Origin of the sequence: Pseudomonas sp. FP2309, assembly GCF_030687575.1 — a bacterium.
GTDB lineage: Bacteria > Pseudomonadota > Gammaproteobacteria > Pseudomonadales > Pseudomonadaceae > Aquipseudomonas.
In genome coordinates this window covers 461,372-576,714 of sequence record NZ_CP117439.1, presented here as the reverse complement: position 1 = coordinate 576,714, position 115,343 = coordinate 461,372, and the positions used below count along the sequence as shown (strand labels likewise).

General features: G+C 62.2%; 95 protein-coding genes, 2 pseudogenes and 1 riboswitch (2 of these 98 running past the window's edge). Of the genes and pseudogenes, 43 read left to right on the top strand and 54 right to left on the bottom strand.

Annotation, left to right across the window (positions count from 1 at the left end; translation table 11 throughout):
* The 4 genes from PSH59_RS02490 to PSH59_RS02475 form a co-directional block, all read right to left on the bottom strand.
* Positions 1-132, bottom strand: the start of a protein-coding gene (locus tag PSH59_RS02490; RefSeq protein ID WP_248077386.1) for a YqiA/YcfP family alpha/beta fold hydrolase. The gene continues 477 nt to the left of window position 1, outside the view; 132 of the gene's 609 nt are visible here — the first part of the coding sequence; the start codon lies at positions 130-132; its stop codon lies beyond the left edge, outside the window.
* 49 nt (positions 133-181) lie between these two features.
* Positions 182-994 carry a 3',5'-cyclic-AMP phosphodiesterase gene (gene cpdA / locus PSH59_RS02485; RefSeq protein ID WP_305394230.1) on the bottom strand — a complete coding sequence of 271 codons (813 nt, stop codon included), beginning with the start codon at positions 992-994 and terminating at the stop codon, positions 182-184.
* Between the two features lie 99 nt (positions 995-1,093).
* Positions 1,094-1,543, bottom strand: a complete 450-nt coding sequence (locus PSH59_RS02480; RefSeq protein ID WP_003171323.1) for a DUF1249 domain-containing protein — start codon at positions 1,541-1,543, stop codon at positions 1,094-1,096.
* The gene (locus PSH59_RS02475) at positions 1,534-2,151 is read right to left on the bottom strand and encodes an NUDIX domain-containing protein (protein ID WP_248077378.1); all 618 of its coding nucleotides are present in this window, start codon (positions 2,149-2,151) and stop codon (positions 1,534-1,536) included. Before PSH59_RS02475 ends, PSH59_RS02480 begins: the two co-directional genes overlap by 10 nt.
* 191 nt (positions 2,152-2,342) lie before the next feature.
* On the opposite strand from PSH59_RS02475, the gene PSH59_RS02470 reads away from it, so the two are divergent.
* The gene (locus PSH59_RS02470; RefSeq protein ID WP_305394229.1) at positions 2,343-3,080 is read left to right on the top strand and encodes an RsiV family protein; all 738 of its coding nucleotides are present in this window, start codon (positions 2,343-2,345) and stop codon (positions 3,078-3,080) included.
* Here PSH59_RS02470 and cytX read toward each other — a convergent pair.
* A complete protein-coding gene (gene cytX, locus PSH59_RS02465; protein ID WP_305394228.1) occupies positions 3,049-4,338 on the bottom strand; it encodes a putative hydroxymethylpyrimidine transporter CytX in 1,290 nt (429 codons plus the stop codon). The two genes, PSH59_RS02470 and cytX, sit on opposite strands and share 32 nt — an antisense overlap.
* 92 nt (positions 4,339-4,430) lie before the next feature.
* Positions 4,431-6,320 (bottom strand): phosphomethylpyrimidine synthase ThiC, encoded by a 1,890-nt coding sequence (thiC, locus tag PSH59_RS02460; RefSeq protein ID WP_248077373.1) that lies wholly within the window; start codon positions 6,318-6,320, stop codon positions 4,431-4,433.
* 149 nt (positions 6,321-6,469) lie between these two features.
* Positions 6,470-6,575, bottom strand: a riboswitch (TPP riboswitch).
* Between the two features lie 194 nt (positions 6,576-6,769).
* Here thiC and PSH59_RS02455 point away from each other — a divergent pair.
* Complete coding sequence (locus PSH59_RS02455; RefSeq protein WP_248077370.1) at positions 6,770-8,209, top strand: TolC family outer membrane protein; 1,440 nt, start codon at positions 6,770-6,772, stop codon at positions 8,207-8,209.
* Between the two features lie 52 nt (positions 8,210-8,261).
* On the opposite strand, the gene waaA is transcribed toward PSH59_RS02455, so the two are convergent.
* A complete protein-coding gene (waaA, locus tag PSH59_RS02450; protein ID WP_305394227.1) occupies positions 8,262-9,539 on the bottom strand; it encodes a lipid IV(A) 3-deoxy-D-manno-octulosonic acid transferase in 1,278 nt (425 codons plus the stop codon).
* A gap of 23 nt (positions 9,540-9,562) precedes the next feature.
* Positions 9,563-10,453, bottom strand: coding sequence for a LysR family transcriptional regulator (locus PSH59_RS02445; protein WP_248077364.1), 891 nt, complete (start codon positions 10,451-10,453; stop codon positions 9,563-9,565).
* 103 nt (positions 10,454-10,556) lie between these two features.
* On the opposite strand from PSH59_RS02445, the gene PSH59_RS02440 reads away from it, so the two are divergent.
* The 4 genes from PSH59_RS02440 to PSH59_RS02425 are packed head-to-tail and all read left to right on the top strand — an operon-like array spanning position 10,557 to position 13,933.
* Complete coding sequence (locus tag PSH59_RS02440; RefSeq protein ID WP_017526453.1) at positions 10,557-10,892, top strand: multidrug efflux SMR transporter; 336 nt, start codon at positions 10,557-10,559, stop codon at positions 10,890-10,892.
* A 55-nt stretch (positions 10,893-10,947) separates the two neighbouring features.
* The gene (locus PSH59_RS02435; RefSeq protein ID WP_305394226.1) at positions 10,948-12,123 is read left to right on the top strand and encodes an FAD-binding oxidoreductase; all 1,176 of its coding nucleotides are present in this window, start codon (positions 10,948-10,950) and stop codon (positions 12,121-12,123) included.
* Positions 12,120-12,932 carry an aldo/keto reductase gene (locus tag PSH59_RS02430; RefSeq protein ID WP_305394225.1) on the top strand — a complete coding sequence of 271 codons (813 nt, stop codon included), beginning with the start codon at positions 12,120-12,122 and terminating at the stop codon, positions 12,930-12,932. Before PSH59_RS02435 ends, PSH59_RS02430 begins: the two co-directional genes overlap by 4 nt.
* Positions 12,933-12,973: 41 nt before the next feature.
* Positions 12,974-13,933, top strand: a complete 960-nt coding sequence (locus PSH59_RS02425) for a metal ABC transporter ATPase (protein WP_305394224.1) — start codon at positions 12,974-12,976, stop codon at positions 13,931-13,933.
* Positions 13,934-14,061: 128 nt separating this feature from the next.
* Here PSH59_RS02425 and PSH59_RS02420 read toward each other — a convergent pair whose 3' ends face one another.
* The 6 genes from PSH59_RS02420 to PSH59_RS02395 all read right to left on the bottom strand — a co-directional run bounded on the left by PSH59_RS02420 (position 14,062) and on the right by PSH59_RS02395 (position 20,972).
* Positions 14,062-14,997 carry an NAD-dependent epimerase/dehydratase family protein gene (locus PSH59_RS02420; protein WP_248077351.1) on the bottom strand — a complete coding sequence of 312 codons (936 nt, stop codon included), beginning with the start codon at positions 14,995-14,997 and terminating at the stop codon, positions 14,062-14,064.
* Entirely contained in the window at positions 14,990-16,414 is a 1,425-nt protein-coding gene (hldE, locus tag PSH59_RS02415; RefSeq protein ID WP_248077349.1) for a bifunctional D-glycero-beta-D-manno-heptose-7-phosphate kinase/D-glycero-beta-D-manno-heptose 1-phosphate adenylyltransferase HldE, read from the bottom strand. Before hldE ends, PSH59_RS02420 begins: the two co-directional genes overlap by 8 nt.
* Before the next feature lie 103 nt (positions 16,415-16,517).
* Entirely contained in the window at positions 16,518-17,126 is a 609-nt protein-coding gene (gene cysC, locus PSH59_RS02410; RefSeq protein ID WP_248077346.1) for an adenylyl-sulfate kinase, read from the bottom strand.
* A complete protein-coding gene (locus tag PSH59_RS02405; protein WP_305394223.1) occupies positions 17,119-17,823 on the bottom strand; it encodes a sulfotransferase family 2 domain-containing protein in 705 nt (234 codons plus the stop codon). Before PSH59_RS02405 ends, cysC begins: the two co-directional genes overlap by 8 nt.
* A gap of 152 nt (positions 17,824-17,975) precedes the next feature.
* Complete coding sequence (gene msbA / locus PSH59_RS02400; RefSeq protein ID WP_248077337.1) at positions 17,976-19,784, bottom strand: lipid A export permease/ATP-binding protein MsbA; 1,809 nt, start codon at positions 19,782-19,784, stop codon at positions 17,976-17,978.
* A 9-nt stretch (positions 19,785-19,793) separates the two neighbouring features.
* Positions 19,794-20,972 carry an O-antigen ligase gene (locus PSH59_RS02395; RefSeq protein WP_248077332.1) on the bottom strand — a complete coding sequence of 393 codons (1,179 nt, stop codon included), beginning with the start codon at positions 20,970-20,972 and terminating at the stop codon, positions 19,794-19,796.
* A gap of 148 nt (positions 20,973-21,120) precedes the next feature.
* Here PSH59_RS02395 and PSH59_RS02390 point away from each other — a divergent pair, with 148 nt between their 5' ends.
* Entirely contained in the window at positions 21,121-21,687 is a 567-nt protein-coding gene (locus PSH59_RS02390; protein WP_248077328.1) for a toluene tolerance protein, read from the top strand.
* Here PSH59_RS02390 and PSH59_RS02385 read toward each other — a convergent pair.
* The 16 genes from PSH59_RS02385 to glnE all read right to left on the bottom strand — a co-directional run bounded on the left by PSH59_RS02385 (position 21,676) and on the right by glnE (position 40,321).
* The gene (locus tag PSH59_RS02385; RefSeq protein WP_305394222.1) at positions 21,676-22,770 is read right to left on the bottom strand and encodes a glycosyltransferase; all 1,095 of its coding nucleotides are present in this window, start codon (positions 22,768-22,770) and stop codon (positions 21,676-21,678) included. The two genes, PSH59_RS02390 and PSH59_RS02385, sit on opposite strands and share 12 nt — an antisense overlap.
* A 39-nt stretch (positions 22,771-22,809) precedes the next feature.
* Entirely contained in the window at positions 22,810-23,574 is a 765-nt protein-coding gene (locus PSH59_RS02380; RefSeq protein WP_305394221.1) for a glycosyltransferase family 2 protein, read from the bottom strand.
* A gap of 51 nt (positions 23,575-23,625) precedes the next feature.
* Positions 23,626-24,582 (bottom strand): glycosyltransferase, encoded by a 957-nt coding sequence (locus PSH59_RS02375; RefSeq protein ID WP_248077320.1) that lies wholly within the window; start codon positions 24,580-24,582, stop codon positions 23,626-23,628.
* Positions 24,583-24,617: 35 nt separating this feature from the next.
* Positions 24,618-26,015: a PIG-L deacetylase family protein gene (locus PSH59_RS02370; RefSeq protein WP_305394220.1), complete on the bottom strand. Its 1,398-nt coding sequence runs from the start codon at positions 26,013-26,015 to the stop codon at positions 24,618-24,620.
* Positions 26,012-26,908, bottom strand: coding sequence for an antimicrobial resistance protein Mig-14 (locus tag PSH59_RS02365; RefSeq protein WP_305394219.1), 897 nt, complete (start codon positions 26,906-26,908; stop codon positions 26,012-26,014). Before PSH59_RS02365 ends, PSH59_RS02370 begins: the two co-directional genes overlap by 4 nt.
* On the bottom strand, positions 26,908-28,038 hold the full coding sequence (locus PSH59_RS02360) for a glycosyltransferase (protein WP_305394218.1): 1,131 nt from the start codon (positions 28,036-28,038) through the stop codon (positions 26,908-26,910). The genes PSH59_RS02365 and PSH59_RS02360 overlap by 1 nt, the downstream gene beginning before the upstream one ends.
* Positions 28,022-29,779, bottom strand: a complete 1,758-nt coding sequence (locus PSH59_RS02355) for a carbamoyltransferase (RefSeq protein WP_305394217.1) — start codon at positions 29,777-29,779, stop codon at positions 28,022-28,024. The genes PSH59_RS02360 and PSH59_RS02355 overlap by 17 nt, the downstream gene beginning before the upstream one ends.
* Before the next feature lie 132 nt (positions 29,780-29,911).
* Positions 29,912-30,250 carry a YceK/YidQ family lipoprotein gene (locus PSH59_RS02350; protein WP_305394216.1) on the bottom strand — a complete coding sequence of 113 codons (339 nt, stop codon included), beginning with the start codon at positions 30,248-30,250 and terminating at the stop codon, positions 29,912-29,914.
* Between the two features lie 130 nt (positions 30,251-30,380).
* Complete coding sequence (locus PSH59_RS02345) at positions 30,381-31,820, bottom strand: lipopolysaccharide kinase InaA family protein (protein ID WP_305394215.1); 1,440 nt, start codon at positions 31,818-31,820, stop codon at positions 30,381-30,383.
* Positions 31,820-32,572: a lipopolysaccharide kinase InaA family protein gene (locus PSH59_RS02340; RefSeq protein ID WP_248077303.1), complete on the bottom strand. Its 753-nt coding sequence runs from the start codon at positions 32,570-32,572 to the stop codon at positions 31,820-31,822. The genes PSH59_RS02345 and PSH59_RS02340 overlap by 1 nt, the downstream gene beginning before the upstream one ends.
* Positions 32,569-33,303 carry a lipopolysaccharide kinase InaA family protein gene (locus PSH59_RS02335; RefSeq protein WP_305394214.1) on the bottom strand — a complete coding sequence of 245 codons (735 nt, stop codon included), beginning with the start codon at positions 33,301-33,303 and terminating at the stop codon, positions 32,569-32,571. Before PSH59_RS02335 ends, PSH59_RS02340 begins: the two co-directional genes overlap by 4 nt.
* The gene (gene rfaP, locus PSH59_RS02330) at positions 33,303-34,109 is read right to left on the bottom strand and encodes a lipopolysaccharide core heptose(I) kinase RfaP (protein ID WP_305394213.1); all 807 of its coding nucleotides are present in this window, start codon (positions 34,107-34,109) and stop codon (positions 33,303-33,305) included. Before rfaP ends, PSH59_RS02335 begins: the two co-directional genes overlap by 1 nt.
* Positions 34,106-35,230: a glycosyltransferase family 4 protein gene (locus PSH59_RS02325; protein ID WP_305394212.1), complete on the bottom strand. Its 1,125-nt coding sequence runs from the start codon at positions 35,228-35,230 to the stop codon at positions 34,106-34,108. The genes rfaP and PSH59_RS02325 overlap by 4 nt, the downstream gene beginning before the upstream one ends.
* Positions 35,230-36,291, bottom strand: coding sequence for a lipopolysaccharide heptosyltransferase I (gene waaC, locus PSH59_RS02320; RefSeq protein WP_305394211.1), 1,062 nt, complete (start codon positions 36,289-36,291; stop codon positions 35,230-35,232). Before waaC ends, PSH59_RS02325 begins: the two co-directional genes overlap by 1 nt.
* A gap of 1 nt (position 36,292) precedes the next feature.
* On the bottom strand, positions 36,293-37,327 hold the full coding sequence (gene waaF / locus PSH59_RS02315) for a lipopolysaccharide heptosyltransferase II (RefSeq protein ID WP_248077292.1): 1,035 nt from the start codon (positions 37,325-37,327) through the stop codon (positions 36,293-36,295).
* 54 nt (positions 37,328-37,381) lie between these two features.
* Entirely contained in the window at positions 37,382-40,321 is a 2,940-nt protein-coding gene (gene glnE, locus PSH59_RS02310; protein WP_305394210.1) for a bifunctional [glutamate--ammonia ligase]-adenylyl-L-tyrosine phosphorylase/[glutamate--ammonia-ligase] adenylyltransferase, read from the bottom strand.
* Positions 40,322-40,704: 383 nt separating this feature from the next.
* Between glnE and aceE the strand changes: the two genes are divergently transcribed.
* The 4 genes from aceE to msrA all read left to right on the top strand — a co-directional run bounded on the left by aceE (position 40,705) and on the right by msrA (position 48,726).
* Positions 40,705-43,350, top strand: a complete 2,646-nt coding sequence (gene aceE, locus PSH59_RS02305) for a pyruvate dehydrogenase (acetyl-transferring), homodimeric type (RefSeq protein ID WP_248077289.1) — start codon at positions 40,705-40,707, stop codon at positions 43,348-43,350.
* A gap of 11 nt (positions 43,351-43,361) precedes the next feature.
* Positions 43,362-45,008, top strand: coding sequence for a dihydrolipoyllysine-residue acetyltransferase (gene aceF / locus PSH59_RS02300; RefSeq protein ID WP_305394209.1), 1,647 nt, complete (start codon positions 43,362-43,364; stop codon positions 45,006-45,008).
* A gap of 303 nt (positions 45,009-45,311) precedes the next feature.
* Positions 45,312-48,005: a bifunctional diguanylate cyclase/phosphodiesterase gene (locus tag PSH59_RS02295; RefSeq protein WP_305394208.1), complete on the top strand. Its 2,694-nt coding sequence runs from the start codon at positions 45,312-45,314 to the stop codon at positions 48,003-48,005.
* A 73-nt stretch (positions 48,006-48,078) separates the two neighbouring features.
* A complete protein-coding gene (msrA, locus tag PSH59_RS02290) occupies positions 48,079-48,726 on the top strand; it encodes a peptide-methionine (S)-S-oxide reductase MsrA (protein WP_248077283.1) in 648 nt (215 codons plus the stop codon).
* A 70-nt stretch (positions 48,727-48,796) separates the two neighbouring features.
* Here the strand turns inward: msrA and PSH59_RS02285 are convergent, their stop codons facing one another.
* Positions 48,797-49,633, bottom strand: a complete 837-nt coding sequence (locus tag PSH59_RS02285) for a 23S rRNA (adenine(2030)-N(6))-methyltransferase RlmJ (protein ID WP_071482710.1) — start codon at positions 49,631-49,633, stop codon at positions 48,797-48,799.
* Positions 49,634-49,808: 175 nt separating this feature from the next.
* Here PSH59_RS02285 and PSH59_RS02280 point away from each other — a divergent pair, with 175 nt between their 5' ends.
* Positions 49,809-51,086: an O-acetylhomoserine aminocarboxypropyltransferase/cysteine synthase family protein gene (locus PSH59_RS02280; protein ID WP_305394207.1), complete on the top strand. Its 1,278-nt coding sequence runs from the start codon at positions 49,809-49,811 to the stop codon at positions 51,084-51,086.
* Here PSH59_RS02280 and PSH59_RS02275 read toward each other — a convergent pair.
* The 4 genes from PSH59_RS02275 to PSH59_RS02260 all read right to left on the bottom strand — a co-directional run bounded on the left by PSH59_RS02275 (position 51,072) and on the right by PSH59_RS02260 (position 55,872).
* Entirely contained in the window at positions 51,072-51,803 is a 732-nt protein-coding gene (locus PSH59_RS02275) for a DUF4123 domain-containing protein (protein ID WP_305394206.1), read from the bottom strand. The two genes, PSH59_RS02280 and PSH59_RS02275, sit on opposite strands and share 15 nt — an antisense overlap.
* Positions 51,804-51,818: 15 nt before the next feature.
* The gene (locus PSH59_RS02270) at positions 51,819-53,834 is read right to left on the bottom strand and encodes a type VI secretion system tip protein VgrG (protein WP_305394205.1); all 2,016 of its coding nucleotides are present in this window, start codon (positions 53,832-53,834) and stop codon (positions 51,819-51,821) included.
* Positions 53,835-54,036: 202 nt separating this feature from the next.
* Positions 54,037-55,521, bottom strand: a complete 1,485-nt coding sequence (gene putP / locus PSH59_RS02265; RefSeq protein WP_248077275.1) for a sodium/proline symporter PutP — start codon at positions 55,519-55,521, stop codon at positions 54,037-54,039.
* 123 nt (positions 55,522-55,644) lie between these two features.
* Positions 55,645-55,872, bottom strand: a complete 228-nt coding sequence (locus tag PSH59_RS02260) for a hypothetical protein (protein WP_248077273.1) — start codon at positions 55,870-55,872, stop codon at positions 55,645-55,647.
* Between the two features lie 111 nt (positions 55,873-55,983).
* Here PSH59_RS02260 and putA point away from each other — a divergent pair, with 111 nt between their 5' ends.
* Complete coding sequence (gene putA / locus PSH59_RS02255) at positions 55,984-59,937, top strand: trifunctional transcriptional regulator/proline dehydrogenase/L-glutamate gamma-semialdehyde dehydrogenase (protein WP_248077271.1); 3,954 nt, start codon at positions 55,984-55,986, stop codon at positions 59,935-59,937.
* Between the two features lie 154 nt (positions 59,938-60,091).
* Positions 60,092-61,894, top strand: a complete 1,803-nt coding sequence (locus PSH59_RS02250) for an acyl-CoA dehydrogenase (protein WP_305394204.1) — start codon at positions 60,092-60,094, stop codon at positions 61,892-61,894.
* Here PSH59_RS02250 and PSH59_RS02245 read toward each other — a convergent pair.
* Together PSH59_RS02245 and PSH59_RS02240 are read right to left on the bottom strand one after the other, a co-directional pair.
* On the bottom strand, positions 61,891-62,181 hold the full coding sequence (locus PSH59_RS02245; protein WP_248077262.1) for a cell division protein ZapA: 291 nt from the start codon (positions 62,179-62,181) through the stop codon (positions 61,891-61,893). The genes PSH59_RS02250 and PSH59_RS02245 overlap by 4 nt on opposite strands.
* On the bottom strand, positions 62,178-62,408 hold the full coding sequence (locus tag PSH59_RS02240) for a hypothetical protein (protein WP_248077257.1): 231 nt from the start codon (positions 62,406-62,408) through the stop codon (positions 62,178-62,180). The genes PSH59_RS02245 and PSH59_RS02240 overlap by 4 nt, the downstream gene beginning before the upstream one ends.
* Before the next feature lie 277 nt (positions 62,409-62,685).
* Between PSH59_RS02240 and PSH59_RS26200 the strand changes: the two are divergent.
* The 5 genes and pseudogenes from PSH59_RS26200 to selO form a co-directional block, all read left to right on the top strand.
* Positions 62,686-63,408: pseudogene (locus tag PSH59_RS26200) on the top strand (MCP four helix bundle domain-containing protein); the annotation flags it as partial.
* Positions 63,409-63,438: 30 nt separating this feature from the next.
* A complete protein-coding gene (locus tag PSH59_RS26195) occupies positions 63,439-64,311 on the top strand; it encodes a methyl-accepting chemotaxis protein (RefSeq protein ID WP_370694410.1) in 873 nt (290 codons plus the stop codon).
* A 267-nt stretch (positions 64,312-64,578) separates the two neighbouring features.
* Complete coding sequence (locus PSH59_RS02230; protein WP_305394202.1) at positions 64,579-66,321, top strand: potassium/proton antiporter; 1,743 nt, start codon at positions 64,579-64,581, stop codon at positions 66,319-66,321.
* A gap of 58 nt (positions 66,322-66,379) precedes the next feature.
* On the top strand, positions 66,380-69,763 hold the full coding sequence (gene mscK, locus PSH59_RS02225) for a mechanosensitive channel MscK (RefSeq protein ID WP_305394201.1): 3,384 nt from the start codon (positions 66,380-66,382) through the stop codon (positions 69,761-69,763).
* 48 nt (positions 69,764-69,811) lie between these two features.
* A complete protein-coding gene (selO, locus tag PSH59_RS02220; RefSeq protein WP_305394200.1) occupies positions 69,812-71,275 on the top strand; it encodes a protein adenylyltransferase SelO in 1,464 nt (487 codons plus the stop codon).
* Positions 71,276-71,291: 16 nt separating this feature from the next.
* On the opposite strand, the gene PSH59_RS02215 is transcribed toward selO, so the two are convergent.
* Positions 71,292-71,420, bottom strand: a complete 129-nt coding sequence (locus tag PSH59_RS02215) for a hypothetical protein (RefSeq protein WP_305394199.1) — start codon at positions 71,418-71,420, stop codon at positions 71,292-71,294.
* Between PSH59_RS02215 and trxC the strand changes: the two genes are divergently transcribed.
* Positions 71,419-71,853 (top strand): thioredoxin TrxC, encoded by a 435-nt coding sequence (gene trxC / locus PSH59_RS02210; RefSeq protein WP_248077234.1) that lies wholly within the window; start codon positions 71,419-71,421, stop codon positions 71,851-71,853. The two genes, PSH59_RS02215 and trxC, sit on opposite strands and share 2 nt — an antisense overlap.
* A gap of 69 nt (positions 71,854-71,922) precedes the next feature.
* On the opposite strand, the gene PSH59_RS02205 is transcribed toward trxC, so the two are convergent.
* Together PSH59_RS02205 and PSH59_RS02200 are read right to left on the bottom strand one after the other, a co-directional pair.
* Positions 71,923-72,153 carry a DUF6124 family protein gene (locus PSH59_RS02205; RefSeq protein ID WP_248077231.1) on the bottom strand — a complete coding sequence of 77 codons (231 nt, stop codon included), beginning with the start codon at positions 72,151-72,153 and terminating at the stop codon, positions 71,923-71,925.
* 398 nt (positions 72,154-72,551) lie between these two features.
* Positions 72,552-73,322, bottom strand: a complete 771-nt coding sequence (locus PSH59_RS02200; protein ID WP_248077227.1) for a ParA family protein — start codon at positions 73,320-73,322, stop codon at positions 72,552-72,554.
* Positions 73,323-73,648: 326 nt separating this feature from the next.
* Here PSH59_RS02200 and PSH59_RS02195 point away from each other — a divergent pair, with 326 nt between their 5' ends.
* From PSH59_RS02195 to PSH59_RS02100, 20 genes are read left to right on the top strand one after another with little or no spacing between them, the layout of a single operon-like run.
* Entirely contained in the window at positions 73,649-74,368 is a 720-nt protein-coding gene (locus PSH59_RS02195; protein WP_248077223.1) for a beta-ketoacyl synthase chain length factor, read from the top strand.
* Positions 74,344-75,156 carry a 1-acyl-sn-glycerol-3-phosphate acyltransferase gene (locus PSH59_RS02190; protein WP_305394198.1) on the top strand — a complete coding sequence of 271 codons (813 nt, stop codon included), beginning with the start codon at positions 74,344-74,346 and terminating at the stop codon, positions 75,154-75,156. Before PSH59_RS02195 ends, PSH59_RS02190 begins: the two co-directional genes overlap by 25 nt.
* On the top strand, positions 75,134-75,403 hold the full coding sequence (locus tag PSH59_RS02185; RefSeq protein WP_248077218.1) for a phosphopantetheine-binding protein: 270 nt from the start codon (positions 75,134-75,136) through the stop codon (positions 75,401-75,403). Before PSH59_RS02190 ends, PSH59_RS02185 begins: the two co-directional genes overlap by 23 nt.
* Before the next feature lie 9 nt (positions 75,404-75,412).
* Complete coding sequence (locus tag PSH59_RS02180; protein ID WP_003187949.1) at positions 75,413-75,667, top strand: acyl carrier protein; 255 nt, start codon at positions 75,413-75,415, stop codon at positions 75,665-75,667.
* Positions 75,664-76,209, top strand: a complete 546-nt coding sequence (locus PSH59_RS02175; RefSeq protein ID WP_305394197.1) for a hypothetical protein — start codon at positions 75,664-75,666, stop codon at positions 76,207-76,209. Before PSH59_RS02180 ends, PSH59_RS02175 begins: the two co-directional genes overlap by 4 nt.
* Positions 76,206-77,876 carry an acyl-CoA synthetase family protein gene (locus PSH59_RS02170; RefSeq protein WP_305394196.1) on the top strand — a complete coding sequence of 557 codons (1,671 nt, stop codon included), beginning with the start codon at positions 76,206-76,208 and terminating at the stop codon, positions 77,874-77,876. The genes PSH59_RS02175 and PSH59_RS02170 overlap by 4 nt, the downstream gene beginning before the upstream one ends.
* Positions 77,869-78,603 (top strand): glycosyltransferase family 2 protein, encoded by a 735-nt coding sequence (locus PSH59_RS02165; RefSeq protein ID WP_305394195.1) that lies wholly within the window; start codon positions 77,869-77,871, stop codon positions 78,601-78,603. The genes PSH59_RS02170 and PSH59_RS02165 overlap by 8 nt, the downstream gene beginning before the upstream one ends.
* Positions 78,600-79,535: a glycosyl transferase gene (locus PSH59_RS02160; protein WP_305394194.1), complete on the top strand. Its 936-nt coding sequence runs from the start codon at positions 78,600-78,602 to the stop codon at positions 79,533-79,535. The genes PSH59_RS02165 and PSH59_RS02160 overlap by 4 nt, the downstream gene beginning before the upstream one ends.
* Positions 79,519-81,060: a histidine ammonia-lyase gene (gene hutH / locus PSH59_RS02155; protein WP_305394193.1), complete on the top strand. Its 1,542-nt coding sequence runs from the start codon at positions 79,519-79,521 to the stop codon at positions 81,058-81,060. The genes PSH59_RS02160 and hutH overlap by 17 nt, the downstream gene beginning before the upstream one ends.
* Positions 81,053-81,478: a thioesterase family protein gene (locus PSH59_RS02150; protein ID WP_248077206.1), complete on the top strand. Its 426-nt coding sequence runs from the start codon at positions 81,053-81,055 to the stop codon at positions 81,476-81,478. The genes hutH and PSH59_RS02150 overlap by 8 nt, the downstream gene beginning before the upstream one ends.
* On the top strand, positions 81,475-82,065 hold the full coding sequence (locus PSH59_RS02145; RefSeq protein ID WP_305394192.1) for an outer membrane lipoprotein carrier protein LolA: 591 nt from the start codon (positions 81,475-81,477) through the stop codon (positions 82,063-82,065). The genes PSH59_RS02150 and PSH59_RS02145 overlap by 4 nt, the downstream gene beginning before the upstream one ends.
* The gene (locus PSH59_RS02140) at positions 82,055-84,367 is read left to right on the top strand and encodes an MMPL family transporter (RefSeq protein ID WP_370694409.1); all 2,313 of its coding nucleotides are present in this window, start codon (positions 82,055-82,057) and stop codon (positions 84,365-84,367) included. Before PSH59_RS02145 ends, PSH59_RS02140 begins: the two co-directional genes overlap by 11 nt.
* Positions 84,368-84,400: 33 nt before the next feature.
* Positions 84,401-85,648: an NAD(P)/FAD-dependent oxidoreductase gene (locus PSH59_RS02135; protein WP_248077200.1), complete on the top strand. Its 1,248-nt coding sequence runs from the start codon at positions 84,401-84,403 to the stop codon at positions 85,646-85,648.
* Positions 85,645-86,379, top strand: coding sequence for a class I SAM-dependent methyltransferase (locus PSH59_RS02130; RefSeq protein WP_305394191.1), 735 nt, complete (start codon positions 85,645-85,647; stop codon positions 86,377-86,379). The genes PSH59_RS02135 and PSH59_RS02130 overlap by 4 nt, the downstream gene beginning before the upstream one ends.
* Positions 86,376-86,858 (top strand): hypothetical protein, encoded by a 483-nt coding sequence (locus PSH59_RS02125; RefSeq protein ID WP_305394190.1) that lies wholly within the window; start codon positions 86,376-86,378, stop codon positions 86,856-86,858. The genes PSH59_RS02130 and PSH59_RS02125 overlap by 4 nt, the downstream gene beginning before the upstream one ends.
* Positions 86,855-88,021 carry a beta-ketoacyl-[acyl-carrier-protein] synthase family protein gene (locus tag PSH59_RS02120; protein ID WP_305394189.1) on the top strand — a complete coding sequence of 389 codons (1,167 nt, stop codon included), beginning with the start codon at positions 86,855-86,857 and terminating at the stop codon, positions 88,019-88,021. The genes PSH59_RS02125 and PSH59_RS02120 overlap by 4 nt, the downstream gene beginning before the upstream one ends.
* Positions 88,018-88,479 (top strand): hotdog family protein, encoded by a 462-nt coding sequence (locus tag PSH59_RS02115; RefSeq protein WP_248077187.1) that lies wholly within the window; start codon positions 88,018-88,020, stop codon positions 88,477-88,479. The genes PSH59_RS02120 and PSH59_RS02115 overlap by 4 nt, the downstream gene beginning before the upstream one ends.
* Positions 88,476-89,204 (top strand): 3-ketoacyl-ACP reductase FabG2, encoded by a 729-nt coding sequence (locus PSH59_RS02110; protein ID WP_305394188.1) that lies wholly within the window; start codon positions 88,476-88,478, stop codon positions 89,202-89,204. The genes PSH59_RS02115 and PSH59_RS02110 overlap by 4 nt, the downstream gene beginning before the upstream one ends.
* The gene (locus PSH59_RS02105) at positions 89,204-90,430 is read left to right on the top strand and encodes a beta-ketoacyl-ACP synthase (RefSeq protein WP_248077182.1); all 1,227 of its coding nucleotides are present in this window, start codon (positions 89,204-89,206) and stop codon (positions 90,428-90,430) included. The genes PSH59_RS02110 and PSH59_RS02105 overlap by 1 nt, the downstream gene beginning before the upstream one ends.
* A 26-nt stretch (positions 90,431-90,456) precedes the next feature.
* Positions 90,457-90,909, top strand: coding sequence for a hypothetical protein (locus PSH59_RS02100; protein WP_248077179.1), 453 nt, complete (start codon positions 90,457-90,459; stop codon positions 90,907-90,909).
* A gap of 90 nt (positions 90,910-90,999) precedes the next feature.
* Here PSH59_RS02100 and PSH59_RS02095 read toward each other — a convergent pair whose 3' ends face one another.
* Positions 91,000-91,902 carry a LysR family transcriptional regulator gene (locus PSH59_RS02095; RefSeq protein ID WP_305394187.1) on the bottom strand — a complete coding sequence of 301 codons (903 nt, stop codon included), beginning with the start codon at positions 91,900-91,902 and terminating at the stop codon, positions 91,000-91,002.
* Positions 91,903-92,073: 171 nt separating this feature from the next.
* Between PSH59_RS02095 and PSH59_RS02090 the strand changes: the two genes are divergently transcribed.
* Entirely contained in the window at positions 92,074-93,294 is a 1,221-nt protein-coding gene (locus PSH59_RS02090) for an MFS transporter (RefSeq protein WP_370694408.1), read from the top strand.
* Positions 93,295-93,342: 48 nt separating this feature from the next.
* Here PSH59_RS02090 and hemE read toward each other — a convergent pair whose 3' ends face one another.
* From hemE to pilM, 10 genes and pseudogenes are all read right to left on the bottom strand, one after another.
* The gene (hemE, locus tag PSH59_RS02085) at positions 93,343-94,410 is read right to left on the bottom strand and encodes a uroporphyrinogen decarboxylase (protein ID WP_305394185.1); all 1,068 of its coding nucleotides are present in this window, start codon (positions 94,408-94,410) and stop codon (positions 93,343-93,345) included.
* A gap of 143 nt (positions 94,411-94,553) precedes the next feature.
* Positions 94,554-95,972, bottom strand: coding sequence for an FAD-dependent oxidoreductase (locus PSH59_RS02080; protein WP_248077169.1), 1,419 nt, complete (start codon positions 95,970-95,972; stop codon positions 94,554-94,556).
* Between the two features lie 32 nt (positions 95,973-96,004).
* Positions 96,005-100,450: a glutamate synthase large subunit gene (gene gltB, locus PSH59_RS02075; RefSeq protein ID WP_305394184.1), complete on the bottom strand. Its 4,446-nt coding sequence runs from the start codon at positions 100,448-100,450 to the stop codon at positions 96,005-96,007.
* Positions 100,451-100,804: 354 nt separating this feature from the next.
* Entirely contained in the window at positions 100,805-102,355 is a 1,551-nt protein-coding gene (locus tag PSH59_RS02070) for an SPOR domain-containing protein (protein WP_305394183.1), read from the bottom strand.
* 10 nt (positions 102,356-102,365) lie between these two features.
* Positions 102,366-103,466, bottom strand: a complete 1,101-nt coding sequence (gene aroB, locus PSH59_RS02065; protein ID WP_305394182.1) for a 3-dehydroquinate synthase — start codon at positions 103,464-103,466, stop codon at positions 102,366-102,368.
* 125 nt (positions 103,467-103,591) lie between these two features.
* A complete protein-coding gene (gene aroK, locus PSH59_RS02060) occupies positions 103,592-104,110 on the bottom strand; it encodes a shikimate kinase AroK (protein ID WP_010213757.1) in 519 nt (172 codons plus the stop codon).
* A 4-nt stretch (positions 104,111-104,114) separates the two neighbouring features.
* Positions 104,115-105,371: pseudogene (locus PSH59_RS02055) on the bottom strand (type IV pilus secretin PilQ); the annotation flags it as partial.
* Positions 105,372-105,509: 138 nt separating this feature from the next.
* The gene (locus tag PSH59_RS02050; RefSeq protein ID WP_305394181.1) at positions 105,510-106,481 is read right to left on the bottom strand and encodes a pilus assembly protein PilP; all 972 of its coding nucleotides are present in this window, start codon (positions 106,479-106,481) and stop codon (positions 105,510-105,512) included.
* Positions 106,478-107,032: a PilN domain-containing protein gene (locus PSH59_RS02045; RefSeq protein WP_248077155.1), complete on the bottom strand. Its 555-nt coding sequence runs from the start codon at positions 107,030-107,032 to the stop codon at positions 106,478-106,480. Before PSH59_RS02045 ends, PSH59_RS02050 begins: the two co-directional genes overlap by 4 nt.
* Positions 107,029-107,682 (bottom strand): type IV pilus biogenesis protein PilM, encoded by a 654-nt coding sequence (pilM, locus tag PSH59_RS02040; RefSeq protein WP_305394180.1) that lies wholly within the window; start codon positions 107,680-107,682, stop codon positions 107,029-107,031. Before pilM ends, PSH59_RS02045 begins: the two co-directional genes overlap by 4 nt.
* 221 nt (positions 107,683-107,903) lie before the next feature.
* On the opposite strand from pilM, the gene PSH59_RS02035 reads away from it, so the two are divergent.
* Positions 107,904-110,363 (top strand): penicillin-binding protein 1A, encoded by a 2,460-nt coding sequence (locus PSH59_RS02035; protein WP_370694407.1) that lies wholly within the window; start codon positions 107,904-107,906, stop codon positions 110,361-110,363.
* A gap of 105 nt (positions 110,364-110,468) precedes the next feature.
* Here the strand turns inward: PSH59_RS02035 and PSH59_RS02030 are convergent, their stop codons facing one another.
* The 3 genes from PSH59_RS02030 to rpmE all read right to left on the bottom strand — a co-directional run bounded on the left by PSH59_RS02030 (position 110,469) and on the right by rpmE (position 112,973).
* On the bottom strand, positions 110,469-111,737 hold the full coding sequence (locus tag PSH59_RS02030; protein ID WP_248077146.1) for a malic enzyme-like NAD(P)-binding protein: 1,269 nt from the start codon (positions 111,735-111,737) through the stop codon (positions 110,469-110,471).
* Positions 111,738-111,894: 157 nt separating this feature from the next.
* Positions 111,895-112,725, bottom strand: coding sequence for a thermonuclease family protein (locus PSH59_RS02025; protein WP_305394178.1), 831 nt, complete (start codon positions 112,723-112,725; stop codon positions 111,895-111,897).
* 14 nt (positions 112,726-112,739) lie between these two features.
* Positions 112,740-112,973, bottom strand: coding sequence for a 50S ribosomal protein L31 (gene rpmE, locus PSH59_RS02020; protein WP_005784030.1), 234 nt, complete (start codon positions 112,971-112,973; stop codon positions 112,740-112,742).
* 227 nt (positions 112,974-113,200) lie between these two features.
* On the opposite strand from rpmE, the gene PSH59_RS02015 reads away from it, so the two are divergent.
* Positions 113,201-115,343: the 5' portion of a primosomal protein N' gene (locus PSH59_RS02015; protein ID WP_305394177.1), read on the top strand. 77 nt of this gene lie beyond the right edge of the window; only the first 2,143 of its 2,220 coding nucleotides appear in the window; the start codon lies at positions 113,201-113,203; its stop codon lies beyond the right edge, outside the window.

Here is a 115,343-nt window from a genome sequence, read left to right as displayed (position 1 = left end):
ATGGTGATGCAAGGCCGGTACGCGCAATTGATCGGCCAGGCCAAGGGCGTCCATCACCCGGATCAACTGGCTGGCCTTGTTGGACGCAGGCGCGCTGTTGAAGCCGTGGATATAGAGGATCGAAGCGGACATGCCGGGCTCTCCGTGCTTGCGCCAAAAGGGCGCAGTTTACAGGTAAATCTCAGTAGCCGTTGCTACCGTAATCCACCGTAAACGCGAAGCCGACCAGCCGCTCTACGCCGGTCTCCAACCGCCCGTCGGCATGCAGGCGCAGCCAGCGATAACCCGGCGCCTGCTCGCTGACCTTGAAGTCTTCGCTGCCGGGCGCGAACTGGATACAGGTGGACGGTGACGCTAGCAAGCGCACCCCGCCACGCTCGCCATCGATTTCCTGGTGCACATGGCCCCAGAGCACCGCCTTGACCTGGGGGAAGCGATCCAGCACGGCAAACAGCGCCTCAGGGTTGCGCAGGCCGATGGGCTCCATCCAGGCACAGCCGATGGGCACCGGATGATGGTGGAAACACACCAAATGATGCCGGTTCGGCGCTTCGCTCAAGGCTTGAGCGAGCAATTGCAGTTGCGAATCCTGCAGGTAACCCGGCACGGAGCCCGGGACGGCGGAGTCCAGCAGAGTGATGCGCCAGTGGCCCACGTCCACCACCGGCTCCAGCAGGTCGCTGTGCGCTGCGGCGAGTTCCATGATCTGCGGTTCATCATGATTGCCGGGAATCCAGCGCGCGGGAGCACCGATGGCCGCGGTCATCTCGCGAAACAGCTGGTAAGACGCCAGCGTACCGTCCTGGGACAGGTCGCCCGTGGCCAGCATCAGATCGATCTGCGGCTGTTGTCGACGCACCAACTCAATCACCCGTTGCAGGCTCTCACGGGTGTTCATGCCTAACAACGTACCGTCGGCCTCGGCGAACAAGTGGCTGTCAGACAGCTGCACCAGCAGCGCAGCGTCGGGATTCACGGCGGATACGCTCGGCAAGGCGCTCTCCCAGGGCAATCACAGGATATGGACAAGTGCGGCGATTATGCTGGGGCAGGACGCAAAGAGGAAACCCAAGTAAGCAGACGCAGTTCACATCTACCGCACGACTTCAAACTCGTGGCCCAGAGCCAGGCAGTGACTCAACCATTCACCGAGGAACACATTGAGCTGTGCTTTCTCATCGGGCTGGTGCATGAACACATTCGGATAAGGATAGATGCTGCGAAAGCGCCGCGCATGTTCGGCGCTGATCACTTCGGCCATGCGCGCGTCGTGGTACACCTGCACTTCCAGTTGCGGCACCGGCAGCCAAGGCAGGCTGTGCTCCTGGCGCACGCGCAGGGTGGTGGTGTACGGGCAGTTGACGATGACCTCCAGGGCCAGCACGCCAAGCATCTGGTCGCCATGGGTCACGCCGATACGTCGCGCCTCGGGCGCGTGGCGCATGTCGGGCAGCAGTCGCATCAGCCGCGCATAGTTGGCCTCGCAGGCGGCTTGCAGCCCGATCAGGTCGACTCGATAACGTTCCCGTGCCTTTACTGCCATAACCCCCTCACTTCCGCGCGGTTAAGCGCAAGCCATTGCAGGGCGATAATGCTGGCTGCGTTGGAAATCTTACCGTCACGTACGGCTTGCAGGGCGTCTTCAAAGGCCCAGACCGTCACGCGGATGTCTTCCGCTTCTTCTTCCAGCCCATATACGCCTCCAGCACCGGCGCTGTCGCAGCGGCCCAGGTACAAGTGCACATACTCGGTACTGCCACCGGGCGACGGGAAATATTTGGTGATCGGCCATAAGGCAGAGAAGGTCAGCCCAGCTTCCTCCTCGGCTTCGCGGTGTGCAACCTCCTCCGGCTGCTCATCCTTGTCGATCAGGCCGGCGACCATCTCGATCAGCCAAGGGTTATCGGTACGGCCCATGGCGCCGACACGAAACTGCTCGTTCAACACCACTTCGTCGCGCTGTGGGTCGTAAGGCAGCACACACACCGCGTCGTGACGGACGAAGACTTCGCGGTGGATCACACGGCTCATGTCGCCATTGAATTTTTCATGGCGCAGCTTCATGTGGTCGAGTTTGTAAAAACCTTTATGGAGATTGTCGTGCTGAACAACTTCAATCTTGCTCGGCGTCGATTTTGCAAAGTCCGTCATATCCCTTCCTCGTTATGCCTGGCAATTCGCGCCATCCTAACGCGCCCGCGTCGGTTGGTGCAGCCCCTTTCCGGTTGCCGGGATAGACGGCGGCGGTCAAACTCACTCTAATCAGCTTAGTGGCGAACTGACTGCCTTGCCGGTAGTCGAAGCTGCACAATTTCGCTCTTATCGATAGACGAAGGACATCCATGTCGCTTTTAAAAATCGCCTCCGTGGCCTGCATCGCCTTGACCCTCGGCGCCTGCCAAAGCCTGTTTCAACCGAACTGGAGCACCCCGCTGGAAGCCAGCCGCGACACCAGCGAGCAAACCCGGCCCGGCTGCGCCAGCGCCGATTGCGCGCTGGTGAATATCGACACCGTGCATTTCGCCAAAGAACCCAAGCTGGACGCCCTGATCGAACAGCGCCTGCTGGAAATGACCGGCGCCAACCCGCTGCCGACCAGCCTTGAGAGCTATCGCGAGCAATTCCTGCAAACCGCCGCGCCGAACAACAGCATGTATTTGCAAGCCAAAGTACGCGAACAGCATGACGGCTTGGTGATCATCGAACTGTCCAGCTACCTGGATCAGGGCGCCACCCATGGCGAGCCGGGCCGCGCGTTCATCAACTACTCGCGCCAGCAACAAAAGGCGCTGTCGTTGAGCGACATGCTGCTGCCGGGCAAGGAAGATGCATTCTGGAAAGCCGCCCAGGTGGCGCATAACAGCTGGCTGATCAGCACCCGCCTAAGCCTGGAGCCGACGTTCGTAAAAACCTATCCGTTCCAGAAAACCCCGAACGTGGCGCTGACTTACGGCGGTGTGATCCTCAAGTACCCCACCACCACCATCGCGCCGTACGCCCTGGGCCACGTCGAACTTCAGATCCCCTACTCACGCCTGGAAGGCATCCTCAAGCCTGAGCTGGTGCCCGCACGCCGTTGAAAGCCCGCGCCAGGATGAACTGCAACAACCCTGCCAGCACCAACGCCGGCAGGGTCGCGCCGACATCCGGGTACAGGTTGGCCAGCAGATGGTAAGTGGCAATGCCGCCCAGCCAGGCCAGCAGTGCCGACCAACGCAAGCCGGTAACGACGCCCTGGCCACGGCGTCGCAGGACGAAATGATCCACCAGCACCACGCCGAACAGCGGCGCAAATACCGAACCGATCAACAGCAGGAAGTTCTGGTATTGCGCCAACGGTGCGAAGCAGGCAATCAGCGTGCAGATCACGCCAATGGCCAGCGCCAGGTGTTCAACTTTCCAGCGACACAGAATCCCGCTGGACACCGCCGCCGAGTGAATATCGGCAAAGGCGTTCTCCGACTCGTCCAGCAAAATCAGCAACAGCGGAATTCCCAGGCCCGCACCGGCCAGCGCCAACAGCAGCGCATTCACCTCACCACTTGGCGCAAACGCCAGGGTGTAGGCCACGCCCAGGCTCATCAGCCAGAAATTACCGATAAAGAACCCCAGCGCGGTGCCCCCGAATACGCTTTTGGCGCGCTTGCCGAAACGTGAGTAATCGGCGATCAACGGCAACCACGACAGCGGCATGGCGATGGCGATATCGAAACCCACCGCAAACGGCATCGAACCGTCGCCGGCCTGGGCCCAGAGCGCGGCCAGGTCAGCCTTGGCGAACAGGTTCCAGGTGAGCCACAGGCAGGCCGCCAGCAACAGCCAGATGCCCCATTTGCGCAGGATCTGGCGCACAAAGGTCAGCGGACCACTGACCGCCAGCAAGGTCGCCAGGCCACCGAAAAACAGGGTCCACAGCAGCGGGCTGGCCCACAGGCTGGCGTCACTGAACGCCCGCGTGCCCAACAGGCTCGCAGCATCACGCATCACGATGATTTCAAATGAGCCCCAGCCAATCAGTTGCAGCAGGTTCAGCAACGCCGGCAGGCTGGCGCCTTTGGCGCCGAGGCTGAGTTTGAGCGCCGCCATGGCAGACAGGCCCGTGTCACTGCCGATCACGCCGACAGCGGCCAACAGCAGCACGCCGACCAGCGTACCGAGGAAAATCGCCAGCAACGCGCCGGACAAGCCCAGGCCCGGCGCCAGCAAGGCGCCGGTCTGCAGGACCATCAGGCCAATGCCGAGGGAGAACCACAGGGAAAACAGGTCGCGGGCGCCGAAGACACGTTTGTCGCTCGGCACCGCGGTGTCAGGAGAGTAGGTACTCGGTTGAATGCTCAAGGGGGGTATCTCTGAGGGGCATGGGTGGTTGGGGAGATGGCGATCGGGGGCAAGCCCCCGATAAGGCCGGTGCAGGCACCGGCCACCCTGGATCAGACCTTCTTATAAAGCTGGCTGCCTTCCTGCTTGAACCGCTCCGCCTGCTCGGCCAAGCCCTTGGCCACATCCACATCCACCGCTTCAATGCGCTGGTTGGCCGCGTATTCGCGCACTTCCTGGGTGATTTTCATCGAGCAGAACTTCGGCCCGCACATCGAGCAGAAATGCGCGACTTTGGCCGAGTCCTTCGGCAGGGTTTCATCGTGATAGGACCGCGCGGTGTCCGGGTCCAGTCCGAGGTTGAACTGGTCTTCCCAGCGAAACTCGAAGCGCGCCTTGCTCAAGGCGTTGTCGCGGATCTGCGCGCCGGGATGGCCTTTGGCGAGGTCGGCGGCATGCGCGGCGATCTTGTAGGTGATGATCCCGGTCTTCACGTCATCCTTGTTCGGCAGGCCAAGGTGCTCCTTGGGCGTGACGTAGCAGAGCATGGCGCAGCCGAACCAGCCGATCATCGCCGCTCCGATGCCGGAGGTGATGTGGTCGTAGCCCGGCGCGATGTCGGTGGTCAACGGGCCCAGGGTGTAGAAAGGTGCTTCGTCGCAGCACTCGAGCTGCTTGTCCATGTTCTCCTTGATCAACTGCATCGGCACGTGGCCGGGGCCTTCGATCATGGTTTGCACGTCGTGCTTCCAGGCGGTCTTGGTCAGCTCACCGAGGGTTTCCAACTCGCCGAACTGTGCGGCGTCGTTGGCATCGGCAATCGAACCCGGACGCAAGCCATCGCCGAGGGAGAAGCTGACGTCATAGGCCTTCATGATTTCGCAGATTTCGTCGAAATGCGTGTAGGTGAAGTTCTCTTTGTGGTGCGCCAGGCACCACTTGGCCATGATCGAGCCGCCACGGGAAACGATCCCGGTGACACGCTTGGCGGTCAGCGGCACGTAACGCAGCAACACGCCGGCGTGGATGGTGAAGTAGTCAACGCCCTGCTCGGCCTGTTCGATCAGGGTGTCGCGGAACAACTCCCAAGTCAGGTCTTCAGCGGCGCCGCCGACTTTTTCCAGGGCCTGGTAGATCGGCACGGTACCGATCGGCACCGGCGAATTGCGGATGATCCACTCGCGGGTTTCGTGGATATGCTTGCCAGTGGACAAGTCCATCACGGTGTCCGACCCCCAGCGAATGCCCCAGGTGAGTTTCGCCACTTCTTCTTCGATGGACGAGCCTAGGGCGCTGTTGCCGATATTGCCGTTGATCTTCACCAGGAAGTTACGGCCGATGATCATCGGTTCCAGTTCGGTGTGGTTGATGTTGGCCGGGATGATCGCGCGGCCACGGGCGATTTCTTCGCGCACGAATTCGGGGGTGATGATCTTCGGCACGCTGGCACCGAAGCTGTGGCCGGCGTGTTGCTGGTCGAGCAGGCCGCTGGCGCGTGCCTCTTCAAGCTTCATGTTCTCGCGGATGGCGACGTATTCCATCTCGGCGGTGATGATGCCTTTGCGCGCGTAGTGCATCTGGGTGACGTTGGCACCCGCCTTGGCGCGGCGCGGGTTTTTCACGTGGGCAAAACGCAGGGCGGTCAGCTCGGCATCGCTCAGGCGCTGTTGCCCGAAGTGCGAACTGAGGCCCGACAGGCGCTCGGTGTCGTTACGCACTTCGATCCACGGCGAGCGCACGTCGGCGAGGCCTTTGCGCACATCGATAATCACGTTGGGGTCGGTGTAGGGGCCGGAGGTGTCGTACACGGTGACCGGGGCGTTGATCTCACCGCCGAAATCGGTGGGCGTCACGTCCAGGCTGATTTCGCGCATCGGCACGCGAATGTCCGGACGGCTGCCCTGCACGTAGATTTTTTGCGAGCGGGTAAACGGCTGCACGGAACCGGAATCGACTTTGGCCGACTCACTCAAATGCACGGTGTTTTTTAGTTTTGTCGTCATCACGGGCTCTCCAACTGATCCAGGCGGTGGATTTTTGTCGGAGCGAACCTGTGACGGATGGACGCACTGGAGGCAGTGCTGTGCTTGACGCACGAGGGCTGTTCGATTGTCGAACAGCATCCCGGACGAAGCACAAGAGGACTCGCCGGGTGACGAGAAATCTTGTTCCCTACGCAGGCGCTAACCTGATCAGGTTCAACGGGATCCGGTATTTACCGATCTCAGCCTTCCAACAAGGCACCCCGACAAGAACGCGGCCAGTCTAGACCATGGCGTGGGCAAATTGCCAACGCTGGAGCATTCAGCGTGATGAATGGCGTAATCGCAGGATTGTTGAGCAGTGGAACCGCCACTACACTCGCCTACTGCTTAAGGCTTGACGCTCTGAAACAGTCGCCGTAGCCTTGGCCGACAAATTATCGCCGTAATATTTACTCAGGGATCGCCTCATGCTGCGCAAACTCTCACTGGCTATTGCCGTGTCTTGTGCGACCAACGCAATGGTCTGGGCAGCTGAAGCGCCCTTGTCCGCCAGAACCGACCTGGTCAGCGTCTACCAGGAAGCGGTGGATAACAACGCCGACCTGGCCGCCGCCAGGGCTCAGTACGGCGCGCAAAAAGAAGTGGTGCCCCAGGCCCGCGCCGGCTTGCTGCCCAACCTCTCGGCCGGTGCCGATATCAACAATGTGCGCACCCAGATCGACACCCCGGCGGCGACCGCCAACCGCGATGCCCACTCCTGGCGCGCCACCCTGAGCCAGCCGCTGTTCCGCGCCGACCGCTGGTTCCAGTTGCAAGCCGCCGAAGCCGTCAACGAGCAGGCTGCGCTGCAACTGTCGGCCACCGAACAAAACCTGATCCTGCAAAGCGCCGAGAACTACTTCGCCGTGCTGCGCGCCCAGGACAACCTGGCCTCCACCAAGGCCGAAGAAAATGCCTTCAAGCGCCAACTGGACCAGTCCAACGAGCGCTTCGACGTGGGCCTGTCGGACAAGACCGACGTGCTGCAATCCCAGGCCAGCTACGACACGGCGCGGGCCAACCGCATCCTTGCCCAGCGCCAGGTCGACGACGCGTTTGAAGCCTTGATCACCCTGACCAACCGCCAGTACAACTCGATCCAGGGCATTGTCCACACGCTGCCGGTGTTGCCGCCGCTGCCCAACGACGCCAAGGCCTGGGTGGAAACCGCCGGCCGCCAGAACCTGAACCTGCTCGCCAGCAACTACGCCGTGACCGCCGCCGAGGAAACCCTCAAGCAGCGCAAGGCCGGCCACGCACCCACCCTGGATGCGGTGGCGCAGTACGAAAAAGGCGACAACGACGCCCTCGGTTTCAGCAACCCGAACGCCTTCGGCACGCCTTACCGGGGCGACGTCGAGCAACGCACCATTGGGCTGCGCTTGAGTATCCCGCTGTACAGCGGCGGCCTGACCAGCTCACAAGTGCGTGAGTCCTACTCGCGCCTGGGCCAGACCGAGCAGCAGCGCGAAGGCCTGCGCCGCCAAGTGGTGGAAAACACCCGCAACCTGCACCGCGCGGTGAACACCGATGTGGAACAGGTACAGGCGCGCCGCCAGTCGATCATCTCCAACCAGAGCGCGGTGCAAGCCACGGAAATCGGTTACCAGGTGGGGACGCGCAATATCGTCGATGTGCTCGACTCCCAGCGCCAGCTCTACGCGTCGGTACGTAACTACAACAACAGCCGCTACGACTACATCCTCGACAACCTGCGCTTGAAGCAGGCGGCCGGCACGCTGAACCCAGGGGATCTGCAGGACCTGGCGCGCTACCTCAAGGCGGACTACAACCCGGACAAAGACTTCCTGCCGCCGGACCTGGCCAAAGCCGCCGCCGAACAGTTAAAAGCCCGACCGGGTTACTGAGTCAGACCGGCAGGGGGCCAGCTTGCCCGCCCCCACCGTTGGTCCATGTCGTTCAATGGCTAATCAGCCTGTCCAACCCGTCCAGCAAGCGCTGCAAAGCCCCTTGATTGGCCCGCATCACCCTGAGCCCCGCTTCGGCCATCCTGCGCGCATCCTGCGGCAGCTCGAACAACTGACGCACGGCTTCAGCCAAACCTTCGGCGTCATCCACTTCGCGCAACGCCCCGGCATCCCGCAGCATCGCGGTGATTTCCAGGAAGTTGAACACGTGCGGCCCCATGATCACCGGCTTGGCCAGCGCCGCCGGTTCCAGCGGATTGTGCCCGCCGGTCGGCACCAGGCTGCCGCCAACGAACGCACTGTCGGCCAGGGCGTACAGAAACAGCAGTTCCCCCATGGTGTCGCCGAGCAGCACTGAAGTGTGCGCATCGACGGGTTCACCCGCGGAGCGGCGCACCGTGGCAAACCCTTGCTGCTCGCACAGTTCGTACATCGGAGCAAAGCGCTCCTGGTGGCGTGGCACCAGGATCAGCAACGCATTGGGGTAGTTGGCGAGCAACTGACGATGCGCCGCCAACACCACTTCATCCTCACCTTCATGGGTACTGGCGGCGATCCATACCGGGCGCTCGCTGGCCCCCCATTGCTCGCGCAAGGCGGCCGCGCGCTCCAGTAGCTGCGGGTCGATGGTCAGGTCGAACTTGATCGAGCCGGTCACCTCTATGGTGTCCGAGCGAGCCCCCAGGCTCAGGAAACGCTGGGCTTCGGTCTCGGTCTGTACCGCGAACAAACTCATTTGCGAGAGCATCGGCGCTGTCAGTTTGGCAAAGCGCGCGTAGCCCTTGGCCGAACGTGCCGACAACCGTGCATTGGCCAGCGCCACCGGAATACCGCGCATGGCGCAGGCATGGATGTGGTTGGGCCACAGTTCGGTTTCCATGATCACAGCGAGCGTGGGCTGCACACGGTCGAGAAAACGCTTGGCCGCGCACGGCAGGTCATACGGCAAATAGCAGTGCTGGATGCGCGGCTCGTTGGCGAACAAGGCCTGGATACGCTCGGAACCGGTGGGCGTCATGCAGGTGACGGTGATCGGCAGCTGTGGATAACGCGCCAGCAGCTCACGAATCATCGGCGCCGCCGCGATGCTTTCGCCCACCGACACCGCATGCACCCAGATCCCTCCGGGCTTCATCGCCGGCAAGCCGTACGAAAACCGCTCGCCCACGCGCCTGGCATAGGCCGGCGCCTTGCGCGCACGCAGCCATAGACGTAAAGCCACCAACGGCAGCGCCAGGTAAAACAGACAGCTGTAGAGAGTTCTATTCATGGCGGCGGAGTTTATCGGCTTTTTCAATCTATCGCCCGCAGGCACTCGGCAAAACGTTCGGCAAGAAACTGTGCGGCAGGGCCCAAGGGTTCGTCACGGCGCCACACCAACTCGACCACCAGGGCTGGCGGGGTCCATTCGCTGTCGAGTTCGACCATCTGGTTTTGGTAGGCCGGGTATTGCACCACATGCCGGGGCAACCAGGCCCAGCCCAGGCCGCGGATCAACCATTCGGCGAGCACGTAGAAGCTGTCGGCCCGCCACACCTGCGGGCTGGCGGCCTCGCTGCCGGGATACACACTGGTCTGGGTCGACATCAGTAACTGCCGAAACTGCGCCAGGCGCTGGCAGTCCACGAAGCCCTGCGTCGCCAAGGGGTGATTGCGCCCACAGACGGTGACCATCTCGACACTGCCCACCACCCGGCGCTCCAGCGCTTCGGGGATCTGGTCGTGATAGAACAACAGGCCCAGGTCCGCCTTGCGCTCGACCAACTTGCGTGCGACGTCGCCTTGAGCAGCGCTGGAAAGCTGTACTTCCAGGTTCGGAAATTTCCCGGCCAGGACATCCAGGCTGTCGAGCACAGGCTGGTACAGCATCGCCTCGTCCTGGGCCAGGCGCAGACGCGCTTCTTCGCCGCGCATCAGCGACAGCGCGCGGCCGTTGAGGCGCTCGCATTGACGCAACACTTCCCTGGCTTCTTCGAGCAGCACCGCGCCGGCTTCGGTCAAGCGCGGCTGGCGGCCACTGCTGCGTTCAAACAGGCTTACGCCCAAGTCCGCCTCCAGCAAGGCGATGCCATTGCTCACCGCCGATTGCGCCTTGCGCTGCCCGCGCGCTACCGCCGAAAACGAACGCTGTTCGGCAACGCTCACAAACAGCCGCATCTGCTCCAGGTTCCACTGCACACTCATGGCATAACCCATCTTTAAATCGGATAGGTAATGACTTTACCCCATCTGGGCAACGCCTAGAATAGCGGCCATATCAAAGAGTTCCACACCGAGGATTGACGCCATGAACGCTGCTTACTACTACCTGGCCATTGCCATTTGCTCGGAAGTGATCGCCACTGTGTCGATGAAAGCCATCAAAGGTTTGAGCACGCCTATCCCGCTGTTGCTGGTGATCGTCGGCTACGGTGTGGCCTTTTGGATGCTGACCCTGGTCGTGCGCACCGTGCCGGTGGGCGTGGCCTACGCCGTGTGGGCCGGCATGGGCATTGTGATGGTCAGCATTGCGGCGTTGTTTATTTACGGGCAAAAGCTCGACCTGCCGGCAATGCTGGGCATGGGCCTGATTGTGCTGGGCGTGGTGGTCATCCAACTGTTCTCGAAAACCGCCGGGCACTGACCGTCACTCAACAGCCTGTATACTGCGCCTCTTGTCTTGAACACTGAGGTCGCCCATGCCATCCGTTATTTCCACCGACGTTCTGATTGTCGGCGCCGGGGTTGCCGGCCTCTGGCTGAATGCGCGCCTGCGCCGCCAGGGGTTTTCCACGGTGGTGGTGGAAAGCGCCACCTTGGGGGGAGGGCAAAGCGTGAAGTCCCAGGGGATCATTCACGGCGGTGCGAAATACGCCCTGCACGGCGCCCTTACCGGCGCCTCCGAAGCCATCGCCGATATGCCCCGCCGCTGGCGCGAAGCCCTGGCGGGTAACGGCGAACTGGACCTGTCCGGCGTGCGCGTGCTTTCGCAAGCTCATTACTTGTGGTCCCCCGGCACGATCGCCGGCAACCTCACCAGTTTTTTCGCAAGCAAGGCCGTGCGCGGCCGGGTCGATCAGGTCAAGGGCGACGAACTGCCACCCGCACTGCAAAACCCTCGCTTCAAGGGCAAGGTCTATCGCCTGGCCGAACTGGTGGTGGACGTACCGAGCGTCATTGAACGCCTGGCGCAGTTGGCCGGCGACGGCTTGCTCGCCGGGCAACGCATTGAACCGCTGCGCGACGGCGACACTCTGGTGGGCTTGAAGGTCGATGGTCGCGAGATCCGCGCCCAGCGCATCGTGCTGAGCGCCGGCGGCGGCACTGCAGAGCTGCTCAGCGCCCTGGGCCTGAGCCAGCCGGCCATGCAAACACGCCCGTTGCATATGATCATCGCCAAGGGCCCCGGCCTGAAGCCGCTGTACGCCCACTGCCTGGGCGGCGGCACCAAGCCACGCATCACTGTGACCACGCATCCGGCGGCCGACGGCAATTGGGTGTGGTACATGGGCGGCGACATTGCCGAGGCCGATGGTGTGGCGCGCACGCCTGAACAACAGATCGCCACTGCCCGAAAAGAGCTGGCGCAACTGCTGCCCTGGATCGACATGGGCCAGACCCAATGGGCGACCTTGCGCGTCGACCGCGCCGAGCCGCTGCAGTCGGGCCTGAGCCGCCCCGACAACGCTTTCCTCGCCGAAGATGGGCGCCTGTTGGTTGGCTGGCCGACCAAACTGGCCCTGGCGCCGGACTTCGCCGATCGGGTAATCAACAGCTTGGAACGCGACGGCATTCACCCAAGCAACGCGGGGCCGCTGCCGGAGCTGCCAAAACCGGCCATCGGTGTACCGGCCTGGGAGCAACTGCTGCCATGAGCCTGCCAACCCTGCACGACCTGCTCCGCCCCTTGGGCAGCACCGGCCTGCTGGTTTCGCCGCTGGGCCTGGGCACCGTCAAACTGGGCCGCGACCAAGGTGTGAAATACCCCAACGGTTTTCAAATTCCGGATGACGACGAAGCGCGGATGCTGCTGCGCCAGGCGCGCCAGTTGGGCATCAACCTGATCGATACGGCGCCTGCCTATGGGCGCAGCGAAGAACGCCTGGGCCCGCTGCTGCGTGGCCAGCGCAAAGACTGGGTGATCGTCAGCAAGGTCGGCGAGGAATTCGAGGACGGCGTTTCCCGCCACGACTTCAGCGCAACCCACACTCGCCTGTCCATCGAGCGCAGCTTGAAACGGCTTGAAACGGATTTTATCGATCTGGTGCTGGTGCATTCCGACGGCAACGACCTGCACATCCTCAACGATTGCGAGGTTTACCAGACCCTGGCAGCGCTGAAACAAGAGGGCAAAATTCGTGGGTTCGGCTTCTCCGGCAAAACCGTTGAAGGGGGCGTGAAAGCGCTGGAACAGGGCGATTGCGCAATGGTTACCTACAATTTGAACGAACAGGCCGAGAAAACCGTCATTGATTACGCAGCGGTGCACGGCAAGGGCATTCTGGTGAAAAAGGCCCTGGCCAGCGGCCATGTTTGCCTGGAGCCTGGAATGGATCCAATACACGCGAGTTTCATGCTGTTGTTTGCGCAAACCGGCGTGGCCAGTGCTATTGTCGGGACCATTAATCCGCTGCACCTGGCCCATAACGTGGCGACCGCTGCCAAGGTCATCCGTCAACTCTGATGCCGCCGACGCGGCCGACCCCGTCGCAAAAAGGAGCCGACATGCCGCGCACGCTCATAAGAAAAAACCCCAGTAACTTTAAAACACTGCCGCTGCACGTCGAAGCCACACCCGAAGGCCTGAGTTACCAGAGCGTGGGCATGCCGCTCAACTTTGCCCAGACCCTGCAACGGCGCAAACCGGTGGAAGCACCGGACGCCGAGCGATTCGTCCTGGAACTGGCGAACCTCGGTGTGTCGGTACGACTGACCCTGCATTGGCAGAACCGCGATTACTGGGTACTGGTACGCCAACGCCGCCAGGACCGTGGCGACGTGGTACTCAAGCTGATCTCGGGCTACGTCCCGGCCCACGAACTGAACCTGCCGCTGCACACCGCCATCCAGGAAATTGCCGAAGAGTGCCTGCTGGAAACGCCCGAAGGCTGGCTCGGCGGGCGCTTCAACGATACCTGGCTGCCCGCGCCCTACTCGGCCGCGCTGCATTACCGCGAAGCGCTGCCGTTTCGCCTGAGCCCCTTGTCCGGCGCCGCCCGCCCGGTGCGCTGCGCAACCACCCAACTGATCGAACGCCCCAGGGCCTACGTGCACCTGCCCACGGCGTCGCTGCAACTGATTTACGACCTGCGCCTGGAAGTGCCGAAGGAAGCCAAATCCCTGAGCCTGTTCCATGTCGACGAGCGCCTGGAAGGCGACCAGTTAGTCGCACGCCTGGACCGCAAGCGTCCGGACCTGTACTTGATGCCGCTCAAAGACGGCCAGCCTCTTCCCGAGTTGTACACCCTGAAGAAAGACCAACTGTACCCGGCCAGTACGCGGGGTTTATACCTGGCAGAAAGCTTTGCCCAACAGGAAGGCTGGTTGGTACGCGAAGAACGCATTCGCTGGAAGGATTGGTTACGCCAGCAAGGCTTGGCGGAGCCTGAAAAAGAATCAAAGTTGAAGGGATTGGCGCGGCGCGTGTTGCGCAAGATCGTGCCGAAGAAAAAGGTCAAGGGTTGATGGAGTGGGCTGCTTCGCAGCCCGGCGCAGGGCAAGCCTGCTCACAGTAAACCTGCCAACCATAGCAGGCCCCCTCACCGCAGAAAGCCTGCTGAACCGGGCAAGCCCGCCACCACCCTGGATTGCGGCTAGCCGTTAAGCAGGCGCTCCAGACCGACTTTTAACGGTGTAGGCTCCGGCAATGTGAAGTTCGCCAACAGCCGCTGGTTATTCGCCCGCGAATGCCGGATGTCCCCCGAACGCGCCGGCCCGAACGTCACGGCAGGCAGCGAGCCCAGCGCCTCTTCCAATGCCTGCAACACCTGCTTGAGGGTAGTGGTGCGGTTCCAGCCGACGTTGATCGCCCCCAGCGGAGCCTCCGGCGCTTCGATGGCCTGCACCAACACGTCCACCAGGTCTTCGACGTACATAAAGTCGCGGGTCTGCTCGCCATCGCCAAACACGGCAATCGGCAAGCCCTGCCGGGCCCGTTCACTGAAGATACTGATCACACCGGAGTACGGCGATGACGGATCCTGGCGCGGCCCGAAAATATTGAAGAAGCGGAAAATCACCGGCTCCAGACCATGCTGGCGGCGGTAGAAATCAAAGTAGTGCTCACCCGCCAGTTTGTCGGCGGCATAGGGCGTCAACGGCGCCTTGGTGGTCTCTTCGTCGATCGAAGCACCTTCACCGTTGTTGCCATACACCGCAGCGCTCGAGGCGTACAGCACGCGCTTGACGCCCGCCCTGCGCATGGCTTCGCAGACGTTCAAGGTGCCGACGAAATTGCTCTGGTGGGTGCTGACCGGATCATCCACCGACGCCTGCACCGACGCCACGGCGGCAAGGTGCACCACCGCCGTTGCGTCAGCAGCGGCATGCGCCACCAGCTCGGCATCGGCCACATCACCTTCAAGCAGCTCGACGCGCGGGTTGTCCAACGGCAGATTGCTGCGCTTGCCTGTGGACAAGTTGTCCAGCACGCGCACGCCATAGCCCTTGGCGAGTAACGCATCGACCAGGTGCGAACCAATAAAGCCGGCGCCGCCGGTGATCAGGACCAACGGGGCAGCCTTACTCATTGTTGCGGATCTTCTCGACGATTGCCGTGGTCGAGCTGTTCTCGACCAGTCCCAGCACTTTGACCGTGCCGCCGTAGGCGCTGACGATATCCGCCCCCACCACCTGGTCGACGGAATAGTCACCGCCCTTGACCAGTACGTCCGGCTTGACCTGGGCCAGCAGGTTTTCCGGGGTCGCTTCAGGGAAGCTGATCACCCAGTCCACCGCGCCCAGGCCGGCCAGTACGGCCATGCGCCGCTCAACGCTGTTGATCGGGCGCCCGGGACCTTTGAGGCGGCTGACCGACGCGTCGTCGTTGACCGCGACGATCAGGCGATCGCCTTGGGCCCGCGCCTGCTCCAGGTACGTCACGTGGCCGGCGTGCAGGATGTCGAAACAGCCGTTGGTGAAGACGATGCTCTCGTTGTGGGCACGGGCATCGTCAATCGCCAGCAGCAATTGTTCGATGGTCAGCACGCCACGCTCCGAGCCTTCGGAACGCTGGATCGCTCGGCGCAGCTCAGGGGCGCTGATGGCGGCGGTACCCAGTTTGCCCACCACGATGCCCGCCGCCAGGTTGGCCAGGGCCACGGCGTGGGGCAGTTCCTCGCCAGCGGCGATGGACGCGGCCAGGGTGGAAATCACGGTGTCGCCGGCGCCGGTGACGTCGAACACTTCACGGGCACGTGCCGGCAGGTGCATGGCCGGGTGGCCGGGACGCAGCAGGGTCATGCCGTGCTCGCCACGGGTCACCAGCAAAGCGCCCAGGTCGAGGTCGGCCATCAGGGCAGCGCCCTTGGTCACCAGTTCGTGCTCATCGGCGCAACCGCCGACAATGGCTTCGAATTCGCTGAGGTTCGGCGTGATCAGGCTGGCGCCTCGATAAATCGAGAAGTCCTTGCCCTTGGGATCGGCCAGTACAGGGATACCTCGGGCCTTGGCCGCCTGGATCAGCACCTGGTGGTTTTTCAGTGCGCCTTTGCCGTAGTCGGACAGCACCAGCACCTTGATGCCTTCGAGCAGCGCGTCGACCTGACCGCTGAGGGCCAGCGGGTCGGTGGTGAACGGCTCTTCGAAATCAATACGCAACAATTGCTGGTGACGGCTCATCACCCGCAGCTTGACGATGGTCGGCTGATTAGCGATGCGCTGGAACAGCGCACGTACGCCGGCGCCGCGCAGGCTGTTGGCCAGGCTGTCGGCGGCTTCGTCGTCGCCCGTCACACCCACCAGGGAAGCAGGGGCGCCGAGTGCGGCGATATTGAGGGCAACGTTGGCAGCGCCACCTGGACGGTCTTCGATTTGCTCGACCTTGACTACCGGTACCGGTGCCTCAGGGGAAATCCGTGAGGTACCGCCATGCCAGTAACGGTCGAGCATGACATCGCCGACCACCAAGACAGGGGCTTGATCGAATCGCGGCATGGACAACTTCATGGAGCAACCCACATACAAAATGAACAGGGGCGCGATATTAGCACAGGGTGAGCGCCGCCTAGTTCGAGAGCTTTATCGGCGATGCATCACAGGCAAAAACTGCTCATTTTTTAAACAGAGCCGCCAGAATATGGTCCACAGCGCGGGTCAGTTCGACCTCATCGGTATTGATCACGCAGTCAGCCTGCTGCGGCGCCTCATAGGGACTGTCCAAACCGGTAAACGAGTGAATGCGCCCTTCCAGCGCTGCGCGATACAGCCCCTTGGGGTCGCGGCGTGCGCATACGTCGAACGGCGTGCTGATGTACACCTCAAAGAACTGCCCCGGCCCGAACAGTGCCCTGGCGCTCGCGCGGTCGGCGCTGAACGGCGAGATCGCCGACACGATCACGATCAACCCCGCATCGACCATTAACCGCGCCACTTCGCCGATCCGCCGGACATTCTCCTTGCGCGCCGCATCGCTCATCCCCAGGTCGCTGCACAGGCCGCCCCGCACATTGTCGCCATCAAGCACGAAGGTGTGCCGCCCCTGCTCGTTGAGCTGTACTTCCAACGCGTTGGCCAAGGTCGACTTGCCTGACCCGGACAACCCGGTCAGCCAAACGCAGCAAGGCTGCTGGTGCTTGAGCGCCGCCCGCGCGGTCACCGACAACGACAAGGCAAACGGAGTGATTGCAGCAAAACCGCCGCAGAGCGACTGACTATTCATAGCCCAGGACCTCGTAATCACGCTGATAGGCGCGCCTGACCAGGCGCCGTGTACGCAGGGTGCAAAATTCGCGCACTGGCTCGCTGCTGCGACCCAGTGACACATTCAAATGGGGCAAGGATGAGGCCACGCCAAGGCGTTCGCACACTTGCTGGAAGTCTTGCTGCAACGACTCCTGGCGCCCGAGAAAATCCATGGCCATTTGGCCCATCTGGTCGACCAGAAAGTCGGTCTGGGGCGCAAAGTGCAGCTGGCGGCGCAGGTTGTCCGGGTGCAGCCAACCGGCGATGAAATGGTCGAAGTCGCGATAGCGGGCGACCAGCGCCTGGGCTTGCAGGTCACGGGCACCCATGTGGTTACTACGCAAGTAGGTATAAGCGGAGTAAGCGCGCTCCAACGGGTCACGCACGAAGGCGAACTTGAAGGCGCGTTCGCAATGCTGCGCAAATTGCTGCTGGTACCAGTAATACGGCAGATGCCCCGGCCAGCGCCCATCCAGCAGCGCAGAGCAAACGCTGCTGCCGGCGCATTTGGGCACATGGATAAACACGCATCGATGCCGCTCGAAGGCGGGGTTGAGCGTGATCACCCCAGACAAGGATTTGTTCACCGCCTGGCGATCCACCACGGACAAACGCCCCAGCAAAAACACTCTCTGGTGCTTGGGAAGCAATTTCCAGAACAGACGTTGCAACATTCCATTACCCACGCAAGAAGGTTAGCCCTCTCGTTCGTCATTCGAATCGAGAGGGCCAACATAACAAACGACAGGCGGTGAATTATTTTGCTTTGGTCAAGCTGTGTAAGGAGCTTGATACAAACACCAGGGCGCCTTGCGCGCCCAGGCGGTCAGGTGATGTCGTTGGCGACCGGCTCGTCCAGCCCCATGGCGTGCAGGCGCGAGTAATAGCCGCCCTTGGCCAGCAGCTCGACGTGCGTACCGCGCTCGACAATTTCACCGTGGTCCATCACCAGGATCAGGTCAGCCTTCTCGATGGTCGACAGGCGGTGTGCGATCACCAGCGTGGTACGGCCTTTCATGACCTTGTCCAACGCCGCCTGGATGTGCCGCTCGGATTCGGTATCCAGCGCTGACGTCGCTTCATCGAGGATCAGCAGCGGAGCGTTTTTCAACAGTGCACGAGCAATTGCCAGGCGCTGACGCTGACCACCGGAGAGCAGCACGCCGTTCTCACCGACTTCGGTGTCCAGACCTTTTGGCAGCTCCGAAATGAAGTCCATGGCATAGGCGTCGGCGGCGGCCTTTTCGATATCGGCACGCGGCGCGTCAGCCAGGTCACCGTAGGCGATGTTGTTGGCCACGGTGTCGTTGAACAGGGTGACGTGCTGGGTTACCTGGGCAACGTGCCGGCGCAGGTTGCGCAGGCGGTAGTCTTCGATTTCGACCTCGTCCAGCAGGATCTCGCCGGTTTCGTGGTGGTAGAAACGCGGGATCAGGCTGGCCAGGGTCGACTTGCCGCTGCCCGAACGTCCGACCAGGGCGATCATCTGCCCAGGCGCGGCGCTGAAGCTGATGTTCTTCAGCACTTCGCGCTCGGCGCCCGGGTAGGTGAAGCTGAGGTTGCGCACGTCCAGACGACCGCTGACGCGGTCACGCTCCACGGTGCCGGCGTCGACTTCAGGCTCTTCGTCCAACTGCTCGAAGATGCTCTCGGCACCCGCTACGCCCTTCTGGATGGTCGAGCTGACTTCCGACAGCTGACGAATCGGCTTGGGCAGCAGGCCGGCAGCCGTAATGTAGGCCACCAGGTCACCCGCCGTGGCTTCGCCGCGCAGCAGCAACACCAGGAACATCAAGGCGGCCATGGCGGTGTAGATCACCAGTTGCAGCATGGGGGTGTAGACCGCGCCGGTCTTGTTCATGCGCAGTTGTTTGTCGGTGTTGCTCTGGCTGGCGGCGGCAAAGCGGCGCTGCTCATAGCTTTCGCCACCGAAGCTGCGCACCACGCGATAGCCCTGGATGGTCTCCGAGGCCACGTGCGTCACGTCGCCCATGGCCACTTGGATTTTCTTGCTCTGCTTGCGGAATTTCTTGCTGGTACTGCCGACCATGATCGCGATCAACGGCAGGATCGCCAGCATCACCAGGGTGAGTTTCCAGTTCATCCACAGCAGGTAGCCGAACAGGAACACCACCGTCAGGCCTTCGCGGATGACGACCTTGATCGCATCCGTGGCGGCGCCGGTGACCATGGTCACGTTGAAGGTGATACGGGAGATCAGATGCCCCGAGTTATGCGTATCGAAATAGCGGTTCGGCAGCACCAGCAGCTTGTTGAACAACTCAACGCGCAGGTCATGCACCAGCCCCAGGGAAACCTTGGCCAGGTAGTAGTTGCCAAGGAACGAGCCCAGGCCCTGCCATGCGGCGATCAGGATGATCAGCAGCGGCACCGCCATCAGCAACTTCAGATCTTTGAACAACGGGAACTGGGGCAGGAACACCACGTCGGGATTGCTCAGGCCATCCACGAAGTACTTGAGGATCCCGGCGAGCATCGGTTGGGTCGAAGCAAAGATCACGAAGCCCACGATACTCAGCAGGAACATGCCCAGATACGGTTTCACATAGCCCAGCAGCCGGAAGTAGATCTTCAGGCTGGATTCCTGGTCCGCTTTTGGCGGTGCGTCACTCATGTGTCGAGCTCACTGATTGGGTAGGACGCGAACTTTATCACACGCGTCGGGTTTGGCCCGAGCCCAGACCAAAACACTGGCCAGCGCAATCGGCAGCCAGGAGATGAACCACTCGGCCCGCGGCGTGCCCGTCAGGCTGGCGGCGTCGAACTGCATGGCCAGGAACGAAAACACCCACATGCCGATGATGCCCTTGCCGTACAGCGTGTCGCGCACCTTCCAGGCTTGCCACAGCACACCGAACCACAGGCCGCACCACAGCAGCAGGCCCGGCAGGCCCAACTCCAGCGTAATGTGGGTGAACAGGTTGTGGGAGTGGTCAAATAACAGGTTATCGGCAAACACCTTGTAGTCGCCGCCCAACCCCAGGCCGGTCCACGGGCGCTCGCCGATCATCTGCACTGCAGCCATGAAAATCTGCGGACGGTATGACACGCCACGGGACAGCATCAGCGACTGCATGGCGAAGAACACCGCCAGCGCAGCGAGCACCGCGCCAAGTGCAATCACGCTGGAACGACGGTCACGGCACCAGGCGGGCATGGCCACAATGGTCAACAGCAACGCCAGCGCGGCGCCACGGCTTTGGCTCAACACCACGAACAGCCCAAGCAGGCCGACCGCCAGCGCCCACCCCACTTGCATCCAGCGGCCACGCGGCACCCAGTGCAGCAGCCAGATCGCAGCCAGGCCGATCACATAGGCACCCAGAATCGGGTGAGACAGTTGGCCCAAGCCTTCAAGGCGTGCATACCAGGCATTATGTTCCAGGCCATAAAACTTGATGATTGCCACCAGCGCCGACAACGCCAGGCCAAAGCCGCCCCACTGCATCACACGCATCACGCGCTCGGTCTGCCCACAGGCAAACACCGGGAAAAACAGCAGGAACACGCCGATGTACAACAGACGCTTGGCCTCGCGCGAAGGGTCGTGGGCATTGGTCCATGACAGGCTGATTGCGCCCCAGACCGCAAGCGCCGCGACCATCAGGCACAGCCAGCGCTGCGCGTGCCAGACCTCCTTGAGGCGCTCGCGGGCAGCCCAGGCAAACACCATGGCCGGCAGCCACAAAAACAGCGTCAATCCTTGTTGATAAATCTTATTGGTCGGCGCAAAGGCAATTGCCAGCAGAAACCACAACAACCCCAACATCATCCATACCTGCGCCCAACGACTAGCTTGCATCACCTGCTCCTGAATACGTTCAACCTGCCAGCCCGGCATGGTTAAAACCCAAAACTTTCGGCATTATTGCCGATCACTGTGCCCGCGACTCCCACAAGGCTTTCCGACGATGCAATGTTCAAGGCTTCCCCAAGCCGATTTAACCGCAATGATTGAAGGTGCCAAAATCCTCGAAAAGGACAGCTACGGCGCCAAAGTCTACCTGCTGACCGACGGGAATATCCTCAAACTGTTTCGTCGCAAGCGTTTGTTTTCGTCTGCGTTGTTTCGCCCTTACTCCAAACGGTTCATCGACAACGCAGCGCAACTGCAACAGCGTGGCATTCCTACGCTCACCGTACTGGCGTTCTACCAACTGCAGGCGCCCGGCATGACGGCCGTGTTGTATCGCCCGCTGCCGGGGGAAACGCTGCGCCAGATTTCCAGCCAGGACGGTTTTGACTGGAACACGAACCTCGACCCGCTGGTGGCGCTTATTCGCCGCCTGCATGACGCGGGGATCTACTTCCGGTCGCTGCACCTGGGCAATATCGTGGTCACGCCAGACAACCAAATGGGCCTGATCGACGTGGCCGACATGCGCTTTCTGCGCGCGCCGCTGAAGCCGGAACTGGCGCGGCGCAACCTGCAGCATTTCGCCCGCTATATTGCGCGCGAGAAGCTGAACGAGCGCTTTCCAATGCACGCACTGGAACAAGCGCTGCTAGCGGCATGAGAACAAGCGCTGAGTGGTTTGCGTGAAGTCGTCCCACGCTTGCTCCGGCGCCAGCGCCCGCCATTGACTCTCGACCACCGCCTCGCCGGACGCCGCAAAAGCGCGCCCCATGAGGTCGCGCCAGGCAGCGACATCGTCTGCCGGGGCGTACCAGCCGGCGTCGCCCAACTGCTCGCGGAACACTGCCAGCTCGCTGGTCAGCACAGGCACGCCGGCCATCACCGCTTCTTGCAGAATCAGCCCAAGCCCTTCTTCCGTTGACGGTATCGCGACCCAGTCAAACGCCCGGTAAAGGGTCGCCGCTTCAGGCAGGTGCCCCGGCAGGGAAACCTTGCCCTGCAAGCCAAGGGCCTCGATACGCGCTTCAAGCGCTTCGCGCGCCGGCCCTTCGCCGATGATCACCAGGCGCGCGTCGGGTTTGTCGGCCGACACGCTGGCAAACCCCTCCAGCAAACAGGCAAACCCCTTGCCGTCCACCAGACGACCGACTGCGCCCAACACCGGCGCGCCGCTCAACGGTAAATTCAGGTGGGTTCGCGCTTGCTCACGGGACAGCGCCGCGGCACGGAACACAGCCGGATCGAAAGCGCTGCGCAGCACCGCCACCGGACGTTGCAGGTAACGCTCCAGAGACGCGGCGAGCGTTTGCGAGACAGCAGTGAGCGTCAGTTGCGAGTCCGCGAACTGCTCAAAGAGTGTTTGATCGGCTTTGCGCAAGCGCGTAGCGCCATGAAAGATCACCACGGCGCGCACGTGCGGCAATTGCTCGAGCACCGGTAACAGCACCCGCGCCACGCCGATGCCATCGAGCAGCACCACTTGCAGATCCTCAGGCAACGCCTTCTGAAAGCGCGCACGCATCCAGGGCATCAGCAACTTCCACAGGTGCCGCCCTTTGAGCCTGGCGGAAGAGAGGTTCCATTCAACGGCCTGTTCAACCAGACCATCGTCGCCGGCGCTGCCTTGCAGCAACCAGGTGTGGATCGGTACACGGGTGTCGGCACGTGACAGTATTTGCTGATGAACCTTCTGCACCGAGGCGAATGCAGACCCACCGGCCCACATGATGTTAAGAATACTCATCGAAAAAACCTTATGCGGCGTTGGTGTGGCTCGTCGTCATTACCGATGGATCAACCAACCGATACCCACTCCCAGGATCAGCATGACCACTAACTTGATCCGCTCTCGCCGCTTGCGTCGCGCCTTGGTCAAGCGCTCTTCCGCTGTCGCAACATGCAAACCGAAACCGGTGTGCAACACCGCGTCGCCTTCCAGGGTCACGGCAGCCAGATTCAACTGTGCGTAACGCTTGGAAAGCCCCTTCTCGCCCCCGAACCCTGCATAGGGCGCGCACAGCCGATATTCCTTGACCCGCCGCAGGCCCGGGTTCAACGAGAACCCCTGCCACTCGGGCTTGTCGGACAGCAGCGGATAACACGGCACGCCGCCGATCACCTCGCGCGGCCCCAAATGGATATAGGGGCTGTGCACCTGCAGGTCGTACACATAATTGCGCAGCCAGACCTGCAGAATATCGGGGCGCTGCTCCAGCACCGTCTTGGAGTCTTCGACGAACCCAGGTCGATAAAACGCCCAATCATCTTCGCAATGAAATATGTAGGGGGTTTTGACCGACTCGTAGGCCAGGTCGATGGATGCCAATTGTCCCAGCTTCGGACGGTTGATCAAGAACGTGCAATGACTGAGCCAGTGCTCGGGGACCGCATGGCTTACCGCGTCATCCCCTGAGTCTTCGGTAATGAAGACTTCGCGGATGTCCGCCGTATTGAACAGATCGAAGCTCTCGAGTGTGCGTTTCAACAAATCGAAGCGACCGCAACTGGTCACCACGAGCGTTATGTCGCTTTGATCGGAGAATTGCATTCAAGCCTCGATAATATCATGTAGCCATCATTTATGACTACCTGGTCGCCATTAGACGCCCAGTTTCAGGCGCCACCTTTCCAGCAGATTCAACGGTGCACGGGCCCGCAGGGGAGGCTCAAGGGCCTCGACAATGCGTTGGCCGATGCGGGCAAAACTGAACTGACTGACCGCAAGTGCCTGCCCGTTACGCGCAATGTCTGCGGCCAGTTGAGGGTTGGCGCGCAGCTCGGCAAGCTTTTGCTGCAACTGTGGGATATCGCTGTAGAACACCACATTGACCCTGTCCTTGAAGCCAAGCGCCGCGTTCTCCGCCGCGCCCTGATCGAACGCCAACAGCACGCAGCCGCAGGCCATGGCTTCGAAGTTCTTGATCATGTACTCGCCCATGCCCACATCGGCACTGACGAAAAAACGAATCCGGTTGAGGGTCGCACAATATTCCTCACCAGATTTGGTGCGCGTGACCACCAAAGGTTCAACTTGCGCCAACTCATCGAGCAACGCCTTGCGGCCACTATAGGCCACGCTGTTGGTGCTGCCGACGAACGCCAGCTCGATATCACGCTCGCGCCCCTGGGCCTCAAGCAGCGCCTGATCGTAGCCCTTGGGCACGAACACCGCGTCGAAGCCTTCGGCACGCAGGCGCTCGGTGACCATGTAGCCCGAGCTGATCACCCGCGCCCACGGCAGGCGCCGGTAGTGCGCGCTGAACTTGCCGGTGTATTTGCACGGAATGTAGTTCTGGTAGGCGTCATGCTCGAGGATCACCAGATTGGGGATCGTGCGAATGAAGCTGGCTTGGCGGATTTCCTGCTTGAAGCGCAGGAAGAACACGATACGGTCATACCGCGTTACGTCCACCTCGCGCCGGAAGTAACCGCGCAGGTTGCGCTGCTCGTCACTGCTCAGCCAGCGGGTGTCGCACTCGCAGTGTTCGGCAATGCTTTCGTACAGGCGATCCAGAATGGCGCGCTGTTCTTTCTGGACCAGAAACAAAACTTTCATGACTTTCCCTTTCACAGACGCGCTCACAGAGGCGCTCACAATCGCCAGAACAACTCATGCCGTCGCACGGCCTTGCGGAAAAATTCGTTCTCGCCATAAGGCGAACGCGAGCGCCCCGCCAATATTCGCTGCAGCCATCGCCGCACACGACGCTTGAGCGGCGCGGCAGGTTGCAGGTCATGCATCATGCCCAGCGCCATGGCCTTGTCGCGCTGCTGCGCCAACGACAGCGGCAGGCTGCACGGGTGCAGCTCAAGGGTGTCGTCGAACTGCGGCGGCAAGGCGATGCCGGTACCGGAGTCGCCCATAGGCCAGCGGTCGTTGTCATGCAGGTGGTTGGCGTAGCCCAACACGCTCGTCGGCTGCCACTCCAACCCTGCCAACGCCTCCATCACGGCCTGCTGCGCGCAGATGTGATCAGGATGCGGGTCGAGCACCGGATGGGGCAATACGATTACTTCGGGGCGTGCCGTCAGCAGCAGTTGGCGCAAATCGGCCAGCAGGTTATTCCAGGTCGGCGAACCGTCCCGGTCCGCCGGCAACGGGAAGGCATTGAACTGGCGAAACAGGCGCACATCCCCAAGCTCCGCTTCGCGCGATGCCACCGGTTGATCCGGTGTGGCACGCATCGCCGGCAATTGCAGGCAGAAGTACCCCAACTGCACACATTGCGCCTCGGGCACCCCGGCCCAGCGCGGCACGGCGATGCTGTCCCAGGCACGCAGGCGGCCCTTGAGCCGCGCCGCTTCGGCCGGGGCCAGGCCCATGTGCTGATAATGCTCGGCTTCGATTTCACCGGCGGTGAGCGTCACGATCCAGGGTGTGTGTGCCTGGCTGTACAGACCAAACGCAGCCAGCTCGGCATCGTCGGCATGGGGCGCAATCACCATCACGCGTTGCGCCGCATAATCGGGGTTATCCCACGCCCACAGCCGGGGCACGCCCTGCACAGCGCAAAAGCGCCCGCGCACACGCAGCTCGCCGGCCGCGATGACGGACGCCAAACCACTGAGATTGAGATAGCGCACGCCGTTCACACCGCGCTCAAATGCCTGTCGGTCCGGGCTTTCGCCGCCCAGGATCGCCACCACAGGATCAAAAAATCGGCCCAGCCACGTGCTCTTGACCGTGACCGCCAGCACCAGGGTCGCAGCGCTGTCCAAGGGTTGATCAACCCGCAGCAGCCCGGCATCCAGGCGCACCCCCGCCACCTCGGCATCCGCCGCAAAACGGTAGCGATAGTCTTCGCCAGGGGCATAGAACAGATGGTCGGCAAACCACGCCTCATGGGCGACCCACGCCAGCACACCAAGCACCAGCGGCAACCACCAGGCGACCCAGACCCCGATCACCACCAGCAGCGCCAAGCCGATCAGCACGCCCACGCGCTTGTTACGCCGGTGACGCTTGAGCAACTGTTGTTTGCGGCTCATACGGTCAGTACCGGCACAGGGTTGCACCAACGGTCCTTGTACTCACGGTCGGCACGCCCGAACGAAAACCGCAGCGGCTTGCCGACTTCGCGCGCCTGCTCCCAGGCGCTCTGGGTATTGAGAAAACTCAACACACTGCCTGGGCTGAAGGCACGGGTTTGAGGGTCCACGCCGCCATTGACGTACTCCACGCTGATCCACTCGGGCGACTCGACCCGGTACACCAACTGCACCGCGATGGGTGCATCGTTGAGAAAGATCACCGAGCCGATCAACCATTCACGCAACAGCTCGATCACCTCGGCCATACGCTCGGCACCGGTGGCCGCAAAGCCCCAACGGCGCAGGAACAGATCGCAGTAAATCGCCGCCAGCTCCGAACTGGAAAACTCGCTCACTGGCCGCACGACGCCACCAGCCTCTTCGAGCAAGCGCAATTCGCGGCGCTGGTTGTAGCGAAACTTCTTCGACAGTTCTTCCGGTGTGCGGGCCATGGCCAACTGCTCGGCCTGGGGCTTGAGACCGCTGAAACGGCCTTCATTCAATGTCGACAGGTAGCGTGCGCGATGGCGCAGCGGCGCCTGGGCGTTGGCGGCGGCCGGCAGGATCAACTCGGCATTCCCCAAGTCGAACAAGCCCTTTTTACCGCGCTGTTTAAGCACATCCTTGGACAACGCCAGGTCGCGTCCCCAGGTGGCGATGCACGCCCGCAGCTCACCGCCCTGCGCCCAGGCCAGGTAACGCACCGGGATATCGGCCAGCCCGGCCAGACGTTCGATCACCTGAGGATGGGTCGCGACGCTGCCGCCAAAACGCTGCCAGGCGTCGCTGTAGACAGGCGCGTCAACGACGGACCAGCCCCGCTCGCGCCAGCCTTGGAATCGATTGAGCATCAAGCCCCCGCGGTCAGTTCAATAACGTGCGGCAGTTGCCAGAAGGTATCGCGTACCGTCTGATCCGAGAAACGCGTGCGCAGGCGTTCCAGCATCATCTCGGCACACTGCCGTCGCTGGTGCTGGTCCATCGCCGCCAGATGCCGCAGCCCCTGAGCGAGGTGTTCGGCGTCGCCGAACGGAAACAGGATACCTACGCCTTCGACCACTTCCCGCGCACCGCCACAGGCCGTGGCCAACAACGGCACACCGGCCGCCATGGCTTCAAGCAGCACCATGCCGAACGGCTCGTGGTCGGAGCTCAGGGCAAACACATCGAACGCGCGGAAATACCGACGCGCATCCGGCACCTGGCCAAGAAACAGCACCTTGTCGGCGATCCCCAGTTCACGCGCCTGGTCCTTGAGCGCCTGCTCCAGGCGCCCGGTGCCGAGAATCGCCAGGCGGCTTTCGGCCGGCAAATCCGGCAGCGCCAGGGCAAACCCCTTGAGCAACGTGGCCTGGTCCTTGTCCGGGTGCAGGCGGCCGACATTGCCGACCACCCACTCATCCGGCGACAAGCCCAAGGCATCGCGCGCCTCGTCCACCGACACCTGGACGGCCTGCAACGCGTCCACGTCAATGCGGTTATACAAGGTCTGGATTCGCGCGGCGGGCCAGGCCGGCAGACAGCGGCGCATGTCGTCACGCACCGCGTCGGACACCCCCAGCAAGCTCAAGCGTTTGCGAAAAATCCTGGCAAACAGCTTGCGACTGCCGCGCTGGTAATCGCCAAAAGCGTGATGCACACCGATCACCGGCAAGCGCGTGCCAAGCAAGGCGATGTAGATCGGCTTGAAGCGGTGAGCAATACAGAAACTGAAGTTGCGTGACGCAGCGATCCTGCGCAGTTCACGGATGGCGCCCAACTTCAGGCCGCGAATGGCCTTGGAGCTGAATTCCATGAACAACACTTCGTCGGACGCACACCCGGCGGCCACTTGCGGGTCGGCGACCCCGGTGAGAAACACCGTGGTCACCTTGTAGCCTGTGCCGGCGAACAAACTGGCGTACTGCCGCGCGCAATCGAGGAACGGCCCGTCATAGCCGTGGCAGAACTGCAGGACGTGGCGGTCAGCCGAGCGCGTCATAAGGGTCCACGCCGTCTTTGACGACCAGGATGTCTTCCATGATCAGGTACTGCAGGTCGGAGCCGAAGAACATGTTCAGCGCGTCGGTCGGCGAGCAGATCATTGCTTCGCCACGACGGTTGAGCGAGGTGTTCAGGGACACACCGTTGCCGGTCAGCACTTCAAGCTCTTTCATCATGTCGTAGTAGCGCGGGTTGTATTCGCGCTTGAGCACCTGGGCGCGGGAGGTGCCATCTTCATGGACCACTTCCGGTACGCGGGTTTTCCACTCTTCCGACACTTCAAATGTGAAGGTCATGAACGGCGCCGGATGATCGACCTTGATCATTTGCGGGGCGACGGTGTCGAGCATCGACGGGCAGAAAGGCCTCCAGCGCTCGCGGAACTTGATCTGGTGGTTGATGCGGTCAGCCACGCCGGTCGCACTTGGGCAACCGATGATGGAACGGCCGCCCAACGCACGTGGGCCAAACTCCATGCGCCCCTGGAACCAGGCCACCGGGTTGCCGTCTACCATGATCTTGGCGATGCGCTTGGGCATGTTTTCGATCTTGCGCCAGTTCGGCTTGCTCTCGTGCCTGGCGCACGCGGCGATCACGTCTTCGTTGCTGTAGGACGGGCCGAGGTAGACGTGTTCCATCTTCTCCACCGGCACCCCAAGGGCGTGGGATACGTAGGCAGCCGCACCCACGGCGGTGCCGGCATCGCCGGACGCGGGCTGCACGAACAGCTCTTTCACGTCGTCGCGGGCAATGATCTTCTGGTTCAGCTTGACGTTCAGCGCGCAGCCGCCGGCAAAGGCGAGCTTGCCGGTGTCCTTGAGGATGTCGCCCAGGTAGTGGTCGATCATCTGCAGGGCCAGCTTCTCGAACAGCGCCTGCATGCTGGCGGCGTAGTGGATGTAAGGTTCGTCGGCGATATCGCCTTCACGCTTGGGACCCAGCCACTCGATCAGTTTCGGTGAGAAGTAGAAGCCCTTGCCTTTCTCTTTGTAGCGGCGCAGGCCGATGACGTTGGCGTAGTCGGTGTTGATCACCAACTCGCCGTTCTCAAAGGAAGCCAGGCGCGAGAAATCGTATTTGCTGGCATCGCCATACGGCGCCATGCCCATGACCTTGAACTCGCCGTCAAGCATCTCGAAACCGAGGAACTCGGTGATCGCGCCGTACAGGCCGCCGAGGGAGTCCGGGTCGTAGAATTCTTTGATTTTGTGAATCTTGCCGTTTTCGCCGTAGCCGAAGAACGTGGTGGCGTACTCACCTTTACCGTCGATGCCGAGGATCGCGGTTTTTTCCTGGAAGCCCGAGCAGTGGTAGGCGCTGGAGGCGTGGGCCAGGTGGTGTTCAACCGGCTCGATCTTGATTTTCTTCGGATCGAAGCCCAGTTGCTCCAGGCACCAGACGATCTTGTTGCGGTAGCGCTTGTAGCGGCGGTTGCCCATCAGGATCGCGTCGAGTGCACGGTCCGGGGCGTACCAGTAACGCTTGGCGTAGTGCCAGCGCGCCTCGCCGAACAGGCTGATCGGGGCGAACGGAATCGCCACCACGTCAACGTCCGAAGGTTTGATACCGGCTTGTTCCAGGCAGAACTTCGCCGATTCGTAGGGCATGCGGTTCTTTGCATGTTTGTCGCGTACGAAGCGCTCTTCTTCGGCGGCCGCGATCAGCTTGCCGTCGATATACAGGGCTGCGGAAGGATCATGGCTAAGGGCGCCGGACAGGCCAAGAATCGTCAATGCCACTGGGGTCTAGCCTCTTTTAGTCTGCATGCAGGCGGGGGGCGCCTGAAAAAAGTGTGTTTCCCGCGCGGGCAGGAAACAGCTAAAGGGCGGGATTATAGCGTAAAAGAGGGGGAAAGCTGTTAGCGCAAGGGACTAGCGAAGTTCAAGGCTGCCGTCGACATTTTGCTGGTAGACCGTGTAGGGCAGGACCAGCGTATCCAGAACACCCGAGAGCGGAACATCGATAAACGCCCACGGAACGCTGTTCAACCAAAGCCCGCTTCCGGAATTGGGCGGCGCATGCAGTGCGCAAAGGCCGTAGGCCACGCCACTGTAGATACGCGGAACAGACTGGCAGTAGGTTTTTTTCGCCTTGAGGGACTGGACCGTGGCGCGGTCCTCCTGAAACACCGTGGTCACGGTACCGCAACCACCCGCGGCCGAAAAACCTCCGATCAAGGCCAATAGTCCGAGCATTTGTTTGGTTTTCATCGTCGTCTCTTCAGAAAACTGAAAAGCTATCACCCTGCTCGGCCGACGACTGACGCCCAAAGCCCAAGCGCCTGTAGGAGTCGTCTTATTCATCAACGCAAGGAGCGAGCCGATGAGTACGCGCGCTCGATCACACCTGGGTGGGCAAGCGCTCATCAATCACTTTGTACAATGCACTTTCTTGCGGCCAGTTGCGCATGAACCGCGCCCGGTCCTTGGCATACGCCGCAGCAAAACTGGCGGCCGAGCTGTGTTGGCACATCGCATCCAGGTCGATCAGCGTCCAGCGGCCCTCGTGCCAGAACAGATTGTGGCCTTTGAAGTCGCCATGACTGATGCGCTCGCGGATCAACTCGGCAAACAGCTGATCCAGCGCCAGCAGTTCGCTTTCCGGCGCATCACCGTGCTCGACGCAGGGCGCGAAGCGCTCGATGATGTCCGGGCCCGGCAGGTATTCGGTGACCAGGTAGGCACGGCTGCGCAGCCAGAAAAAGCGCTTTTCCAACACGGCCAAAGGCTTCGGCGTGGCGATGCCGAGGAACGCCAGACGGTTGCCTTCACGCCACGAATGCCAGGCACGGCTCGGGCGCCAGAAGCGCTTGAGCCAATGGGCAAAACCCTTGATGTTGTAGCGCTTGATCACCAACGGCCGCCCGGCCACATCGACCTTGGCCACGCTGGCGGTACCGCCGGTTTTGTACAGATGGCCGCTGTCGAGCAACGCGTCGGCCTGCTGCAGCACCGGCAACATCGCCGCTTCTTCTTCGCGACGCATCGCGCGCAAGCCGAACGCGCCGCGCGCCACGCTGAACAGCGTGCATTCGCGACCGACCTTGTTCAAAAAGTCCTTCAAGCGCCACGCGCTGACCTTACGCACCTGTTTCTCCAGGGCTTGCAGCGGCAGGGCGTGTTCGCCGTTGCCGAGCAGGTAGTACACCAGCAGCTCCTCGGTAAACGGCTCGAGGTTTTTGGGCAACTGCGCAAAAAACACACCGAGGTTCTCCAGCACCCGGTCACGCGACAGCGGCTTGCCCGCCTCTTCAACGCGGATGCCGGCCCCGTCGATCAAGTACAACTTGCCGTTCTGGCGCAGCAGGTTGTCCAGATGCAGGTCTTCCTGCCACAGGCCTTTGGTGTGCATCTGGGCAATGGCGCCCAGCGCTTCGGCGAGCACGGCAGTTTGTTCGTCGGCCAAGGGCGGCAAGCTTTCGACCGCATGCCAGGCATCGGCCAGGCTCTCAGCGCCCTCGATAAATTCGAACAGCAGCCAACCGCCCTCGCCTTCCTGCAACCCATCGGCCAGTAACAATGGCGTGGTCAGACCTTGTTCGGCCAACAGCCGCACGCCCGTGAGCTCACGCTGAAAATGCCGCGCAGCTTTGCCGCCCACCAGTAACTTGGCCAGCACCGGGCGCCCGCGCCAGACTGCGGCGCCCACGTAACGCTCGCCAGGCAGCACGCGCAACAGGCTCAGCAGTTGCAACTGACCGGGGCCGGCGGCGTCCGCCAGGTCAAGGGTCAACGGCAGACTCGGTGTGCGGCCGGCGTTTTTCAACTCGGACAAACGCATCAGCGGTTCTCCTTGTGGCTGCGCCGCGTCGTCAGGCGTTGCAGCCAGGTGGTGACCAGCGCACTGTCTTCCGGCTGATCGAGGTAGGCCGCCAACAGTTGACGCACCTGCGCATCCGACCACGGCCGTGCACGACGCAACAACGGCTCCAGGTCCTTGACCCGGTCACGCCAGCCGAACAGCAGCGGGCGGGTTTTCTCCAGGTCGATCAATTGCGCGGCGTAACCGTCACCGGTGGCCTGCAAAAAAATATGCTTGGGGTAAAAACAACCATGCACCTGGCCGACGCTGTGCAGGCGCCGCGCCAGTTGGCCGCAGGCCAGCAGGATCGCACGGTGCTGGGCGTCGCTCAGTTGCGGCCACTGCTCCAGCAATGAATCCAGGTCATTCCAGCCGTCCAGGGCGCGGGTCAACAGCATGGCGCGATGTTCACCCGCGACCTTGCGCTCGCCGTAGAACGCCGCCTGCAAGGCTGGGATACCCAGCTTGCGGTAGCGGCTGATATTGCGAAACTCGCGGGAAAAACTCGGCTCGCCCAGCGGCCGGTGCAGGCTGCGCGTCAGGTAATTGCTCTGGCGCTTGAGGTAATAACCGTGGCCGTCAAGCTCCAGGCGAAACACGCTGCTCCACCCCCCATGGCTGGTGTTCGGCTCGTCGACCGCGTCCAACTGCTTGGCCCACAACGCGTCAAATGTGGCGAGGCCGTGGCGCTCCAGCAACGCACGGTCTTCAGCCGCCAGGAAATCGCTCATTCACGCCCCTCGAAAAACTTCACTACGTGGCGAATACGCCGCTTGTCCGACTCACTCAGGTGCCGGCATCCACGGTACTGCATGTAGAAACGCAGGCGCTGGGTGGCCGACAGATGATACTTGGCCACCTTGTCCAGGCAGGCCAGGTCCTTGGTGATGCGGTACTTGAGCCAGAAGCCACGCCAGAAATCGCCGTTGGGGCAGTCGATCAGGTACAGGGTCGACTGGTCATCGACCAGCAGGTTGCGCCACTTCAAATCGTTATGGGTAAAGCGATGATCGTGCATCGTGCGCGTGTATTCGGCGAGCTGACGACTGATCACGTTGACCCACTTGGGGTCACGCAGGCGCGCATCGTGACGCTCGGCCAATACCGAGAGGTCTTCGGTGCGTGGCAGCTCGCGAGTGATCATCGCACCACGGTCGTAGGCCAGGCCATTGCGTTCCAGGCCCCAGGCCACTACGTCGGCAGTCGGGATGCCCCACTTGGCAAAGCGCTTGAGGTTCTGCCATTCGGACTTGACCCGCGGCTTGCCCAGGTAGCGCCGCAGGCCCTTGCCGGCACCGACGTAGCGCTTGACGTAATAGTTGACCCCACCGCGCTCGACCCGGATCACTTCCGACAACGGGTCGCGGGTCAGCCGCTCGCCTTGCAGGGCGAACACCGCTTCGAGGCTTCCAAAATCATCCGCCAGGGTGGAGTAGGCCGGTTCAAGGTTCCAGCCCGCCATCAGAGCGCATCCCCGTATCGCTGTTTACGTGCGTAAAGCTTGTCGGCCTTGCCTTGCAGCCACTGCAGCAACGCGGCCTCCTGGGCGAGGATCTGGCGCAGCGGCTGTTGGAAATAGCTTTTGAGGAAGCGCAGCTTGTCGCGACGGGTCAGGCCAATGTCCAGCGCCGAGAAATAAAGGGCCGCCAGGTCCTTGTTGCGCCAGCGCAGGCTGATCTTGTCGCGGGTCTGGGCGCGGTGCAGGTCGATCACCGACAGCTTGAAATTGTCGGCCGTCACCGGTGTGTCGGTATGCAGCAGGAAGTGGCAGATGTAGCAGTCACGGTGATTGACTCCGCCACGGTGCATCATGCCGGTCATGCGCGCCACTTCGGCGATCAACGCGCGCTTGAGGCGCGGCTCGGGCGCCTGCTTGAGCCAGTCGATGCTGAAATCTTCCAGGCTCACCGTGGGCGCCAGTTCTTCGGTAATGATGAACGAGTGCTGGTCCGCCGGGTTACTGCCGCGCTCGCCATAGGCCACCGCCGTCATGGTCGGCACGCCCAATTGCTGCAAGCGCTGGATCGCCAGCCATTCCTGGCCCGCGCCGAGCACCGGCAGCTTGGCGGTGACCAGGTTTTTGACGATCTCCCCCCAGCCAATGCCACGATGGATCTTCACAAAATAGCCACGGCCGTCCACCTCGGTACGCAAGGTGCGACGCGCTTCGAGTTCACGGTACACCTCGCCTTCCAGCCCCTCGACGGCGGCGAACGCATCACGCCCGGCCCAGAGGGTCTTGAACGGTTCGGCAAGCATCAACTTCATGGTTTTGGCTCCGCCAGAATCACATCCGCAGCGTGCTGCGGCATGCTGTAGAGGTCGGCCGTCTCAGCGAAGGCCAACCCATTGCGGCCCCAGGCCGCGCGCTGTGCAGAATCGCTCAACATCCGCGCCAGGTAAGCGTTGAGCTGGGTTTGTTCAAACGGCTCATCCAGCACCAGGCCCGCGTCGGCTTCGTCGATGTAATGGGCATAGCCACACACCGCCGAGACCAGCACCGGCAAGCCGGCCACCACTGCCTCAAGCAAAACGGTGCCGGTATTTTCGTTGTAGGCCGGATGAATCAACACGTCTGCGCCCAGCAGGAAACGCGGGATATCGCTGCGCCCCTTGAGGAACTGCACGTTATCGCCCAGACCCAAAGTGGCGCTTTGCAATTGGAATACTTTGGGGTCGTCCTGGCCGATTACAAACAGGCGCGTGCGTTTCTTCAGTTCTGGCGGCAACGCGGCCAGGGCTTTGAGGCTGCGGTCGACGCCTTTGGTCTTGAAGCCAGAGCCGATTTGCACCAGCAGCAGTACGTCGTCAGCCAGGTTGAATTCCTTGCGGAACCCTTCGCGGATCTGGGCCGCATTCGGCGGCGCGCGACGGTCCTGGGCAATGCCCGGCGGCAGCAGGTGAAAACGCTCCAGCGGGGTGTCGTAATGCTTGATGAACAACGGCTGCTGCACTTCGGAGATCATCAAAATTTCGGTCTTGGCGTCCCTGGCGAACACCGCGCGTTCGTACTCGGCAAAGTGGCGGTAGCGGCCAAAACTGCGGTACAGCGAATGGCGCAGGTTTTGCGCCTTGTCTTCGAAGCAGCCGTCGGCGGCGTAGTACACGTCCAGGCCAGGCATTTTGTTGAAGCCGATCACGCGATCCACCGGGCGCTTGGCCAGGTCGGCGTCCATCCAGGCGAGCAGCTTTTCGTTGCGCCGATGATTGAAGAAAGCCTTGACCGGCGCTACCAACACTTCAAAGCCCGGCGGAATATCACCCTCCCAGATCAGCGTGTACACACGGATCTGATGGCCGCGCCGCTGGCACTCCAAGGCGATGCGCATGAAGTCACGCTGCAGGCCACCGAAGGGGAAGTATTTGTACAGAACAAAAGCCAGTTGCATCAGTGCAGCTCCTCCGCCAATAACAACGTGCTCAGTCGGCTGGCCACACGCTCAGGGTTCAAGCGCGTGAAGCACAGGGGCGATTCGCGCTTGATGTCGAACCGACGCAGGTCGTCGGCCGTCGGTTGATAGGTACAGTGCTTTTGCAGGCACGGCGCGCAGGGAAAGTCGCTGGCCAGGTGAATCTGGCCCTTGCCATAGGCGCCGGTCAGCCCCGGGTTGGTCGGGCCGAACAGGGAAATGGTCGGCACGTCCAACGCGGCGGCCAAGTGGCCAAGGCCTGTGTCCACCGCCACGCAGGCGCGGGCGCCGGCCAATACGCGAGCCACGCCAGCCAGGTTGAGCTTGGGCAGCACTTCGGCGTTGCTCAGGCCTTGAGCCAGGCGTTCGGCCCGGGCCTTTTCAGCGGCATTGCCCCACGGCAACTTCACGTCCACGCCCAGGCGGCCCATGCGCTCGGCCAGCTCGCGCCAGTAGGCCTCGGGCCAGTGCTTGGTGTCCCAGGTGGTGCCGTGCAGCAGTAGCACAAACGGCTTTTTCGGCGGCAGGCCGAGCAGTTTGTCGGTGCTCAGGCCGTAGTCGCCCAGGCCTTTGGGCAAGTCGTAACCCAGGGCCACGGCGAACAACTGGCGCAGACGCTCCACGGCGTGCTGACCGCGGGCTACGGCCAGGCGTCGCGAGTAGAAGCGAGCCGCGATGGGTTCGCGAGCGGAGTTTTTATCGAAGCCGGCCACGGGTGCGCGCACGTAGCGGGTCAGCCAGGCGCTTTTGAACAGGCCCTGAGCATCGATCACCAGGTCATATTTGGTCGATTGCAGCTGCTGCTTGAAGCGCCGCCACTCGCCACTCTTGAGGGTCTGCCAGATGTTTTTGCGCCAGCGGCGGATCGCCACCGGGATGACTGTTTCCACCGCCGGGTGCCAGGTAGGAATCTCGGCAAAGCCTTCTTCCACCACCCAGTCGAATTGAATGCCGGGGATCGCCCGCGCCGCGTCGGTGAGTGCCGGCAACGCGTGAATCACGTCGCCCAGGGATGAGGTCTTGATTACCAGTACCCGCAACTCAGTGAACCTCGACCACAGAGCCCTGCAACCGCTGCAACGCATCGTTGACCGGCTGGGGCAACAATTGGCGCATGCAGTTGTAATGGCCGAAACGGCAGGTGCGATCAAAGCACGGGCTGCAGTCCAGGCCCAGGCGCACCACTTCGACCTTGTCAGCCAACGGCGGCGTAAAGCCGGGCGAGGTGGAGCCGTATACCGCCACCAACGGGCGGTTCAACGCCGCCGCCACGTGCATCAGGCCGGAGTCGTTGGACACCACCGAATCGGCACAGGACAACAGGTCGATGGCCTCGGCCAGGGAGGTGTCGCCACTGAGGTTGACCGACTCTTCGCGCAGGCCGGGAATCAGGCGCTGGCGGATCTCTTCACCCACCGGATGATCTTTTTTCGAGCCGAACAACCACACCTGCCAGCCTTCGCGAATCTTCATCTCGGCGACTTTGGCGTAGTGCTCGGCCGGCCAACGCTTGGACTCGCCAAACTCGGCACCGGGGCACAGCGCCAACACCGGGCGATCCAGGCTCAGACCGAATTTGGCCAGCGCCGCATCGCGGGTCACCGGGTCGATCTGCAGGCTCGGGCGCGGGTACGGCTCTGGCAGCTCGGCACCCGGCGCGTAGGCCAGGGCCATGAAGCGTTCGATCATCAGCGGGTAGCGGGTTTTGTCGAGCGTGCGCACGTCGTTGAGCAGCACGTAGCGAAACTCGCCGCGCCAGCCGGTGCGCTTGGGAATACCGGCAAAAAACGGCACCAGCGCCGACTTCAGCGAGTTGGGCAGCAGAATGGCCTGGTCATACCTGCCGGCCAGGGATTTACCGATGCGACGACGCGTTGCCAGTTCCAGGGCGCCGTGGCCGAGCGGGAAGCTCAAGGCGTTGCGCACTTCGGGCATGCGTTCGAGGATCGGCCGGCTCCACTCAGGGGCGAGCACGTCGATCTGGCAGTCCGGGTGGCGCTGGCGCAGGCACTGGAACAGTGTCTGTGCCATCACCATGTCACCGACCCAACTGGGCCCAACGATCAGAATATTCATGTAGTTTCCACAAACGATGCGGGGAGGCTTATGCCTCCCCGCCCTAATAGTGTTTCAGCTCAACCCCAACGCCTGCCAGATGCGCGTCACCTGGCGCCGCTCGTCGGCAAACTGATCCCCGGAAACCGTCCCGGCCTCGTTTTGCAGGGCCTGGCGATGCGCGGCGGAACGGTAGGCCTTATACACCTCGCGCAGCAGATGGGCATCGGCGGCGGGCATCAGCCCCACCTGCTCCAAGCCTTCCAGAATGCGGATATTGTCGGTATAGCGCAGCAACGACGGATGCTGCGCAGACCACGCCAAAGCCGCGTATTGCACCATAAATTCAATATCGACGATACCTCCGGCGTCCTGCTTGAGGTCGAACGCCACCGTGGCCTCGAAGGCATTGGCGCCCGTGCCGGCCGCCGTCGCCTTAGTCCCCAGGTTGTCACGCATCTTGGCGCGCATCTCACTGACCTCCTGGCGCAGCGTGTCCAGGTCCCGTTCACGCCCCAACACTTTAGCCCGTACCTGCTCGAATGCCCGACCCACATCCTGGCTGCCTACCAGCACCCGCGCGCGAATCAGTGCTTGATGCTCCCATGTCCATGCTTCATTTTCTTGATAGCGCTCAAACGCCCCCAGGGAACTCACCAGCAAGCCGGAGGCGCCGGAAGGTCGCAGGCGCATATCCACTTCATACAACTGCCCGGAGTTGGTCTGGGTCGTTAGCAAGTGAATGATGCGCTGGCCCAGGCGCGTGAAGAACTGCGCGCCATCGATCGGCTTGGCGCCATCGGTTTCGGCCTGGGGGTCGCCATCGTGGATGAACACCAGGTCCAGGTCCGAACCATGCCCCAGTTCGATCCCGCCGACTTTCCCATAACCGACAATGATGAACCCAGGATCGCACAGCGTGCCGTCCAGCCGCTGCGGCGAACCGTGGCGTGCCACGGTCTGGCGCCAGGCCAGGGCCAGCACTTGTTCGAGGATGGCTTCGGCGAGCCAGGTCAGGTAGTCGCTGACTTTCATCAAGGGCAGGCTGCCGGCGATTTCCGAGGCCGCCACGCGCAGGCGGTGAGCGAGCTTGAAGTGGCGCAGGGCTTCCATCTGCTGCTCAAGGTCGTCTTCGGGGATGCGCGTGAGGCGCTCGCGCAGCTCGGCGGCCAGCTCCGGCGCCAGGGGCGGTTTGAACAGGCGCCCCTCGTTCAGCAGTTCGTCCAGCAGCAACGGGAAACGGGTGATCTGTTCGGCAATCCACGGGCTGGCGGCGCACAAGGTCAGCAGACGGCGCAGGGCGTCGGGGTTTTCGGTGAGTAGCACCAGGTAAGCAGAGCGCCGGGCAACCGCCTCCACCAGCGGCAATACACGCTCCAGCACCAGGTCCGGGTTGGCGTGTTCGACGGCCTGGGCCAACAGGCGCGGGATAAACGCGTCCAGCCGCTCGCGACCAAGGCGCTGCATCGCGCGTAACTGCGGGCTGCTGCGCAAGCCGGCGAGGGCCTTGAGCGCCTTGGGCGCATCGCTGAAACCGCCTTCGGCCAATTGGCGGCAGGCGGCGTCGTCATCCTGGGACTCTTCCCACAACGGTAACCATTCCCCGCCGACAACAAGCTCGCTTTCGGCGCCCTCTTCTTCGTCTGGATCGGCGATCACCTGGCGGAAGTGCCAGTCCACGCGTCCGCGCCAGTACATCAGGCGCTCATGGAACGCGGCCCAATCGGCAAACCCCAGCATAAAGGCAATACGCGCCTGGTCTGACGGGCTGTCGGGGAGCATTTGTGTCTGGCGGTCGGCAATCGCCTGGATCGCGTGCTCGGTGTAGCGCAGGAATTCGTAACCATTGCGCAACTCGGCGATCACCGCCAGCGGCAGGTAGCCCTGGCCTTCGAGGGTGCCGAGCACCTTGAGCAGCGGGCGTTGTTGCAGGCTGAGGTCGCGGCCGCCGTGGATCAGTTGGAATGCCTGGGCGATAAATTCCACCTCGCGGATGCCGCCCGAGCCCAGCTTGATGTTGTCGGCCATGCCCTTGCGTCGCACTTCCTGCTGGATCAGCTGCTTCATGGTGCGCAGCGCTTCAATCGCGGAGAAGTCCAGGTATCGCCGATAGACGAACGGCCGCAGCATATCCAGCAACTGTGCACCGGCCATCTGGTCACCGGCGACCACACGTGCCTTGATCATGGCGTAGCGTTCCCAGTCGCGGCCCTGGTCCTGGTAGTACTGCTCCAGCGCATTGAAACTGAGCACCAGCGCGCCGGCCGAACCGTAGGGGCGCAGGCGCATGTCGACGCGGAACACGAAGCCGTCGACGGTCATCGGGTCGAGGGCCTTGATCAGTTTTTGACCCAGCCGGATGAAAAATTCCTGGTTGTCCAGGGCGCGCTTCACGCCCACCGTCTCGCCGCCCTCGGGATAGGCGAAGATCAGGTCGATATCGGACGACAGGTTCAGTTCCACCGCGCCGAGTTTGCCCATGCCGAGAATGACCATGTGCTGCGGTTCGCCAGTGCGCCGGCCGGTGGGCGTGCCGAACTGCGTGCAGTGACGCTGATACAGCCACTGGTAGGCCTGGTCGATGCTCGCGTCGGCCATATCGGACAGGTCGCGGCAGGTCTGCACCAGATCGGCCTGGCGCGTGAGGTCGCGCCAGATAATGCGTACTTGCTGGCGCGTGCGCTGGCGACGCAAGACGCGGCCCAGCTCATCTTCTGTTTCGGCCTGCTGCACCGCACCGGCGATTTGCCCGCACAGCTGGCCCGGCGCAAAGTCGCGATCCAGCTCGCCCAGGGCGGCCAGTTCGAGCAACATCAAAGGGTCACGAACAGCCTGTTCAATGACAAAATCACTGGCGGCGCACACGCGGGCGAAATCGGCCCAGCGTTGCGGCGTCCACGTAGAAAGGCCATGATCGTCGTCCAGCGCGGCTACGGCGTCACGAAATGACTGCTCGGCGCGCTGGGCGATGGGCAAGAGAATGGCCGGCAATTCGGCCAGCGTTGGAAGGCTCATGGTCTATCCTTGTTCGGCGCGTGAATGGCGGGTTGCGGTGAACGCGAGAACCACGCTTGATGAAGGACTGTCGAACAAAGGTTATAAATAGCTGAAAATTTATAATTTTTGGCAGGCAACATTAAACTTCTACCTTTTCTTGTTCGCAAAAGATCAACAATAACGATTATGCTCACCAGCCAGACCGAGCAATCCGCTCAGTCTTGTGTAGTTTTACTACTCGTATATACATTCGAAAGGCTGAAATGGCCGACGATTTGTAGTAAAACTACAGGACGCCGAAGCAACCTTCGGCCATCCAAGAATTTATGTCGTCTGCCCACAAGGCCAGTCGCAAACTTCAGGCAACCGATTCTGGTAGCCTTTCCGCCCTGGAGCAAGCCATGCAAGACCTCGATCCCGTCGAAACCCAGGAATGGCTGGACGCCCTGGAATCGGTTCTCGACAAAGAAGGCGAAGACCGTGCTCACTACCTGATGACCCGTATGGGCGAACTCGCGACCCGCAGCGGCTCGCAACTGCCCTACGCCATCACCACGCCATACCGCAACACCATCCCCGTTACCCACGAAGCACGCATGCCTGGCGACCTGTTCATGGAACGCCGCATTCGCTCGCTGGTACGTTGGAACGCCATGGCGATGGTAATGCGCACGAACTTGAAAGATTCGGACCTGGGCGGTCACATCTCCAGCTTCGCTTCCAGCGCAACCCTGTATGACATCGGCTTCAACTACTTCTTCCAGGCCCCGACCGACGAACACGGCGGCGACCTGATCTACTTCCAGGGCCACACCTCGCCAGGCGTTTACGCCCGTGCGTTCATGGAAGGTCGCATCAGCGAAGAACAAATGAACAACTTCCGCCAGGAAGTCGACGGTCAGGGCCTGTCGTCCTACCCGCACCCTTGGCTGATGCCTGACTTCTGGCAGTTCCCGACCGTTTCCATGGGTCTGGGCCCGATCCAGGCGATCTACCAGGCACGCTTCATGAAATACCTGGAAGCCCGTGGCTTCATTCCTGAAGGCAAGCAGAAAGTCTGGTGCTTCCTGGGCGACGGCGAGTGCGACGAGCCGGAATCCCTGGGCGCCATCTCCCTGGCCGGCCGCGAGAAGCTGGACAACCTGATCTTCGTCATCAACTGCAACCTGCAGCGCCTCGACGGCCCGGTACGCGGCAACGGCAAGATCATCCAGGAACTCGAAGGCGTGTTCCGCGGTGCTCAGTGGAACGTGACCAAAGTCATCTGGGGCCGCTTCTGGGACCCACTGCTGGCCAAGGACGTCGACGGTATCCTGCAACGTCGCATGGACGCAGTCATCGACGGCGAGTACCAGAACTACAAGGCCAAAGACGGCGCGTTCGTGCGTGAACACTTCTTCAACACGCCTGAACTCAAGGCGATGGTTGCAGACCTGTCCGACGACGAGATCTGGAAACTCAACCGTGGCGGCCACGACCCGTACAAGGTCTACGCGGCTTACCACGAAGCGGTGAACCACAAAGAACAACCGACCGTGATCCTGGCCAAGACCATCAAGGGTTATGGCACCGGTGCCGGCGAAGCGAAGAACACCGCGCACAACACCAAGAAAGTCGACGTCGACAGCCTGAAGTTGTTCCGCGACCGTTTCGACATCCCGGTCAAGGACGAAGAACTGGAGAACCTGCCGTTCTTCAAGCCAGAGCCAAACAGCGCCGAAGCGCGCTACCTGGCCGAGCGCCGCACTGCACTGGGCGGTTTCGTACCCCAGCGCCGCGCCAACAGCTTTGCCGTACCAACCCCGGACCTGAGCACCCTCAAGGCCATTCTGGACGGCTCGGGCGACCGTGAAATCTCCACCACCATGGCCTTCGTGCGGATCCTCGCGCAGCTGGTCAAGGACAAGGACATCGGCCCGCGCATCGTACCGATCATCCCGGACGAAGCCCGCACCTTCGGTATGGAAGGCATGTTCCGTCAGTTGGGCATCTACTCCTCCGTCGGCCAGCTCTACGAGCCAGTCGATAAAGACCAGGTGATGTTCTACAAGGAAGACAAGAAGGGCCAGATTCTCGAAGAAGGCATCAACGAAGCGGGCGCCATGAGCTCCTTCATTGCTGCCGGTACTTCGTACTCCAGCCACAACCAGCCAATGCTGCCGTTCTACATCTTCTACTCGATGTTCGGCTTCCAGCGTATCGGCGACCTGGCTTGGGCAGCAGGCGACAGCCGTACCCGTGGCTTCCTGATCGGCGGCACCGCCGGCCGTACCACGCTGAACGGCGAAGGCCTGCAACACGAAGACGGTCACAGTCACATCCTGGCTGCCACCATCCCGAACTGCCGCACCTTTGATCCAACCTACGGCTACGAGCTGGCGGTGATCATCCAGGACGGCATGAAGAAGATGACCGAAGAGCAGCAGGACGTTTTCTACTACATCACCGTGATGAACGAGTCCTACCAGCAGCCAGCCATGCCGGCCGGCGTGGAAGAAGGCATCATCAAGGGCATGTACCTGCTCGAAGAAGACACCAAGGAAGCAGCGCATCACGTGCAACTGATGGGCTCCGGCACCATCCTGCGTGAAGTGCGCGAAGCGGCGAAGATCCTGCGTGACGAGTTCAACGTCGGCGCCGACGTGTGGAGCGTGACCAGCTTCAACGAACTGCGTCGCGACGGCCTGGCCGTGGAGCGCAGCAACCGCCTGCACCCTGGCCAGAAGCCAGCCAAGAGCTACGTCGAAGAGTGCCTGGCCGGCCGTAAAGGTCCAGTCATTGCCTCTACCGACTACATGAAACTGTTTGCTGAACAAATTCGCCAGTGGGTCCCGTCCAAGGAATTCAAAGTCCTGGGCACCGACGGTTTCGGCCGCAGTGACAGCCGTAAGAAGCTGCGTCACTTCTTCGAAGTCGACCGTCACTTCGTGGTGTTGGCAGCCCTGGAAGCCTTGGCTGACCGTGGTGAGATCGAACCCAAGGTGGTGGCCGACGCCATCGTCAAGTTCGGGATCAACCCGGAAAAACGCAACCCACTGGACTGCTGAGGAGATTTTTTGTGAGCGAACTCATTCGCGTACCTGACATCGGCAGCGGTGAAGGTGAAGTAATCGAGCTGTTTGTGAAGGTCGGCGACAAAGTCGAAGCCGACCAGAGCATCCTGACCCTGGAGTCGGACAAGGCGAGCATGGAAATCCCTGCTCCCAAGGCCGGCGTGGTCAAGAGCCTGAAAGTGAAGCTGGGCGACCGCCTGAAAGAAGGCGACGAACTGCTGGAGCTGGAAATCGAAGGTGCCGCTGATGCGGCCCCTGCGGCTGCGCCTGCTGCCGCTGCCGCACCTGCGCCTGCCGCTGAAAAGCCTGCCGCCGCTGCCGAGGCGCCTGCCGCCCCAGCCGCTGCACCCGCCGCCGCTTCTGTGCAGGACATTCATGTTCCGGACATCGGTTCGTCGGGCAAGGCCAAGATCATCGAGCTGCTGGTCAAGGTCGGCGACACCGTCGAAGCCGATCAGTCGCTGATCACCCTGGAGTCCGACAAGGCCTCCATGGAAATCCCTTCGCCGGCTGCCGGTGTGGTGGAAAGCATCGCAGTCAAACTGGAAGACGAAGTCGGCACCGGTGACTTCATCCTCAAGCTGAAAGTGCAAGGCGCTGCGCCTGCTGCTCCCGCACCGGCTGCCGCGCCTGCTGCACAAGCAGAAACTGCTCCGGCCGCTGCCGCCCCGGCACCGGCTGCAAAAGCCGAACCTGCTGCCGCCCCTGCGGCTGCCGCACCGGCGCCAAGCGGGGCCAAGGTTCACGCAGGCCCGGCCGTGCGTCAGCTGGCCCGTGAATTCGGCGTCGAACTCAGCGCTGTGTCGGCCACCGGCCCGCACGGTCGCGTGCTGAAGGAAGACGTGCAGGCGTACGTCAAAGCCATGATGCAGAAAGCCAAGGAAGCTCCGGCGTCCGGCGCTGCAACGGGCGGCTCGGGCATTCCGCCGATTCGTACCGTGGACTTCAGCCGCTTCGGCGAAACCGAAGAAGTGCCGATGACCCGCCTGATGCAAATCGGCGCGGCAGGTCTGCACGCCAGCTGGCTGAACATCCCGCACGTGACTCAGTTCGACCAGGCCGACATCACCGACCTGGAAGCTTTCCGCGTTGCGCAGAAAGCCGTGGCCGAGAAGGCCGGCGTGAAGCTGACCGTGCTGCCACTGCTGCTCAAAGCCTGTGCGCACCTGCTCAAGGAACTGCCGGACTTCAACAGTTCGCTGGCGCCAAGCGGTAAAGCGATCATTCGCAAGAAGTACGTGCACATCGGCTTTGCGGTCGATACCCCGGACGGCCTGCTGGTACCGGTCATCAAGAATGTCGACCAGAAGAGCCTGCTGCAACTGGCTGCCGAAGCAGCTGCACTGGCGGCCAAGGCCCGCGACAAGAAGCTCACCCCGGACGACATGCAGGGCGCTTGCTTCACCATCTCCAGCCTCGGGCACATTGGCGGTACAGGCTTCACGCCAATCGTCAACGCGCCGGAAGTGGCGATCCTGGGTGTCTCCAAGGCCACCATCCAGCCAGTCTGGGACGGTAAAGCGTTCCAGCCGAAGCTGATGCTGCCGCTGTCGCTGTCCTACGATCACCGAGTGATCAACGGCGCGGCCGCTGCACGCTTTACCCAGCGTCTGAGCCAGTTGCTGAACGACATTCGCACCATCTTGCTGTAAGCCAGAGCAGGTCTCCCCTTCACCGGGGAGGCCTGGCTCAACCGATTTCCGAGCGCCACGCTCGTACCTCAACCCCGTCAATTTGGCGGGGCTTTTTTTGCTTTTCTGTACATATAGGACAGGTTTGTACACCTTCTGTCAGCGCACCTACAGAAATCCCTCGTGCTGCCGATAACACCCTTATAGCACTTAGCCTTCATCCTCTCTTGTCAGTCTGTGCTGCATGATGCAACCTTGCCGCAGGCAACAGAAAAGAGGGCGCGAGCCCGGCGCCGTGTGCGTTATTTCAAGTGAGTTCCCCCCATGAAAAGCCAACCCGATGTCGCCCGAATGGCGGCCGAGGTAGTGACGCAGTTACCGGTGCCTTCGCGCCTCGGTATGCTGCGTTTCGAGCGGCTTAATGAGGCAAGCTGGTCCCTGCTTTACCTCGACCCCAACTGCGAGCGCCAATTCGGCCTGCCGGCGGTCGAGCTGTGCGCCTTGCTCGGCACCCCCTATGCCAGCCTGATGGAACCCCAGGCGCGTTATCAACTGCACGACACCATCCAGCAGCAACTGACCCAGAGCCCTCATTACCTGGTGCGCTATACCCTGCACACCAGCGACGGCCCCCTGAGCCTGCTGGAAATGGGCGAGGCCTACAAACAACACAATCGCCATCTGCTGCGGGGCTACCTGATGGTGGTGGATGGCCTGTTCAGCGAAATCGCGCCCACCGCGCCAACGGCAGACCTGGAGAACCAGAACAGTCGCCTGCAAATCGCCCTGGAGCTCAACCAGCGCGCGCAGCAGGAACAGCTGCAGCACCTGGAGCGGGTGAGCGCCCAACAGGCGTTGATCCTGCTGCTGGCCCGCCAACGCTACACCGCCAATAACTCATTGCAAGAAGCGGCCGAGCTGATTACCCGCAGTGCCTGCGACATCTACCAACTCGACTGCGCCAGCATCTGGAACCTCGAAGGCCAGCGCCTGGTGCCAATCTCGGCCTATCACCGCGGCGACCAGAAGCACTATCTGCCCGACCCCATCGATGCCAGTTGTTTCCCGGATTACCTGGAAGCCTTGCACACCAGCCGTGCCATCGACGCCAACAATGCCATGCGCGATCCGCGCACCCGCGAAATGGCCGAGAATCTGCGCGCCAAAGATATCCATGCCATGCTCGATGCGAGTATCCGCGTCGATGGCCAAGTGGTCGGCGTGCTCTGTCTGGAGCAGGGCGGCAGCTCGCGCGTGTGGCAGGCCGACGAGATCGCCTTTGCCGGTGAGCTGGCAGACCAGTTCGCGCAAGTGATCAACAATCACAACCGCCGTACCGCCACCAACGCCCTGCATCTGTTTCAGCGCGCGGTGGAGCAAAGCGCCAACGCCTTTTTGCTGGTCAATTGCGACGGCGTGGTGGAGTACGTCAACCCCAGCTTTACCGCGATCACCCAGTACAGCGCCGAAGAGGTCCACGGTCATCGCCTGGCGCAATTACCGGCACTGGAGAACCTCAGCGAATTGCTCTTTGACGCGCCGTCGAGCCTGGCCAAGAGCAACAGTTGGCAGGGCGAATTCAAAAGCCGGCGCAAAAACCTCGAACCCTATTGGGGCCAGTTGTCGATCTCCAAGGTGTACGGCGACAACCGTGAACTGACGCACTACATCGGCATCTACGAAGACATCACCCAGACCAAGCTGGCGCAGCAGCGCATCGAGCGCCTGGCCTACACCGACAACCTGACCAATCTGGGCAACCGTCCGGCGTTTATCCGCAACCTCGACGAACGCTTTGCCCGCGACAGCGACAGCCCGATCAGCCTGCTGCTGGTGGACATCGACAATTTCAAGCGCATCAACGACAGCCTCGGCCACCAGACCGGCGACAAACTGCTGATCAGCCTGGCGCGGCGCCTGCGCAACAGCCTCAGTGCCGGCGGTAGCCTGGCGCGCTTTGCCAGTAACGAATTTGCGGTGTTGCTCGACGACACCGATCTGGAGAGCGGCCAACAGGTCGCCAGCCAACTGCTTGCAACGCTCGACAAGCCGATGTTCGTCGACAACCAGTTGATCAGCGTCACAGGCTCCGTGGGCCTGGCCTGCGCGCCCCTGCATGGTCGCGACCCGCAAACCCTGATGCGCAACGCCGGCCTTGCGCTGCATAAAGCCAAGGCCAACGGCAAACACCAGGTGCAGGTATTCACCGAAGCGCTCAACGCCGAAGCCAGCTACAAGCTGTTCGTGGAAAACAACCTGCGCCGCGCCCTGACCCAGAACGAACTGGATGTGTTCTACCAACCCAAGCTGTGCCTGCGGAGCGGGCGCTTGCTGGGCATGGAAGCGCTGTTGCGCTGGAACCATCCGGAAAAGGGCATGATCCGCCCCGATCAGTTCATCAGCGTGGCCGAAGAGACCGGGCTGATCATCCCCATCGGCAAATGGATTGCACGCCAGGCCTGCCGTATGAGCAAACAACTGAGCGCGGCCGGCATGGGCAACCTGCAGGTGGCCATCAACCTGTCGCCCAAGCAGTTCTCCGACCCGGACCTGGTGGCCTCGATCGCCACCATCCTCAAGGAAGAGCAGTTGCCGGCCAACCTGCTCGAACTGGAGCTGACCGAAGGCCTGCTGCTGGAAGCCACTGAAGACACGCGCCTGCAACTGGACCAGCTCAAGAGCTTCGGCCTGACGCTGGCCATGGACGACTTCGGCACCGGCTACTCGTCGCTGAGCTACCTGAAAAAATTCCCCATCGACATCATCAAGATCGATCGCAGCTTTATCCACGAGATCCCGGACAATCAGGACGACATGGAAATCACCTCGGCCGTGATCGCCATGGCCCACAACCTCAAGCTCAAGGTGGTGGCCGAAGGCATCGAGACCGCAGAGCAACTGGCGTTCCTGCGCCGGCACCGTTGCGACGTGGGTCAGGGCTACCTGTTCGACCGACCAATCCCCGGTGCAGAGCTGTTGACGATGCTCAAACGCTACCCGCGTGGGCCGATCGCCTGACATCCGCGTATCACTCGGGCACACTGGCTGTCTGAATCTTTACCGCTAACTCAACCTGACGAGAGGACTGTTCATGGTCTTGCGCTCGGAAATTCTGGTGAACAAAAACGTGCTGCCTACTCAAGAACAAGCGTTGCCGGGTCGTGAAACCCCTATGACCCTGCCAGAGACACACTTCGTCAACGGCAACCCCCTGCTGGGGCCGTTCCTCGACGACGTCGGCTTCGCGATCTTCGGCCTGGGTTGCTTCTGGGGTGCGGAGCGCAAGTTCTGGCAGCGCGATGGCGTGGTCAGCACAGTGGTCGGTTACGCCGGCGGTTTCACGCCGAACCCGACGTACGAAGAAGTCTGCTCGGGCCTGACCGGCCACAGCGAAGTGGTGCTGGTGGTGTATGACCAGGCCAAGGTGAAATACGAAGACCTGCTGAAGATGTTCTGGGAATTGCACAACCCGACCCAGGGCATGCGCCAGGGCAACGACATCGGCACCCAATACCGTTCGGTGATTTATGCCACCACGCCTGAGCAATTGGACGCGGCGAAGGCCAGTGCCGAGGCGTATCAGCAAGCGCTGAACAAGGCTGACCTGGGCACGATCACCACTGAAATCGCAGAAGCCCCGACGGTGTACTTCGCCGAGGCGTATCACCAGCAGTACCTGGCAAAGAACCCGCAGGGCTACTGCGGGATCGGTGGTACCGGCGTGACGTGTCCGATCTGAGGATCGGAGCTTTGAGTTTCAAGCTGCAAGTAAGCGCTGGAACGCTTTTCTTGCAGCTTGTAGCTTGCAACTACTCAGCAATGAGCCAATCCATCTGCCACCCGCCCTGGGTCTGACCAAGCTTCTTGGACAGCCACGGCAGCAACTCGCGCAACTCTTCCTCCAAGCCCCACGGCGGGTTGGCAATCGCCAGGCCCGAGCCAGTCAGGGTATTGGGCGTGTCCAACGGATGCACCAGCAGTTCCACGCGTAACAGTTTCGGCGCGCCGGTACCGGCCAGGTCCTGATAGAAGCGACGCAGCATGCGCTGATCTTTTACCGGGTACCAAATGGCCGCAACGGTCTGGCGCATGCGGCTGACCGCTTCCTTTAGGGAGGCGGCACAGCGCTGCATTTCATCGAGCTTTTCGAACGGCGGGTCGATCAGCATCAAGGCGCGTTTTTCCGGCACTGGCAGCAGGGCACGCGGTACATGCCAGCCTTCGCCCAAGTGCACCTTGACCCGACGGTCCCCCTTCATATTGTCCTTGAGCAACACGCCGTCTTCCGGGTGTTTCTCATTAAGCAACACGCGGTCCTGCGGACGTGTGAGGCGCCGGGCCAGTTCCGGTGAGCCGGGGTAGTAACGCAGCTGGCCATCCGGATTCATCTCATGCAGCACGCGCATGTAATCGGCGGTCAATGGCGGCAGATCGTTTTCGCCCCACAGGCGCGCAATGCCCTCCAGGTACTCACCGGTGCGGTTGGCCTGGTCGCCTTGCAGGTCGTACAAACCGATCCCGGCATGGGTGTCGAGGTAGGCGAACGGCTGCTCCTTGCGCGACATCAGGGCGATGAGGCGGGTCAAGGTCAGGTGTTTGAAGACATCGGCGTGGTTGCCGGCGTGAAAGGCGTGACGATAATTCATGGTTGCTCCTGCGCAGGGGGCGAAGTTTACCTTCTACACAGGCAAAGGTGCAGGGCTGCGTGTCGGGTGCTGCTTATGCCGTAAACGCAGGACGCAGGCTGAAAAAAATCTAAATGCTGACGCCAGGGCGGATTTATTGTGGCGGTCCACATCTCCAGGGAGGTCAATAACAATCATGAAAGACGCCACCATCGCGCTGCACCACGGCTTCAAGTCGGATCCAACCACCAAAGCCGTCGCGGTGCCGATCTACCAGAACGTCGCCTTCGAATTCGATAATGCCCAGCACGGCGCCGACCTGTTTAACCTTGACGTGCCCGGCAATATCTACACGCGCATCATGAACCCCACCAACGATGTGCTGGAGCAACGCCTGGCCGCCCTCGAAGGCGGGATTGCGGCCCTGGCCGTATCGGCCGGCAGCGCGGCGATCCACTACGCGATCCAGACCCTCACCCGCGCCGGCGACAACATCGTCACCACCCCGCAACTCTATGGCGGCACCTACACGCTGTTCGCACATTTGCTGCCGAGCTTTGGTGTCGATGTGCGCTTTGCCCGGGACGACTCTGCCGCCGCCATTGACGAGCTGATCGACGGGAACACCAAGCTGGTTTACTGCGAAAGCATCGGCAATCCGGCAGGCAACATCATCGACATCCAGGCCCTGGCGGACGTCGCCCATGCCCATGGCGTGCCACTGATGGTGGACAACACCGTGGCCACACCGATCCTGTGCAAACCGATCCAGTTCGGCGCCGACATCGTTGTGCATTCGGTCACTAAATACATCGGCGGCCATGGCAACTCCCTGGGCGGTGTGATCGTCGACAGCGGCACCTTCCCCTGGACCCAACACCCGGAGAAATTCCCCGGCCTCAACAATCCTGAGCCGGCCTATCACGGCGTGGTCTACACCGAAAAATTCGGCCCCGCCGCCTTCATCGCCCGCGCCCGTACCGTGCCGCTGCGCAACACCGGCGCAGCGCTGGCACCGATGAACGCCTTCCTGCTGCTGCAAGGCCTGGAAACCCTGGCTTTGCGCATGGAACGCCACACCGAAAACGCCCTGAAAGTCGCGCAGTTTCTACAACGTCATGCCGAGGTGGAATGGGTCAGCTACGCCGGGCTTGCAGACCATCCGCATCACGCCTTGGCGCATAAATACATGGGAGGCAAACCGTCAGCCATCCTGTCATTTGGCTTGAAGGGCGGCTACGAGGCCGGTGTGCGCTTCTACGACGCGCTGCAAATCTTCAAGCGTCTGGTGAACATCGGCGACGCCAAGTCCCTGGCCTGCCACCCCGCGTCCACCACCCATCGGCAGATGAACGAGCAGGAGCAGGCCAAAGCCGGCGTGAAGCCGGAGATGATCCGGCTCTCAGTAGGCATCGAGGCGATTGAGGACCTCATCGACGATTTGCAACAGGCGCTAGGCTCAACTGAGCTCTGAGGTCAGGTAATCGGTCAGCGCTTCATGGCTGACGTCCGCCCCACGGGCGAAATAGGCGACCTTGTGCCGCAAGGTCGCCGGCGAGAACGCAGCGTGGAGATCCGGGCGCTGTTCTTCGAGCCACTGCAGCAGATTTTCGATCAAGGTTTGCGGTGATTGCTCGGCGAGGTGTGTCAGCAGCGGAGCAGGCACTCGCCACCAGGGGCTCGCTTTGGCGGTCGCGACCGGCGTGGTCGCCACCGTGAGCGGCTGAGCATTGATCAGGTAACGCTGGAACACCGGCAATACAGCCCCCGCCTCGCCCCCCAGTTTCTGCACCATTGGCAGAAACTGAGCGCCATCCCAGAAGCGCAAAAACACAGCCTGCCCATCAGGGAGCAGCACCTTGGTCATGCCTTGCAGGTGAGCAACCACGGTATCCAGCGGGCTGGAAGATACCGCCAGCCAGCCCCAGTCCGTGCACTCAGTAGCTGCCACCCAATCGAGAAATCCGTTGCCGGCCTCAACGATGCCCACGTAAGGCATGACCTCATCCCACTCTGCATAAGCCGTCTGCGCCCAGACCGAACGGAGTGTCGTTGTCGTTGACGTCGCCGCGGCTTGCCATGCGGCAAGCGCTCCAGCGTCGCTGGCACTGCTCAGCACCACAAACAGTTGCTCGTCGGGAAGCAGAGGCGATTGTGCGAACCAGGCGCTGGGGGTCATGGGTTGAGGCATCAAAGTAAATTCCTTTTACGGTTGACTGGAATGGGGGGCATGGCACTGCCCGTTTTTACAGCGCTCACATTCTTCGCAGAACGGCGCGCTGCGCTTGAGGCTGGCGACTTGCACCAGACTCAATGGCGCGGGGATAACCGCCAGCAGTTTCTCCTTCACACCGGGCACCAGCACAGGCGCCACAGGTGCAGGGGCGCCCCCCAATTGAATCGGTACGCTGCTGAAAATACCTGCCGCCGACAGTGTGATCGACTGCCCGCCAGCCTGGATCGTTACGCTGGCGCCCGCGTCGACAACGATGCTTTGCCCCGCGCCAATTTGAATGGTCCGTCCAGCCCGCATCTGTTGCGAACCACCCACCATCAAGTGATCGTCCCTCTTGAGCTCGGTCAGGCGATTGCCGTGAGTGATGCGCTGTTCTTCGCCCTGCAGCTCATGGTGCGACGCACCGCCGACCCTCACGCTACGCCTGTTGTCGACCTGCACCTGCTGATCATGCAATACATGCTGGGTCCAATCGCGCTGGGCGCGCAGGTAGATCTCTTCGGCGCCCTTGCGGTCCTCGATACGCAACTCGTTATAGCCGCCGCCACCGGGGCTGCTCCGGCTGCGCAAGATACTGCGGGTCTTGTCCGCCGGCAGGTCGAGGGGCACCGGGGTCGCCGCATTGGGCAGGCAAGCCATCACCAGCGGCATGTCCATGTCACCGTTCACGAACCCCACCAGCACTTCCATACCAACCCTGGGGATCAGCACCGAGCCATAGCGGTCGTGGGCCCAACCACTGGCCACCCGCAACCAGCAACTGGAATGATCGTTGCGTTCGCCGGTGCGGTCCCAGGCCAGTTGCACCTTGACCCGACCGTACTCGTCGCAATGAATTTCGCTGTCGGCAGGGCCGGTCACCACCGCGTTTTGATAACCCGAGAGCCTCGGACGCGACTGCTCTGGCAAGGGCGGCCGGAAGATCACATCCCACGGCGCCGCGATAAATTCGTTGCGATAACCCTGACGAAAATCGCCACCAGCAACGTCGGTGACAGCCTCTTCCAGCACCTGGGGCTGCCTGCCCTCGTGAGTCACGCGGGTCACCAGCCACAAATCGTTCCACTGCTCACGCGGATGCCCACTCAACCTGAGAAACCGGCCACTGCCCACGGCAGGCTGATCGCTCTCGCCGCGGGCGGTCTGATAGTCACTGCGGTGCCGCTCCAAACCCCGTTGAGCAACGTATTTGCCGTACGAGCGATCGCAAAAGTGACCGGGATATACCTGCTCCTTGAGCGCGGGCGCCTGTTCGCCGCCCGCACCAGCTTCCAGCTCCAGGCCTGGCTTGCGCCAATCGTAATCGCGCGCGCTCACTCCCGTGGCACGGGTCGCCAATTGCACGGCGAAGCGCTTGATCGCCGGGCCCTGGGCGACCATTCCGGAGCCTGGCATGTAGGGCGTGGGTTGATCCGCTTGGGCGAATACGGTCTGGTCATCGCCAAACACCAGCACATGCCCCTCGGGCGAATGTTGAAAGTGGTAATGAACCCCCAGCTCGGCACACAGGCGCTGAATGAACGCCAGATCGGTCTCGCCAAACTGCACGCAATACTCGCGCTCCGGGTAATTGCCGCTCAGGCGAAATTCGAACTGATCACTCTGGATACCCTGCCCCGCCAGCACCCGCGCAATAATCTGCGGCACCGTTTTGTGCTGGAAAATCCGCTGATGGCTGCTGTGCTGCAAGTACGCCAGCTGCGGCACAAGCGTGAGCTGATAGCGCGTCAGTCGACGCCCTGAATCAGCTTGCGCCATGCGGTAGACCAGGCCATCGACGCCATGCCCCTGATCGTCGAAACCCAGGTACACCTGGCGATGCAGCAGGCTTTCAAGGTCAAGATCTGGCTGCTCTGCGACCAGCTCGAGGTCAAAAGAGTAGGGCTGGCTGAGCGCCTCGGTACCGGTGAAGCGGTAGACCTTGAGGTCACTGGCAACCCCATCGAGGTTCAGGGTAAAGGCACTTTGATTGGCAGGAGCGAACATCCGGTGTTTCTCTGCAGGGGGTGGGCGGCGGATTCTGCACCAGGGTTCAGCGTTGCTGGACGCGCCCCAAACAAATCAGTAAAGCCCTACACGCGGATGTCTGAATCTTCCTCAAGCCGCCGCAAATAACACGCAAAAAAAAACCCGCCATCCGTAGGACGCGGGCCTTTTTCAACTCAGCAGGCGCTTAGCGCCCGGCGAATTACTTATTGAGGTTGTAGTCTTTTTCCGCAGCATCAAAGCGCTCGACCATACCGGCCGTAGGTGCGCCCATCTTGCTCACGAAGTAGATCGCCAGGCTGGCGAAGATGAAGCCTGGGATGATTTCGTACAGACCCAACAGCGAGAAGTGCTTCCACACGATCACGGTGGTTGCACCGACCAGGATGCCGGCCAGTGCGCCGTTGCGGGTCATGTGCTTCCAGATCACCGAGATCAGTACCACAGGCCCGAACGCCGCGCCGAAACCGGCCCAGGCGTAGCTGACCAGACCCAACACGCGGTTTTCCGGGTTGGCGGCCATGGCGATGGCAATCAATGCCACCAACAGCACCATGGCACGGCCGACCCAGACCAGCTCAACCTGGGAAGCGTTCTTGCGCAGGAAGGTTTTGTAGAAGTCTTCGGTCAGGGCGCTGGAGCACACCAACAGTTGGCAGCTCAGAGTGCTCATGACGGCTGCGAGAATGGCAGACAGCAGAACCCCGGCAACCCATGGGTTGAACAGGATTTTTGCCAGTTCGATAAACACGCGCTCCGGGTTCTCGGTCACAGGACCTGCCAGTTCCGGGTGCGCCGAGAAGTAGGCAATACCGAAGAAGCCCACGGCCACGGTGCCGCCCAGGCACAGAATCATCCAGGTCATGGAGATGCGACGCGCCTTGGCGATCGACTTCACCGAATCCGCCGCCATGAAACGCGCGAGGATATGGGGTTGGCCGAAGTAGCCCAGGCCCCAGCCCATCAGCGAAATCACGCCGATGAAAGTGGTGTTTTTGAGCATGTCGAAGTTGGTCGGGTCCTTGGCTTCAATGGCCAGGAAAGTCGTGTCGACGCCACCGGTGGCCAACAGCACGATGATCGGCGTGAGAATCAAGGCGAAGATCATCAGCGTGGCTTGCACGGTGTCGGTCCAGCTCACGGCCAGGAAACCACCGATAAAGGTGTAGGCAATCGTCGCCGCAGCACCGGCCCACAGCGCAGTCTCGTAGGACATGCCGAAGGTGCTTTCGAACAAGCGGGCGCCGGCCACGATGCCGGAGGCGCAGTAGATGGTGAAGAACACCAGGATCACGACCGCAGAGATGATCCGCAGCAGGCCGCTTTTATCTTCGAAACGGCTGGAAAAGTAATCCGGCAGCGTCAGGGCGTCGCCGTTGTGTTCGGTCTGCACCCGCAGGCGACCGGCCACGAACAACCAGTTGAGGTACGCACCGACGATCAGGCCGATGGCGATCCAGCTTTCCGACAGGCCGGACATGTAGATCGCGCCCGGCAAACCCATCAACAACCAGCCGCTCATGTCGGAAGCGCCGGCGGACAATGCAGTCACCACGCTACCGAGGCTGCGACCGCCCAGGATGTAATCGGAAAGGTTGTTGGTGGAGCGATAGGCCATCAAGCCGATCAGCACCATTGCTGCGATGTAGATCACGAACGTGATCAAGGTTGGATTACTTACGCTCATAAGAGTGACGCCCTGGCTTTGTTTTTATGTAGCGGCGGTCTGTCAGACGGCCACCCACTGGATCAGTGAGTAAACGTAGCTGTGTGCCGCGCATTTATGACTGACGTTTCCCCAGGAAAGCCGTCAGCCGATGAACCCCGCTTTCACGTTGGTTGCACCTTGGTCGCGAATGCTATTCAACAAAGCAAATAAGGTGCAACCAGTTTCTTGGGAATAAGTTGCACCCAAGCGTAAATTCCGCCAAACACCGCTTTTTTGCTCCTTTTCGGAGCAAGAACAGCAGATCTCAGAAGCAAACGCACCAAGAGAAAGCGCTATCCGCTGAAGGCTCAATTTTTTCGCGGCATCCATCGAAAATTTCATGGATAAAAAGGGTTGCACCCGGTTGCACCTCCTCATGAGCGCGGCTAATCTTGCCGCCAGCTAATGCCACTCGGTAGTGGCACCCATGAGGATAAGAAAATGGCGACGACCACCCTTGGGGTCAAACTCGACGACCCGACCCGCGAACGCCTCAAGGCCGCCGCGACCTCCATTGATCGCACGCCGCACTGGCTGATCAAGCAGGCGATTTTCAATTACCTGGAGAAACTCGAGGGTGGCGCAACCCTGGCCGAGCTCAATGGCTTGAGCAGCAAGGATGCCGATGATGCAGGCGAGGTCCAGACCGACCACGCGCACCAATGCTTCCTTGAGTTCGCCGAGAGCATCCTGCCGCAATCGGTTCTGCGCGCTTCGATCACCGCCGCTTACCGCCGCCCTGAGCCGGAAGTGGTGCCGATGCTGATCGAACTGGCCCGCCTTCCAGCCCCGATGGCCGAAGCGACCAACAAGCTGGCCGCCTCGATTGCCGAAAAGCTGCGCAATCAGAAGAGCGCTGGCGGCCGTGCCGGTATTGTTCAGGGCCTGCTGCAGGAATTTTCCCTGTCGTCCCAGGAAGGCGTGGCGCTGATGTGCCTGGCCGAAGCGCTGCTGCGCATCCCGGACAAGGGCACCCGTGACGCACTGATCCGCGACAAGATCAGCACCGGCAACTGGCACCCGCACCTGGGCAACAGCCCGTCGCTGTTCGTTAACGCCGCCACCTGGGGGTTGTTGCTGACCGGCAAACTGGTCGCCACCCATAACGAGGCAGGCCTGACCTCGTCCCTGAGCCGTATCATCGGCAAGAGCGGCGAGCCGATGATCCGCAAGGGCGTCGACATGGCCATGCGCCTGATGGGTGAGCAGTTCGTCACCGGCGAAACCATTGCCGAAGCCCTGGCCAACGCGAGCAAGTTCGAAGCCAAAGGCTTCCGCTATTCCTACGACATGCTCGGTGAAGCCGCACTTACCGAACACGACGCCCAGAAGTACCTGGCCTCGTACGAACAAGCCATTCACTCCATCGGCAAGGCCTCCCACGGCCGTGGGATTTATGAAGGCCCGGGCATTTCCATCAAGCTGTCGGCCTTGCACCCGCGTTACAGCCGTGCACAGTACGAACGTGTGATGGACGAGCTGTACCCGCGCCTGCTGTCCCTGACGCTGCTGGCCAAGCAATACGACATCGGCTTGAACATCGACGCCGAAGAGGCCGACCGCCTGGAGCTGTCCCTCGATCTGCTCGAACGCCTGTGCTTCGAACCGCAACTGACCGGCTGGAACGGTATCGGCTTTGTGATCCAGGCGTACCAGAAGCGTTGCCCGTATGTGATCGACTACGTGATCGACCTGGCACGCCGCAGCCGCCACCGCCTGATGATCCGCCTGGTAAAAGGCGCGTACTGGGACAGCGAGATCAAGCGCGCCCAGGTCGAAGGCCTGGAAGGCTACCCGGTCTACACCCGCAAGGTGTACACCGACGTTTCTTACATTGCGTGTGCTAGAAAACTGCTGTCGGTGCCGGAAGTCATCTACCCGCAGTTCGCTACGCACAACGCCCATACCTTGTCGGCGATCTACCATATCGCCGGTCAGAACTATTACCCCGGCCAGTACGAGTTCCAATGCCTGCACGGCATGGGTGAACCGCTGTACGAGCAGGTTGTAGGCAAGGTCTCCGAAGGCAAGTTGAACCGTCCGTGCCGCGTGTATGCACCCGTCGGCACCCACGAAACACTGCTGGCTTATCTGGTGCGTCGCCTGCTGGAAAACGGCGCCAACACCTCGTTCGTCAACCGCATCGCCGACCAATCCATCTCCATCCAGGAGCTGGTGGCCGATCCAGTAGCCAGCATCGAGCAAATGGCCACGCAGGAAGGCGGCTTCGGCTTGCCGCACCCGCGTATTCCATTGCCGCGTGACCTGTATGGCAGCGATCGCGCCAACTCGGCCGGTATCGACCTGGCCAACGAACACCGTTTGGCATCGCTGTCCTGTGCCCTGCTGGCCACCGCTCACAACAACTGGAAAGCCGCACCGATGCTCGGTTGCGCCGCCAGCGAACAAGCGGCGGCACCGGTGCTGAACCCGTCCGACCTGCGCGACATGGTCGGTCAGGTTCAAGAAGCCACCGTCGAAGACGTCGACAACGCAATCCAATGCGCGATTAACGCAGGCCCGATCTGGCAGGCCACACCGCCCGCCGAGCGCGCTGCGATCCTGGAGCGCGCCGCCGACCTGATGGAAGGCGAAATTCAGCCGCTGATGGGCCTGCTGGCTCGCGAAGCCGGCAAGACCTTCGCCAACGCTATCGCCGAAGTGCGTGAAGCCGTGGACTTCCTGCGCTACTACGCCGTGCAGGCCCGCAACGATTTCACCAACGATGCCCACCGCCCTCTGGGCCCGGTGGTCTGCATCAGCCCGTGGAACTTCCCATTGGCGATTTTCAGCGGCCAAGTCGCTGCTGCGCTGGCGGCCGGCAACCCGGTATTGGCCAAGCCCGCCGAGCAAACCCCACTGGTCGCGGCACAGGCCGTGCGCATCCTGCTGGAAGCCGGTATTCCCGAAGGCGTGCTGCAACTGCTGCCAGGCCAAGGCGAGACCGTAGGCGCCCGTCTGGTGGGTGATGATCGCGTCAAAGGCGTGATGTTCACCGGTTCCACCGAAGTGGCGCGCCTGCTGCAACGCAATGTCGCCGGTCGCCTGGATGCCCAGGGTCGTCCGATCCCGCTGATCGCCGAAACCGGTGGCCAGAACGCAATGATCGTCGACTCCTCGGCACTCACCGAACAAGTGGTGATCGACGTGGTGTCCTCGGCCTTCGACAGCGCCGGCCAACGGTGCTCGGCCTTGCGCGTACTGTGCCTGCAGGAAGATTCGGCAGACCGTGTCATCGAAATGCTCAAGGGCGCCATGGCTGAATGCCGCCTGGGCAATCCGGAACGCCTGTCGGTGGACATCGGCCCGGTGATCGACGCCGAAGCCAAGGCCGGTATCGAGAAACACATCCAGGCCATGCGCGACAAAGGCCGCAATGTGTATCAGGTGGCCATCGCCGACGGTGAAGAGATCAAGCGCGGCACTTTCGTAATGCCAACCCTGATCGAACTGGAAAGCTTCGACGAGCTGCAACGTGAAATCTTCGGCCCCGTCCTGCACGTGGTGCGTTACAAGCGCAAAGAGATCGACCAACTGATCGGCCAGATCAATGCGTCCGGCTACGGCCTGACCCTGGGCGTGCACACCCGCATCGACGAGACCATTGCCAAGGTGATCGACAACGTCAACGCCGGTAACGTCTATGTGAACCGCAACATCGTCGGTGCCGTGGTTGGCGTGCAGCCGTTCGGCGGCGAAGGCCTGTCGGGTACCGGTCCGAAGGCCGGTGGCCCGCTGTACCTGTACCGCCTGCTGTCGACCCGTCCTACCGATGCGATTGAGCAATCCTTCGTACGTGGCGACAAACTGGCGGCACCGGATGTACGTCTGCGCGATGCCATGAGCCAACCGCTGACCGCCCTCAAAACCTGGGCCGACAGCAATAAGTTCAGCGAACTGAGCGCGCTGTGCAGCCAGTTCGCCGCACAATCGCAAAGCGGGATCACCCGCCAACTGGCCGGCCCGACCGGCGAGCGCAACAGCTACGCCATCCTGCCCCGCGAGCACGTGCTGTGCCTGGCGGACGTGGAAGGCGACCTGTTGACTCAACTGGCCGCAGTATTGGCGGTGGGTGGCTCGGCGGTATGGCCGGAAACCGACCTGACCAAGGCCCTGTTCCTACGCCTGCCGAAGGAAATTCAGGCGAAGATCCAACGCGTGGCCGACTGGAGCAAAGACGAGGTGGTCTTCGACGCGGTCTTGCACCACGGCGACTCCGACCAACTGCGTGCGGTGTGCAAACAAGTGGCCCAGCGTGGCGGTGCGATTGTCGGCGTGCATGGTTTGTCCCAGGGCGAAACGGCGATTGCGCTGGAGCGCCTGGTGATCGAGCGCGCGTTGAGCGTTAACACTGCTGCTGCGGGTGGTAATGCCAGCCTGATGACCATTGGTTAACAGCAGTAAGGTTTAAGCCACAAGCTGCAAGTGAAAGCACATGCTCTTACTTGCAGCTTGCAGCTTGTGCCGCCCCATCACCCCCATCTATCTTCCTTCCCCATTTTTATAAGCCTTCCTAGACTGCGGCATACTCCTCAAAAGGTAATCCGCCATGTCCGAGACGCTGCTCAGTTCCCGCAATCTGGCTTTCGAGCTGTACGAAGTCCTCGATGCCGAGGGCCTGACTCAGCGTGAGCGATTTGCCGAGCACAACCGCGAAACCTTCGATGCAGCCATCAGTACCGCGCGCAGCATCGCCGAAAAACACTTCGCCCCCCATAACCGCAAAAACGACGAAAACGAACCGCGCTACGAAGACGGTAAGGCCATCCTGATTCCGGAGGTCAAACCGGCGGTGGACGCGTTTCTGGAAGCCGGCTTTCTCAACGCCGCCCGCAGCTTCGAAGACGGCGGCATGCAGTTGCCGACCTTGCTGTCCCAGGCGTGCTTTGCGCACTTTCAGTCGGCCAACGCGGCATCCACGTCCTATCCGTTCCTGACCATGGGCGCGGCCAACCTCATTGAAAGCTTCGGCACCGAGGAGCAGAAACAACGCTTTCTGCAACCCATGATCGAGGGGCGTTTCTTCGGCACCATGGCCCTGACCGAGCCCCACGCGGGCTCGTCGCTCTCGGATATTCGCACGCGCGCCGAACCGGCGGCGGATGGCAGCTACCGACTCAAGGGCAACAAGATCTTTATTTCCGGCGGCGATCACCCGCTGTCGGAAAACATCGTGCACATGGTGCTGGCCAAACTGCCGGACGCACCGGCGGGAGTGAAGGGCATTTCGCTGTTTATCGTGCCCAAATTCCTGGTCAACGATGACGGCAGCCTGGGCGCCCGCAACGATGTGCTGCTGGCGGGGCTGTTTCACAAGATGGGCTGGCGCGGCACCACCTCCACGGCGCTGAATTTCGGCGATAACGGTAACTGCGTCGGCTATCTGGTGGGCAAGCCGCATCAGGGCCTGAGCTGCATGTTTCAGATGATGAACGAAGCGCGTATCGGTGTCGGCATGGGCGCCGTGATGCTCGGTTACGCCGGCTATCTGTATTCCCTGGAATATGCACGCGAGCGCCCGCAAGGTCGCCTGCCCGACAGCAAAGACCCGAGCACCGCGCCGGTATCGATCATCCAGCACGCGGATATCAAACGCATGCTGCTCACGCAAAAGGCCTACGTAGAAGGCGCCTTCGACCTCGGCCTGTACGCCGCGCGGCTGTTCGATGACACCACCACGCTGGAAACCGAAACCGAGCGCAAACAGGCCCACGAATTGCTGGACCTGCTCACGCCCATCGTCAAATCCTGGCCGTCGGAGTTCTGCCTCAAGGCCAATGAGTTGGCGATCCAGATCCTCGGTGGTCACGGCTACACCCGCGAATACCCGGTGGAGCAGTACTACCGCGATAACCGGCTGAACCCGATCCATGAAGGCACCCACGGTATCCAGTCGCTGGACTTGCTGGGGCGCAAGCTGGCGCAGAACGGCGGCGCGGGCTTGAAGCAATTGATCCGTCTGATTGCCGAAACCGGCGCCCGCGCCCACGAATATCCGTCACTCACCGCCTTGAGAGAGCCACTGGAACAACTGGTCGCTCGTCTGCAACAGGTCACGCTGGGCCTGCTGACGGATCTCGCCCAAGGCAAGGTCAACAGCAGCCTGGCGAACTCGGCGCTGTACCTGAAGGTTTTCGGGCATACGGTGATCGGCTGGCGCTGGCTGGAACAGGCAATTCGCGCCGAAGAGGGCTTGGCCAGGGGCAATGCGGCGGATGCTGCCTTCTATAAAGGCAAGCTCCAGGCCGCCCGCTACTTCCTGACCTGGGAAGTACCGGGCTGCCATCATGAACTGGCAATTCTGCAGGCACGCGATGACACGTGCCTGGGCATGCAGGATGAGTGGTTCTAAGGCTGGATCGCCTTGGAAATCACCTCGACCGTGGCGCTGACTTGCTCTTGGTAACGGTCGAGTTCCTCTTGGTGCGCCTGCTGCATTTCGATCTGCTCGGCGCACAGGTTCAGCGCCGCCAGCACCAGTAATTTGTCACCGATCAGGGTCGGGTACTTTTTCTTGGTGGTGGCCAGGGAAGCCTTGAGCATGGTCACGGCGTGCATCAGGGTTTTGTCTTCCCCTGCAGGCGCCTTGATCGAGTAATCCTCTCCGAGAATCGAAACGACCTTTATCCCTTCATTCATGCGCCCACAGGACCTGCGCTCACGCGCTCAACCAAGGCCTGGATACGCGCGGCAGTGGCGCCATGCTTTTCTTCCTGTTCCATCAGGCTCAGTTGCAGGCTGTCGTTCTCATCCTTGGCGCTGGCCAGTTCCGCCTTGAGGGATTCGTTGCGGCCCAACAGGTCCTGGTTCTGCTGTACCAGGTCGCTGACCAGTTGTTCCAATTGGCTGAGGGATGCTTCTAACATTTTGATTTCTCTGGCTTTTTAAAAGGGCGGTGACGATAAAGAAAATTCACCTCGGATGCCAGGCTTATCCCCGGCGCGCAGCCCGCTGTTTAAGGGCCGGGCCACACTTTCGAGCCTTAGTGACTGCATTTAGCCCATCTGGTTCCTGAATCCGCCCAACCCCTGGTCAGGTGCGACAAAAGCGCACAGCCCCCTTTAGACTTTAGTCGTACGCACGATAGAGAAGTACACCCCGTCTCACGGCCGCACGGATCGCGCTTTCCCCCAGGATCCCCGCATGTCACTTCGTAATATGAATATCGCTCCGAGGGCCTTCCTCGGCTTTGCGTTGATTGGTGCACTGATGCTGTTTCTGGGTGTGTTCGCGCTCAGTCAAATGAGCAAGATCCGTGCTGCGACCCAAGACATCACCCAGTCCAGCGTACCGAGCATCCGCGCCCTCGATGAGTTCACCCAACTGACCCTGCGCCTGCGCGTGCTGTCGTACCGGTTGCTCACCAACCGTGAGCCCGAGGTTCAACAAAAGACCCTGGAAGCCTTCGAACTGCGTAACCAGCAGATCCGCGCGGCCCAGAACACCTACGAAAAACTGATCGACAGCGGTGAAGAGCGCTCGATCTATGACGAATACATGCGCCTGCTGACCCAGTATCAGCAGATTGAAGCGCGCATGAAGAGCCTGTCGAGCGCCAACCAGATCGACCAACTGCGTACCCTGCTTAACACTGAGCTGCTGACCAACTCCGAACAGATCAACGGAGTGCTTAATCGCCTGTTGGACTACAACAACAAGGCGGCGGCTGCCACTAATCAAGAGGCTGAAGACCAGTACACGCTGGCCTTTGACCTGGTCATTGGCATGCTGGTGATCGCCACGGCGCTGACAATACTGTTAGCCTGGCTGCTGACCCGCAGCATCACGCAGCCTATCGCCCAGGCACTGGAAGCCGCTGAACAAGTCGCCGAAGGCAACCTGACCCGGCCGATCAAGGTCGACGGCAACGACGAAGCCGCTCGCCTGCTGGCCGCCATGGCCAAGATGCAGGACAAGCTGCGCGACACCCTGCAACGCATCGCCGGTTCCGCCACGCAACTGGCCTCCGCCGCCGAAGAGCTCAACGCGGTCACCGACGAAAGCGCCCGTGGCCTGACTCGGCAAAACAACGAAATCGAACAAGCCGCTACTGCCGTCAACCAGATGACCAGCGCCGTCGAAGAAGTCGCGCGCAACGCCGTGAGCACCTCCGAGGCCTCGCGCAACGCCACCACGTCGGCCGGCGACGGCCGCGACTTGGTGCAGGAAACCGTCAGCGCCATCGAGCGCATGAGCGGCGATGTACAGGCCACCGCCACATTGATCGGCGAGCTGGCAGATGAGTCGCGCGACATCGGCAAAGTGCTGGATGTGATTCGCGGCCTGGCCGACCAGACCAACCTGCTGGCCCTGAACGCCGCCATCGAAGCGGCGCGCGCCGGTGAAGCCGGTCGCGGGTTTGCGGTGGTGGCTGATGAAGTGCGGGCCCTGGCCCATCGCACCCAGCAGTCCACCAGCGAGATCGAGCGCATGATCGGCAGCATCCAGACCGGCACCGAACATGCGGTGGACTCGATGCGCAACAGCACCGAACGCGCGGAGTCGACACTGAACATCGCCAAAGGGGCGGGCATGTCGCTGGATACCATCAACACCGCGATCGTCGAGATCAACCAACGCAACCTGGTGATCGCCAGCGCGGCTGAAGAACAGGCGCAAGTGGCACGGGAAGTGGATCGCAACCTGGTCAATATCCGTGACCTGTCGGTGCAATCGGCCGCCGGCGCCAGCCAGACCAGCGCGGCGAGCAACGAATTGTCGCGCCTGGCGGTGGACCTGAACGGGATGGTCGGCCGCTTCCGCCTCTGACGGCGTGCACTCGGCTAAAAATATGCAGGGGGGCTTGCTGTGGTGAGCAGGCTTGCCCTGCGCTGGGCCGCAAAGCGGTCCTCTGGGATTTCCGCTGAATTCGTCGGGGACAGGCCCCTCACCACAGCAAGCCCCCCTCCCACATTCAGTTCTGCGCCGGTCATCAAAGCTTTTTGACAGCACTGCAATTCAACAGGTTAGAATCGCTGGCACGCAGACTGCATGGTCAGTTTGCGCCCTGTCTTATTTGCCCATGGAGTACTGCCTTTGAATGCGACGACCATCAACAGCCTGTTCTTGATCGGCGCGTTGCTGGTGAGTGCGAGCATTCTGGTGAGTTCTCTTTCGTCGCGCCTGGGCATCCCGATCCTGGTGATCATCCTGGCCGTGGGCATGGTCGCCGGCGTCGATGGCGGCGGCATCATCTTCGACAATTACCCAACCGCCTACCTGGTGGGCAACCTCGCCCTGGCCGTGATCCTGCTCGACGGCGGTTTGCGCACACGGGTGGCGAGTTTCCGCGTGGCACTCTGGCCGGCGTTGTCGCTGGCCACGGTGGGGGTGTTGATTACCACCGGCCTCACCGGCATGGCCGCCGCCTGGCTGTTTGACCTCAACATCATTCAAGGTTTGTTGATCGGCGCGATTGTCGGCTCCACCGACGCCGCCGCCGTGTTCTCGCTGCTCGGCGGCAAGGGCCTGAACGAACGGGTCACGGCCAGCCTCGAGATCGAATCCGGCAGTAACGACCCGATGGCGGTGTTCCTCACCGTCACCCTGATCGACATGCTCGCCAGCGGCCAGACCGGCCTGCACTGGAGCCTGCTGACCCACCTGGTGCGCGAGTTCGGCATCGGCGGTCTGGTCGGCCTGGGCGGCGGCTGGCTGATGCTGCAGATGGTCAACCGCATCAACCTGGCCACCGGCCTGTACCCGATCCTGGTGATCGCCGGCGGCCTGTTCGTCTTCGCCCTGACCAACGCCTTGCACGGCAGCGGCTTTCTCGCGGTGTACCTGTGCGGCCTGGTGATCGGCAACCGCCCGGTGCGCAGCCGTCATGGCATTTTGCACATGCTCGACGGCATGGCCTGGCTCGCACAGATCGGTATGTTCCTGGTGCTGGGCCTGCTGGTCACGCCTCATGATTTGCTGCCGATCGCCCTGCCGGCCCTGGGCCTGGCGTTGTGGATGATCCTGTTTGCGCGGCCACTGTCGGTGATGGTCGGCCTGTTGCCATTCAAGGCCTTCCACGGTCGCGAAAAAGCCTTTATCGCCTGGGTCGGCCTGCGCGGCGCGGTCCCGATCATCCTGGCGGTGTTCCCGCTGATGGCCGGTTTGCCCCATGCGCAGCTGTACTTCAACCTGGCGTTCTTTATCGTGCTGGTCTCCCTGCTGGTGCAAGGCACAAGCCTGCCGTGGGTGGCAAAGTTGCTGAAAGTGACGGTACCACCGGACCCTGCGCCGATCTCCCGCGCCGCGCTGGAAGTGCACGTTACCAGCGAGTGGGAACTGTTCGTCTACCGCCTGGGCGCCGAAAAGTGGTGCATCGGCGCGGCCCTGCGCGAGCTGAAAATGCCCGAAGGCACCCGCATCGCCGCCCTGTTCCGTGGCCAGCAACTGCTCCATCCGTCGGGTAGTACGGTGTTGGAAGTCGGTGATCTGCTCTGTGTGATCGGCCATGAACACAACCTGCCGGCCCTGGGCAAGCTGTTCAGCCAGGCGCCGCAGCGCGGCCTCGACCTGCGTTTCTTCGGCGATTTCGTCCTCGAAGGCGACGCCCAGCTGGGCGCGGTGTCGGCGCTCTATGGCCTGAAGCTGGACGGTATCGACCCGGACATGCCGCTGAGCAGTTTCATCACTCAGAAAGTCGGCGGCGCACCTATCGTCGGCGACCAGGTGGAGTGGAACAACACCCTGTGGACCGTCGCAGTCATGGACGGGAACAGAATCGGAAAAGTCGGCGTCAAATTCCCCGAAGGAAGTCGTCCAGGCCCCGGGCTCTTCCTCTAAACTGCTGGGGCTGTGGCGCCACGCCCCCCATTTTCTCTGCCTTGCTTGACTGGTATCCATGACAATCCTGCGCACCTTTTTTGCCACTGCCCTGCTGGGCCTGACTCTATGCACCGGCAGCGTCTACGCCGCCGAGCCGCCCAGCGCCGATGCCATCCAGCAAACCCTGGACAAGCTGCCCGACCGCAAGCTGCCCGACGCCGACATGAAAGCGTTGCAAAACATCCTGCAGCAGACCCTGACTTACCTGGGCAACAAGCAGGATTACGAGCAGCGTCTTGTCGACCTTAAGCGCCAGTTGGAGGACGCACCGCGCCAGACCAACGAAAACCAGCGCGAGCTGACCCGGCTCAAGGCCACCAAAATCATCCCGGTGGCCCAGCGGTACGCCACCCTGCCGGTGCCACAACTTGAACAACTGCTGGTGCAGCGCAGCACGCAGCAAGGTGATCTGCAAAAGGAACTGGCCGATGCCAACAGCCTGACCATCGCCGCCCAGACCCGCCCAGAGCGCGCCCAGACCGAAATCAGCAGCAGCCAGACACGCATTCTGCAGATCAATTCGATCCTCAAGGCCGGCAAAGACAACGGCAAAGCCCTGACCGGCGACCAACGCAACCAACTCAACGCCGAACTCGCCGCACTCAACGCCCTGATCCCACTGCGCCGCCAGGAACTGGCCGGCAACAGCCAACTGCAAGACCTGGGCAACAGCCAGCACGACCTGATCCAGGAAAAAACCGCGCGCCTGGAGCAAGAAATCCAGGACCTGCAAACCCTGATCAACCAAAAACGTCTGGCCCAGTCACAACAGACCGTCACCCAGCAGTCCATCGAAGCGCAGAAGGCCGGCGGCAGCAGCCTGTTGGCCACTGAAAGCGCGCAGAACCTGAAGCTCTCCGACTACCTGCTCAAAAGCACCGACCGCCTCAACGATCTGACCCAGAAGAACCTGCAAACCAAGCAGCAACTGGACACCGTGACCCAGAGCGACTCGGCCCTGGACGAGCAGATCAACGTGCTCAAGGGCAGCCTGCTGCTCTCCAAGATTCTCTATAAGCAAAAACAAGCGCTGCCGCGCCTCACCGTAGACCGCGATCTGGCCGACGACATCGCCAACATTCGCCTGTACCAGTTCGAGGTTAACCAGCAGCGCGAGCTGATCAGCTCTCCCAGCGCTTATGTGGATAACCTGCTGGCCAACCAGCCACCGGACGACGTCACGCCGCAGCTGCGCCGCACGCTGTTGGAACTGGCGGTCACCCGCAGCGACCTGCTCGAACGCCTGAGCCGCGAGCTGAGCGCGCTGCTCAACGAATCCATCACCCTGCAACTCAACCAGAAACAACTGCTCAGCACCGCCACCACCCTGCGCGCCACGCTGGACGAGCAGATGTTCTGGATCCCCAGCAACAAGCCGCTGGACACCGAGTGGCTGGAGACCGTGCCGGCGCACCTGAGCAAGCAAGTCACTACCCTGCCGTGGGCATCCAGCGTCAGCGAACTGTATGACGGCCTGACCCAGCGTCCGCTGCTGTTCCTGCCGTTGCTGCTGTTGATCGGCGCACTGCTGTGGCGGCGCAACGCCCTGTACGCGCGCCTGAAAAAGGTCCACCTGGACATCGGCCACTTCAAGCGCGACAGCCAGTGGCACACGCCCCAGGCGATCCTGATCAATATACTGCTGGCGATGCCGGTCGCCCTGGGCCTGGCGTTGTGCGGCTACGCGCTGCAGATCGACGCCCGCGGGCAAAACGCCAACCTCGGCTCGGCGCTGCTGCAAATCGCCCAGGCGTGGCTGGTGTTCTACACCGCTTACCGCATTCTGGCGCCGGGTGGCGTGGCCGAATTGCACTTCCGCTGGGAAAAACCCCAAGTCGAATTCCTGCAAGGCTGGGTGCGCAAACTCGGGCTGGTGGTCCTTGCGCTGGTGGCCGTGGTGGCCATCGCCGAACACCAGCCGGCGGCGCTGGCCGACGACGTGCTGGGCATCGGCGTGGTGCTGTTGTGCTACGCGTTGATGGCCTGGCTGCTTGGCCGCCTGCTGCTGCACAGCCCGACCCACGAAAAAGCCTCACTGTTTCGCAAAGCCATGGGCCTGCTGTTTACCGCGCTGCCCATCGCCCTGTTCATTGCCGTGTGCTTTGGCTACTACTACACCGCCCTGAAGCTCAGCGATCGGCTGATCAACACCCTGTACCTGCTGATGTTCTGGCTGGTGATCGAAGCCACCTTCGTTCGTGGCCTGGGCGTTGCCGCCCGGCGCCTGGCCTACTCGCGCGCCCTGGCCAAACGCCAGGCGGCCAAGGAAGCCGGAGACGGCGAAGCGGTGATCGAAGAACCGACCCTGGATATCGAGCAGGTTAACGAGCAGTCCATGCGCCTGATTCGCCTGGCCTTGCTCGGCGGCTTTATCGCTGCGCTGTACTGGGTGTGGTCGGACCTGATCTCGGTGTTTTCCTACCTCGATAACGTCACGCTGTACGAATACACCAGTGGCACCGGTGCGAATATCAGCATGGTGCCTATCAGCATCGGCGACTTGCTCGGCGCACTGATCATCATCGGCATCACCTTCGCCCTGGCGCGCAACCTGCCCGGCCTGCTGGAAGTGTTAGTGCTGTCCAAGCTCGACCTGGCTCAGGGCAGCGCCTACGCCACCACCACCCTGCTGTCCTACGTGATTGCCGGGGTGGGGTTTGTCTCCACGCTGTCCACCCTCGGCGTGAGCTGGGACAAACTGCAATGGCTGGTGGCCGCGCTGTCGGTGGGCCTGGGCTTCGGCATGCAGGAGATCTTCGCCAACTTTATCTCCGGCATCATGATCCTGTTCGAACGCCCGGTGCGTATCGGCGACACCATCACCATCGGCAACCTGTCGGGCACGGTGAGCAAGATCCGCATCCGCGCCACCACCATCACCGACTTCGACCGCAAGGACATCATCGTCCCCAACAAGACGTTCATTACCGGGCAGTTGATCAACTGGTCGCTGACCGACACCATCACCCGCGTCACCTTGAAACTGGGCGTGGACTACGGCTCGGACCTGGATCTGGTGAAGGATTTGTTGCTCAAGGCCGCAAGAGAAAACCCACGGGTACTCAAAGAACCCGAGCCCCACGTGTACTTCCTCAACTTCGGCGAAAGCACCCTGGACCACGAACTGCGCATGCACGTGCGTGACCTGGGCGACCGCAACCCGGTGCTGGACGAGGTCAACCGCTACATCAACCGTGAATTCAAGAAACAGCACATCAACATCTCGTTCCGACAGATGGAGGTGTACCTGAAAAATATGCACGGCCAGGAATACAAACTGGTGCCGGTGGAAGACGAGCGCAAGACCATCGTGGCGCCCACGACGGAGCAGGACGCACCCGAGCCGCCTGCCGCAAAAGTCCAGGATGCGCCGGAGCCGCCGCCGAGCAAACTCGACTAAACGCCCTATCCCCAGCAGAATGCTCGGACATTCTGCTGGAGATGGCCGGTGAAAGCCCTCGACGAACTGACCTTCGACAACCGCTTCGCACGCCTGGGCGACGCGTTCTCAACCCACGTCCTGCCTGAGCCCCTCGACGAGCCCCGCCTCGTCGTGGCCAGCGAGGCCGCCATGGCCCTGCTGGACCTCGACCCCGCCGTTGCCGACACACCGGTGTTCGCCGAACTGTTCGGCGGCCACACGCTATGGGCCGACGCGGAGCCGCGGGCGATGGTCTATTCCGGGCACCAATTCGGCGGCTACACCCCGCAACTCGGCGATGGCCGGGGCTTGCTGCTGGGCGAGGTGTATAACGAAGCCGGCGAGCACTGGGACCTGCACCTCAAGGGCGCCGGGATGACGCCGTACTCGCGGATGGGCGACGGCCGCGCAGTGTTGCGCTCTTCGATTCGCGAGTTTCTGGCCTCCGAAGCGCTGCACGCACTGGGCATCCCCACCAGCCGCGCCTTGTGCGTAATCGGCTCCAGCACGCCGGTCTGGCGCGAGAAACAGGAGCGCGGCGCGATGGTGCTGCGCCTGGCGCCCAGCCATATCCGCTTCGGGCATTTCGAGTATTTCTACTACACCAAGAAACCCGAACAGCAGGCCCAATTGGCCGAGCACGTATTGAACCTGCATTACCCCGAATGCCGCGAACAGCCTGAGCCGTATCTGGCGATGTTCCGCGAAATTGTCGAGCGCAACGCCGAACTGATCGCTAAATGGCAGGCCTATGGTTTCTGCCATGGCGTGATGAACACCGACAACATGTCGATCCTGGGCATTACCTTCGATTACGGGCCGTTTGCGTTTCTGGATGACTTCGACGCGCACTTCATCTGCAACCATTCCGATCACGAGGGACGTTACTCCTTCAGCAACCAGGTGCCGATCGGGCAATGGAACCTCAGCGCCCTGGCCCAGGCGCTCACGCCGTTTATCAGCGTCGACGCCTTGAAAGAAGCCCTCGGCCTGTACCTGCCGTTCTATCAAGCCCACTACCTGGACCTGATGCGCCGCCGCCTGGGGCTGACCACGGCCGAAGACGATGACCAGAAACTGGTGGAGCGCCTGCTCAAGCTGATGCAGAACAGCGGCGTGGATTACACCCTGTTCTTCCGCCGGCTGGGGGATGAATCGGCCGCATTGGCGGTGACGCGCTTGCGCGATGATTTTGTCGACATGGCCGGGTTTGATGCCTGGGCCGAGCAGTACAAGGCCCGTGTCGAGCGGGATGGGGACCACAGCGAAGAGCAGCGCCGTGCGCGGATGCACGCGGTCAACCCGCTGTACATCCTGCGCAACTACCTGGCGCAGAACGCTATCGCCGCCGCCGAGTCCGGCGATTACAGCGAAGTGCGACGACTGCATGCGGTGCTTTCCAAACCGTTCGAAGAACAGGCAGGGATGGAACAATACGCGCAGCGGCCGCCGGATTGGGGCAAGCATTTGGAGATCAGTTGTTCGTCGTGATACGCCAGGCTCGCGCTTAGATGAACATGTCGACCGGTACCTTGAAGAACTCCGCCAGCCAGCGGATCTGTCGCACGTTCAACTTGATAACGCTGGCACCTGACTCCAGATAGGGAGCATTGGCCACACTCGCGGAGCGCACCATGTCCGAACCACTCGTTATTCCCTGCCCACATTGCAACGGCCTCAACCGCATCCCCGCCGAGCGCCTGGGTGATGCGCCCAAATGCGGGCGCTGCAAGCAACCTGTGTTGTTGAGCAAACCGTTTGAGCTCAAACAAGGCGACTATGCCAGCCAGATCAAGGGCGACCTGCCGTTGCTGGTGGATGTGTGGGCCGACTGGTGCGGGCCGTGTAAGTCGTTTGCGCCGGTGTTTGAACAGGCGGCAGGGCAGCTTGCGGGCAAGTGCCGGCTGGCCAAGCTCGACAGTGAAGCCAACCCGCAGTTATCGGCGCAGTTGGGGATACGCTCGATCCCCAGTTTGATTCTGTTCAAGAATGGCCGCGAGGTGGCGCGCCAGAGCGGGGCGTTTGCGTTGCCGCAGTTGATCAGTTGGTTGCGCAGCCAGGGGGTGTAAGGCGGCTCTGCGGGCAATACCGACCAAAGCGGGAGCGAGCATGCCCGCTCCCAGGTTTCCGACTGGGTTTTATGTGCTGACTACGGGGGCTTCGCGATCCATCATCTGGCCGACCAGCATGATGCCCAGTTCACTCAGTTGATGGATGGCCAGGGCCACATCGCGGTGTTCACCGGTGAGGTCGTTGGACAGGTTGAGCAACAAGGTGCGCACCGAAGAGAAGGTTTCGTAGCTGTTAAGCACGAGGGTTTCGGTGGGGAGGTTGGGTGATACGCAGAACAGGTGTGTAGCGCTTGGCATAATCGACTTTCCCGGCTTGGGCCACCATCAAATCGCTACTAAACGAAGGGTGGCAGCTGTACGCAGGTTAGTAGACCGGTGGAAAGCCGAAGACCGGCGCACCCGAAGGTGCCCTGCGCACAGCCACCATCATGTACAGGCTGAAAGCCCGGTAGATGAGACTTGTACGTTTCGGCGATCACACTCGGGCTACTAAACCCGATCACTGAACATTCAGCGACCGGCAAACCTTAGAGACGCCCATCCAGACGTACAAGCCGGCGGATTCTGGCGTACCTGTAGGCGTTGAGACAAGGTACAGCGGCGATTGCCAGACCCTTCCTACAGCCCTTGTAAGACACATCCAGATCCTCTAGCAGGAATACTCCCGCAACGGTGGATGTGTCTTGCCTTTGAGGTCAGCCGTTTTCCAGCAAGTTATGCAACTCCACAAACTGCTGGGTCAGCTTATGCCGAGGGTCAAGGTGAATCAGTGGCTTGCTCTCCTGATGCGACTCGCGCATGCGCACCGAGCTGGCCAGGTACACGGGCAGCACCGGCAGCCCTTCGGCAATCAGCTCATCGAGTATCTGCTGCGGCAGGCTCGCCCGGGCCTGAAACTGGTTGACCACGATGCCTTCCACTTCCAGGCCTTCGTTGTGGTCATCCTTCAACTCTTCGATTTCCGCCAGCAGGCCATACAGGGCCTGGCGCGAGAAGCTGTCGCAATCGAAGGGGATCAGCACGCGATCGGCAGCAATCAGCGCCGAAACCGCGTAGAAATTCAGCGCTGGCGGCGTGTCCAGGTAGATCCGGTCGTAATCTTCGCTCAGCTCGTCCAGCAGCTTTCGCAACTTGTTGATCTTGTGCTTGGCCTCAAGCTTGGGCTGCAAGTCCGCCAGCTCGGCCGTCGCGGTGATCACGTGCAGGTTGTCGAACGGGGTCTCGTAGATATCCACCTTGTTCTTCTTCGAAAACGGCCCGGAAGACAGGGTTTGCTTGAAAAAATCCGCGATCCCCATGGGAATGTCGTCGCCGGTCAACCCCGTCAGGTACTGGGTGGAGTTGGCCTGTGCATCGAGGTCCACCAACAGGGTCCGATAGCCTTCGCTGGCACTGACCGCCGCCAGGTTGCAGGCGATGCTGGATTTGCCCACGCCGCCTTTCTGATTGAACACCACACGCCGCATGGAAAAACCTCCGTGTATCAATGAATGTCCGAGTGTAGAGGGCAAAAGCGCCTGTTAGCTACCTCGTTCAGCGATGCATCGCCGCATTGGCGGCGTATCAAATACAGATAAATAAGAACAGTCCGACAATCCAAGGGGCACCCGGTAAAGGACAATCGGCAAATCTTTGCGACCTGCTTGTCATCCGCCGTGAACAAATCTTTACCAATATTTGCTAGAACCCCACGGCACCGGGATAATGCGCGCCATTCGGCTATTGATCCCTGCCCCGGTTTTCGGGGCCAAAAGCCGCACATGGAAGCCCGCAGGGGCGGGATAACTTCTCAGTGATCAACTTCAACATCGCCCAATGGCGCGCCTGGGCTCCTGGCCTGGAGCGCGCGCACGACTGGCATGCGTGGTGCCAGGCCCCGGTGTTGCTGCCCGCCAGCGACGCGTCGCCCGACGTATCCTTCTTGCCCGCCATGCAGCGCCGGCGCTTGAGCCGCCTGGCGCGCATGGCGTTCAGCGTCGGTTGGCCATTGGCCGAAGGCCTGCAAGACCTGCCGCTGGTGTTTATTTCCCGGCATGGCGAAACCCCGCGCACCCTCGACATCCTCAGCGACCTGGCCAACGAGCAGCCGCTGTCGCCGACCCAGTTCAGCCTGTCGGTGCACAACGCGGTGATTGGCCTGTGGTCGATTCTGCGCAATGAAACCAGCGAAATGACCGCCCTCGCCGCCGCCGGCGACGGCCTGGAACACGGCATGCTCGAAGCCGCCGCGCTGCTGCGCGAAGGCGCGCCTGCCGTGTTGCTGGTGATCACCGAAGAGCAACCGCCACAGGCGTATGCCAACTGGATCGTTGATGTGCCCTTCCCCTACGCCCTCGGCCTGCTGCTGACGCCGGGCGACGAATGGCAACTGGAACTCACGCCAGGCAGTGTCCAACCCACTCAAACACAGTGGCCCCACGCCCTGAACCTGCTGCGCACCCTGCTCACCGAGCAGCGTGCCTGCCAACATGCCTGGAAGAACCGCGTATGGAATTGGCAACGCAAGCCCTGACCGATAAGCCACGGGACGCCTATTACTGGCGCCTGTTCGCAACCGCTGCCAGCTTCGCGCTGTTCGGCTTCGGTGGGCTGTGCCTGCGTTTGCTGGTATTCCCCCTGCTCAGTTGTCTGCCGGGGAGCGCGGCCAACCACCGACGCCGCGCCCGCCACACTATCAGTTGGCTGTTCTGGTTCTTTATTCGCCTGATGCAACGCGCCGGCGTGCTGACCTACAGCGTCGAAGGCGCCGACAGGCTCGGCCGTCCCGGCCAGATGATCATCGCCAACCACCCGTCGCTGATCGACGTGGTGTTTCTGATCGGTCTGGTGCGCCAGGCCAACTGCGTGGTCAAACGCAGCCTGTGGCAAAACCCCTTCACCCGTGGGCCGGTGCGTGACGCCGGCTACATCAGCAACGACGGCAGTGCCGAAATGCTCGATGCCGCCGCCGATGCTCTGAAAAGCGGCCAGACCCTGATCATCTTTCCCGAAGGCACCCGTACCACACCCGGCGCGGCACCTGCCTTTCATCGCGGTGGCGCCGCCATTGCGCTGCGCGGTGCGACAATCATCACCCCCGTGGTGATCAAGGTCAGCCCCACGACCCTGACCAAGGCCGAACCCTGGTATCGCATCCCGAAATGCCGCGTGCACTTCAGTTTGCGCGTGGGTGCCGATATAGAACCACAAGCGTTCGCAACCCTGGGGCCCGCGCCCCAAGCCTCGCGCAAGCTCAACGATTACCTGCACCACTATTTTATTAAGGAGCTCGCCGAAGATGAGCGACAGACACCGCCTTGAGCACGACATTAAGATGCTGATCATCGAGGCCCTGGGCCTGGAAGACATCAGCGTCGACGACATCGGCAGCGATCAAACCCTGTTCGGCGAAGGCCTGGGCCTGGATTCGGTAGACGCCCTGGAGTTGGGCCTGGCGATCCAGAAAAAGTACGGCATCAAGATCGATGCCGACGCCAAGGACACCCGTAACCACTTCACCAACGTGGCCAGCCTTGCGGCGTTCGTCACGGCCAGACAGGCAGCTTGAGACCGGACCATGCAAACTCGTGACGATATTTTCAACACCCTGCGCGACGCCTTGGTGGAACTGTTTGAACTGCCCCCGGAACGCGTCACCCTCGACGCCAACCTGTACCAGGACCTGGAAATCGACAGCATCGATGCCGTGGACCTGATCGACCATATCAAGCGCCAGACCGGCAAGAAGATCGCCGCCGAAGAGTTCAAGGCGGTGCGCACCGTGAACGACGTGGTTGAGGCGGTGTACCGTCTGGTCCAGCCTGCCGCATGAGCCGGCTGATCGGCCTTGGCCTGTTGTTGGCGGGGCTGCTGTACCCCTTTGCGGTGTATTACGGCACCGAGCATTTTGCGCCGTGGCAATTCGGCCTGCTGCTCGGCAGCCTGTGGCTGCTGCGCGCGCTCACTGGCGCACGCCGCCCGGGCAGTCGCCCGATGGCCTTGGCGGTGATCGTGTTCTGCCTGTTACTGGCCTGGTTCGACAACCCGCACCTGTTGCGCTGGTACCCGAGCCTGGTCAGCGCATTCATGCTGGCGCTGTTCGGCCTGAGCCTGAGGTACGGGCCGCCGATGGTCGAACGCCTGGCCCGCATGACTGAACCGCAACTGCCACCGCAGGCGGTGGCGTATACGCGCAAGGTCACCGTGGTGTGGAGCGTGTTTTTTCTGTGTAACGGCCTGCTGGCCGCCGCCCTCACCCTGTGGGCGCCGCTGAGCTGGTGGACGTTGTACAACGGCATGATCGCCTACGGGTTGATGGGGTTGTTGTTTGCCGTGGAATGGCTGGTACGACAAAGGGTTCGAGGCCGCGTATGAAAGGGTTGAAACTTGAGCACTTGCTGCTTGAGCCGCTGCAACAGCGTTGGGTCACCACCGAACCTGCGATGAATCACGCCCAGCTCTGGGAGCGTTCCCTGCGCCTGGCGGCCGGCCTGCAAGCGCGCGGCATTCGGCACCTGGCCGTGCACCTGGAAGACGCCGGCGTATTGGCGATTGCCCTGCTCGGCGCCTGGCGTGCCGGGGTCAGCGTGCTGCTGCCCGCCGATCTGCAGCCCCAGACCCGTCAACGCTGGACTGACAGCGTCGACGCGTGGCTGACTGAAGCGGCGGACCTGGACGCGTTGTACCAGGCCCCGTTGAGCCCCGCCGCGCTCGACCTGGACACCTGCCAACTGAGCCTGTGCACCTCCGGCTCCAGCGGCGAGCCCAAGCGCATCGACAAAACCCTGCGCCAGCTGGCCAACGAAGTCCAAGCCCTGGAAGCACTGTGGGGCGCAGACCTCAAGGACGCCTGCATCATTGGCAGTGTCGCCACCCAGCATATCTATGGCCTGTTGTTCCGTGTGCTCTGGCCGCTGTGCGCCGGACGCACCTTTGTACGCACCCAACTGGCGTTCCCCGAGGACTTGCAACGCGCCAGCCGCGAGCACGCGCAGTTCGCCTGGGTGGCGAGCCCGGCGCTGCTCAAGCGAATGGGCGACAACCTCGATTGGCCCGCGCTGAGCCAGGTAGCACGGGTGTTTTCCTCAGGCGGCGCGCTGCCCGTCGAGGCCGCCGCCAGCCTGCACGAACGCTTGCAGCAATGGCCGACGGAAATCCTCGGCAGCTCGGAAACCGGCGGCATCGCCTGGCGCCAGGGCGCGCAGCCCTGGCAGCCGTTTGCCGATGTGCAACTGAGCCAGGACGCCGACGGTGCCTTGCGCATCGCCTCGCCCTACCTGCCCGTTGGGCATATCGAACAGACCGCCGACGCCGCACGCATTCATGCCGATGGCCGCTTCGAGCTGCTCGGCCGCCTGGACCGCATCGTCAAGCTGGAAGAAAAACGCATCTCCCTGCCGATGCTCGAACAGGCGCTGATGACCCACCCGTGGGTCGCCGAAACGCGCCTGGGCGTGGTTCAGGAAAACCGCGCCTCCCTTGGCGCGCTGCTGGTGTTAAGCGCCGATGGCCTGCACGCCCTGCGCAATCAAGGCCGGCGCAGCCTCACCCAAACCCTGCGCCAGCACCTGAGCCAACATTGCGAAGCCCTGGCACTGCCGCGTCGCTGGCGCTTGCTGCAGCAACTGCCGCTCAATGCCCAGGGCAAATTGCCCCAGGCCGATGTGGCGGCACTGCTGCTGGCGCCCCGACCGAAAACGCCGCTGGTGCTGGAGCAGGTCCAGGCCAATGGCGAATGGACCCTGCAATTGAGCGTACCGCCGGACCTGGCGTATTTCAGCGGGCACTTCCCGGTCACCCCAGTGCTGCCGGGCGTGGTGCAGGTGGAGTGGGCGTTCAACCTCGGCCAGCAACTGCTCGATTTGCCCGCCACCTTTGCCGGCATGGAAGTGCTCAAGTTTCAGCAACTGGTGCGTCCCGGCGATACGATCGAGCTGCACCTGCGCTTCGACGCGGAGCGCGGCAAACTGTATTTCGCCTACCGCAACGGCGTCGCCGCCTGCTCCAGCGGGCGGATTCTGCTGGAGGCCGCCGATGCATAACCCCTGCGCCCTGATCCCGGTCTACAACCACGAAGGCGCCGTGCCCGCCGTGGTGAGCAGTCTGCTGAACAGCGGCCTGCCGTGCCTGCTGGTGGACGACGGCAGCAGCCGCGCCTGCGCGGCAGTCCTGGCGCAACTGGCGACCCTGGACAACGTCACCCTGCTGACCCTGCCGCACAACCAAGGCAAGGGCGGCGCCGTGATGGCGGGTTTTCGCGAAGCGACGCGCCTGGGCTACACCCACGCCCTGCAGGTGGACGCCGACGGCCAGCACGACCTGCGCGAAGTCGAGACGTTTATCGACACCTCGCGCAGACACCCCGACGCCCTCATCTGCGGCTACCCCGAATACGACGAGAGCGTGCCCAAGGGCCGCCTGTACGCGCGCTACCTGACCCACGTATGGGTGTGGATCAACACGCTGTCGCTGCAGATCCGCGACTCGATGTGCGGCTTTCGCATCTACCCGCTGGCACCGGTGCTGGCGCTGATGGACTCCGCGTACATCGGCACGCGCATGGACTTCGACTCGGACATCCTGGTGCGCCTGGCCTGGCGCAACCAGCCGATGCGCTGGCTGCCGACCAAGGTGCATTACCCCGCCGACGGCCTGTCGCACTTCCGGCTGTTTCACGACAACGTGCGCATCAGCGCCATGCACACCCGGCTGTTTTTCGGCATGTTGGTGCGGGCGCCGATGATCCTGTGGCGACGGTGGCAGGCATGAACGATAGCGCCAAACACTGGGCCGACCGCGAGGAGCGCGGCAGCTACCTGCTGATGAAAATCACCGCTGTCGCCGCCAAGGTTCTCGGCCGCCGCCTGCTGAGCCCGGTGCTGTACGGCATCGTGTTGTACTTCTTCCTGTTTGGCCGCACCGCGCGCCAGAGCGCCTGGCACTACCAGCAACGCCTGGCCGAATGGAGCGGGCGCGATGAGTTGCGCCCCAGCCATCGCAAAGTGTTCGGTCAGTTCATGGCCTTCGCCGACGCCCTGCTCGACAAACTCGACGTGTGGAACGGCAAGCTGCGCCTGGAACAGATCAGCATCCACGACCCGGCGCAACTGCGCGGCCAACTGCGGGGCGAACGCGGTCAGATGCTGGTCGGCGCACACCTGGGCAACCTGGAAGTGTGCCGTGCGCTGGCGGAGATCGGCGAGCAAGTCACCATGAACGTGCTGGTGCACACCAAGCATGCCGAACGCTTCAACCGGTTGCTGGGCGAAGCCGGCGCGACCCACTTGCGTCTGATCCAGGTCAGCGAACTGGACCCGGCCACCATGCTGCTGCTCAGCCAGCGCCTGGACGACGGCGAGTGGCTGGCCATCGCCGGCGACCGCGTGCCATTGCACGGTGGGCGCACGGTGCGCGTGGACTTCCTCGGCCAGAACGCCGCGTTCCCCCAAGGCCCGTGGCTGCTGGCCGGGCTGCTCAAATGCCCGGTGAACCTGCTGATGTGCCTCAAGCACCAGGGCCGTTATCACCTGACGATCGAGCCGTTCGCGCACTCCATCGAATGGAAGCGCAGCACCCGCGAGCAGGTCATCGCTCAGTGGACCGCGCGCTACGCCGCACGCCTGGGCCAGTTCTGCCTGGAAGCGCCCCAACAATGGTTCAACTTTTACCCTTTCTGGAAGACCGATGACGACGCATCTTGAGCCGGTAACCTTTGGCGAACGCCCCCTGCGCATCGAAGACGTGCTGGCCCTGGCCAACCGTCAGGCGCCCACGCAGTTGCAGGGCGATGCTGCCTATCGCCAGCGCATCGCCAAGGGCGCGCAGTTCCTCGATTCGCTGCTGGACAAGGAGGGCGTGATCTACGGCGTGACCACCGGCTACGGCGACTCGTGCGTGGTGGCGGTGCCGTTGCAGCACGTCGAAGCGCTGCCGCGTCACCTGTATACCTTCCACGGTTGCGGCCTGGGCAAGTTGCTCGACGCCCAGGCCACCCGCGCCGTGCTGGCCGCGCGTTTGCAGTCGCTGTGCCATGGTGTGTCCGGGGTGCGTGTGGAGCTGCTGGAGCGCCTGCATGGGTTCCTCGAACACGACGTACTGCCGCTGATCCCGGAAGAAGGCTCGGTGGGCGCCAGCGGCGATCTGACGCCGCTGTCCTACGTGGCCGCGACCCTGTCCGGCGAGCGCGAGGTGCTGTTCCGTGGCGAACGCCGCCAGGCGGCCGATGTGCACCGCGAACTCGGTTGGGAGCCGCTGGTACTGCGGCCCAAGGAAGCCCTGGCGCTGATGAATGGCACCGCCGTGATGACCGGTCTTGCCTGCCTGGCCTTTGCCCGCGCCGATTACCTGTTGCAGCTGGCCACCCGTATCACCGCGCTCAACGTGGTGGCGCTGCAAGGTAACCCGGAGCACTTCGACGAACGCCTGTTCGCGGCCAAGCCGCATCCGGGGCAGATGCAAGTCGCTGCGTGGCTGCGCCAGGACCTGGCCATCGACGCCCCGACCGCGCCGCTGCACCGTTTACAGGATCGCTACTCCCTGCGCTGCGCGCCGCACGTTCTGGGCGTGCTGGCCGACAGCCTGAACTGGCTGCGCTCGTTTATCGAAATCGAACTGAACAGCGCCAACGACAACCCGATCATCGACGCCGAAGAAGAACGCGTACTGCATGGCGGGCACTTCTACGGTGGGCATATCGCCTTTGCCATGGACAGCCTCAAGACCCTGGTGGCCAACGTGGCCGACCTGCTCGACCGCCAACTCGCGCTGCTGGTGGACGTGCGTTACAACCACGGCCTGCCGAGCAACCTGTCGGGCGCGCCAGCCGACCGCGCGATGATCAACCACGGGTTCAAGGCCGTGCAGATCGGCACCAGCGCCTGGACCGCCGAAGCGCTGAAAAACACCATGCCGGCCAGCGTGTTCTCGCGCTCCACCGAGTGCCACAACCAGGACAAAGTGAGCATGGGCACCATCGCCGCCCGCGATGCGATCCGCGTGCTGGAGCTGACCGAACAGGTCGCCGCCGCCACACTGCTCGCCGCCAACCAAGGCGTGTGGCTGCGTGCCAGGGCCGAGGATGCGCGGCCGCTGCCACCGGCACTGGCGGCCATGCACGCGCAACTGGCCGAGGACTTTGCGCCCGTTATCGAAGACCGCGCCCTGGAAGGTGAACTGCGCCTGTGCCTGCAACGCATTGCCGAGCAACACTGGAGGCTGCATGCGTAGCCCCGGCGTGCTGCACTGCGACACCGAAATCCTGGTGCCGTTTTTTGACGTCGACACCATGAACGTGGTGTGGCACGGGCATTACGTGAAGTACCTGGAAGTGGCGCGTTGTGCGCTGCTGGACAAGATCGGCCACAACTACACGGCGATGCTCGAAGCCGGCTACGCCTGGCCGGTGATCGACATGCAACTGCGCTATGTACGCGGTGCCGTGTTTGGCCAGACCATCAACGTGCGCGCCAGCCTGGTGGAGTGGGAGAACCGCTTGAAGGTCAATTACCTGATCACCGACCTGGCCAGCGGCGAGCGCTTGACCCGCGCCAGCACCGTGCAGGTGGCGGTCGAAATAGCCAGTCGCGAGATGCAGCTGGCGTCGCCCAAGGTGTTCACCGATGCGGTCGCGAGGGCCTTGGCATGAGAGCGTTTATCCTGTTTGTCGGCGTGCTGCTGAGCCTCAACGCCCACGCCTTCGACCTGCAACAACTCAGCGATCAGTTGGCCAAACCCAGCGTGATCCACGGCAGTTTCATCCAGGAGAAACACCTGCGCGCGCTGCCACAACCGTTGGTCAGCAAGGGCACCTTTGTGCTGGCCAAGGACCACGGCCTGCTGTGGCTGCTCAAAACCCCGTTGCAACAGGACTACCGCATCAGCGCCCAGGGCATCGCCCGGCGTGACGCCAATGGCTGGCAAAGCCTGCCGAACAAGAGCGCCGGCGCGGAGCAGAATCGCCTGTTCCTGGCCGTGCTGCAGGGCGACAGCAGCGGCTTGCAGCGTGACTTCGAACTGCAGCTGCGAGGCGAAGCCACGCAGTGGACGCTCACGCTGATCCCGCGTTCGTTGCTGCTCAAGCAGGTGTTCACCCAGATCACTATCAATGGCGGTGAACTGGTGCAGACCATCGAACTGCTGGAAACCCAGGGCGACAGCACCGTACTGCGCATGCAGGACAGCACGGCAAGCCAGCCGCTAAGCGACGCGGAGCGCCATGACTTTGCCCAGTGAGCGCCTGTTGCCGCGTCTGTTCCTGATCCTGCTGGTGGCCGTGTTGGCACTGGCCGGCTGGCAGTGGCGCCATGGCGCACCGCTGTCGGCCAACCTGATGGAACTGGTGCCGGGCAGTACGCCTGACGCCCTTGAGCTGCAAGCCGAGCAGCGCATGCAGGAACCATTGAACCGCCAGATGCTGGTGCTGGTGGGGCACGCCGATCGCCAGCAAGCGGTGGCCATGGCCCAACAGTTGGGCGAGCGCTGGCAGGCCAGCGGGCTGTTTGAAACGGTGCAATGGAACCTGCAAGCCGACCTGCCGGCGCTGCGTGAGCAACTGCTGCGCGGTCGACTGGCCATGCTCGCGGCCAAAGACCGCGAACAACTGATCGAACACCCCGACGCATTTATCCAGCAACGCGTGCAGTCACTGTTCGACCCCTTCACCGGCTTCAGCCTGGTGCCTGGCCAGGAGGACTGGCTGGGCCTGACCGGCCGCATCCAGAACAGCCAGCCGCAGCGCGGTTCGGTGCAGTTGGATATCGGCAGCGGCGCGTTGATCGCCGACGCCGACGGCAAAAGCTGGGTGCTGCTGCGCGCGCGCACCACCGGTAACGCCTTCGATATGAAACTGCCGTTGCAAGTGGCGGACCTGCTCCAGGCCAGCCGTGAACAAGCAGGCCGGCAGGGCGCACAACTGCTCGCCGCCAGCGGTTTGCTGTATGCGGCCAACGGCCAGCAGCAGGCAACCCGGGAAATCACCTGGGTCGGCGGCGGCGCGACCGTGGGCATCCTGTTGTTGCTGTTGCTGGCGTTTCGCCGCTGGCGCGTGCTGCTGGCCTTCGTGCCGGTGCTGGTGGGCATGCTGTTTGGCGCGGTGGCCTGCGTGGCGCTGTTTGGCCATATGCATGTGATGACCTTGGTACTCGGCTCCAGCCTGATCGGCGTGGCGGTGGATTACCCGCTGCATTACCTGTCGAAAAGCTGGAGCCTCAAGCCCTGGCGCAGTTGGCCGGCCTTGCGCCTGACCCTGCCGGGGCTGAGCCTGAGCCTGGCCACCAGTTGCATCGGTTACCTGGCGTTGGCCTGGACACCGTTCCCGGCGCTGACGCAAATCGCGGTGTTCTCCGCCGCCGGTTTAGTCGGTGCATACCTGTCGGCCGTGTGCCTGTTACCGGCGCTGCTCAACGGCATCGAACTGCGCCCGGCGCAGTGGCCGCTGCGTATCGCCGAAGGCCTGTGGCAGTTGCGCGTCGCCTTGCTCAAGCGCGTGCCTAGCTCGGTGTTGCTGGCGCTGGTGCTGCTGTTTTGCGCCGGTGGCCTGTGGCAGCTCAACAGTAAAAACGATATCCGCCAGTGGATCGGCGCCCCGCCGCAACTGCTGCAAGAGGCCCAGGCCGTGGCGCGTATCACCGGGTTCCAGCCCACCAGCCAGTTCTTCCTGGTGCGCGCCGAGAATCAGCAGCAGTTGCTCGAGCGTCAGAGCGCGCTGGCCCAGCGCCTGGATCAACTGGTGAATATGGACAAGCTCCAGGGTTATCTGGCGCTCAATCAATTGGTCAGCCTGCCGGCCGAGCAGCAACGACTGCGCGATGCCCTCAACGCACTCCCCCAGCATTGGCAGCCGCTGCTGGACCTCGGTGTTCCGGCAGCCGCCCTGCAGGCCGAAGTGGCCCAATTGCAGGCACTGCCCATCGAAGACATCGACGCGGCGTTGATCGGCCCCCTGGCCGAACCCTGGCGCACGCTCTGGCTGGGCCCGGTGGACGGCGGCGTCGCCGCGATGGTCAGCCTGCAAGGCCTCAACAACCCGGCGCTGTTGCGGGTGCAAGCACTGGATTTGCCGGGCGTGCAGTTGGTCGATCGCCTGGGTGATTTGAACCGCGTGTTCGCCGCCACACAGATCAGCGCCGCGGAGCTGAAGCTGATGTCGTGCGTGCTGATCGTGCTGTTACTGGTTATGCCTTTCGGTTTTGGCGGCGCCCTGCGCATCGTCGCCCTGCCCCTGTTGGCGGCGCTGTGCAGTCTGGCCAGCCTGGGTTGGCTGGGCCAGCCGCTGACGCTGTTCAGCCTGTTCGGGTTGCTGTTGGTGACGGCGATCAGCGTCGACTACGCGATCCTGATGCGCGAGCAGATCGGCGGCGCAGCCGTGAGCCTGCTGGGTACGCTGCTGGCGGCGCTGACCACCTGGTTGTCGTTCGGCCTGCTGGCGGTTTCGAGCACGCCTGCCGTGAGTAATTTCGGTCTTTCGGTCAGCCTGGGCCTGGCATTCAGCTTTATGCTGGCGCCCTGGGCCGGCCAACGGACACACGCCTTATGAATGTGATTATCGCCAATGCGGCAAGGAGCCCTCGTGCCCACAGTTGAAATGGAACGTCGCCACGTGGTGGTGATCGGTGCCGGTCCGTCCGGGGCCATCGCCGCCGCGCTGCTCAAGCGCAAAGGGCATGATGTATTGATCATCGAGCGCCAGCATTTTCCGCGTTTCTCGATCGGCGAAAGCCTGCTGTCCCACTGCATCGACTTTATCGAAGAAGCCGGCATGCTCGACGCCGTGCAGGCCGCTGGTTTCCAGGTAAAAACCGGTGCCGCGTTTGCCTGGGGCGAGCGCTACAGCGCCTTTGATTTCAGCGATACCTTCAGCAACGGCAAGCCGACCACCTTTCAGGTACAGCGCGGTGAGTTCGACAAGTTGCTGGCCGATCAGGCCGCGTTGCAAGGCGTGGAAATCCGCTACGGCGAAACCATCGTCGGCGTGGATTTTTCCGACGCTTGCCGCTACCTGCATGTGCGTCGCGAGAACGGCAGCGAATACCACGTCAAAGCCAAGTTCGTGCTCGACGCCAGCGGCTACGGCCGTGTGCTGCCGCGCCTGCTGGACTTGGAGGCACCGTCGAATTTCCCGGTGCGCCAGGCGGTGTTTACCCACGTTGAAGACCGCATCGAACACCCAGGTTTCGACCGCACCAAAATCCTCGTGACCACCCACCCGACCCATCGCGATATCTGGTTCTGGACCATCCCCTTCAGCAACGGACGTTGCTCGGTGGGCGTGGTGGCGGCCAAGGAGCATTTCGACGGGCGTGACACCGACCTCGACGCCTGCCTGCGTGGTTTTATCGACGAAACCCCAAGCCTGGCCGGTGTGCTGCACAACGCGGTGTGGGATACACCCGCGCGCACCATCGGCGGCTACTCGGCCAACGTCAAAACCCTGCACGGCCCTGGCTTTGCTCTGCTGGGCAATGCGGCGGAATTCCTCGACCCGGTATTCTCCTCCGGCGTGACCATTGCCATGCGCTCGGCCAGCATGGCAGCCGGCCTGCTGGACCGTCAGCTCAACGGCGAGACTGTAGACTGGCAAACCGAGTTTGCCGAACCTTTGAAGCGCGGCGTCGACACATTCCGCTGCTACGTCGAAGGGTGGTACGCGGGGACGTTCCAGGATGTGATCTTCCATGCCGACGGCTCGCCGGAGATTCGTCGGATGATCAGCGCGATCCTCGCCGGTTACGCGTGGGACGAACGCAACCCGTTTGTCAGCGAGCCCAAGCGGCGCTTGCGCATGCTGTCGGAAATCTGTGCGAGTGAGCCGGTATGAGCGCTCAGTTCCTGAGTAAAAACTACGTCGAAGAAACCCGGTTCGGCTTCTGGTTCCTGCGCAGTCACACCTGGCAGCACCACGTGTTGCGCGTGGCGATCAACGACCTGCGCAGCCTGTTCACCGAGCCGTTGCCCGAGGCGCCGGTATTGTTGGACGCCGGTTGCGGCCAGGGCAAATCCTTCAAGCTGCTGCAACAGGTGTTCGCCCCCGCGCGTCTGATCGGCTTGGATGCCGACCTCCACAGCCTGGAGCTGAGCCGTGAAGAAGCCGCTCGCCAAGGCTTGGCCATCGAGCTGATCGGCAGCGATTGCGCGACGCTTGAAGTGCCGGACGCCAGCGTCGACATCCTGTTCTGCCACCAGACCTTCCACCACCTGGTCGAACAGGAGCGCGCCCTGCAGGAGTTTTACCGCGTGCTCAAGCCGGGTGGCTATCTGCTGTTTGCCGAGTCCACCGAGGCCTACATCGACACCTGGGTGATCCGCTGGTTGTTCCGTCACCCCATGCACGTGCAAAAAAGCGCCGAGGCCTACTTGCAGATGCTCCGCGAGCAGGGCTTTGAGTTCGGCCCGCAAAACGTCTCGTACCCGTATTTGTGGTGGAGCCGCGCGACCGATTTCGGCCTGCTGGAACGCTGGGGCCTGCGCAACCCGCCGCCGGTGGGCCAGCGGGAAGAAACCCTGGTCAACTGCGTGGCGCGCAAACCGCTGGCGAGCGCCGCGCCATGATGCGCAGTCTGCTGATCGCTTGCCTGTTGCTGCTGAGCGCCTGTGCCGGCCAGCCGCCGCTGCCGGAAAAAAACCCGGCCCTGGCCTTGCCCATGCAGTTGCACGTGCAGCGCCTGGCGGACGGCCAGAGCCAGGATTGGTTGCTGGTGATCCAGCGCGAAGACGGCGCCATCCGTTGGTCGATGATGGACCCGCTGGGCATCCCCCAGGCCCGACAAAAGCTGATCGATGGCCAGTGGCAAGCTGACGGCCTGCTGCCGCCCAACCCTCAGGCACGCGAGCTGTTCGCCGCGCTGCTGTTTGCCCTGACCTCGGCCGACGATCTCCGTGCGCTCTACCCCCGCGCCCAGGCGATGGACCTGACGCGTACCCTGCCGGGCCACTGGCAGATCGTGTATCAGTCCTGCGAAGTGTTCAGCGTGAACATCAGCGGCCAGCCGTTGAGCTACCGCGTAACGCCGCTGGGGGCCGCCCGATGACCGCCTACCTCAACGCCCTTGGCATCGTCTGCGCCCTCGGCCGTGGCCAGGCCGAGGTCAGCCGCAACCTGTTTGCCGGTGATTGCTCAGGCATGCGCGCCGAAAGCGGCTGGGTGCCCGAACGCGTGTTGCCGGTGGGCAGTGTGCCGGGTGAGTTGGCAACCATCCCGGTGGAACTCGGCCAGCAGAGCAGCCGCAACAATCAACTGCTGCTGGAGGCGGCCTTGCAGATCGAAGGCGAGATTCGCCAGGCGATCCGCACGTACGGCGCCTCGCGGGTCGGCATCGTGCTGGGCACCAGCACCTCGGGTATCGACGAAGCCAGCCGCGGTATCGCCGAGTACCTGCGCGATCAGCACTTCCCCAGCGACTATGACTACCAGCAACAGGAACTCAGCGCCCCGGCGAACTTCCTCGCCGACTGGCTGCAATTGAGTGGCCCGGCCTATGTGATTTCCACCGCGTGCACCTCCAGCGCCCGAGCGCTGATGAGCGCCCGGCGCCTGCTCGACCTGGGCGTGTGCGATGCGGTGCTGTGCGGCGGCGTGGACAGCCTGTGCAAGCTGACCCTCAATGGTTTCAGTGCGCTGGAAGCCGTGTCGAATGAGCGCTGCAACCCGTTCTCGGTGAACCGTAACGGCATCAACATCGGCGAAGCCGCCGTGTTGTTTGTGATGAGCCAGGCACCCGCGCCGATTGCGCTGTTGGGCGGCGGTGCCAGCTGCGATGCGCACCATATTTCCGCACCCGAGCCGACCGGCAAAGGCGCGTTGCAGGCAATGCGCAAGGCCCTGGCCAACGCGAACCTCACGCCCGAACACATCGGTTACCTGAACCTGCACGGCACCGCCACCCAACACAACGACGCCATGGAAAGCCTGGCCGTCGCCAGCCTGTTTCCCCAGGGCGTGGCCTGCTCGTCGACCAAACCCATGAGCGGCCATACCCTGGGCGCGGCGGGTGCGTTGGAAGCGGCGTTCTGCTGGCTGAGCCTGACCCACGGCCGGCTGCCGCCCCACGTGTGGGACGGCCAGCCCGACCCGGCGCTGCCTGCCTTGCAATGGGCAAACACCGGCGACACCCTGGAAAAACCCCGCTTGATGAGCAACTCGTTTGCCTTCGGCGGCAACAATATCAGCCTGATTATCGGAGAGGCCCCATGATCAATTGGCCACTCGCCGAACTGCTGCCCCACGCGGGCGACATGATCCTGATCGACCAGGTGCTGTCGTTCGATGAAGAGCAGATCCACACCCGCACCACCGTCAGGCCTGGCGGCCTGTTCAATCGCGCCGACGGCAGCCTGCCGGCCTGGGTCGGCATTGAGCTGATGGCGCAAAGCGTCGCGGCCTACGCCGGCTGCCGGGCGCGCCAGAACGATGAAGCGGTGGAACTGGGTTTCCTGTTGGGCACACGTAAGTTCGAGTGCAACGTGGCGCACTTCCCCGCAGGCGCGCAGTTGACCATCCACGGCTTACGCTCCCTGGAAGACGACAACGGCATGGGTGTGTTCGAATGCCACCTCACCGGGGACGGTATCCAGGCCAGCGCCCGCTTGAACGTATTCAGACCGCCCCAGGCGGCCACTTATTTAGATGAATCGAAGGACGAAACGCCATGACTGAATCCGTACTGGTCACCGGCTCCAGCCGTGGTATCGGCCGCGCCATCGCCCTGCGCCTGGCCCAGGCCGGCCACGACATCGTGCTGCATTGCCGCAGCGGCCGTGCCGAAGCCGATGCCGTACAGGTCCAGATCCAGGCCCTGGGGCGCAAGGCGCGGGTGTTGCAATTCGATGTGGCGGATCGTGCAGCGTGCAGGGCGATCCTGGAAGCCGACGTAGAAGCCCATGGCGCCTACTACGGCGTGGTGCTCAATGCCGGCCTGACCCGTGACGGTGCGTTTCCGGCGCTGTCGGAAGACGACTGGGACGTGGTGATGCGCACCAATCTGGACGGGTTCTACAACGTGCTGCACCCGGTGATGATGCCGATGATTCGGCGGCGCGCCAGCGGGCGCATCGTGTGCATTACCTCGGTCTCGGGGCTGATCGGCAATCGCGGCCAGGTCAACTACAGTGCGTCCAAAGCCGGCCTGATCGGCGCCGCAAAGGCCCTGGCCATCGAGCTGGGCAAGCGCAAGATCACCGTCAACTGCGTGGCGCCCGGCTTGATCGACACGGCGATGCTGGATGAAAACGTACCGGTGGAAGAATTGATGAAAATGATCCCGGCGCAGCGCATGGGTACCCCGGAAGAAGTCGCCGGCGCGGTGAACTTCCTGATGTCGGCCGAAGCCGGCTATATCACGCGCCAGGTCCTGGCCGTGAACGGGGGCTTGTGCTGATGAAGCGCGTCGTCGTCACCGGCATGGCCGGCATGACCTCCCTGGGCGGTGATTGGGCCACCATTTCGGCCAATTTCCGCGCCAACCGCAGCGGTATCCGGCGCATGGATGAGTGGGATCGCTTCACCGAACTGAACACACGCCTGGCCGGGCCCATCGATGATTTCGTGGTACCGGCCCACTGGACGCGCAAACAACTGCGCAGCATGGGCCGCGTCTCGCGCCTGGCGGTGTGGGCGGCCGAGCAAGCCCTGCAGGACGCCGGCCTGCTCGGCGACGAGTCGATCAAGGACGGCCGCATGGGTGTGGCCTGTGGCTCGTCCACCGGCAGCACCGATGAGATCAAGGCATTCGGCAATATGCTGCTGAACTCGGTGGCCGAGGGGCTCAACGCCAACTCGTACGTGCGCATGATGCCGCACACCACGGCGGCGAATATCAGCATCTTTTTCGGCCTGACCGGGCGTTTGATCCCCACGTCAAGCGCCTGCACCAGCGGCAGCCAGGGTATCGGCTACGCCTACGAGGCAATCAAGTTCGGCCGCCTGCCCTTGATGCTCGCCGGCGGCGCCGAGGAGCTGTGCCCCACCGAAGCCATGGTGTTCGACGCGCTCTACGCCACCAGCCTGAAAAACGACGCACCGCAGACCAGCCCGCGCCCCTACGACAGCGGGCGTGATGGCCTGGTGATCGGCGAAGGCGGCGGCATGCTGGTGCTCGAAGAGTTGGAACATGCCCTGGCGCGCGGCGCGCATATCCACGCCGAACTGGTCGGCTTCGGCAGCAATGCCGACGGCCAGCACACCACACGCCCGGAACAAAAAACCATGCGCCGCGCCATGGAGCTGGCCCTCGAAGATGCGGGGCTGGAACCGTCCGCCATCGGCTACGTGAACGGCCACGGCACCGCCACCGATCAAGGCGACATCGCCGAAACCCTGGCCACCAGCAGCCTGTTCGGCAGTCGCATGCCCATCAGCTCGCAAAAGAGCTTCCTCGGCCACACCCTGGGGGCGTGCGGGGCGCTGGAGTCGTGGTTCAGCATCGAGATGATGAACCGCAACGAGTACGTGCACACCTTCAACCTGACGTCCGTCGACCCGCAATGCGGCGCGCTGGATTACCTGCAGGGTGAATTCCGCGAGATGCACCACGACTACGTGATGAACAACAATTTTGCCTTTGGCGGCGTGAACACATCGCTGATCTTTCGCCGCTGGTCCTGAGTTTTTAATCGATTGGAGAATACGGAATGTCTTCCTTGCTACGCGCCACGTTGATCACCCTGGCCCTGTTGACCACTGCTGGCTGCACCAGCAAGCCAATACTCAACACCCAGCACGACCTGCCGGCCAACACGCAGGTCAGCGAAGAAAAAATGAAAGCGGTCATCATCAACGCCCTGCAAAAGCGCGACTGGACGGTGCAACGCCTGAGCCCGCAACTGGTGCAGGCCGAGATCACTGTGCGTAACCAGTACTACGCGGCCGTCGACATCCGCTACACCCGCACCAGCTACGCGATCACCTACCGCGACAGCCGCGAGCTGGGCTACAAGGACGGCAAGATCCATCGCAACTACAACCGCTGGGTCAACAACCTGGACAGCGACATCATGGCGGGCTTGCGCAGCAACGGCGTGAGTGGCGAGGCGGGCTCGGCGGCGCAGTTGTTTGAGCAGACCGGGACGTCCAAACAGAACTGAGGCGTTCAATTCTCCAGAAACGACAAAGGGCGCCTTTCGGCGCCCTCTTCGCAAGCAGGTTGGCGTGTCATCGCCGCTTCCTGTCTGAAATCAGCTGCCCTGCACCGCCGACTGACGTGTCAATAACGCCACAAACGCCGCCGCCATCGGTGTCTGCACGCCTTTGCGCTGTACCAGCCACACCGACGTCACGGCCTGCGGGTCGAGCAACGTGCGATACACCACGCCATCGATGCGGATGCGTTGGTAGGACGCCGGCAGCACCGACACGCCCAACCCCGCCGCCACCAAACCGATAATGGTCATTGCCTCCCCCGCTTCCTGGGCGAAGTGCGGACTGAAGCCGGCGTCGCGGCACAGGTTGAGCAGTTGGGCGTACAAGCCGCTGCCGTAGGTCCGCGGGAAGAACACGAACGGCTCCTGCGCCAGTTGCGCCAAGTGCAAACCCCGTTCGCTGCCTTCCGCCAACGGATGACCGGCGTTCAGCACCGCGACCAGTGGCTCACGCATCAATTCGATCACGTTCAACGAATCCGGCAACGGCAACGGGCGCATCAGCCCCACCTGGATCGACTCATCCACCAGCGACTCGGCCACCTCGGTGCTGCTCATTTCCTGCAGGTGCAGGTGCACTGCGGGGAAGGCCTGGCGAAACGCAAAGATCGCCTGGGGAATGCTCGCGTTGAACGGCGCCGAAGAGGTGAAGCCGATTTTCAACTCGCCCAGTTCACCCAACTGCGCCCGCCGCGCCACATCCGATGCCTTGTCCACTTGCGCCAGCACCAGCCGCGCTTCGTGCAGGAACAGTCGACCGGCCTCGCTCAGTTCCACCCGACGATTGGTACGCTCAAACAACCGCGCCCCCACTTCCTGCTCCAGCGCCTGGATCTGCTGGCTCAGCGGCGGTTGTGAGATGCCCAGTACCTGCGCGGCCCGGCCAAAGTGCAGCTCTTCGGCGACCGCGATGAAGTACCGCAGATGACGCAATTCCATATCAGCCTCATTAGGTCGCTAAAGCTATCAAACAGGTCGAACAATATATTGGAAAGAATCATTAGCCAGCTATATTCTTTTTTGCACTGCCAGCCTGACCGGCTTTTGCTCCCCGAGGTCCCCGTGAAATCTGCTGTCGCTCCGCTCGCTCAAGATGCCCCGCCCACCCCCCTGGATGAGGTGGTGGCGCAGCTCAACGACGTGTACATCGAAAAGGGCACGCCGATGTTCATGCGTACGGTGCTGGCCCTGTTCTCCGGCGGTTTTGCCACCTTTGCCCTGTTGTACTGCGTGCAGCCGATGATGCCGGCGCTGTCCCACGAGTTCTCTATCAATGCGGCGCAAAGCAGCCTGGTTTTATCGGTGTCCACGGCGATGCTGGCGCTGGGTTTGCTGATCACCGGACCGATCTCCGACACACTGGGGCGCAAGCCGGTGATGGTAGCGGCGCTGTTCTGCGCGGCGCTGGCCACCATTGCCAGCGGCCTGATGCCGTCCTGGCAAGGGATTTTGCTGATGCGCGCGCTGGTGGGGCTGTCCCTCAGCGGCCTGGCCGCCGTGGCGATGACCTACCTCAGCGAAGAGATCCACCCGCAGCACATCGGCCTGGCCATGGGCCTGTACATCGGCGGCAACGCGATTGGCGGTATGAGCGGGCGCCTGATCACCGGCGTGTTGATCGACTTCGTCAGTTGGCACACCGCAGTGCTGATCATCGGTGGCCTGGCGCTGATCGCCGCCACGGTGTTCTGCAAGATCCTTCCCGAATCGCGCAACTTCCGCGCCAGCAGCCTCAAGCCGCGCACCCTGCTGGACGGGTTTGTCATGCACTTCAAGGACGCGGGCCTGCCGTGGCTGTTCCTTGAGGCCTTCCTGCTGATGGGCGCGTTCGTGACGATGTTCAACTACATCGGCTATCGCTTGCTGGCCGATCCGTACGATCTGAGCCAGGCCGTGGTCGGTCTGCTGTCTGTGGTGTACCTCTCGGGCATCTACAGCTCGGCAAAAATCGGCTCGCTGGCCGACCGTCTCGGCCGCCGCCGCGTGCTGTGGGGCACCATCGTGCTGATGTTAAGCGGCATGGCATTGACCCTGTTCACGCCGCTGTGGCTGGTGATTCCAGGCATGCTGGTATTCACGTTCGGCTTCTTCGGCGCCCACTCGGTGGCCAGCAGTTGGATCGGCCGCCGCGCAGTCAAGGCCAAGGGGCAGGCCTCGTCGCTGTACCTGTTCTGCTATTACGCCGGCTCCAGCATTGCCGGGACGGCGGGCGGGTTCTTCTGGCACTTGGCCGGGTGGAACGGCATTGGGGCGTTTATCGTTGCGCTGTTGGTCGGCGCGTTGCTGGTGGCGGTGAGGCTGGCGAAGTTGACGCCGCTGCAAACAGCCTGAAAAACAAAAACGCCCGGCATGCGCCGGGCGTTTTTTATCGAGCGGCAATCACTCGTGATACTGCGCCGACAGTTCATGCACCGCGCGCAGGAACGCACCGGCATGCTCCGGGTTCACTTCCGGCGTGATGCCATGGCCCAGGTTGAACACATGCCCGGTGCCCTTGCCATAGCTGGCCAGGATACGGCCGACTTCGGCGCGGATCGCTTCCGGCTTGGCGTACAACACGGTCGGGTCCATGTTGCCTTGCAGCGCAACGCGGTTGCCCACGCGCTGACGGGCTTCGCCCAGGTCACACGTCCAGTCCAGGCCCAGTGCATCCGCGCCGGCGTCGGCAATGCTTTCCAGCCACAGGCCGCCGCCCTTGGTGAACAGGATGACCGGCACTTTGCGGCCTTCGTGCTCGCGGATCAGGCCGCTGACGATCTTGCGCATATAGGCCAGGGAAAACTCCTGGTAAGCCGCCGCCGACAGGTTGCCGCCCCAGGTGTCGAAGATCTGCACCGCTTGCGCGCCAGCCATGATCTGGCCGTTGAGGTAGGACGTCACCGACTGCGCGAGTTTGTCCAGCAGCAGGTGCATGGCTTGCGGGTTGTCGTAGAGCATGGCCTTGGTTTTGCGGAAGTCTTTCGACGAACCGCCTTCGACCATGTAGGTGGCCAGGGTCCATGGGCTGCCGGAGAAACCGATCAGCGGCACGCGGCCGTTCAGCTCGCGGCGGATGGTGCTTACGGCGTCCATCACGTAACCCAGGTCTTTGTGCGGGTCGGGGATCGGCAGGGCTTCGATGTCGGCCAGTGTGCTGATGACCTTCTTGAAACGCGGGCCTTCGCCAGTTTCAAAGTACAGGCCCTGCCCCATGGCGTCAGGAATGGTGAGGATATCGGAGAAGAGGATGGCCGCATCCAGTTGTGGATAACGGTCCAACGGCTGCAGGGTGACTTCGCAGGCGAACTCCGGGTTCATGCACAGGCTCATGAAGTCGCCGGCGTGGGCGCGGCTGGCGCGGTATTCCGGCAGGTAGCGGCCGGCTTGACGCATCATCCACACCGGGGTGACGTCTACAGGCTGCTTGAGCAGGGCACGAAGGAAACGGTCGTTCTTGAGGGCAGTCATGTCGGCATCCGCAAAAAAAGTGCGGGCATTTTCTCAGAGCGAGACGGAGAAAGACAGTGACTCGCGACAAGCTACCAGCGGCAAGTTTAAAGCTCGATTGCTTCAACTTGCCGCTTGCAGCTTATCGCTCGCAACTGGCGTCGTCAGACGCCCAGGTAATCCAGGATCCCTTCAGCGGCATTGCGCCCTTCGAAGATTGCCGTCACCACCAGGTCGGACCCGCGCACCATATCGCCACCGGCGAAGATTTTCGGGTTGCTGGTCTGGTGCTTGTACTGGCCTTGCTCCGGGGCGACGACGCGGCCCTGGCTGTCGGTCTGGATCTGGAACTGCTCGAACCACGGCGCCGGGCTTGGGCGGAAGCCGAAGGCGATGACCACGGCGTCCGCCGGGATGATCTCTTCGGAACCCGGGATCGGCTCAGGGCTGCGACGGCCACGGGCGTCCGGTTCGCCGAGACGGGTCTCGACCACCTTCACGCCTTCGACGCGGTCTTCACCCACGATCGCAATCGGCTGGCGGTTGTAGAGGAATTTCACGCCTTCTTCCTTGGCGTTCTTCACCTCTTTGCGCGAACCGGGCATGTTCGCTTCGTCACGACGGTACGCACAGGTCACCGACTTGGCGCCCTGACGGATCGAAGTACGGTTGCAGTCCATCGCGGTGTCGCCACCGCCGAGTACCACGACTTTCTTGCCTTTCATGTCGACGAAATCTTCCGGCGACTTTTCAAAGCCCAGGTTGCGGTTGACGTTGGCGATCAGGAAGTCGAGCGCGTCATACACACCCGGCAGGTCCTCACCGGCAAAACCGCCCTTCATGTAGGTGTAGGTGCCCATGCCCATGAACACGGCATCGTATTCTTCGAGCAGTTGCTCCATGGTCAGGTCTTTGCCGATCTCGGTGTTCAGGCGGAACTCGATGCCCATGCCGGTGAACACTTCGCGACGGTTGCTCAGTACGGTTTTTTCCAGCTTGAACTCGGGGATACCGAAGGTCAGCAGGCCGCCGATTTCCGGGTTCTTGTCGAACACCACCGGGGTCACGCCGCCGCGTACCAGCACGTCGGCACAGCCCAGGCCGGCAGGGCCCGCGCCGATGATCGCGACGCGCTTGCCGGTCGGCTTGACCTTGGACATGTCCGGACGCCAGCCCATGGCGAACGCGGTGTCGGTGATGTACTTCTCCACCGAACCGATGGTCACCGCGCCGAAACCGTCGTTCAGGGTGCAGGCACCCTCGCACAGACGGTCCTGCGGGCACACCCGGCCGCACACTTCCGGCAGGGTGTTGGTCTGGTGCGACAACTCGGCGGCGGCGAGGATGTTGCCCTCGGCCACCAATTTGAGCCAGTTGGGAATGAAGTTGTGCACCGGGCACTTCCATTCGCAATACGGGTTACCGCAGCCCAGGCAGCGGTGGGCCTGGTCGGCCGAGTGCTGGGGTTTGAAGGGCTCGTAGATCTCCACGAACTCTTTCTTGCGTTGACGCAACAGTTTCTTCTTCGGATCTTTGCGCCCGACATCGATGAACTGGAAGTCGTTATTCAGACGTTCAGCCATGTTAAAACCTCATCAAACTCTTCAGGCGCATATCACTGCGGGTTGGCACGGATGCTGGAAAGCAACGATTTCAGGTTGGCAGCCTTGGGCTTGACCAGCCAGAAACGACGCAGGTAATCATCGAGGTTTTCGGCGAGGTTGCGCCCCCATTCGCTGCCGGTCTCCTCGACGTACTCGTCCAGCACGTGCTGCAAGTGGTTCCGGTAGGACTCCATGGCTTCGCCGCTGATCCGCTGGATCTCGACCAACTCGTGGTTGACCTTGTCGACGAAGGTGTTGTCCTGGTCGAGCACGTAGGCGAAGCCGCCGGTCATGCCCGAGCCGAAGTTGTAACCGGTCTTGCCCAGTACCGCGACAAAGCCCCCGGTCATGTACTCGCAGCAGTGATCGCCAGTGCCTTCGACCACGGTGTGGGCACCGGAGTTACGCACGGCGAAACGCTCACCGGCAGTCCCTGCGGCAAACAGCTTGCCACCAGTGGCGCCGTACAAGCAGGTGTTGCCGATGATGGCACTGTCCTGGGATTTGTAGACGCTGCCTTTAGGCGCAACGATGACCAGTTTGCCGCCGGTCATGCCCTTGCCTACGTAGTCGTTGGCGTCGCCTTCCAGGTACATGTGCAGACCGCCGGCGTTCCACACGCCGAAGCTCTGGCCCGCAGTGCCCTTGAAGCGGAAGGTGATCGGCGCCTTGGCCATGCCTTGGTTGCCGTGTTTGCGCGCGATTTCGCCGGAGATGCGTGCGCCGATGGAGCGGTCGCAGTTGCAGATATCCAGGTCGAACTCGCCACCGCTGGCGTCGCTGATCGAAGAAGCCGCCATCTCGACCATCTTCTCGGCCAGCAGGCCCTTGTCGAACGGCGGGTTACGTTCCACGCCGCAGAACTGCGGCTTGTCGGCCGGGATGTGATCGCTGCCCAACAACGGCGTCAGGTCCAGGTGTTGCTGCTTGGCGGTCTGGCCCTGAAGGATCTCCAGCAGGTCGGTACGGCCGATCAGCTCTTCGAGCGAGCGCACGCCCAGCTTGGCCAGCCACTCCCGGGTTTCTTCGGCGACGTAGGTGAAGAAATTCACCACCATGTCGACGGTGCCGATGTAGTGATCCTTGCGCAGCTTCTCGTTCTGGGTTGCCACGCCGGTGGCGCAGTTGTTCAGGTGGCAGATGCGCAGGTATTTGCAACCCAGGGCGATCATGGGCGCCGTGCCGAAGCCGAAGCTTTCGGCGCCGAGGATCGCGGCCTTGATCACGTCGAGGCCGGTTTTCAGGCCGCCGTCGGTCTGTACCCGCACTTTGCCGCGCAGGTCGTTGCCGCGCAGGGTCTGGTGGGTTTCCGCCAGGCCCAGTTCCCATGGTGCACCGGCGTACTTGATGGAGGTCAGCGGCGAAGCGCCGGTGCCGCCGTCATAGCCGGAGATGGTGATCAGGTCGGCATAAGCCTTGGCCACGCCGGCGGCGATGGTGCCCACGCCGGCTTCCGCCACCAGTTTCACCGAGACCAAGGCCTGCGGGTTGACTTGCTTGAGGTCGAAAATCAGCTGCGACAAGTCTTCAATGGAGTAGATGTCGTGGTGCGGCGGCGGCGAAATCAGGGTCACGCCCGGCACTGCATAACGCAGCTTGGCGATCAGACCGTTGACCTTGCCACCTGGCAACTGCCCGCCTTCACCGGGCTTGGCGCCCTGTGCGACTTTAATCTGCAGCACTTCGGCGTTGACCAGGTATTCGGGGGTTACGCCGAAACGGCCGGTGGCGACCTGCTTGATTTTCGAGCTTTTGATGGTGCCGTAGCGCGCCGGGTCTTCGCCGCCTTCGCCGGAGTTGGAACGCGCCCCCAGGCGGTTCATGGCTTCGGCCAGGGCTTCGTGAGCCTCCGGCGACAGCGCGCCCAGGGAAATACCGGCGGAGTCGAAGCGCTTGAGGATCGACTCCAGCGGCTCGACTTCGCTGATGTCCATCGGCGTGTCCAGGGTCTTCACCTTGAACAGGTCGCGGATCATCGACACCGGGCGGTTATCCACCAGGCTCGTGTATGCCTTGAACTTGGCGTAGTCGCCCTGCTGCACAGCGGCTTGCAGGGTGCTGACCACGTCCGGGTTGTACGCGTGGTATTCGCCACCGTGCACGAACTTGAGCAGGCCGCCTTGCTGGATCGGCTTGCGCGCGCTCCAGGCTTCGGCTGCCAGGGCTTTCTGTTCGGCTTCGATGTCGACGAAACGCGCACCCTTGATGCGGCTTGGCACGCCACGGAAGCTCAGCTCGCAGACTTCTTCGGACAGGCCGATAGCTTCGAACAATTGAGCGCCGCGGTAGGACGTGACGGTGGAGATGCCCATCTTCGACAGGATCTTCAGCAGGCCCTTGGTGATGCCTTTGCGGTAGTTCTTGAACACCTCGTAGAGGTCGCCCAGCACTTCACCGGTGCGGATCAGGTCGCCCAGTACTTCGTACGCCAGGAACGGGTACACCGCCGAGGCGCCGAAACCGATCAACACCGCGAAGTGGTGCGGGTCGCGGGCAGTGGCGGTTTCCACGAGGATGTTGGAGTCGCAACGCAGGCCTTTTTCGGTCAGGCGGTGGTGCACCGCGCCGGTGGCGAGGGAGGCGTGGATCGGCAACTTGCCGGGCGCGATATGGCGGTCGGTCAGCACGATCTGAGTACGACCGGCACGCACGGCTTCTTCGGCCTGGTCCGCGACGTTACGCACCGCGGCTTCAAGGCCCAGGCTCTCGTCGTAGTTCAGGTCGATGATCTGGCGGTCGAAGCCTGGACGATCCAGGTTCATCAGCGAGCGCCACTTGGCCGGGGAAATGACCGGCGAGCTGAGGATCACGCGCGAAGCATGCTCAGGCGATTCCTGGAAGATGTTGCGCTCGGCACCGAGGCAGACTTCCAGGGACATCACGATGGCTTCACGCAGCGGGTCGATCGGTGGGTTGGTCACCTGGGCGAACTGCTGGCGGAAATAGTCGTACGGCGTGCGCACGCGCTGGGACAGCACGGCCATCGGCGTATCGTCGCCCATGGAGCCGACGGCCTCGTAGCCTTGCTCGCCGAGCGGACGCAGCACCTGGTCACGCTCTTCGAACGTGACCTGGTACATCTTCATGTACTGCTTGAGCTGGTCGATGTCGTAGAAGGCCGAACCGTGGTCGTTGTCTTCCATGGTCGCCTGGATACGCAGGGCGTTCTTGCGCAGCCATTGCTTGTACGGGTGACGGGACTTCAAACGGTTGTCGATGGCGTCGGTGTCGAGGATCTGCCCGGTTTCGGTGTCCACGGCCAGGATCTGGCCTGGGCCGACGCGGCCTTTGGCAATCACGTCTTCGGGCTGATAGTTCCACACGCCGATTTCCGAGGCGAGGGTGATGAAGCCGTTGGTGGTGGTGACCCAACGCGCCGGGCGCAGGCCGTTACGGTCGAGCAGGCACACGGCGTAGCGGCCATCGGTCATGACCACGCCGGCCGGACCGTCCCACGGTTCCATGTGCATCGAGTTGTACTCGTAGAACGCACGCAGATCCGGGTCCATGGTTTCGACGTTCTGCCACGCAGGCGGAATGATCATGCGCACGCCACGGAACAGGTCGATACCGCCGGTGACCATCAGTTCGAGCATGTTGTCCATGCTGGAGGAGTCCGACCCCACGCGGTTGACCAGCGGGCCAAGCTCTTCGAGGTCCATCAGATCGTTGGCGAACTTGGTGCGACGGGCAACGGCCCAGTTGCGGTTACCGGTGATGGTGTTGATCTCGCCGTTGTGGGCGAGGAAGCGGAATGGCTGAGCCAGCGGCCATTTCGGCAGGGTGTTGGTGGAGAAGCGCTGGTGGAACACGCAGATCGCGGTTTGCAGGCGCTCGTCGCTCAGGTCCGGATAGAAGGCGGTCAAGTCCGCCGGCATCATCAGGCCTTTATAAATGATGGTCTTGTGCGAAAAGCTGCAGATGTAGTGATCGGCATCGGCGGCGTTGGCCACGGACGAGCGGCGACGGGAGGTGAACAGCTTGATCGCCATGTCCTGGTCGCTCAGGCCGTCGCCGGCGATGAACACTTGCTCGATCTGCGGCAGGCGCTCAAGGGCCAGGCGACCGAGCACGCTGGTGTCGATCGGCACTTTGCGCCAGCCGACGAGTTGCAGGCCGGCAGCGATGATCTCGCGATTCATGTTCTCGCGCGCGGCTTCGGCTTTGACCGGGTCCTGGTTGAAGAACACCATGCCTACGGCGTATTGCTTGGGCAGGTCGACCGCGAAATGCTCTTTGGCGACGGCGCGCAGGAACTGGTCGGGCTTTTGAATCAGCAAGCCGCAACCGTCACCGGTCTTGCCGTCGGCGTTGATCCCACCGCGGTGGGTCATGCAGGTCAGGGCCTCGATGGCCGTTTGCAAAAGGGTATGACTGGGCTCGCCCTGCATGTGGGCTATCAGGCCGAAACCACAGTTATCCTTGAATTCATCGGGTTGGTACAGACCTGCTTTCATAGACACTTTCTCACCAGGCTGCCTCTTATACCGAGGCAAATTTCTTTTCAATTCAACCGGTTACCTTCCACGCCGAACGTACGCCGGCTTAGCGGGGGCAAAAGGGAGGTCATTGTACACACCGACACAGACGCTCACAAATTTAGCGACGAAATGTCGCAAATCTATGTCGCATTTATGAAAGGTTTAAAGCGATACGCTGTGCTAGTCAAAACTTTTTTAATTCTGACCGCTACGACTCAAAAGCTACTGTGACGCAGACACCACAAAGCGCGCGGCCTGTAGAGGTCGAACGCACTTGCGATTTTAATTTTGAGGTGCCGGGAGGGCGGCCTGGGTAAGGCCGCCGGATCTTCAGCGAGTTGTGGCCAGTTCTTGTTGAACGCTGGCAACCGTGCGAGGCCAAGGTTTACCAGCCTGAACCTTCGCTGGCAAGGCTTTGATCGCCGAATCAGCTGCGGCGCGGGTTGGGAAGCTGCCGTAAGTGATCACGTAGAGAGGCTTGCCGTTGAGCACTTTCTTGAAATAACGGTACTCGCCGCCCTGCTCTTTCACGAACGCCTGGGCGTTGGCTTCGGAGCTGGTGCCCAGGACCTGCACCACGAAGTTGCCGGTAGGCTGGCTGCTGTACCAACTGCTGCCCGCGGCGCCCGCTTTGGCAACGGTGGCAGGTTTTTCAGCTGGCTTGGCCGCTGGCGCCGGTTTGGCAGCCGGCGCAGGCGCGACAGGTTTGGTGACCGGTGCGGGGTTGGCGGTGGCGACCGTAGGCGTCGGCACCGGCTTGGCAGCCGGCTGACCCGCTGGGACGCCCGCCGGTGGTGCCGTGGTGGTCACGGTCGGCGGCGTGGTACTGGAGCCTTCCACCGGAACGCCATCGTCGCCTTCGGAAATACCTCCGGCCTCTTCGGCAAGCGGACCGCGCATCACTGGCTGACCGACCATCGGCAGGTTGGTCGGTTGGCCGGAGTTGGCAAATTCAACGTTTGGCGTGGGCTTGCCCAGCGGCAACTGCGCCTGTTCGGTTGGCGCGCCGGCGGTGGTCGGGGCCTTGCTGCGACCGGGGATCAGCCAGGCGGCGGCAACGGCGACCACGACAACGGCGGAAATCGCCAATACGTGCTTCTTAGGCATAGTGAACCCCATCTTTGGACGCTTGACCGCAGAGCGGCTGGCAATCATGGCTTCGATCATTGCATCGCGGGCAACCTGGTTGATGGTGCCTGGCCAGCCGCCTGCGCTGTCGTGAATATCAGAGATCTGAGAAGCGGAGAAAAGTTCGATACCGGCCCCTGCGCCTTCGAGGCGTTGAGCCAGGTATTCGCGGGTTTCGTCCTCCTCGTATGGCTGCAGTTCGATGACGTGGAACAGCTCCTGATCACCACTGATCTGTTCCAGATCGGCGATCAACGACGACTCACCGAACAGGAACACATGGGGGCGACCTTCAGGCGTACCCGCCGCCAGCGCCAACAGCGCTTCGAGGGCGGACTCGTCAAGCTGCTCGGCATCATCCACCAGCAGATAGACTTCCTGGCCGGTCAGCCCCAGTTGCACCACTTGCTTGAGGATCGCGTTCGGCTCGGCAGTGGACACGTCCAGCGCCTGTGCAACCTGGCGCAACACGCCTGCCGCATCACCGGCACCACGGGCCGACACCACCACGCTCTGTACCGACTGCTTGTTGGTGCTGGCCACCAGGGCCTGGCGCAACAGGGTCTTGCCGCTGCCCAGCGGGCCGGTCACGACCAACAGCAACTGGCTGTAGCGCGCGAGGTGGTGCAACTGGCCCAGCACCGGTTTGCGCTGGGCCGGGAAGAATTTGAAACCTGGCACCCGCGGCGCAAAAGGGTCGTGGCTCAGGTGGTAATGGCCGAGGAACGCCTCGTCGGCATGCAAACTAGTCATCGGGATCTTATTAACCTTTAAGCTGGGCCAGGGCGCGGTAATCCGCTCCCAGCGTGGCCTGTAAAATCTCTTTCGGATAATCGTCGGTCACGACTGCTTCACCCATGTGGCGCAGCAGCACCAGTCGCAGTCGACCGTCGATCACTTTCTTGTCTATCGCCATATGTTCGAGGAAGTCCGCCTCGGTCATCTCCTGCGGCGGAATCACCGGCAAGCCGGCACGCTGGAACAGGCGGATACCGCGATCGCGCTCCTGGGCGGTGATCCAGCCCAGGCGATGCGACATCTCCAACGCCATCACTGTGCCAGCCGCTACGGCCTCTCCATGCAGCCACACACCATAGCCCATGTGCGTTTCGATCGCATGGCCGAACGTGTGGCCCAAGTTGAGGGTGGCCCGCACGCCGGACTCACGTTCGTCGGCATTGACCACCAGCGCCTTGGCGGCGCAGGAGCGGGAGATCGCTTCGGTCAGCGCCACTTGGTCAAGGGCGCGCAAGGCGTCGACGTGCTCTTCCAGCCAGACCAGGAATGGTTCGTCACAGATCAAGCCGTACTTGATGACCTCGGCCAACCCGGCCGACAGCTCGCGCGGCGGCAGAGTGTTAAGGGTCGCGGTGTCGATGAGCACGGCTTGGGGCTGGTAGAACGCACCCACCATATTCTTGCCCAACGGGTGGTTGATACCGGTCTTGCCGCCCACCGACGAATCGACCTGAGACAACAGCGTGGTCGGCACTTGGATAAAGTCCACGCCACGCTGGTAGCAGGCGGCCGCGAAGCCTGCCATGTCGCCGATCACGCCGCCGCCCAGGGCAATGACAGTAGTACGCCGGTCATGGCGTGCAGTGAGCAGGCCATCGAAAATCAGTTGCAGGGTTTCCCAGTTCTTGTGTGCTTCGCCGTCGGGCAAAATCACAGAGATCACGGAGTATGCCGCCAGGCTGCGGCTCAGACGCTCAAGATACAGCGGCGCAACCGTTTCGTTGGAGATGATCGCCACTTGCCGCCCGGCAATATGCGGTGCGAGCAACTCGGGCTGGTCCAACAGACCTTCGCCAATATGGATCGGGTAGCTGCGCTCGCCTAGATCGACCTTAAGTGTCTGCATGTGTCCCCGCGTTAGAGATGGTGTGACGACCGACAGCGTCAAGATTCGACACTGCCTGATGGCTCTACGCCACACCCCGTAGGGTGAAAGCGCGCCGCCGAGAATAGCGCATTTCGGGCCTGGCTTTAACGGGGTGGCAGCCGTTGCAGGCGCTCAAGAATGTCCAGCACCACCATCCGAGGGGGCCGCTCATCGGTTTCCACCACCAGATCGGCGATTTCCCGGTACAGCGGATCGCGCAGCGTCAGCAGGTCGCGCAAGGTTTTTTCCGGATTGGCCGTGCGCAACAGTGGGCGATTGCGATCGCGGGCGGTGCGACCCACCTGCTGTTCGACCGATGCGTGCAAATAAACCACCCGTCCGCCGGCATGCAGCGCCCGACGGTTTTCATCGCGCATCACTGCGCCACCGCCGGTGGCCAATACCACGCCGTCGCAGCCGCACAGCTCGGCGATCATCGCCTGCTCGCGGTCACGAAAGCCCAGTTCGCCTTCCTTATCGAAGATCCACGGGATATTGGCACCCGTGCGCAATTCAATTTCCTTATCGGAGTCTTTGAATGGCAGGCGCAGCTCTTTGGCCAGCAAACGGCCGATGGTGCTTTTTCCAGCCCCCATCGGTCCTACAAGAATCAAATTTCGCACAGAATCAACGACTCACAGCAATCGCCTGGTTATTCATAATACGCGGAGTCAGGAATACCAGCAGCTCGGATTTTTTCTCCGCCAGCACATCGCGCCGGAAAAGGCGGCCAAGATACGGCACATCGCCCAAAAATGGCACTTTATCTACCACTTTGCTTTGGGTATTGGAGAAAACTCCGCCAATCACGATGGTCTCGCCATCCTTGACCAGCACCTTGGCGTTGACCTCGTTTTTCTTGATCGGCGGAACGTCGTTGAGTTTGTTCAGGTAGTCCGGCTCATCCTTGGTCACCTTGACCACCATGATCACGTGGTCATCAGGGGTGATCTGCGGCGTGACTTCCAGGGACAACGAGGCTTCCTTGAATGACACCGACGTGGCGCCCTGAGAGGTGGATTCCTGGTAGGGAATCTCGGTGCCCTTGAGGATGCGTGCGGTCTCTTTGTCGGAGGTGACGACCTTGGGCTGCGAGACGATTTCGCCGTTCCCGGTTTTTTCCATGGCCGTCAGCTCCAGGTCCAACAGCAGGTTATCGGTGATATAGGCGATGCCCAGACCGGAGGTACCGCCCAACGAACCCAGGTCGACAAATGGTGAGCTGGGCGGGTTGTCCGGCGCTTGCGCACCGTCAGCCACGGGCTTGTCGACACCGCCAGCCGCCCAGTTGCCACGATTGAGCCGCCCCCCCCAGCGCACACCCAGGCTTTTGTCATAGTCGACATTGGCCTCGACGATGCGCGCTTCGATCATCACCTGGCGAACAGGAATATCCAGCTGCGCCACGATTCGTCGCAGCTCTTCGAGTCGCTCGCCGGTCTGGTAGGCGATGATGTTGTTGGTGCGATCATCCACCGCCACCGAGCCGCGCTCATCGGTCGTACCTTCCAGGCCGCTCACCGACTGGAACAGTTTGGCCAGGTCGGCCGCCTTGGCGTAATTGACCTGCAGCAGTTCACGACGCAACGGCGCCAGGTCGGCCATTTGCTTGCGCGACTCCAGCGTCAGCAGTTCGCGCGCGGCCAGCTCTTCGGCCGGCGCCACGAGCAACACGCCGGCGTTAATCCGCTTATCCAAGCCTTTGGTTTGCAACACCAGGTCCAACGCCTGATCCCAGGGCACATCCTTGAGGCGCAGCGTGATCGAGCCTTGCACCTCGTCACTGGCCACCAGGTTGAGGCCCGCTACGTCAGCGATCTGCTGCAGTACGGCGCGCAACTCGATGTTCTGGAAGTTGAGGTTAAGTTTGTCGCCTTTGTAGGCGCCCGACACTCCGTTGCCAGGCGGTGGCAACTGGATCAGATCCATGCGATTGGGCACAGCGACAGCCATCGGTGCCGTGAACGCTATCCATAGCGCCACACCGAAGGACGAAAAAGTCCTTTTCATTGGTTTAGTCCGTTATGAGTTGATGTTTAGCACGAGGGTTCGCGGGCGTTCCAGCCATGCGCCCTGCTCATCGGGGAACAGCTCGACCAGCTCGAGATGGCCGGCATGGATCGCCGTGACCCGGCCATGATCCGGCCCCAGGTAATCACCGACCGCCAGGCGGTAGACCCTTGATGCCGCTTGCAGCAGCGCAAACGTCTGCGTGCCGCGGGACAACGTGCCGACCATTTTGAACTGGTCCACCGCAAGGCCTTCCAGCACGCTCCGTGGTCGAGCAAGGTCCGGAGCCTGCGCAAACCGCCCCGGCACATGATCGACTTGCAGAGCCGATGGCTGGAACGGATCGCGCAGCGCAGTGGCGTCGTAGACAAATGAGGGCCGCTGAGGGAGCACCTCGCCGCGACTGACGTCTGGCCGCGTCAGCCAATAGGTGGTGGCCAGCATGTCCAGGCGCAGCAGGCCGCCATCCCTTTGCAGGGAGACATCGCGCACCATGGTCATTCGCGAAAGGCTGCCCAAGGCGCTCACGAACGTTGCCAGGTCGTGATAACCCCCAGTGACGCCGAGTTGGACGGGTTGCTCGACATAGAACGCCTGGGGCCGCTCATCCAATGGCATGACGCTCTCGACCACCAGACCATTGGCCAGTGCCAGCCTGGCGATATCCTCCAGCAGGCCGGGCATTTCAGACGCACGGGGCAATTGCTGCAACAGCTCATCGGCCTTTAACTGCATACGCTGCAATTGTTCAGCCTGCGCATCGAGGGCAGCGCTGAAGACGGCGTTTTCCGCGAACCGGCGCTGCAGAACCTCGCCCTGAGTCTCGACCTGAGACAAGCGCTGCCGGGATGCACTCAGGACCATCAGCTCACCCACTACCAGCACCATCCCCGCCAGCGCGCAGCCAAGCAAGACCTTGGCAGGCCAGGGCCATTTTGCAGCGTTGTGGGTCAGTGCGTAGAAATCGAGCCTGGGCAGGCTCATGGCTGGGCCTCGGAAGACGCTCCCTGACGCACCATCATTTGAAATTCGTTGTTGCCATGCGCACCTTCGGTTCGCACATGTTGCAGGCGGGCAGCGTGGCCACCTTCGGAGGCCTCCAGACGGCGCATCAACTGAGCGATGTCCTGACTGGATTCGGCGCTGCCGCTGATACTCACCGTATCGCCCTTCGCCACCACTTCATGCAGGTGGACACCCTCGGGCACTGCACGCGCCAATTGGTCCAACAGTTGGGCACTGGCCGAACGGCCATCATGCAGGTCCTGCACGACCTTCATGCGCTGGGCCAATTGCTGGCTTCGCTCCTGCAGGTCGTCGATGGTCTTGATGCTGGAGGCCTGAAGAGCAACGTCCTTGTCCAAGTGGTTGTTGCGCGTCACCTGCCGATCGATCGCCTGATCGATCACCTGGTCCGCCAGCCACACGGCCGCCAACGCCACACAGACAAACGCCAGCAGAAACGCCAGGAGATATTTGCGTCGCCGCTCTGCCAGTGCCTGACGCCAAGGCAAAAGGTTGATCAATGTCTTCAAGCGAAACTCCTCAGGGCCAGCCCGCAGGCAACTCCCATCCCTTGGGCATCCACGGCCCATTGTGCATCATTGACTCGATGGCCCGGCGTGAAGCTGGCGAAATCCTGACTGTTCGCGCGCGCCAATGCAAACGCTTCAACATCGATAACCTTGGGCACCAGCCCCGCCAGGGCCAAAACCGCCTCGCGGGCCTCCACCTGCTCCTTCAGGCACGCCGCCAGCAACACCTCGACCCGCGCGGGGTCATGAGCCGAGCGGCCCTGCACCTGAAAGTCAATGGCCATGTCATCCAGGGGGCACGGTATGTACTGCTCGGCCTCCATCTGGATCATCCATGCCATTTCATCGTCGCTGAGCCCAGCCTCCAACTCGACCACCCGCGTGATGACCGATGGCCCCGCAACCGCCACCGCCGCGCCACGGGCGCGGGTTTGCAACCGAGCCAACGCCGTGTGCAAAGCGCGCCCCACACCCTCGACGTCAAGCACGGTGCCATCGACTACCGCCTGGGCAGGCAACACCTGAGTGGTATAGCCCTGGACACTGTAACCGGTGGTTGAACGCTCCAGTTCGACCAACCGGATGGACGTGTCATTGATGTCGACACCCAGCAAGGCGTCGACTTTTTGCCTGAAAAATCCCTTTGCCATAAAACTCCCTAAAACTTTGCCTGTCATACCGCCTGATTGCTGTTGTGCACCCTGCATTCGGTCGGCTTGTTCAGGCGCCGCGAATGACGCCCCAAGGCGAAAAATGCTTTAATGCCCAGCGTTTTTCCCCGCTTTTTATCTGCAGCTCGGGTTGATCCATCGTTTGCCATGCATGCCCCGACGCGTAACTCATTCTTTTCTCTGGAAATCCAAAAGCCTTGATTCGTCTGCTGAAGTTTTTCGGGTACTCCATTGTCGCGATCGTCTGCGGGCTGATGCTCGTACTCAGCGGGGCCTACCTCTACCTTAGTCCGGGTTTGCCGTCCGTAGAGGCCCTCAGAAGTATCCAGTTGCAGATTCCTTTGCGGGTCTACAGCAGCGATGAAAAACTGATCGCGGAGTTCGGCGAAATGCGCCGCACACCGATCCGTTTTGCCGATATTCCGCCTAATTTCATCAGCGCCCTGCTGTCTGCCGAAGACGATAACTTCGCCAACCACTATGGCGTCGACCCCAGCAGCCTGGTGCGTGCCGCCACGCAGTTGGTAAAAAGCGGACACATTCAATCCGGCGGCAGCACCATCACCATGCAGGTGGCGAAGAACTTCTTCCTCACCAGCGAACGCAGTTTTTCGCGTAAGGCCACCGAGATCCTCCTGGCGTTGCAGATCGAACGGCAGCTGACCAAGGACGAAATCCTCGAGCTTTACGTCAACAAGATCTACCTGGGCAACCGCGCCTATGGCATCGAAGCCGCTTCGCAGGTGTATTACGGCAAGTCGATTCGCGACGCCAGCCTGGCGCAGATGGCGATGATTGCCGGTCTGCCAAAGGCACCTTCGCGCTTCAACCCCCTGGCCAACCCGGCGCGCAGCAAGGAACGTCGCGACTGGATCCTGGGGCGCATGTACAAGCTGGGCAAGATCGACCAGGCCGCCTATGAAAGTGCCGTGGCTGAACCGTTGAATGCCAGCTATCACGTGCCGACGCCGGAGGTGAACGCACCCTATATCGCCGAAATGGCCCGTGCCGAAATGGTCGGACGCTACGGCAGCGAGGCCTACACCGAAGGTTTCCGCGTGACCACCACGGTGCCAAGCGACACCCAGGAAATCGCCAATAACGCCGTGCATTCCGGCCTGATCACGTATGACCAGCGTCACGGCTACCGGGGCCCTGAATCACGCCTGCCGGGTAAGACCCTGAGCGCCTGGGCCACCGAACTGGGCAAACAACGCGCGATCAGCGGCCTGGAGCCGGCCATCGTCACCCAGGTGAACAAAGACGGCGTGCAGGTACTCACCCGTACCGGCGAAGCCCACGTGGCCTGGGACAGCATGAAGTGGGCGCGGCCTTTCCTGAACACCAACAGCATGGGCCCGATGCCCAAGCAGCCATCGGACGTTGCGCAAGTGGGAGACCTGATCCGCGTGCAACGCCAGAAGGACGACAGCCTAAAATTCAGCCAGGTGCCGCTGGCCCAGGGCGCACTGGTCTCCCTCGACCCGCAGAACGGTGCGATCCGTGCCCTGGTCGGTGGTTTCGCCTTTGAGCAGAGCAACTACAACCGCGCCACCCAGGCCAAGCGCCAACCGGGCTCGAGCTTCAAACCGTTCATCTACAGCGCCGCGCTGGATAACGGCTACACCGCCGCCAGCCTGGTCAACGATGCGCCGATCGTGTTTGTCGACGAGTACCTGGACAAGGTCTGGCGTCCGAAGAACGACACCAACACGTTCCTCGGCCCGATCCGCATCCGCGAGGCGCTCTACAAGTCGCGCAACCTGGTGTCGATCCGTCTGCTGCAAGCGATGGGCGTAGGCAAGACCATCGACTACATCACGCGCTTTGGCTTCAACAAATCGGACCTGCCGGCGAACCTGTCCCTGGCCCTGGGCACCGCCACGCTCACGCCGATGGAAATCGCCACGGGCTGGAGCACTTTTGCCAACGGCGGCTACAAGATCACGCCGTACCTGATCGACAAGATCGAAAGCCGTAATGGCGACACCCTGTTCACCGCCAACCCGCCACGGGTGCCCGGTGACGTGGTCAATGGCGTAGCCGCCACCGACGGCATGGCCGCGCCGAGCACCGGCGGGATTACCATTGAGCCGACGCCAGGGGCCGCACCGGCCGCAAACGCAGCACCGACCGAGCCGCAAACGCCCGCCGTGGCCGAGCGCATTGTCGATGCCCGTACCACTTATATCCTCAACAGCATCCTTGAAGACGTGATCAAAAAAGGCACCGGCCGTCGCGCCCTGGCCTTGGGCCGTGCGGATATCGCGGGCAAGACCGGTACCACCAACGAATCCAAGGACGCCTGGTTCTCCGGCTACAACGCCGACTACGTCACCACCGTGTGGACAGGCTACGACCAACCTGAAAGCCTCGGGCGCCGCGAGTTCGGTGGCACCGTCGCGCTGCCGATCTGGATGAGTTACATGGGTGCGGCCCTTAAAGACAAACCGCTGCACACCCAGCCGGAGCCGGAAGGCATCCTCAGCCTGCGGATCGACCCGATCAGTGGCCGTGCAGCCTCGCCAAGCACGCCGAACGCCTACTTTGAGCTGTTCAAGAGCGAAGACACGCCGCCGTCGGTCAACGAACTGGGCAACGGTGTGGTACCGGGCAGCCCGCTGCCGGCAGATGAGGCGGCGCCGATAGATCTCTTTTAGAGAGCGGCAAGAACCATCTGCCGCGCGCTGCTCTTAAGCTTGCAGCGTTCATCTTCCCCATAAAAAACCCCGGCTCAGAGGCCGGGGTTTTTTATGGGGCTGCGATTAACCGTTGAACACATCATCCACGCTTTGCAGCGGGTAGTTCTTCGGATACGGCAGGGTGGCCACACCGGTCTCGATCGCGGCCTTGGCCACGGCGTCGGAGATCAGGGTGATCAGGCGCTTGTCCATTGGTTTCGGAATGATGTACTCACGGCCGAATTCCAGTTTGGCGCCGCCGTAGGCGTCGCATACGTCCTGAGGCACCGGCAGCTTGGCCAGTTCGCGCAGGGCGTTGGCGGCAGCTACTTTCATCTCTTCGTTGATGCGCTTGGCGCGAACGTCCAGGGCACCACGGAAGATGAACGGGAAGCCCAGAACGTTGTTGACCTGGTTCGGGTAGTCCGAACGACCGGTGGCCATGATCACGTCGTTGCGAGTGGCATGGGCCAGCTCCGGGGCGATTTCCGGATCAGGGTTGGAGCAGGCGAACACGATCGGGTTGGCCGCCATCGACTTCAGGCCTTCAGCGCTCAGCAGGTTCGGGCCGGACAGGCCGACGAACACGTCTGCACCATCGAGGGCGTCAGCCAGGGTGCGCTTGGAGGACGGGTGGGCAAACATCGCCTTGTACTGGTTCAGGTCGGTACGCTCGGACTGGATCACGCCCTTGCTGTCGACCATGTAGATGTTTTCCAGCTTGGCGCCCATGCTCACGATCAGCTTCATGCAGGAGATGGCCGCAGCGCCGGCACCCAGGCAGACGATCTTAGCGTCGGACAGGGTTTTGCCAGCGATTTCCAGGGCGTTGATCATCCCGGCTGCGGTCACGATCGCCGTGCCGTGCTGGTCATCGTGGAATACCGGAATGTCGCACTGCTCGATCAAAGCCTTTTCGATCTCAAAGCACTCAGGTGCCTTGATGTCTTCCAGGTTGATGCCACCGAAGGTGATGGAGATGCGCTTGACGGTGTCGATGAAGGCCTGCGGGCTTTCGGAGTCGACTTCGATGTCGAATACGTCGATGCCGGCGAAGCGCTTGAACAGCACGCCCTTGCCTTCCATGACTGGCTTGGATGCCAATGGGCCGAGGTTACCCAGGCCAAGAATCGCGGTGCCATCGGAAATCACTGCAACCAGGTTGCCCTTGCCGGTGTACTTGTACGCCAATTCAGGGTCACGGGCGATTTCACGTACGGGCTCGGCAACACCAGGGCTGTAGGCCAGCGAGAGGTCGCGAGCAGTGGCAGTGGCTTTGGTGAGCTCTACACTCAGCTTTCCTGGACGAGGATTGGCATGATATTCGAGAGCGGCAGTTTTCAAATCAGACATATCGGCATTCCGCTTTTACTGTTGGTCGACGGACCGCCGAGGATACTCGTGTCGTAAAGCCCCTACAAGACTGCTCGGTCACGGGTGTCAAGGCCCCGCAGCGCCGTACTTTAGTCTAAAGCCACGGGATACAAGGGCCGCACTGTTCACAATCCAATTAAAAAATGTCTACAATTTTTTGTTCAGAAGTCGGTTTGAGCATACCGGGATCGGTCAGCGGCAACATCCAGCGCGCCTGGCTGCTCTTCAGGCCACTACGCGAAGAACGATCCTGAATCCAGCCTCGCGCCTCGACCTGCTTGCCTTGCAGACCATCCAGCAGGGCGCTGTCGAATTGACGGGCCAGATCGGGTGCAACGCGTAATACCAGTGAACCCTGCAACTCGATCCAAATTCCACCGCGGTTGCGTTCGACTTTGCTCACCCTGCCGCTGACCAAGGCAAAGCCGGACCGCCTGAGGCTGGTCACCGATCGCACCGGCGATTGTCGCCAAAGCCCCAAACCGGCCTGACGCGCCGCGTTTTCAGCCGCCCGCTGACACGCGACGAGATCGACATTGGGCGCGACCCCCACTTGAAAGCCAAAGCCTTCGGCGAGCAGCTGCGCCTCAAGGTTCTCGCCATCGGCGCCGAAAAGATGGGCGAGGGTGCGACCATAACGGTCTTTACGCTCACGCCCAGGCATCAGGCCGACGCGACCGCCACTGGTTGCCACCAATGCCTGCAAACGCTGGCGAGCGGCGACGGCATAGGGCTCGTCGGTACGGCCTTTTTTCGCGGTTTCCGGGGCATTGAGGCCGATCATGCGCACGCTGCGACCGTCTTTGAGGCGCACCGTGTCGCCATCCACCACGCGCTGCACCTCGACCTGAACCACGGACGCCGGCGCCGGGCAAAACACCCCAGCCTGGGCGGCTTGGTGCCAAATCCCAGGCACAAAAAAGGCGCCCGCAAAGGACGCCTTTTTCAACAGCTGGCAAAAGCCCATAAGGCTTTTGAGCCTTACTCTGCTGGAGTAGCAGCAGGCTTCTTGCCGAAAGCACCAAAGCGATCTGCGAAGCGCTGTACACGGCCGCCGGTGTCCAGAGTTTTCTGCTTACCGGTGTAGAACGGGTGGCACTCGTTGCATACGTCAGTACCCAGTGGCTTGCACAGGTTCGAACGCGTTTCGAACTTGTTGCCGCAGCTGCAGGTAACTTCGATGGTTTCGTACGCTGGATGGATATCGGCTTTCATGGTGACTTCCTCGGGCTAGCGTGCCGCCACTCGACACTATTGTCGAATACCGCACGTAATTAGGCCGCGGATTCTACCAGACCTTTTCAATCACGCAAGCGGCGGTACCCGTCGCAGCTGAACATAAAAGCGCCTTTCATCAGAAAACCACGGCATACCCAACACCCCCCTCGTCTGCTAGGCTCGCGCCCCTGCACCACCGCCCGCCTTTATATGAGACTCCCCGCGTGCCCGACGCCATTTTGCGCCTAGCCCTGCCCTCGCCCCTGCGCCGCCTGTTCGACTACCGAGCCCCGGCCGGCGTGCTGCGGACGCAGTTGCAACCGGGCATGCGCGTGCGCGTACCGTTCGGCCGACGGGAGATGATCGGCATCCTTATAGAAGTCGCCGACCACAGCGAAGTACCTGCCGAGAAGCTAAAACCCGCGCTGGCGATTCTCGACGCCACGCCACCGCTACCGCCCGCGTTGTTCAAGCTGTGCCTGTGGACGGCCCAGTATTACCAGCACAGCCTGGGCGATACCTTGAGTTGGGCGCTGCCGGTGTTGTTGCGCCAGGGCGAGTTGGCCGAGGCACGCCAGGAGCGTTTCTGGTCGATGGTCCCCGGCGCACGCCTCGACGACCCACGCATCGCCCGCGCGCCGCGCCAGCGTGAGGCCCTGGCGACCCTGGCCCAGCATCCCCATGGCGTGGCTCATCAGCTGTTGAGCAAGCTGATGCTGAGCAAAGACAGCCTGGATCTGCTGCTGGCCAAGGGCCTGGTGCAAGTGGAGATCCGCAAGCACGCCCCCGACCCGCGCCATGAGCATTGGCTGGCCCAACCGGAATTGCCGCTCAACCCCGAACAACGCGCCGCCTATGAGGCCATTCGCGCAGGGTGTGACAGTTTCCACGCGTTCCTGCTGGCCGGCGTCACCGGCAGCGGCAAGACCGAAGTCTATTTGCAGTTGATCCGCGAAACCCTGCAAGCCGGCAAACAGGCGCTGGTGCTGATCCCGGAGATCAACCTCGGCCCGCAGACCCTGGCGCGCTTCGAGCAGCGGTTCAACGCACGCATCGCCCTGGTGCACTCGGCGGTCAACGACCGTGAGCGCCTGGAATCCTGGCTCGCGGCGCGTGATGGCGAAGCCGACATTATTATCGGCACCCGCTCGGCCCTGTTCACGCCGATGAAAAACCCCGGGCTGATCATCATCGACGAGGAACACGACGGCTCCTACAAACAGCAGGAAGGCCTGCGCTACCACGCCCGTGACCTGGCGTTGGTGCGTGCGCGCCAGGAAGACATCCCGATTGTGCTGGGCTCGGCCACGCCGTCCCTGGAAAGCCTGCATAACGCCTACACCGGCCGCTACGGGCTGCTGCGCCTGAATGAGCGCGCCGGCGGCGCCAAGCAACCGCGCTTCCTGCGCCTGGACGTAAAAAGCCGTCCGCTGGACAGCGGCATTTCCGGGCCGATGCAACAAGCCATCGGCCAGACCCTCGCCGCCGGCCAGCAAGTCCTGGTGTTTCTCAACCGCCGAGGCTTTGCGCCGACACTGCTGTGCCATGACTGCGGCTGGATGTCCGAATGCGAGCGCTGCGATGCGCGCATGACTGTGCACCAGCGTCACGGCGAGTTGCGCTGCCATCATTGCGGCCACGTCGAACGGGTACCGCGCCACTGCCCGCAGTGCGGCAAGGTCGACCTGCGACCGGTGGGCGCAGGCACCGAGCGCGCAGAGGAACGGCTGGGCATCCTGTTCCCGGACTACCCGGTATTGCGGGTCGATCGCGACAGCACCTCGCGCAAAGACGCGATGAATCAGCTGTTCGCCACCATCCAGAAGGGCCAGCCGTGCATCCTGGTGGGCACGCAAATGCTTGCCAAGGGGCATCACTTTCCGCGGGTGACCCTGGTATCGATTTTGGACGCCGACGGTGGTTTGTTCTCCGGCGACTTCCGCGCCAGCGAACGCATGGCGCAGTTGATCGTGCAAGTCGCCGGCCGCGCCGGGCGTGCCGAAGAGCCGGGCAAGGTGATTATCCAGACCCACCTGGCCGACCACCCGCTACTGATTCAACTGACCGAACAAGGCTACTTCGCCTTTGCCGAACAGGCCTTGAGCGAACGCCGCTCCGCCGGCCTGCCGCCCTTTGCCCACTTGGCCCTGCTGCGCGCCGAAGCCCACAAACCGGGGCAGGCCGAAAGCTTTCTGGATGAAGCCTGCAGCGCCGCCGAGCATTTACTCGGCGAGCTGGGCCTGAGCGGCATCGAATTGCTCGGTCCGGTGCCCGCGCCCATGGAGCGCCGTGCCGGGCGTTACCGCGCGCAACTGCTGTTGCAAGCCACCTCCCGCGCGCCGCTGCATCGGTTATTAAGCAGCTGGT

What these genes read in the sequence shown, in the direction of transcription:
- PSH59_RS02165 (WP_305394195.1), top strand. Translation starts at nt 77,869, where the DNA reads ATGCATAACCCCTGCGCCCTGATCCCGGTCTACAACCACGAAGGCGCC.
- PSH59_RS02275 (WP_305394206.1), bottom strand. Translation starts at nt 51,803, where the DNA reads ATGCCTCAACCCATGACCCCCAGCGCCTGGTTCGCACAATCGCCTCTG.
- PSH59_RS26195 (WP_370694410.1), top strand. Translation starts at nt 63,439, where the DNA reads ATGGCCAAGATGCAGGACAAGCTGCGCGACACCCTGCAACGCATCGCC.
- PSH59_RS02200 (WP_248077227.1), bottom strand. Translation starts at nt 73,322, where the DNA reads ATGCGGCGTGTGGTGTTCAATCAGAAAGGCGGCGTGGGCAAATCCAGC.
- PSH59_RS02205 (WP_248077231.1), bottom strand. Translation starts at nt 72,153, where the DNA reads ATGCCAAGCGCTACACACCTGTTCTGCGTATCACCCAACCTCCCCACC.
- PSH59_RS02370 (WP_305394220.1), bottom strand. Translation starts at nt 26,015, where the DNA reads ATGAGCCGCAAACAACAGTTGCTCAAGCGTCACCGGCGTAACAAGCGC.
- waaA (WP_305394227.1), bottom strand. Translation starts at nt 9,539, where the DNA reads ATGAATAGAACTCTCTACAGCTGTCTGTTTTACCTGGCGCTGCCGTTG.
- waaF (WP_248077292.1), bottom strand. Translation starts at nt 37,327, where the DNA reads ATGAATATTCTGATCGTTGGGCCCAGTTGGGTCGGTGACATGGTGATG.
- rpmE (WP_005784030.1), bottom strand. Translation starts at nt 112,973, where the DNA reads ATGAAAGCCGATATCCATCCAGCGTACGAAACCATCGAAGTTACCTGC.
- PSH59_RS02345 (WP_305394215.1), bottom strand. Translation starts at nt 31,820, where the DNA reads ATGCGTTTGTCCGAGTTGAAAAACGCCGGCCGCACACCGAGTCTGCCG.
- mscK (WP_305394201.1), top strand. Translation starts at nt 66,380, where the DNA reads ATGACAATCCTGCGCACCTTTTTTGCCACTGCCCTGCTGGGCCTGACT.
- PSH59_RS02030 (WP_248077146.1), bottom strand. Translation starts at nt 111,737, where the DNA reads ATGTCTGATTTGAAAACTGCCGCTCTCGAATATCATGCCAATCCTCGT.
- PSH59_RS02455 (WP_248077370.1), top strand. Translation starts at nt 6,770, where the DNA reads ATGCTGCGCAAACTCTCACTGGCTATTGCCGTGTCTTGTGCGACCAAC.
- PSH59_RS02070 (WP_305394183.1), bottom strand. Translation starts at nt 102,355, where the DNA reads ATGACTAGTTTGCATGCCGACGAGGCGTTCCTCGGCCATTACCACCTG.
- PSH59_RS02180 (WP_003187949.1), top strand. Translation starts at nt 75,413, where the DNA reads ATGCAAACTCGTGACGATATTTTCAACACCCTGCGCGACGCCTTGGTG.
- PSH59_RS02430 (WP_305394225.1), top strand. Translation starts at nt 12,120, where the DNA reads ATGAGCCTGCCAACCCTGCACGACCTGCTCCGCCCCTTGGGCAGCACC.
- PSH59_RS02440 (WP_017526453.1), top strand. Translation starts at nt 10,557, where the DNA reads ATGAACGCTGCTTACTACTACCTGGCCATTGCCATTTGCTCGGAAGTG.
- PSH59_RS02475 (WP_248077378.1), bottom strand. Translation starts at nt 2,151, where the DNA reads ATGACGGACTTTGCAAAATCGACGCCGAGCAAGATTGAAGTTGTTCAG.
- aceE (WP_248077289.1), top strand. Translation starts at nt 40,705, where the DNA reads ATGCAAGACCTCGATCCCGTCGAAACCCAGGAATGGCTGGACGCCCTG.
- PSH59_RS02150 (WP_248077206.1), top strand. Translation starts at nt 81,053, where the DNA reads ATGCGTAGCCCCGGCGTGCTGCACTGCGACACCGAAATCCTGGTGCCG.
- pilM (WP_305394180.1), bottom strand. Translation starts at nt 107,682, where the DNA reads ATGGCAAAGGGATTTTTCAGGCAAAAAGTCGACGCCTTGCTGGGTGTC.
- PSH59_RS02350 (WP_305394216.1), bottom strand. Translation starts at nt 30,250, where the DNA reads ATGAAAACCAAACAAATGCTCGGACTATTGGCCTTGATCGGAGGTTTT.
- PSH59_RS02240 (WP_248077257.1), bottom strand. Translation starts at nt 62,408, where the DNA reads ATGTTAGAAGCATCCCTCAGCCAATTGGAACAACTGGTCAGCGACCTG.
- PSH59_RS02390 (WP_248077328.1), top strand. Translation starts at nt 21,121, where the DNA reads ATGATTGAAGGTGCCAAAATCCTCGAAAAGGACAGCTACGGCGCCAAA.
- PSH59_RS02285 (WP_071482710.1), bottom strand. Translation starts at nt 49,633, where the DNA reads ATGAATTATCGTCACGCCTTTCACGCCGGCAACCACGCCGATGTCTTC.
- PSH59_RS02445 (WP_248077364.1), bottom strand. Translation starts at nt 10,453, where the DNA reads ATGAGTGTGCAGTGGAACCTGGAGCAGATGCGGCTGTTTGTGAGCGTT.
- msrA (WP_248077283.1), top strand. Translation starts at nt 48,079, where the DNA reads ATGGTCTTGCGCTCGGAAATTCTGGTGAACAAAAACGTGCTGCCTACT.
- PSH59_RS02170 (WP_305394196.1), top strand. Translation starts at nt 76,206, where the DNA reads ATGAAAGGGTTGAAACTTGAGCACTTGCTGCTTGAGCCGCTGCAACAG.
- PSH59_RS02245 (WP_248077262.1), bottom strand. Translation starts at nt 62,181, where the DNA reads ATGAATGAAGGGATAAAGGTCGTTTCGATTCTCGGAGAGGATTACTCG.
- PSH59_RS02395 (WP_248077332.1), bottom strand. Translation starts at nt 20,972, where the DNA reads ATGCAAGCTAGTCGTTGGGCGCAGGTATGGATGATGTTGGGGTTGTTG.
- putP (WP_248077275.1), bottom strand. Translation starts at nt 55,521, where the DNA reads ATGAGCGTAAGTAATCCAACCTTGATCACGTTCGTGATCTACATCGCA.
- PSH59_RS02260 (WP_248077273.1), bottom strand. Translation starts at nt 55,872, where the DNA reads ATGGATGCCGCGAAAAAATTGAGCCTTCAGCGGATAGCGCTTTCTCTT.
- PSH59_RS02375 (WP_248077320.1), bottom strand. Translation starts at nt 24,582, where the DNA reads ATGAAAGTTTTGTTTCTGGTCCAGAAAGAACAGCGCGCCATTCTGGAT.
- PSH59_RS02025 (WP_305394178.1), bottom strand. Translation starts at nt 112,725, where the DNA reads ATGGGCTTTTGCCAGCTGTTGAAAAAGGCGTCCTTTGCGGGCGCCTTT.
- PSH59_RS02470 (WP_305394229.1), top strand. Translation starts at nt 2,343, where the DNA reads ATGTCGCTTTTAAAAATCGCCTCCGTGGCCTGCATCGCCTTGACCCTC.
- PSH59_RS02105 (WP_248077182.1), top strand. Translation starts at nt 89,204, where the DNA reads ATGAAGCGCGTCGTCGTCACCGGCATGGCCGGCATGACCTCCCTGGGC.
- trxC (WP_248077234.1), top strand. Translation starts at nt 71,419, where the DNA reads ATGTCCGAACCACTCGTTATTCCCTGCCCACATTGCAACGGCCTCAAC.
- PSH59_RS02435 (WP_305394226.1), top strand. Translation starts at nt 10,948, where the DNA reads ATGCCATCCGTTATTTCCACCGACGTTCTGATTGTCGGCGCCGGGGTT.
- PSH59_RS02095 (WP_305394187.1), bottom strand. Translation starts at nt 91,902, where the DNA reads ATGGAATTGCGTCATCTGCGGTACTTCATCGCGGTCGCCGAAGAGCTG.
- PSH59_RS02420 (WP_248077351.1), bottom strand. Translation starts at nt 14,997, where the DNA reads ATGAGTAAGGCTGCCCCGTTGGTCCTGATCACCGGCGGCGCCGGCTTT.
- aroB (WP_305394182.1), bottom strand. Translation starts at nt 103,466, where the DNA reads ATGCAGACACTTAAGGTCGATCTAGGCGAGCGCAGCTACCCGATCCAT.
- PSH59_RS02100 (WP_248077179.1), top strand. Translation starts at nt 90,457, where the DNA reads ATGTCTTCCTTGCTACGCGCCACGTTGATCACCCTGGCCCTGTTGACC.
- PSH59_RS02215 (WP_305394199.1), bottom strand. Translation starts at nt 71,420, where the DNA reads ATGGTGCGCTCCGCGAGTGTGGCCAATGCTCCCTATCTGGAGTCAGGT.
- PSH59_RS02425 (WP_305394224.1), top strand. Translation starts at nt 12,974, where the DNA reads ATGCCGCGCACGCTCATAAGAAAAAACCCCAGTAACTTTAAAACACTG.
- PSH59_RS02340 (WP_248077303.1), bottom strand. Translation starts at nt 32,572, where the DNA reads ATGAGCGATTTCCTGGCGGCTGAAGACCGTGCGTTGCTGGAGCGCCAC.
- msbA (WP_248077337.1), bottom strand. Translation starts at nt 19,784, where the DNA reads ATGAGTGACGCACCGCCAAAAGCGGACCAGGAATCCAGCCTGAAGATC.
- PSH59_RS02190 (WP_305394198.1), top strand. Translation starts at nt 74,344, where the DNA reads ATGGAATTGGCAACGCAAGCCCTGACCGATAAGCCACGGGACGCCTAT.
- hemE (WP_305394185.1), bottom strand. Translation starts at nt 94,410, where the DNA reads ATGACTGCCCTCAAGAACGACCGTTTCCTTCGTGCCCTGCTCAAGCAG.
- thiC (WP_248077373.1), bottom strand. Translation starts at nt 6,320, where the DNA reads ATGACGACAAAACTAAAAAACACCGTGCATTTGAGTGAGTCGGCCAAA.
- PSH59_RS02270 (WP_305394205.1), bottom strand. Translation starts at nt 53,834, where the DNA reads ATGTTCGCTCCTGCCAATCAAAGTGCCTTTACCCTGAACCTCGATGGG.
- PSH59_RS02185 (WP_248077218.1), top strand. Translation starts at nt 75,134, where the DNA reads ATGAGCGACAGACACCGCCTTGAGCACGACATTAAGATGCTGATCATC.
- gltB (WP_305394184.1), bottom strand. Translation starts at nt 100,450, where the DNA reads ATGAAAGCAGGTCTGTACCAACCCGATGAATTCAAGGATAACTGTGGT.
- PSH59_RS02335 (WP_305394214.1), bottom strand. Translation starts at nt 33,303, where the DNA reads ATGGCGGGCTGGAACCTTGAACCGGCCTACTCCACCCTGGCGGATGAT.
- cysC (WP_248077346.1), bottom strand. Translation starts at nt 17,126, where the DNA reads ATGAATAGTCAGTCGCTCTGCGGCGGTTTTGCTGCAATCACTCCGTTT.
- PSH59_RS02360 (WP_305394218.1), bottom strand. Translation starts at nt 28,038, where the DNA reads ATGACGCGCTCGGCTGACCGCCACGTCCTGCAGTTCTGCCACGGCTAT.
- PSH59_RS02385 (WP_305394222.1), bottom strand. Translation starts at nt 22,770, where the DNA reads ATGAGTATTCTTAACATCATGTGGGCCGGTGGGTCTGCATTCGCCTCG.
- glnE (WP_305394210.1), bottom strand. Translation starts at nt 40,321, where the DNA reads ATGAGCCTTCCAACGCTGGCCGAATTGCCGGCCATTCTCTTGCCCATC.
- PSH59_RS02365 (WP_305394219.1), bottom strand. Translation starts at nt 26,908, where the DNA reads ATGCTCAATCGATTCCAAGGCTGGCGCGAGCGGGGCTGGTCCGTCGTT.
- PSH59_RS02115 (WP_248077187.1), top strand. Translation starts at nt 88,018, where the DNA reads ATGATCAATTGGCCACTCGCCGAACTGCTGCCCCACGCGGGCGACATG.
- PSH59_RS02405 (WP_305394223.1), bottom strand. Translation starts at nt 17,823, where the DNA reads ATGTTGCAACGTCTGTTCTGGAAATTGCTTCCCAAGCACCAGAGAGTG.
- putA (WP_248077271.1), top strand. Translation starts at nt 55,984, where the DNA reads ATGGCGACGACCACCCTTGGGGTCAAACTCGACGACCCGACCCGCGAA.
- PSH59_RS02120 (WP_305394189.1), top strand. Translation starts at nt 86,855, where the DNA reads ATGACCGCCTACCTCAACGCCCTTGGCATCGTCTGCGCCCTCGGCCGT.
- PSH59_RS02295 (WP_305394208.1), top strand. Translation starts at nt 45,312, where the DNA reads ATGAAAAGCCAACCCGATGTCGCCCGAATGGCGGCCGAGGTAGTGACG.
- PSH59_RS02250 (WP_305394204.1), top strand. Translation starts at nt 60,092, where the DNA reads ATGTCCGAGACGCTGCTCAGTTCCCGCAATCTGGCTTTCGAGCTGTAC.
- hldE (WP_248077349.1), bottom strand. Translation starts at nt 16,414, where the DNA reads ATGAAGTTGTCCATGCCGCGATTCGATCAAGCCCCTGTCTTGGTGGTC.
- PSH59_RS02050 (WP_305394181.1), bottom strand. Translation starts at nt 106,481, where the DNA reads ATGAGCCTGCCCAGGCTCGATTTCTACGCACTGACCCACAACGCTGCA.
- PSH59_RS02110 (WP_305394188.1), top strand. Translation starts at nt 88,476, where the DNA reads ATGACTGAATCCGTACTGGTCACCGGCTCCAGCCGTGGTATCGGCCGC.
- PSH59_RS02175 (WP_305394197.1), top strand. Translation starts at nt 75,664, where the DNA reads ATGAGCCGGCTGATCGGCCTTGGCCTGTTGTTGGCGGGGCTGCTGTAC.
- rfaP (WP_305394213.1), bottom strand. Translation starts at nt 34,109, where the DNA reads ATGAAGTTGATGCTTGCCGAACCGTTCAAGACCCTCTGGGCCGGGCGT.
- PSH59_RS02080 (WP_248077169.1), bottom strand. Translation starts at nt 95,972, where the DNA reads ATGGCTGAACGTCTGAATAACGACTTCCAGTTCATCGATGTCGGGCGC.
- PSH59_RS02160 (WP_305394194.1), top strand. Translation starts at nt 78,600, where the DNA reads ATGAACGATAGCGCCAAACACTGGGCCGACCGCGAGGAGCGCGGCAGC.
- PSH59_RS02145 (WP_305394192.1), top strand. Translation starts at nt 81,475, where the DNA reads ATGAGAGCGTTTATCCTGTTTGTCGGCGTGCTGCTGAGCCTCAACGCC.
- PSH59_RS02325 (WP_305394212.1), bottom strand. Translation starts at nt 35,230, where the DNA reads ATGCAACTGGCTTTTGTTCTGTACAAATACTTCCCCTTCGGTGGCCTG.
- PSH59_RS02480 (WP_003171323.1), bottom strand. Translation starts at nt 1,543, where the DNA reads ATGGCAGTAAAGGCACGGGAACGTTATCGAGTCGACCTGATCGGGCTG.
- PSH59_RS02130 (WP_305394191.1), top strand. Translation starts at nt 85,645, where the DNA reads ATGAGCGCTCAGTTCCTGAGTAAAAACTACGTCGAAGAAACCCGGTTC.
- hutH (WP_305394193.1), top strand. Translation starts at nt 79,519, where the DNA reads ATGACGACGCATCTTGAGCCGGTAACCTTTGGCGAACGCCCCCTGCGC.
- PSH59_RS02380 (WP_305394221.1), bottom strand. Translation starts at nt 23,574, where the DNA reads ATGCAATTCTCCGATCAAAGCGACATAACGCTCGTGGTGACCAGTTGC.
- PSH59_RS02125 (WP_305394190.1), top strand. Translation starts at nt 86,376, where the DNA reads ATGATGCGCAGTCTGCTGATCGCTTGCCTGTTGCTGCTGAGCGCCTGT.
- PSH59_RS02280 (WP_305394207.1), top strand. Translation starts at nt 49,809, where the DNA reads ATGAAAGACGCCACCATCGCGCTGCACCACGGCTTCAAGTCGGATCCA.